This window comes from Acaryochloris sp. 'Moss Beach' (genome assembly GCF_021497025.1).
GTDB classification, from domain to species: Bacteria; Cyanobacteriota; Cyanobacteriia; order Thermosynechococcales; family Thermosynechococcaceae; genus Acaryochloris; species Acaryochloris marina_A.
The window spans coordinates 230,686-346,028 of record NZ_CP071717.1 but is presented as its reverse complement, the minus strand read 5'-3'; the positions used below and the strand labels follow the sequence as shown (position 1 = coordinate 346,028).

Here is a 115,343-nt window from a genome sequence, read left to right as displayed (position 1 = left end):
TTATGGTGGGGGCATTATAAGGAGGAGATTCCCTCTGGCTATTGCGATGCGATTGTAGAGTTGGATTTTAATGCCTACGAAAAACGATATGAGGTACGCCTAGAAGCGGTACGGTTCGCAGCAGAGAATCCCACCCAGACCTTAAATTCTCCCATTGTGGATTGGCGGCAGACCCCAATTGAAGATGAGCCTAATCCGGATCTGTTGGTGATGGATCACTGCCCTGATTCCTGGTCCACGGTCCAACATTGGGCGAAGCAGGCCCAAACGGCGGGCAAGACCTTAGCGGTCGCTTATCAAGGCTCTGATGCCCCCGATGCAGTGGCCGTATGGAAGCAATTAGTGGGGATGGCTAAGTACTTAGCGCGGTTGGAGAAAAAGGGCAGCCGGGCTTTGCTACAGGCAAGTTTGAAGATTGGCCCCCAGGCTTTTCAAGTTGGCTTGGAAAGTTTGCAGGTGTACGGCTTTACGGTGCGTGACCATAATAATCTGATCCAAATTGGTGGAAAGCCATCTGTTAAAACCTTGACGTCTGAAGAGCGTCAGCAGGCCATTCTTCAATTTGTGGATGCGGTACGAGAAGAGCAGTTTCAGCAGCAGTTCTTTCAATCCGTTTCGGTGGAGGTGATGGGTGGGATTATTGCTGAGCACCAGGACCCTGACGATGCGATTTCCTAGGTGCGATCGCAACTTTGCTACCACCACCATGTTTTCCTCAATGCCCTTCCCTCTCTGATTGCTTCATCCATTATGCTCCGAAAACTTATTGCAGCCATAGCTTGGATTCCCCTGCTAGCAGCCCCTGCAAAGCTAAAAGCACAAGTTGCGAAGGAAGCCCCCTCTCTCGTTACTTTCCCAGATGTGGGGGTTGCTATTCTTCAGCCATCAGGCTTTGAGACAGCAGAAAGCTTCTATGGATTTCAGCAGCCTTCCACTGGAGCATCGGTGATGGTGTTAGCCATTCCAGGACCCTTTGCTGAAGTGACTCAGGGCTTTACGAAAACTGCTCTAGCAGATAAAGGAATGATTCTGCACTCAAAGGAGTTAACTCAAGTGAAGGGGCAGGCTGGCGTAAAGGTGTATTTTTCTCAGCAGGCCTATGGCCAGGAGTTTCTGAAGTGGGCTGTGCTCTTTGGCGATACTAAACGGACAACGATGGTTGTGGCCACCTCTCCCCAGTCTCATGCATCTAAGCTGAGACACTCACTGCAAACGGTTCTTCAGTCCATTGAACCTTCTCGAATGGCAGCAGCTCCACTTCCCTTTAAGATTGAAGCGGTAGCTGACCTAGCCCAAGTCCAAGGGGTGGCAATGGGGAATACAGCCCTATTCACCCGAAATGGAACAATTCCTACTGCTACCCCGAATGATCCAATGTTTATTGTGGCGTTATCGATTGGGGAGGTATTCGTTGGGAATCGTAAAGAATATGCACGACGACGGTTGTTGGAAACAGCCCAAACTGAAATTGGATCGGTCCAGACCACGATTCCTATAACCATCGATGGGCTAGAGGGCTATGAACTGACAGCGACAGGCAAAGATCAAAAATCTCAAACTCACTTGATGGTGTATCAGGTCATGCTTTTCCCGGATGAAGGGGGATATATTCTGATGGCTGGAATGGTAGGCCAACAGCAAGCTAAGAACTATCTGCCCGAATTTAAGGCAATGGCACAAACCTTTCAGCAGTCGTTGAAATAGTCTGCAGTCTTGAACAAGTACTGAATTTTGACTTTAAGGTTGGGAAAAGCTATGAGATAACAAATATGTTATGTTTTCTTTATGGCATGGAATATCCAATATTATTCTGAAGCAATTGAATCTGAGGTACTTGCCTGACTGCCTGACAGATCTTCGCCTTCCCCTGCTCATAAAGCCTTGCACTGTAAAGAGCGGATGCGAGAGAACCAGATTTTGTTGTAGTGTTTCTTTTGAGCTTTTTTAGACGCAAAACACGGTTGTGGATCATGGCAGAGCAAGGGGACTGGCATCAACAACTCCCGTCCTTTATGGACTACCCCCTTGAGCCACCGTAATCCAATTTTGAGATAACTAATGCCTCGCCGCCAATGTGGATCAACCTGTTGGCGCAGCCCTTTAATGTGAACAGCCATTCCTTGAGTCGTGCTGAATAGCAGTGCCACAGCAGCAACCAGATAAAGCCTCTCTAATGCATCAGCACAGCGAATTTTCGACTCTTCTAGCTCAAACACTCCAGACTTACTATCGAGAAATAATTCTTCGACCCGAAACCTCAAAGCGTATTGCCACAAGGTCTGTAGCGTGGGTGATTCATCTGTAATCACCGCCCATGGTTCTTTCACTCCTCGGATATTAGCCAACACCAGATTGCACCGATAGATGCCATCTTCCCAAAGACCGACATTGCGGTAGAGGAGGGCTTCGCCTTTGGATGGCCACAATTGTCGGACTTCTCTTGGACATTGACGTGGACCATGGAGAAGGACATCACAAGGGACACGCAGACAGTAATGCCAATGGCTCTGTTGTAACCAGCTCATCAGTTGATGGTTCGCAAACCCACGATCTGCTAACACCATGACATCTGGATGCTGCCGCAATAACCAACGGGCCTGGCGCAATAGCGGTTGATATTCCTCAAAAGCGACAGCTGCACTCTTGTGCTCTAATACTTTCCACAACAATGGTACTGCTCTGCCACAGCAGACGACGGATAGATGAATCATGCAATATTCATTCCCATAACACCGTTGTATCCATTGCCAGGTATAGACGATGAGAGTGCCAGTTCTTAAGTGCTAGCAGGACTAGAGGTACATATAGCTTGTTAATATCAATGCGTTGATTGGCTATAAATCGTTGCCACCGACGCTCGACACTTTGGGCTTTTCTGGCTCGGCAGGGAACATAGGATTCCCAGGCAGATAAGCTTAAGCGTTCACTACAGATTAAGGCGCTTACCATCCAGCCCAGAGCAATGAGATGGCGTAAATCTCGATAATGGCTGTGTTGACGTAAAAAGGAAAACAGTTGACGATAAATTTGGGTGGGGCCTGACATTTGAATAACGCTGATTTGTGATTAAATCTAGCCTCACATGTCTCTCCACTCTTTTCTCATAAACTATGTAAATAAAGGCTTTGACCTACTTCTGTCAGGCAATCAGGGTACTTGCTCTCCCTCCAGGTTTGCTAGCTAGATATTTGAGGCTCACCGACCTCATGCTAGAGTTTGGTCCCAATCTGGGGATGCCTCACACCCGATCAATGGGCGATCGCCTATTTGAGCTGAGGGTCAAGAGCAAAGAAGGAATTGCGAGAGTGTTTTATTGCACCCTGGTGGGTGAAAAAATAGTGATGCTGCATAGCTTTGTGAAGAAGACTCAAAAGACTCCCAAGCAAGAACTGCAGATCGCCCGTCGAAGACTAAAAGAGGTGTTGAAACATGACCCATGAAGAACTAAAGGCCAAAGCCTTAGAACAACTCGAAGTCGCTGAGGAATATAACAAGTTAGAAGAAGAGTTTAGTCTGTTAAGACAAATGCTTGCTGCCCGTCAGCAAGCAGGTATGACCCAAGCGGATATTGCCCAAAAAATGGGGACTAAGGCAACAGCGGTGACTCGACTAGAATCATCTTTGAGTAGTGGGAAGCATTCGCCGTCGCTTTCCACTTTGAGAAAATATGCCAAGGCTGTGGGTTGTCGTTTAGAAGTGACGTTAATTCCAGAACAATAGTACCTTGACCTCGTTTTGAAAAAGTGAACACTCCATTCCAGGAAATCATCTAGGAGAAAACCCCATTCAAATGGATTATAAGTTGAGATCGCGGTCATATCCCGTAAGCTCAACGTACCCTTTTCCTTGAATCGGTTGATCTGATTGAGTTCCTGAAATGTCAACTGCTCCTTCCCAGTACTTTGTAGATAGGAGTAGTTCCTGATTATTCATCATCGGTGCTATCTGGATTTCTAAATCAAGCTTGGGAACAGAAATAGCCCATTTGGATGGATACTGGGTTCGAGATTTAGGACTGATCCATCGATCCAAGACCTGAATTTGATAATCCTCACCGTTCAAATGCAGTACCTTGCCGTCAGAATTAACATAGGTTCCACTGGATTCTGGTAAGTCAGAGCCATCATTTGAACGAAGACCATAAAGCATCAACGCTGAACCTTCCTCTAATTGCAGGGAAAACCAATCCCAACCTTGAGTCCCTTGACTAAGCGGTCTGGTCGCGAATTCATGATCCGTCCAGCTAGAACCTGAGACCGTGAAGGGTTCTCCTTCAATAATGACCGTTCCTTGAGTGGGCTGCTGGACGACAGAGTAATAATAGGAAGCATTTCCTGGCTCAGCCCCTTTGACAATAAAACCGTTATTACCCTGCAGAACAGGAGTTGTTAGTGATACCTGAAGGTTAAGTTCTGTTTGTGGTCCTTGGGCATGAAGTTGGACTGTTCCTGGTTGCTCTTCTTCGATAGACCAGTCATCCAAGAAAATTCGATAGGGATTGGCCTGTGCTCCTGCCAGCTCTGCGGCCCCGCGATTAAACCGCTCCACAGGGTAAAACTGTTGATTGTCAATATCGCTGAGGGTGAAGTGGGAGAAATAGACTTGATTGCTGCGCCAAGCCGATCCCTGCTGGTCAGGCAAACCAGGCGTAAGACCCCGGCGAAACAGAGTTAGCTCATAGCCAAAGGGACGTCCAGATTCTGTTTCTAGATTGCCCGTGTAGTACCACCATTCGGTTTGGTAGTCTTCATGGGGACCGAAGTCCTTGGGGAACGAGAGTTTGATCGGGGCTGTTGCTTTTTGAAACTCGGGAAACTCTGCGGGGGCTGCCCATTCCACCGTGCCCTGTTCCATTGCCCAAGCGGGACTGCTGATTAAAAATAAGCTGAGAACAAAACTGATTAGCCATCGCTGCATGATTACTCCTCCCGAATTGCACTTGCCACCGTGACCCGACTCAATCGCCAAGCCGGATATATTCCCGCTAATAAAGCAGCCACAATGGCCACTAGCCACGCCTGCCAGAAATAGCTGGGATTGAGCTGCATTTGCAGGGTCCAGCCAAAGGACCGCACATTAATCACATAGATTAAAATCCAGGCCAGCACGTAGCCGAGGGGCATGGCCAGAAACCCCGCCACATTGCCCATTAACCCCGTTTCCAGCAAGGTCATCCACCAGAGCTGTTGAGGCGTCATGCCCGTGGCTCGAAGAATGCCAATTTCGCGGGTGCGCTCTAGCTGCAGGCTCATCAAAGCGCTCAGAACCCCGATAAAGGCCACGATCACGGCCAGTAAACGCAAAGCTTGGGTAATGGCAAAGGTGCGATCAAAAATTTCTAGGGAGCCGTCCCGGAGACTGCGAGTGGATTGCACCACCACGTCCGTGCGGCCCTGATACCGTTCTCTCAGATCCTCAACGACGGTATCTAGATCAATATTGGGGGCCGTAAACAAGCCCATGGAAGCAACCCCTTCATCCCCCCAGATCTGGATAAACGGATCGTTGTCCAAAATTACCGTGCCTTGATCGGAGGAATAGTCATAAAATACCGCCAAGATCGGGAAGGTCTGCGGACCTTGAGGACTATCAATCGTAATTGCCGTGGGTGGATCGCTTAAATTAGCTTTTAAGAGCAAGGCTTCGGAGACAATCACGCCTTCACCCCGATCCAGGGCAGGCCACGGATCAATAGAGTTTTGCCGCCAGGCATAGGGACGCTGACCGTGGGAGACATCGCCTTCAGCAGAAATCAGTTTGATGGATCGTTCGATCTCTAAGGTCTCGTCGCCATAAGTAAAGGCAGTAACGGTGGCATCGGCATCATTGTAGGTGACCACATCTTCTAGCCCTGGCCAACGCTTCATTTCGGCCACCACGGCTGGATCGAGCTGGCCTAAGACCCGGTTAGCGGTGGTACTGGGAGGCGTTACATAAATATCCGCCTGCAGGGTTTGATCCAGCCATTGAACCACGGTGACCCGGAAGGAACCCACCATAATCGAGACGCCGACAATGACTGAGACCGCCACCATTAGGGCTGCGATCGCAACTGAAGTACGGCTTAAAGATCGAACAATATCCCGAGGGGCCAACCGCCCCAGCACGCCCAAGGATTGGGTGAGTGGCTGCACCAGCTTCATCAAAGCAGCGGTGACGGGGGGAGTGAGCAAAGCCGATCCGAGAACGATGGCGAATAGACCGGCAAAGGCCACCACTAATCCCGCTTGAAGTCGCAATAGGCCAATGCCGATTAGGGTAATCACGACCCAACTTAGAAAAAGCCAGGGTAAAAGTCCCTGCACCTTACTTTCTAAGGAAGATCGCTGCAAGATGGTTTGAGGGCTGGTGCGCATTGCTTCGATGGCAGGCACCAAAGCGGCGAGCAGGGCAGAGCCGATGCCAATTATCATCCCCTTTACCAACAGAATGGGGGGGATGGCCACCTGCTGGACACTGACCACAAAGTAAAAGTCGTTGATGGTTTGGGTGATCAGACCGACAATACTGCGAGCGAGTACAATCCCTAATCCCAGTCCTAGGAATGACCCGAGAATTCCGAGAATGGCGGTTTCACCCATAATCAGTGTAAAAAGCTGTCTAGGGGTAGTGCCTATACAGCGCAGCACACCAAACAGGGGGCGGCGCTGAACCACGCTAAAGGTGACCGTGTTGTAGATCAAAAACATTCCCACCACTAGGGCCAGCAGACTCAGGGCAGTGAGATTGAGGCGAAAGGCTGCCGTCATCTGCCGCACGGCATTTTTCTGAGAAGCGGCGGTTTCTAGTCTGGCATCTTCTGGTAGCAGGGTTGCGATCGTATCCAAATCCCCCTTCTGATTCGGCAATTAGATCAATATGGCTCAGGTGCCCTTCCATCTGTAAGATTTCTTGGGCTGTGGCAATGTCGGTAAAAATCAGGCTGCTTAAGGCCCGCTGGGTGGTTGTGCTCTCCGGCTGCACCTTGCCCACTAATCTGACGGGAACCAGACGCCCTGCTAAATCAAGGGTGAGGGTATCACCTAAATTCACGTGATAGCGCTGAGCCACATCCGTGGAGAGAACAATAGTGTTGGGTTCAGTCAAAAAGGTTTGTAATCCTGCCAACCCCACAGTTTGGTTTTCTGGGGCAAAGTAATTGCGGAAGGGAGGTTCTGAAAATAGATCTACGCCGACTAATCGCATGGGCTGGTTGCCCAAGTCGGGAGCTAAGACATAGCCATCGACGATGGGGGCGGTTTTGGTGAGGCCAGCCTGTTGGTGAATCTGGAGATAAACAGACTCGTCAATACCTGCAGGGGCAATCGATTCGATTTGGTGGGTAGCACGACCTGCGATCGCATCCGTAGACAACTCAAAGGCGGTTTGAGCCGAACCATTGGCCAGGTCAATAGACACCAGCATGGCCACGCCCAAGGCCACCCCCAGTAGGCAAAGAATATATTGCAACGAGCGCTGCTGAAACCGTCGCCAGGCCATCCGCCATAGGGGACGATTGGAACTTTGGGGTTCGATGGTTGCGGTCATGAGGCGGTCCCCAGTCGAGTGTCTTCCACCAAATGACCATCCTGCATCCGCACCACTCGATCGGCAAGCTTGGCAATATCGGGGTTATGGGTGGCCATAATTAAGGTTTTCTGAGCGGAGCGGGTGAGTTCTAGCAGCAGGTCCAGGACAATCTGGCCCGTTTCTTCATCCAGATTTCCGGTGGGTTCATCGGCTAAGACCAACATTGGGTCATGGACTAAGGCTCTGGCAATGGCGACTCGCTGTTGTTGACCGCCCGATAGTTTGTCCGGGAAGGCATCTTCCCGATCGGCGAGACCGACCCGCTGCAGAAGTGCGATCGCTTTTTTCGATACCTCTCCTTGGGATGCCCCTGCCAATTCCTGGGGTAGAGTGATATTCTCCAGCACCGTCAGGGTGGGGATGAGATTGAAAAATTGAAAAATAAAACCAATGCGATCACGGCGAAACAACGTGCGATCACGCTCATTCAGTTCGGACAAACCCACGGCGTTGATGGTGACGCGTCCAGTAGTGGGCTGTTCAATGCCGCTGATTAAGTTCAGGAGCGTACTTTTACCACTGCCGCTCTGCCCCAAGAGGACCACAAACTCACCGGCAGCAAAAGTAGCCGTGATCTCTCGCAGGACTTGACGGTCAACCATTCCTTCTTGGAAAGACTTAGCCAGTTTATCCAGTTGAATAAAAGACTGGGCGTTATCAGGCTCTGAACCTGAAGCTGCCGTTTGTAGGGGGGAAGACCGAGCCATCGTGAATTAACCTGAAGGAGAATGAAATTCCTTTACAAAGGTTAACATTTTGAGGCTATTCGGTCAGTAGAGCAAGGGGAGCGACAGACAAGACCGCCATTCTAAGGACTGCCCTAGAGCGGGTTTCGTGGTAAGTCTAAGCGGTAGCCTGTTTTAATCCAAGGACTTAATGAGCAATCCCAATCCTCGACAACTGGCTTATCAGGGTCTCAAAGCAGTTCATCGAGGAGCTTATGCGGATGTTGCCCTTAGTCGGGTGATGCCAAAAACGATACTCGATCTGGACCGCCGCCTCTTGACTGAGCTGCTCTACGGCAGTGTCCGCCGTCAACGCACTTTGGATGCCTTGATTGATCAATTTGCCAAAAAGCCTGCCCATCAGCAGCCCCCTGATCTGCGGACCTTACTCCATCTCGGGCTGTATCAACTGCGCTATCTAGACCATATTCCCGATGCCGCAGCTATTTTTACGACCGTAGAGCTAGCCAAGCAGAACCAACTGTCGGGGTTGTCGGGGGTGGTCAATGGATTGCTCCGGCAATATACGCGGGCCGCAGCCAACCATAATGACCCTCTAGAATTACCCTCCGATCCCATTCAGCGATTAGGCATCTTATATAGCTATCCTGATTGGATTGTGCAGGTTTGGAATGACCAACTGGGGCCAGAAGAAACGGAACAACTCTGTGACTACTGCAACCAGCCTCCCCATATTGATTTACGGATTAACTCCCTGAAGACGGATCGGGAGTCTGTTGGATCCCTATTTGCAGCAGCAGGGGTAACAACAACTCCACTCCCTCATTTGCCCCAAGCCCTCAGAATTGAAGGTAAATCAGGTCCTATTCCGCAACTGCCGGGTTTCCAGGAGGGGTTGTGGACCGTGCAAGAGGCTAGTGCTCAGCTCGTAGGGCATCTGCTGAACCCTCAACCAGGAGCCATTGCCCTAGATGTCTGTGCGGCACCAGGCGGGAAAACCACCCATATGGCTGAGCTGATGCAGGGTCAGGGAGAGATTTGGGCTTGCGATCGCACCCCGTCTCGTCTACGCAAACTCAAGCAAAATCTGCAACGTTTAGAGATCGATGCAGTCCAAATCTGGACCGGGGACAGTCGGCAACTCTCAGACCAGATTCCCCTGGCAGACTACGTGTTGGTGGATGCTCCCTGCTCAGGCTTAGGCACCTTACATCGCCATGCCGATGCCCGTTGGCGTCAAACTCCAGACCATACTCAAGCCCTATCAAAGCTGCAGCTAGACCTACTCCTGAATAGTGCCCGTTGGGTGAAGGCTGGAGGGACGCTCCTCTATTCCACCTGCACCCTCCAGCCCCAAGAAAATGAAAACATAATTGACCAATTTCTGGCGCAAATGCCCCAATGGCAAGCCCAGCAGCCCAGGACTGATCGGGTGCCAACTGTAGGGGCACCCAGTAACCTCAAGATTTGGCCCCATCAGCAAAAAATGGATGGATTCTTTATGGCCATCCTGCGACAGGTGCAGAGTGAGTGAACCCATAAATGATACCCAGTTTGATAATTGTTATTGGTACTTCATAAAACGAGGTTTTACGTTTAGGTCTCGAAATCTGATTTTGTGTATAATCTGCCACATCAATCACTTCTGCCCCCTTTTTCGAGCCTCTATCTCATGCTGAGAAAGCTCATCTTATTTTTCTCACTACTGACCATTACTGCCTGTCAGGGGAGTACTCAATCTACCCCTGAAGGGGTGATTCAAAGAATTTTTGATTCGGCAAAAACAAAAGACCTCAGGCAGCTGAATCGTTTGTGTGCCCCCCAGGCAGAAACGACGGCTAACATTATCTGCGAAATTTCTGAAGCTCAACCGGATCAAAAAGAGAAGTTTATAGATCGCTTCTTAACTGCAAAAATAAGGGGAAGTACAGAATTTAGCGGCTATACGGCAACTGTAAAAGCAGTCATGAGTCCGAATCAAAAAAATTCCCTTCAATTTGAACTCATTCAGGAAAATGGCAGTTGGTATTTGCAGCGTTTCCAAGAGTAGTATTTAGACTTGTTTGATGAATTAGGTTTGAGGTCTACCCCGAAAATTGGTGGAATTAGCCTTGAACCTGATGGGCTAAAGATAGATGACGCATGAGGGATGGTGGCTATGCGGCGGCTAGGTTTGCTGGTGTTACTGATAACAGCTTGTGCAGATCATGGGGTGCACTCAACCCCTGAAGGGGTCGTTCAAAAAGTTTTTGACGTTGCTACTTCTAAAAACTACGAGGAACTAAGGGGATTATGTGCTCCAGAAGCAGATCAAGGAATTCAAAAAATTTGCGATCTAGGGGATGCGGAAACGGAATTACAGGAGCGCTTTTCAGCCGATATTTCTAAAGGAAGTCTGGCCCAGTCACAAATTAATGGCGACAAAGCAACGGTAAGTCTCAACAACGAACATGGCAAAGAGGATGGGAAAGTTTTTCTCATCCAAAAAGAGGGGCGCTGGTATATGGTCAGTGGAGAATAGGCTGGTACTACCATCAAGCCTCGCTTTCAACAAAATGTCTCACCTTGGATGAAGAAGGCATTCTATTTGTAGCGATTGAGAATGGTGTGTTGGCCATCAGTAGGTATGACGGAGCTGATATTTCCGCCCTTGTTGCCTCTTACTCGTCAGGTTCTATGGTGCTTGTTAAGCCATGCATTTTAAGGGTTTCACAGTAGAACTCCGCATGTTCGAAGGCGCAAGTGATGACGAGGGCAATTCCATTGGTATGAGCTTCCATCATCACACTGACCGCTTGGGGTTGGGTCAAATTGGGGATGGTTTGTGTTAACACTTGGACGACATGTTCCATCGGGTTGAAATCATCGTTGTGGAGCAAAACACGGTACTTTGGTGCCAGTTTTCGGCTTGTAGAGCGTTTTTCAAGTGTTTCAACAGACATCGTCGTTTGGCTCAAGTAGGGATTGAATTACAACAGAGAGATTCTAAAACATCTGCAGACTTCCTGCAGTGTTCGCCTAAATCTGAATGGTATTCGACAAAGGATTGCTTTTACAACTCCATTTTAACTTTGAAACCTTTTGGGAGTAACCCCTCCCTTGTCATCAATTCAAGAGGTTTTCCTGATTTTTACCTTGATATAGTCTTGATGTTTGATGGTGTTACTCCCCAGTTTTTGCCTGGATTCATCTGCTCCATGATGACTCTATCGGTCCAAGTTAGAGCAGGAGTGCAAAGAGGCAAGTTATAATTTCTGCGAAGCCATCGTAATGTAACTATCCCATGACCAACCCTCTAATCCGCGCATTTTTCTTGGGTAGAGCTACTGCTGAAGTTTTATATGAAGAGCTAGAGCATCAATTGACAGATACCCTCAGCAATGTGGGTAAGTTTGATGCTGAGCAACGGGAAAAAATCCGCCATTTTACCGACCAGGTCATGGAGAGAGCTGACTCAGAAGCAGCCCGCAATCCCCAAAGCTACTCGTCGGCTTCCAGTACCGCTAATTCTGATGATTTACAAGAAACGATTGATGAGTTGCGGGCAGAAATTGCCCAACTCCGTTCAGCTCTGCAAAACTACCGCAGCCATTCTGGTTAGTGCCTGTGTCAGTTTCATCCTCTGAGTTGACTTTCCCAAAACAAAATCCCAAAGCCTATCGCTGGAATCGAGAGAGCTATTCTCGCCAACGTCGTTTCCTGGATATTTGGACCTTTGTGTTGCAGCTGCTGAGCTCTCGGTGGTGGTTGAGTAAGTCTTGGAGTTATCCGGGAGGGATGACGGAAGACAAACGAGCGACTCGACGGCGAAAACAGGCGGCCTGGATTCGGGAAACCTTACTTGATCTGGGCCCAACCTTTATTAAGGTTGGGCAGTTGTTCTCAACTCGTGCAGATTTATTCCCAGCGGAGTATGTAGAAGAGCTATCCAAGCTCCAGGATCGTGTGCCTGCCTTCAGCTACGAGATTGTAGAACGAATTATTGAGAAGGATTTTGGCCGTACCATTCCAGAGTTGTTTTGCAGTTTTGATCCAGTTCCTCTAGCTGCGGCTAGCTTAGGTCAAGTGCACCGTGCCCAACTGCAGTCAGGGGAAGAGGTTGTCGCCAAGATCCAGCGCCCTGGACTCAAAAAGCTGTTTGACATAGACCTGAGAATTTTAAAAGGCATTGCCCATTATTTTCAAAATCACCCTAAATGGGGGCCTGGACGAGACTGGCTAGGCATTTATGAAGAATGTTGCAAAATCCTCTATGAAGAAATTGACTATTTAAACGAAGGCCGCAATGCGGATCAGTTTCGGCGCAATTTCCGGGATCAAGAATGGGTCTATGTGCCCCGAGTCTTTTGGCGATATGCAACGCCACGAGTGCTAACCCTGGAGTATGTCCCAGGTCTTAAGATTAGTAATTATGATGCCATTGACGCTGCAGGTATCGATCGAAAGCGCATTGCTCAGCTCAGTGCAAAAGCCTATCTGTATCAGCTATTAACGGATGGATTTTTCCATGCAGACCCCCATCCTGGCAACTTAGCTGTGAGTTCAGATGGAAAGCTAATCTTCTATGATTTCGGCATGATGGGCCAGATTACGACGTTAACTCGAGAGAAGCTGTTGAAGACGTTTTTCGGGTTTGCTCAAAAAGATGCGAATAAAGTGATTGCCTCTTTGATCGATTTGGGGGCACTATTACCTGTAGATGATATGGGTCCGATCCGGCGCTCGATCCAATATATGTTGGATAATTTTATGGGGCAGCCGTTTGATAAACAGTCTGTTGCTCAAATTGGCGATGATCTATTTGAAATTGCCTATGATCAACCCTTTCGTTTCCCCGCAACGTTTACATTTGTCATGCGAGCCTTTTCTACTCTAGAAGGAGTGGGGCGGGGGCTAGATCCCACGTTTAACTTTATGGAGGTTGCAGAACCCTTTGCAGCAGAACTTATGACCAACGGTGGATTTTCAAATAATCAAAACGGTGATCTGTTGGGAGAGTTGGGGCGGCAGGCTGCCCAGGTCAGCAATACCGCCCTGGGCTTACCCCGACGGATGGAAGATACCCTGGATAAGTTAGAACAGGGTGACCTCCGTATGCGGGTACGTTCGGTGGAAACAGACCGGATCTTGCGGCGACTTAATTTAACCCATATGGGCACAAACTATGCCTTGCTCATCGGTACGTTTACGCTCTCCGCAACCATTTTGCTGGTTAATAAGTATGTGTGGCTCGCAGCGGTCGCAGCACTCGCTGCCACCATAGCCGCTATTGTCTTCCTGCGGCTTCTATTAAGAATGAAACGTTATGACAGTTTTGAACGAATGTTGTAGCATTTTAGAGGCAAATCAGGAAAGGTGCTTTTTTCGCTACACTATTTGAATGTCTGAGGCTTTATATCATCTTCGTAAATTGAAGCAGATGGTAATCACAGTAGAGGAATTATAGAATCGTTGAAACTAATATGAAACGTCTGTTTGCAGGCCTTAGTGATCAAGGGTTAGTCCGTAAGGCGAACCAGGACTCTTACCGGATTGATGAGCCCGAAGGCCGATTTTTTATCGTGGCGGATGGGATGGGGGGCCATGCGGGTGGCGAAGAAGCGAGCCGGATTGCCGCTGAAACCATTCAGAAGTTTTTGGTGGAAAATTGGCAAGACCAGCTTAATCCACCTGATCTATTGAAAAAAGCGCTACTGAAAGCTAATCAAGATATTATCCAGAATCAAAAAGACTTCCCTGCACGGGCGGATATGGGAACTACCGTTGTAGTGGTTTTATTCCCTACCCAAGGACAACCTTGGTGCGCTCATATTGGTGATTCACGGTTGTACCGATGGAGAGGATCCCAGTTAGCCCAGATCACAGAAGATCATACCTGGATTTCTCAAGCCGTTAAATCTGGTTTGTTGACAAAAGATCAGGCTCGAACCCATCCTTGGCGCCATGTCCTTGCGCAGTGCTTGGGACGTGAAGAGCTAGATGAAATTGGCATCCAACAGCTGGATGTCAAGTCTGGCGATCAGTTGTTGCTTTGTAGTGATGGCTTAACAGAAGAGCTAGCAGATGAGCAAATTTCTCCTTTCTTTGAGGCTAAGCATCCCTGCGAGACGGTTGCAGGTGCTTTAGTCGAAGCGGCGAAAGACGAAGGTGGGCAAGACAATATTACAGTGGTGCTCGTTGCCCTGGGTGAAGGCGAAGAAGAAGAAAGTTCGAGTTGGTCTGATACGCCTGTTATGGACGATGATCCTACTGGTGATCTCAACGAAGCTTAGCGGCTCTTTTGAATGCCTCGCTGCCGGAGTTGTTTAATAAAGAATTCTTCTAAAGACTGCCGCATCAGCTTCATCTCGAACAAGGTGCCCCCCATACTTCCTAGCTTGGATATAAAGGTTTGTGGATCGCCTTGAAGCTGGCCGTGCCATTGCTCGGCTTGCATCTCGAAATCTATCAGAAATTCTGAGAGGACTTCTGGGCTGCCCCCTCTCCCTTTTACTTGGTAATGTTGGGTGTTTGCACCTAAAAGTTGTTCCAGGGTACCTTCGCAGATCAGTTCTCCTAAGGCCAGTATGGCGACGCGATCGCAAATTATTTCCACATCGGACAGGACATGGCTATTGAAGAATACGGTCTTGCCTTGCTCTTTTAGGGATAGAATAATTTCCCGCATTTGGTACCGGCCCATGGGATCGAGACCTGACATGGGCTCATCTAAAAATACGAGTTTCGGATCATTGATCAACGCTTGAGCCATGCCGACCCGTTGCAGCATCCCCTTGGAATAGCGTCGCATTTGTTTTTTCTTGGCAGTTTTACGATCTAATCCCACCATGTCTAATAGTTCTGGGATACGTCGTTTTTGGACTTTTTCAGGGATTTGGAAAAGACCCGCTGCATATTTGAGAAATTCCCACCCTGTTAAGTAGTCGTAGAAGTAAGCGTTTTCGGGTAAATAGCCGATATACTGCTTGGCTGACCGATCGCCTAAAGGCTTGCCCAATAGAAATCCTCTGCCTGCAGAGGGTTTAGCAAGACCCAAGAGGATCTTTAATAAGGTGGTTTTCCCAGCACCATTGGGTCCCAGTAGACCAAACGTTTCACCCGGCATGACCTGAACACTACATTGTTGCAGGGAGGTGACCGTTTTGTTCATCCAGAATCCAGTTCGATAGGTCTTCTGTAAACTGAAGGTTTGGATGATGGGTTGCTGTTCGGTCTGCTCAGATGATGCAGGATTGCTGGATGTAGGTATAACTTTAGGTTCGGAACTCATGACTTTGGGGAATGAGAAAAGGTGATCAATCTTTTAGATAAATAGACAACATAAATTCTCTCCTTATCTTTCCCTAGTTTTGATTAACTCTTAAACCTAGCTGTACTTTAGAGAGAAAAGGATGCCTGGTTTTAGAACTTTTCCTATCTCAGGTTATTGGGCCGACCGCCTTGTCTTTCAGGAAAATAACAGAATTAAGGACTGCAATAATCCGATGACAATCCCCAGAACCCCTCCCAGAATTACGATAGCTCGTAATTCTGTTTTAACGATGCCCTGAATGGCGGCCTCTAAATCTTCTGGAGCAGTGTGATTGACACGATCGATGATCACCTGGTCGAGATTTAAGATGGGCAGGGCCTTTATCACAATCATTTCTAAATCACGCTCTAAGTATCGCTCCAAGATGAGGGCTAAATCCTCACTGATGTCTTTGAGGGACGTGGTAACGACCTCAGAAGTTTGCAGGCGCGTGACAATGAGCATGGCGGTTTCATTCCAATCTACGGACGTCCCCAGGTTTTGTAGAACGGAAATTCCTTTATTTTGGGTATATCCTCGAACACTTTCGCGGAATTGTTGTCGAAGCTGTCGCACGGTTCGAACGGGCAGATTTTGCAATGATAAACTGGCTAACCATTCGACAAAACGTTGTCGAATCCCCAGGGATGTCAGCAATTCTGACACTATTGCGTTGCAGGCCAATTTCTCTTCGATACAAAAGGTCCGTAACTTCACTAAGCCACTTTGGACCCCCATTACATTCGCGACTAACCAATAGGTGCCACTGGTTTTGGTGCGTAGATCGCGATCTAAAATGGCAATATTTCGATCGGTCAGGAAGTCGATCAGCAGTAGTCGCAGGGTATCAGGTGGTACCACAACATTAATAACCCAATTGGCGAGCTGTTGGGCCTGATCATCTGTTAGCTGTAAATCCAGGAGTACCTGATCGAACACCTGGTCGAGTTGGTCTTGGAGAAAATCCTCGCGACGGGCTAGGGCCACAATGATGCGAGGTAAGGATTGATCGGCAAAGTCCCTGAGGATGTTGGCTAAAATTTGGGCGGTTCTCTGACCGGTATCAGACTTGACCTGATCTAGGGCCAGTTGTAATAACCAAAAAATAGCGCCTTGTACCCGTTCCGTTTGTAGCAATCGCTGGGCAATGGCTTGCAACTCGTCTGGGGTTAACAAGGAGGTCATGATCGCGTCAGACACTTTTTGGGCTAACCGTTCCTGGTTGCGAGGAATCAGCCCTGGAGTAAAAGGGAGCCGACGATTGCCTATCTTGATGGCTCGATAGGGCTTAAATAACATGGAAATGGCGAGGTCATTGGTGAAATAGCCAATGATGCCACCAGCAATCGGTGGAACGATTACAACGCCAAGGGTAGACCAGTCCAATCCTTTTGCCTCATCAATGCACAAACAGTGCCCTCTGAACAAAAGCTTACCCTCAATTAATCCATGTGCGATCTTGAGAGCAAACTAGTTGAATTTTGGCAGTTATTATCGGTTTGCTTCGGTAGTTGTAGCTTTTAATCGAGATTGACTTGAATCAAACTTGAAAGGTTACCAACAATATTTTTTCACAGGATTTTTGGCAGACTGCTGTTTCTCGCCAAAAGCTGCGCTATGATAGTAAAGCCAAATTTGCGGACGTGGCGGAATTGGTAGACGCGCTAGATTTAGGTTCTAGTACTGCAAGGTGTGAAGGTTCAAGTCCTTTCGTCCGCATTCTCTCTCAGATAGTAGAGCGTAACCCATCTCCTTCAGAAAGGTTGAGGTTACAGCTAACTTATTGCGTCGTTTTTATTGAATCCGGATGGGAGTGTTATAGGATGTCTGTAGGGTCAGCATCCAAGCATTAACTGTGTTGACTGCCTTAGGTGTACTTAGTCTGCGATCGCAAGTGTCGTACATCCTAGCGAAAGCCACTTCATTACCAATACTTTGGATTTAAGTGGGTTCCGTTAAGTTAGACTAAGACAATCTGTTAAAATGCTTAAAGATTCTATAAGATTGCCACATGGGAGCCACTCGCGCACGTATTGCCATTGACGCCATGGGGGGCGACCATGCCCCAGATGAGATTGTTGCTGGTGCCTTAAGAGCCCAAGCAGAACTGGATGCAGATGTTTTACTCGTCGGTGATCCTGACCGCCTTGAAGCTTCAATCAAAAGCCATTCTGATTCCGTCCCCGTTGAAATCATCCCTTCGGAAGGGTTGATCGAGATGAATGAAGAGCCCATCAGTGCTCTTCGTCGTAAGCGCAAAGCCTCGATCAACGTAGCGATGGATTTAGTCAAAAAGAAAAAGGCTGATGCTGTTGTTTCTGCAGGCCATTCTGGAGCCGCAATGGCTGCCGCCTTGCTTCGCCTCGGTCGAATCCCAGGGATTGATCGACCTGCTATTGGCGGTGTTTTCCCCACCATTATTGCTGGGAAGCCCGTGTTGGTGCTTGATGTCGGGGCCAATGTAGACTGTCGCCCTGCCTTCCTCGATCAGTTTGCCACCATGGGCACCATCTATAGCGAGTATGTTTTAGGGACAGAAGCGCCCAAAGTCGGATTACTTAATATTGGTGAGGAATCCTGTAAGGGCAATGAGGTGTCTGTTCAAACCTATCAATTGTTAGAACAGAATCCCCACGTTGACTTTATTGGCAATGCTGAGGGGCGAGATGTGCTCTCAGGCCAGTTTGATGTCATTGTTTGTGATGGCTTTACGGGAAATGTATTACTTAAGTTTGCAGAAGCCGTTGGCGAAGTTGCCCTCCAGATTTTGCGAGAAGAGCTTCCTAGAGGGATTCACGGCAAGGTGGGGACAGGCATCTTAAAACCCAATTTGCGTCGGATTAAACAGCGGATGGACCATGCTGAGCATGGTGGAGGATTACTCTTAGGGGTTGCTGGTGTCTCTATCATTAGTCACGGCAGTTCCCAAGCTCCTTCCATCTTTAATGCCATTCGGTTGGCAAAAGAAGCTGCGGATAATCAGGTATCCCAGCGTATTCAGTCTTGTTATCAACAGACGGTGACAGCCGCCTCCAATGGAGAATAAACGTGCAGCAAATGGCCACTGGATTGGCAGTTACTGGGTGCGGCTCTACTGCTCCTGAGACTTCCCTGGATAATCATGGTCTGAGCCAAATCGTTGATACCTCTGATGAGTGGATTGCCAGTCGTACGGGCATCCGGTCTCGGCATCTCGCGGGTCCAGATGATACCTTGGCGAAACTAGGTGCGATCGCAGCTCAAAACGCCTTAGACATGGCCCAAGTTGAGGCCACCGATATTGATCTCATCTTGCTGGCCACTTCAACCCCTGATGACTTGTTTGGCAGTGCTTGTCAAATTCAGGCTGAACTTGGTGCAAAGCACGCAGTTGCTTTTGACCTCACTGCCGCCTGCTCTGGGTTTGTGTTTGGCATGATTACGGCTGCCCAATTTATCCGCATGGGGGTCTACCGCAATGTCCTCCTAATTGGAGCTGATGTGCTCTCTCGTTGGGTGGATTGGACCGATCGTCGCTCTTGCGTCCTTTTTGGGGATGGGGCAGGGGCCGTTGTGCTACAAGCCAATGAAACCGATCGTCTCCTTGGATTTGCTTTACACAGCGATGGCTGTTTACATGATTGTCTCAATGTCCAATATCAGGGCGAGGCTCGTCCCTTAACTGGGGGAATTAATGTGAGTCAAGGAACATATCAACCCATTTCCATGAATGGTAAGGAAGTCTATCGGTTTGCAGTCAATCGAGTGCCTGAAGTGGTTGAGAAAGCCCTCTTCCAATCTGACCTGACAACAGACGATATTGACTGGCTACTTTTGCACCAGGCGAATCAGCGCATTCTAGATGCGGTGGCCAAACGCCTTAAGGTTCCTGCGGAAAAGGTGATTAGTAACATCGCCAACTATGGCAATACCTCTGCTGCCACGATCCCATTGGCACTGGACGCGACTGTTCGCCAAGGCCATATCAAACCCGGTGATACGATTGCTGCCTCTGGATTTGGGGCTGGCTTGAGTTGGGGAGCCGCTATCTTTCAGTGGCAGCGCTAGTTGTCCCTTCAAAATTTTCTTAAACTGCTGTTGTTAGCCGCTATCTGGGGTAGTTCGTTTCTGTTTACTCGGATTGCAGCGCCTGAATGGGGACCCATCTGGTTGATTGAACTGCGAGTGTTGATCGCCAGTCTGACCTTACTGCCGGTGGTGCTCAAATTAGACTTATGGCCTCAGATTCAGCGACATTGGCGAGCTTTGATGCTGCTGGGTATTTTGAATGCGGCCTTGCCGTTCTGCCTGTTAGCCTATGCTTCTTTATTCTTATCTGCTGGGTTTACGGCTATTTTGAATGCCACCACCCCATTATTTGGCCTATGGATTGTGGTGCTGTGGCTCCAGGAAGCGCTCTCCGGTCCACGCTTGATCGGATTTGCGATTGGTTTTTTGGGAGTGGTGCTATTAGTGGGTTGGCAGGATATTCCACTGACCCTCAATCAGGGCATCGCGATTGCTGCAGGACTTTTGGCGGCCTTGCTATACGCTATTTCTGCCCCCTATATTCAGCAGCAGTTTGCGGATGTGTCTGCTTTAGTAGTGACGACGGGGAGTCAACTCAGTGCGGCGGTGATCCTTGTACCGTTGCTTCCCTTTTCAATTCCTAGTCAGCTCCCTTCGCCCAAAGCTTTACTTTCCGTCTTAGCTTTGGCGCTCCTTTCTTCAGTTCTGGCTCAGATGCTCTATTACCACTTGATCAAAGCTATGGGGCCTAGCAAGACTTTGACCGTCGCCTATCTCATTCCCTTGTTTGCCATGCTTTGGGGGGCATTAGCGTTGCGAGAAATCGTGACGATATCGATGGTGATCGGATGTGGATTGGTGTTGTTAGGAACTGCGATCGCAAATGATCTGTTTACACCTAAAAATTCCTGAAAATGAGGGGAAAACTTATCCCCCCAAGACTTAGGCTATCCCTTCAACTGCACGGCGAAATTCTTCTACTTCGTCGCCGAATTCGATATCCATGACTGCTTCTACATTTTCGTGGGGACGAGGAATAATCACCCAAGTCTCTAAAACACCACCGGGTGTTTTTTCTGCAGCTGCCACACCAGCATCCATGGCCATTTTGACTTCAGATACATCCCCGCGAATATTGATCGTAAACCGGGCACTTCCCGCCCGAATATAACCGACTAAGGTCACTCGCCCTGCTTTGACCATGGCATCTGCTGCCGCCAATACGGGGGGGAATCCTTTAGTTTCCAGTGACCCAACTGCCTGTGGCATTCCAAATTTCCTCAAAAAGAATACGGATGTAAAAAGAAGGTAATGAATCGATGGACGAACCGTTTAAGTTCGAAACGGTTCTGAGCGATCGTTGTAACCAATAGGCAACACTGAATCGATATTTTCTGGGGGATTAGGGACTAGATAGTGGGATTCAATTTTTGCTGAACCCGGCATATTCTCAACAGAAGCAATACCTGCCGCCATAGCCTGTTTCACTTCTCCCACTGGCCCACGAATGGAGACAACATAGCGACCGCTGGCACAGCTTGTGTAACCCATCAGGGCAACACGACCGGCTTTGACCATGGCATCTGCTGCTGCCAAAACAGCAGGATATCCATAGGTTTCAATCATTCCAACGGCAACTGGCATTGTTTTTTCTCCGGTGCTAACCCTTTACCTGCAGTACAAACTATACCTCAATCGTTCTACCGCTGATAGTCATTGCCCTCGACAATGTCATGGTTCTTATCTTGTGGCCATAGATATTGACCACAGCGTTGAGGATGATCCGAAAAAAAGTGTTCGCAAATTGGTAAATGACAGGTTGGACAGTTGATACGACAGGGAGGCAATGCACCGTACCTCCTGTATGGATAAGTGCAAATTTCCTTGAGCTGGTCAGGATCCGTCTCTGAGTATTTGCCACCAGTTTATATAGCTCGCTTCTGATTCTGACAATGACTTATTAGAAGGCTTATGACTAATGAACTTCAGCCAAGGATTCAAAACTATATGACTGTCTTGACAGAGAGGTCTGGGGTAGACTGTTCATCACTCTGGAGAAAAGTGGGTGCTGCTCGAGAATTTTCCTGAAAAATTGGTTGGAGATGACTCAGTATTGATGACTTACCTTCAAACTGACGGCAGAGACAATACATCAATAAATTCTTCCGTGAATGCCCTGTGTAATAGATCGTTCCTGAAAAGCCTTCAAGAATATGCTGCACTTTGAACAGGTAAGTTTGCAATTCCCAGGTGTGCCAGAGCCAACACTGCGCAATTGCACCTTTGAAGTCAAGGCCGGAGAATTGGTGGTGCTTTTGGGACCATCGGGCTGTGGTAAAACCACGCTGCTAAAGCTTGTTAATCGTTTATATGAGCCAACATCAGGACAGATCTTCTTCAATAGCACAAACATTCACACCATTTCCTTAACGACTCTTCGTCGCCAAATGGGATATGTCATTCAACAAGCGGGATTATTTCCCCATATGACCATTGCCCAAAATATTGCGGTGGTTCCTAAATTATTGGGGTGGCCCAAAACTGAGATTGCTGCTCGGGTAGAAGAATTATTGGAACTCGTTCAACTTCCCCTAGATTTTGGCAAGCGTTACCCCAGCCAACTTTCTGGCGGACAACAGCAACGAGTAGGGTTAGCCCGAGCTTTGGCAGCCAAGCCAGAAGTGTTACTGATGGATGAACCCTTTGGGGCTTTGGATGCTATTACCCGTAAATCTCTGCAGGCCGAACTGCAGCAGCTACAGCAACAATTTCAGAAAACGATTCTGTTCGTCTCCCATGATATTGAAGAGGCCTTACGATTAGCAGATCGAATTCTGATTCTTAATCAGGGACATTTGGTCCAATACGGGACACCGTGGCAAATTCTAACCCAACCTTCCTCTACTTTTGTCGAGAAATTAGTAGGCACTCAAGATGCACTGAAACAGCTATCCGTTCTAACCGTCCAAAGTGTTATGGAGTCAACTGCATGTGTTGTTAAACACTTACCTAAAATTGGTAGTCACAGTTCTCTACGACAAGCATTATCCATACTACTGAAGTCAAAACAGCCTCAGTTACAAGTAATGGAAGGGGATGCTGTGATTGGTATTTTGGACTTAAACCATATTCAATCGGTTTGGCAAGATCCAGAAAGGTTGCGAATTTAACCAGAAAGGTTGCGAATTTAAATCTAGGAAGACAGTCACCTGATCGCTCCTCACTAATACGAATAAAAATGGTCTCGTATTTAGGGTGATATTCGATAGAAGAATCTAGGATAAAAATTTACTCTTGATCATAAATTCAATGCATTTAATTGTGGAATAACTTGATTCACCTGTTTTTTGTATTTAGAGATTGGTGGTTAAAAGCATTAGTAAGAATATTTTTTGAAAGTATTAATCAACTGTTATTTTAAGTGTCTTGATTTGATTGTCAGTTATGAGAAATATTTGAGCATCTATAGGGTTGGTTTTTGTTGCCAAAAATGACAATAAGAATGGCAGGTCGGGAGTGTTAGTTCGCTGAATGAACAGGGCATTATGTCAGGAAGACCCAAGGGGATGAACCTTATGAGTAGCAAGTGATTCCTCTCACTAATGAATACTAACGGAGCTTTGTGAGAGATGAAAATTGCAATTGTTGGGGCAGGAATTTCAGGTTTATTGGCTGCTTGCCTTCTCAAGAAAAAAAGACCTGATGCCTCTATTACTATTTTTGAGAAAGATACTCAAGTAGGAGGTAATGTTCATACGGCGCAATTAAATGTTGGCAGCTCCCGTCACTCATCTGGCTTGCGTTGGGCTGATCTAGGCGTGAACGACTTTAATATTGCCACTTACAAAAATATTCTGGCTCTGTTAAAAGAGCTAAAGGTGCCCTATAAACCCCTGGAGAACTCAGCGGCATTTAGCACTTTAGATGGTTCTATTTCTTATGTAATTGAGCCTGGATATAGAGCGGGAACTAGATCTTTTACAACTATGCCTGCTGCTGTACAGAAAGGCTTTGACAACTTTAGTCGGCAAGCACCATTGGATTGCCAAGATCCGCAATTCGCTGAATTCACGATCGCGGAGTATATTCAGTATCGCAATGAAAAGAATCACGACCACGATCGTGATTTTTATCCGGTGGAATTTGTTGAGTACAATCTCTACCCTCGCATTAACGGCATGTATTTCGTCAACGATACGGCACCCTCTACGATGTCGTTTGTCGCGATTATGAACCACTACTGCTTACAGGAAGGCTTTGGTGGTGATACGCCAGAGCGAGTATATATCGAAGGAGGATGCCAGACTTGGATCGATGCTTTACAAAATGCTCTGATTCAGCAAGGTATATCAATTGTCTGTAATGCCTGTGTTCAAGTATTGGGAGGTATATCCGGAGTCAATGTTCTGATTGACCATAGTGAATATGAGCATTTTGATGCCGCTATTATGGCCTGTCATGCCTCAACTTCATTACAGCTGCTCCAACAAGGTATTACCAATGACATGGTACGGGTGTTGAGCCAGTTTAATTACAGCAATAGCGTGGCTGTTGCCCATACATATGCCCCTTTGCTCCCACCTAATAAAGATCATTGGCGTACTTACAATTTACTGATTCAGCGTGATGTACAACTGCGCCCCTATACCATTTCTTATGTCTGCAATCGGCACCAAAATGATGTCAACAACCGGTTGCATCAAGATGCAAATGAGATGGAATATTTTGTGACGCTCAATCCTGCTATTCCTATCCCAGAGGAGTATGTCCTTAAACAACCCGACGGTACACCTGCCCAGGCATACTTTAAGCACAATATGGTGAATACTGAATCTCTAAAAGCTCAGAAACTTTTATGGGGAAGACATCGTAGAGGAGTACAAGGTCAAAACAGTATTTACTTTACTGGAGGGTGGACTTGGGGAACGGGCCTACATGAGGATTGTTACAACTCAGCTCAACAAGTTGTAGATCTGCTTTTAGTCCATTTATTAGAACCAGAATGGAGCACATTGGAATTGTCCAAAATAAGTGCTTAGGCTCATAGTGAATACGGTCGTATCGAATCACTGGACGCATTGAGGGGAATCGGTGCTGTGGACCCATCTTATGTGACTGCAGAACTCTTGTCCCTAACTCGATCGTAGAATTCTTCCATGACGGCTAAGAAGGATTGCTCCTTTGGCCAAAAGGCTGGAAAGTCGCCTTGGGTTTTAACCAAAATTCCTGAGACCCCCGTTGAAGGTGGAGCATTAATGGTTTGGGGAAGCCGCTTTTCCCCTTGCCAGAAGTCTTTGAGCTGTTCGATCTCGGGTGCAGATGTGGTGAGGGGTTGGGTGTAATAGCTTGTGTCAGGTTCTGGTTCTGTTTGCTGGGCTGTTAGCTCAGCAGATAACGCTTGACCCAGGGGAGATTTAGCCAATTCCTTTTGCAAGTTTTCCCGAGATAAACCCCGCAGCTCAAACAGTAAAAATGGGTCTTGGTCGAGTTCAGCAGCTAAGAGGTAATAGACGCCGGCAATATGTTTGCAGGGATTACTCCAGTCGGGGCAAGAACATTGAGTGGTGAAGTTAGAGTCACGGTGGGGCAGAAGGTTCAAATCCAGCTTGGCAAAGGCATCTTCAATGTTGTCGGGCATTTCGTTTAGCATCAGCCTTGAGATCAGACTGGCTTTGGATGCGATAAATGCGATCGCAGCAGCCCAATTGGCTTTGCTAATTGACTCAAATTCAATGCTGGTCTTATACAACGGCTCTTTATACACCCCGAAATAGGGGTTCACCGAGCCTCGAACTTCAGCCTTCACTGACCCATCCTTAATGATGAAGCTCTTGACCTTGTTCCCCCGAGCATAGGATCGCCCTCGCCCCAAGCGTCCCGGATCGGTAATCTGCTCAATTGCCGTCAGAAATCGTTGGCCCCACCAGGTGCGACTGAAATTAGCCATGGGTAATTACTCCTCTAAAAACGTCCTGAGCTGTTAGTGCTAGACTCGGCAATAATTCATCACTCAGAACACGATCCTCTCGATAGGTAATAGGTAATTTTTCAGGCATAAACACCGTAATAGTTTTTGCCTTAGGATCTACAATCCAGACTCTAGATATGCCTGCGCTCAAATAATCGGTTGCCTTTTCTGCCATACCCCCAAAAGATTGATCGGGTGAAATGACTTCGATTGCCAGTTCTGGTGGGAGAGGACAGGGACCATCTTCATCTCCCATGCTAGAGAGACGATCATTAGAGATATAGAGCAAGTCAGGGACAGGAACCCAAGGTTTGTCCCCTCGGGATAGAACAACAGCCCATTCAACCCCAATCTCTCCTCTAGAAAGAGCCCAATTCTCGAGAGTTCTGCTTAAGGCTAGACAAGTTCTTGAATGGAAACGGTGTGAGGACACTTTGGGAACAGCTGCTCCATCGATGAGTTCACAGGCCGTTTCACCCTCAGGAAGCGAGAGAAACTCATTTAGGGTTAGTTTTCGCGTTACAGCCTGAGTTATGATGTGCTTTACCTTAGACAATCAGGATGGGGCTAAGTCTAATGTAGTCTGCTTCTGCAGATTTTTTAGATTAGGGCCTAATTCTTTGATGACGGTTGTGAATCCTTGGAAGATTTAAGGAAGATTTTAGAGGTCCAATTCCCGTGGAATCCATGGGGGACATGATGTTTAAGGTGTAATTTTGCAATCACTTGATTCAGATCTTGAGCATCTAAAATAGTTACATAAGAGTGATGGGTGGCCGCATCGTAAACGAGTGAGATTAACCATCCATCATCTTCTTGGGTGCCGTGAGGACGAGGGACAAAAATGGGCTCTCCTGCAAATCCCTTGGGGGCCACACTCCATATCTGCTGATCGCCGGTTTCTTTGTCTAGCTTCAGAATGGCTTGCAGTGGGCCATTCTCAGCTGAACTATTGCAAGCACTCATGTAGACATAACGATGCGCTTTACCCACCCATGCCGGATTGACGGATGGAAATTCACAGCCTCTTTCTATAACTTTGCGGTGGACAACAGTTTTTGGGGATAAATTTAACTCAAACTCCCATAATTCTCCGTTGGGAAAATCATCAAAGCTAATGGCTGCTAAATCCAATTCTTCCTGTTGCTTTTGCGGGAAGGAGTCACTACAAATGGATTCAAAGTATATTTTCCCGTCTTTCTCCCAGGCATTGCCATGGTGAAAGCCAAAAAATGAATCGGTTTCTAGTATCTCTAGATCATGATTGCCATGGCGAGAAATCAATATGATTTTGGTCGGTTGCTCTGGGTTGAAGTCAAAGCATTGTTCAATGGTTTTGAATCCCAGCAGGAAAGGCAATCCTTTCACTTGAAACGGATGCTGCACAAAGATGTAGTAATTTTCCGTTACCAACATATCGTGCAAAAATGCGAATCCTGATAACGGATGAGAATGCTGTTCTAATTTATTGCCAAATTCATCCAATTCAAAGATGGTTAAGCTTTGGGGCGTAATTCCCTTAACGCCAAAATTGATAAATCGATTGTCAATGATTCTAGGATGGGCTGAAAAAGGTTGCTTGGTCTCTAGTAAACCATTCAAATTGTTTGTGCCAATCGTTTCTAGAGTTTCAGGGTTGAGCTGGTGGGGTTGACCGCCTTCCCACATGGCCCATAATTTATCTCCCCAGTAAATAACACTAGTATTCGCTGCATTTTTGAAATTGGTGTCAAAGATATTCGCTAGCCATCCCCCTGCTTTTTGGGTGCCAAACCCTCGATACAGGATCTTCCCAGCTGCTTGCTCTTTGAGATAGCCTTCTGTACGAACGTAGCGATTTTGGAAGTGGGCCTGTCCTTCCTGGAATGTGATGGCACAGATCATGCCATCTCCATCGAAGGGATGTCCGATCTTTTGGCTGTTGACCTCTAAGCTTCCAGGCCCGTTGCGAAATAATGTGCCCTGGAGTTCTGGGGGGAATGGTGCCTTCTATTTCATCGATCCAATAATTATATTCAGTAAGCTGAGATTCATAGCCTTTGGCCCAGTCTTTGACGAGGGAGCTTTTCTCATTTAAAGCTGCTGTTGATGTAGCCATTCTGCTGGTATCGTTACAATCTGTAATGATCTTAGCTCAAAAGTCCCTAGGCTCAGGTTTGAGATGTCGCAAATTAGTTACTAGCTAATATCAGTGACTTACTTTCTTTGAACAAGCTAAATCAAGTGGTCTGTATCATTCAGTTCGACTTGCATAAGCCTGAATTCAAAAATTTTTCAAAGTTTGTTTTTCAGGAGCAACCTTTTTCATTTGGATTAAGTCTTACGATTACCCTAAGATCCAATGAATCTGTTAGAAAACTTTCTAGGTCCTATCCTCACGTCTTTTGTGATTGCATACTCGCACTCTTCATAAATCACTTTTGCGCACAGACGGGTACTGTTTGAGATGATAGCCCTGCAGTTATGCTGATGGATAAAAGAAATACCGATCGTTTAAAAGTCGATGCTTTGCTGTCTTAACCCAGATTGTGAGAAGCCTCTAAATCAAGAGTCTTATAAGTTCTGTCTGTCTTGCGGAACAAAGTTATCCCACCGACTTAGAAACCGCTTCAAGATCATCAAACCTCTCGGGCGAGGAGGCTTTGGCAAGACTTACCTAGCTGAGGATACAGATAAACTCAATGGCACTTGTGTCATTAAGCAGTTGTTCTATCAGGGGCAGAGTAGCAATGCGAATCAGAAGATTGTTGAATTGTTTATGCGGGAAGCTGAGCAATTAAATCGCCTCAAAGCCAATCAGCAGATTCCTGATTTACTCGCTTACTTTGAAGAAGATGGTTTTCTTTACCTAGCCCAGGAATATGTAGAGGGGCAAGACTTGCTAAAAGAGTTACAACAGGAGGGGCCATTCAATGTAGTCAAGATTAAAGCATTTTTTCTGGACTTATTACCTGTCCTAGAATTTATCCATGATGGGGGGCTAGTTCATCGGGATTTAAAGCCAGACAACATTATGCGCCGGCACCATGATGGTCGTTTGGCCTTGATCGATTTTGGAGTCGCCCGCCAGCTTTCAATGAGCCAGTCTAATGTTACAGGGACTAAGGTTGGCTCTCCTGGCTATTTTGCAATGGAACAATTTGCGGAAGGTAAGGCATCAGCCTCTAGCGATTTATATAGTCTTGGTGCAACGGCCTTCCATTTGTTAACAGGGCAATATCCAGGCGAACTATGGACAATGCAAGGGTATGCCTGGGTAAACAAGTGGCAAGATTATTTATCGCATCCCATGGAGCTATCTCTACTTGCCGTTCTGAATAAACTGCTTCAAATTAAAGCGGAGGATCGATATCAGTCTGCTTCAGCAGTTCTTTCAGACTTAGCTGCATCTCCTCAGACTAATCCTCAAGCACCAACAACCCCTATTCACTCTCAGTATCCGTCCTTTCATTCTCCTGAGCCTGTTCCCCAATCATCTGTCTCCGGTTCAGTTAGTCCTTTTGCCTCTGCAGCTAAAAGCTCATTCAATAGAAATCGACGTCGGTTTTTGACCTTGACAATTTTTGGGGGAGTGGGTTTAGGGAGTGGGCTGCTATGGAAAATCATTAGGGACAGTTCAGTTAAGCCAGTTTCGAGTCCAGAAGAAGATTTCGAGCCACTTTGGGGAAGTCCATCACCCGATTCTGGTGCTTCGCCTACACCTCAGTCTTCATCAAATGTTCAAAGATTTAACTTTGAAGTCGTGAGTGTCGATGAAAAAGGGACCATTGTCAAACGTGATCAAAGCCAAGCCCAGTTTTTTACTGAGGATATAGGCAATGGAATATCTCTAGAGATGGTAGCAATACCGGACGGAACTTTCCTTATGGGGTCTCCTCCTGGAGAATTGAAACGACTGGATAGAGAAAGCCCACAACACGAAGTGAACGTTCCTGCATTTTTCCTAGGGAAATATCCAGTTACACAAGCACAGTGGGAAGCCATTGTTGGCTCTAACCCTTCTAAATTCAAATTCACAGGTGCAAATCGTCCAGTAGAAAATATTTCTTGGGAAGATGCAGTGGAATTTTGCAATAAACTCTCCAAGAAAAGTGGCAAGGCCTACCGACTGCCAAGTGAAGCTGAATGGGAATATGCTTGCCGAGCCGGAACCACAACCCCCTTCTATTTTGGGGGAACCATGACAACTGAGTTGGTCAACTATCGAGGGACTGACTACATTTTGGGGAACAGAGTATTACATTCTGGCAAGTATCACCTTGGCCCTCATGGAAAATGGCGACAGCAGACAACGGCGGTTGGCCTTTTTTTGCCAAATGCTTTTGGCTTATACGATATGCATGGCAACGTTTCGGAGTTCTGTCAGGATTACAATGAAGGTGAAAACTACATCGGTGCTCCTACTGATGGGAGTGTATGGATAAGTCAATCGGATAGCTCTGCGTATATTAAACGTGGGGGATCATGGAATGATTATCCTAAAAATTGCCGTTCTGCATCTCGTAGTGGCATTAATCCTGGCAATAGCAGTGATTCCGTAGGTTTTCGCTTGGCTTTATCTGCTCCTATCTCTCCATGAGACTACCTTCTTTAGAAGATTACAATCTGAAGTTCTTGTCCTTATTAGTTCAGTGTTCTTCTACTCTGAATCTTGCATCCAGTAGTTTTCCACTATTGGGCCAGATGACTTTATTCCAAAATAGCGCTCTTGTTGAGAGAGATTAGTTTCTTAAAGGACTCATTATCGAGTTCTGTTAACCACGACTCATCCGACCCAACAATCGCACCGGCCAATTTTTTCTTGTCCTCAATCATTTCGTCGATCCGCTCTTCTAGGGTGCCGATGGCAACGAACTTATGGACAAATACATTTTTTTTCTGGCCAATGCGGAAGGCGCGGTCTGTGGCTTGGTCCTCTACTGCCGGATTCCACCAGCGATCGAAGTGGAAGACGTGATTGGCTTTGGTGAGGGTGATGCCAACCCCACCCGCTTTGAGAGACAGGATAAATACAGACGGTCCAGTCTCCGGATCTTGAAACTCCGTAATCATCTGTTCCCGCTTGTTACGGTTGGTACCGCCGTGGATGTAGTAGGTGGTGTAGTGGTGGGTTTGGCGTAGATACTTTTCCAGGGCATCACCGAGTTCGGTGAACTGGGTGAATACGAGTAGACTCTCCCCTTCCTCCATCACTTCGGTGATCATCTCTGTGAGACGACTGAGTTTATGGGAACGCTCGGGGGTGAAGTCACTTTCATCTTGAAGGAACTGACGGGGATGATTGCAAATTTGCTTGAGCTTCAGCAGGGTTGAGAGAATCATGCCCTTGCGCTGAATACCGTCTACCTCGTCAATCTCTGTGGAAATATCCTTGACAACGGCTTCGTAGAGGGAGGCTTGTTCTTTGGTGAGATTGCAGTACAGCTTTTGCTCCACCTTGTCAGGCAGATCTTTGATAATCGATTTATCCGTTTTGACCCGCCGCAGGATAAAGGGCTCCACTAGCTTTTTGAGGGTGGTGGATTGCCTGCGGTCATTGTCTTTTTGGATGGGTAGTTCAAAGTTTTTGCGGAATTGGTTTTGTTTGCCTAGATATCCCGGATTGAGGAAGTTGAAGATGGACCATAAATCTAGGAGCCGATTTTCGACGGGGGTACCAGTGAGGGCTAGGCGATGGGGGGCTGAGAGTTTCAAGATAGCTTTGGTTTGGGCCGCTTTCGGATTTTTTATATTTTGAGCTTCGTCTAGGACAATTCGGTGCCAGGGGACGGCATCTAATAGCTTGCTATCCCTGCGGGCTAGGCTAAAGGAGGTAATAACCACATCATTTTGGTCAGCCATTATCTTGAAGTCTTTGGCTGTTTTCGCCCGCTCATTGCCGTGGTGAACAATGGATTGCAAATGGGGGGTAAATTTCTGAATCTCTCGTCGCCAGTTGCCTACCACGGAGGTGGGGGCAATCAGCAAGGTGGGGGGGATTGTTTCGTCGGTCTGCTCCCGTTCTTGAGCTAATCGGGCAATCACCTGAACCGTTTTGCCTAAGCCCATATCGTCGGCCAAGCAGCCGTTTAGACCGAGTTGTTCCAGATAGTGTAGCCAAGAGACGCCCCGCTTTTGGTATTCTCGCAGGGTGCCATTAAGGGTTTCAGGATCTGCGATCGCATCCAGCTTACTTTTATCCTGAAGCTGCTTTAGCATCTGGGCGAGGGTCTTGTCGCGGTCAAAATCAACCTCAACATCCTCTCCCCCTTCTGCGGTCATCCGCATAAAGTCTAGGAGCGTCATATCTGGGTTTTCGGCCTGCTGGGTCTTCCAGAATTCCAGCATCTGCTGCATTTTGTCCTGGTCGAGGTGCATCCACTGGCCGCGAAACTGAACCAGGGAGGATTTAGCCTGAACTAGGTCCAGCCATTCCTGTTCGGAAACTTTTTGGTCGCCAATGGCGAGGTCATATTTATATTCGACCAACCGATCTTGGGAGAAGTAGCTTTTGGATTTATCGTTGGTGCTGGAGAGGGACTTGCCCTTCGCCCGCAGCTTGATTTTGGCCCGCTGCCGTCCTTTGGGTGTCCACCAGGCGGGCACAATTACCTTATAGCCTGCATTCTCTAGCACCCAGGCGGATTCCTGTAAAAAGTCTAGGGCAGCACCAATTTCTAAAGGAATACCGATCGGCTGGTCCGTTTCTAATCCCTGCCAAAGCTGGGGATAAATCCGAGCCGCATACCCTAAGCCGAGCAACAGATGCTGCTCGAAACTCTCACCTAACTGCTTTTGTAATTCCTGCTGCTTTTCGGGTTTGAACCGCCAGTAGTCCAAGAGGGAAATTTGTAGGGACGGATCTTGCTTGGGGGCAACGAGGAACTGTAGTTGCCAAGCTTCTTCCGGCTGGGGTGGATCTTGCAGCTGGAAGCAAAGGTAAAAGGAGGTTGAAGTTTGGGTTTTGCGGATGCGATCGCGCCAAACGCGCCACTGCTCATATAGCTCCTCACTGGTGTTCTGAGTAGTTTGCAATCCCGTTTGCGATTGCAAACAATCTTCGAGTAAAGTGCTGGCGATCTTTTTAGTAAAGCTCGAGGGTAAATAGGTCGCCGTGATAATTTCAGTCAGTAAATGCTCTGAAAAATGCCGCAGCAACGTTTTTCGATCATAAAAAGTGGGAGATTTTGGACCTTTAGTGAACCCAGAGACACAAGCTAGGGGCATATAGTCCACAAATCGGTCTAGTTCAGTTTCATAGGATTCACTGACAATTTCCCACGCTGGATAAATTTCGACAGACTGGGTTTTTTTCTGAGATTTAGATTTGCTGCGGGAGCCCTTGGCGGATGATACCTCTCGGTGACGCAGAGCTGGAATATATTGATCCTTCAGCAATACGGGCTTGAGGGTTTGGGTGTAGTGATACCAAAACAGTAGGTCAGTGCCTAACTGCATATCCGCGAGATTATGGAGGGCAATAAAGTGCAGCTCATTGAGCAGCTTGATGATGTTGGTTACGGGTTGCTGTTCATACTGTCCCGTCTTTACCCAGGTTTTAACCTCAAAGCAGTTCACTTGCCAATACTGCCATTCAAAGGTTTCAGGCGTGGCTTCCTCTAGGTACCGAGCTAGTTCTAGGGAAGGTAGGGGAGCTTGATCCGTACTGGGGAGCAAGAAATGCCGAGAAGTAATGAGTTGCTCTAGGGGACGGCCTGGTTTGACGCCTAAATCATTGCTGAGGAAGTCTTCTAATTCATCACTGGCCAACTGAAAGGGATGAATAGAGCGAGCCGTTTTGCGCTTCTTCTTAGGTTCAGTGGTTTCAACCCAAAGGTAGAAAGCTCCTTTTTGGATAAATGCTGCTTCGTCAGGAATCCAGGTTCCGTGGATGATCTTCATGACTTAGGTTAAATACAGGGGGGTAGGCATCTAAGGTTAATCAAACTGTATCAGGCTGATTCTAAAAGACCAATTCACCACGAGCCATGATCAGTAAAATGGGCCCAGACCTCTGCATATGAAATTATATTCAGACGATACATTGACTGTAGTTTCTAATGATTCTATAAAAATTCGGTGAAGTTGCAATCTTGCAACCTCTTGTTACCGATCAGCATTGCCAGTGAGAAACTGTTGTCCTATTCCTGGAGTTAATGATTGAATATGCGAAACTTCCTCTTCCTGATTGTGATTATTCCAGGTGTAGCTGGAGTGATTGTTTTTGGCAATTCAGCGTTAACAGATTGGGAACAACTTAGAATCGATTACCGAGCTTATGAAGACGTTATCCGTAGTACAGATGATTTATCTATGCTGTTCAAAGCTGAAGCTGCTCAAAATATTCAGCGGATTAATTTGTTTGCAGATGGCGTTTGGGCCTTGCTGAGCAGTATCTTAGCTGCCATTGGCCTGCATGGTTGGTTGAGTCACTCAAAATCATGAGCTATATCCTCCAAAATCCAGACCTTGTATTGGAATTATTGCTTGAGCATGTGCAAATGACGGGGATTGCTTTAGGGGGAGCCGTAATCATTGCCGTTCCCATCGCTTGGATCATTTATCGGTGGACGTGGCTGCAGGGACCTGTTATGGGGATATTGGGGGTGATTTATACCATTCCCAGCTTGGCCTTGATGATTTTGCTGATTCCGTTGCTGGGACTCAGTTCCACAACGGCTATTGTGGCCATGATTCTGTATGCCCAAGTTATTTTAGTGCGCAGTATTGTGGTGGGTTTACAGTCTATTCCTCAACCGCTATTGGAGGCTGCCCAGGCGATGGGCATGTCAGACTGGCAATGCTGGTGGCAGGTCCAAGTTCCGTTAATGCGACCGGTCTTTTTGGCGGGTGTTCGCTTAGTCACGACGGTCATTATTGCCTTAGGAACTATTGCAGCTAAGTTTGGTGCGGGGGGATTGGGCATATTGCTGTTTGAGGGAATTGCCCAAGCAGGTCGGTATGACAAGATCTGGGCGGGGACTATTGTGGTGGGCTTTCTAGCTATCACCAGTAATGGTTTGTTGTGGCTGTGGGAACAACAGTTGCAGCCTCAGACTCCTCAACGTTAGGTGGGCATTCCGTTGGTTGTCTTGATAGGGTTGTGAAAGAGCGCCTTATATCTGGTCTCTAGAAGTATGCCAGTAGCCTTGTGAAGGGATGGCTTACGGGGAACTAATTAACGTATTCTGAACTAGAATTTGCTCATCAAGCGGCATCAATCCTGAATTTAGACTTTAATGGCAGATTTGCAACCTTACTTCCAACTGCTGCATGTTTCTGCGGATGTTACGCCTGCCGAGCTTAAGGCTGCGTTTCGGCGTCAGGCTAGAACATGCCATCCGGATCTGCACCCGGATAACCCAAGTGCTGAAGCTGAGTTTCAGCGATTGAGCGAAGCCTATGACATTATTTCTAGCGCTCTCCATCCTTCTAGCCAAGCGGATGAATTTATTCATGCAGATGGTAGCAATGGTCTGACGACAGCTCAAGCTCTGTATGCCCGAGGGACCCAAAAGGCTGCAGAAAGAGATTATGTAGGGGCCATTCAGGATTACACCCGTGCGATTGAATCGGATCCAGAATTTTTGGATGCCTATCTCAAACGGTGCCAGGTGCGGTTTGTTCAAGGGGATGATGAAGGGGTACTGGCAGAATGTGCGGAGATTCTGGGTTTAGATGATACGGTTGCCCAGGCTTATTATTATCAGGGTAGAGCCCGATTGCAGTTAGGATCTGCCCCCGCTGCCATCGCATCCTATAGCCAGGCCCTTGCCCTAGACGAAGAGTATGCCCAAGCCTGGTTGCACCGTGGGCGGGCTCGCCTGGAAATGCAGGAAGAAAAGTTGGCCCGTGAAGACTTAAGCCGGGCCGCGCAACTATTTGAAGCCCAAGGTGAGCCGGATGAAGTCCACCGAGTGCAAGTGATCTTGCAAGAGATGGGTCGCAGTCCCCGCCCGAAATCTGAGGTTAAAGTCAAAAGAAAAGGATTCAGGGAACAAGGTCTCTTACAGGATATTTTTACGACGATTCCTGAATTTTTTTGGAACCCGAGTGGTGGGTTGTTGTCCACTTTTGCCCGCTTGTCTGCCAGACGGGCCACTGAAGTGGGGTTAGGCTATGGGGGCCTCTCCCTAATGGGTTGTGTGTTAGCCGCTAACCTATTTCCGATTGTCTTTAGTTCGGTCACCTTGGGAGAACGGTTTGTACTCGGCGCGATGCCGTTTTTTAGCTTGATTTTTCTAAATCAACTTGCCCGCAGTCTGACACGAACTCGGGGTAGTTGGGCCAGCGATATCTTTATCAGTGGGGCAACGCTGTTACCCCTGAGTCTGTTGATGTTTTTAAGTGGGTTGGTCATTCAATTTGGGGCGGCTGGTGTTTGGATCGCTACATTCTATTTGGGGTGTGATGCAGTGCTAATACTGTATGTTGGCTGCTCTCAAGTTAATAATTTGTCAGAGCAAAGTGCTACTTTGGCCGTTCCGACCCTATTATTGGTAACCAGTGCGTTGACCTATGGCACGTTTACGATCTTTGCTAGCTGACCGACAGGAATGAAACCGCCGTTGTGATTGTTACCCTCATCGTTTTCTTGGGATGGATTGTCTCTGTTTGTCTGCACGAATTTGGACATGCCATTATTGCCTACTGGGGTGGAGATAAAACGGTCAAAGATAAGGGGTATCTCACCCTTAATCCCCTCAAGTACACGGATGTTTCCCTGAGCTTGGTGATGCCGATTGTCTTTCTGCTGATTGGTGGTATCCCGTTGCCAGGGGGGGCAGTCTATATCAATCGCAGCCTGATTCGGAATCGTTGGTGGGATAGTGCCATGTCTGCAGCAGGGCCTGCAGCAACGTTTATGGTGGCGTTGTTATTGGCAGTGCCTTTTCGGTTAGGGAATCCGCTGGAGACTTTGGAAACCTCGATAAATTTAGGAACCTTTGAGTTAGAAACCCTGACCACCCAAGATCAAGTGTGGTTAGCACTTGCATTTTTAGGGATGTTGGAAGTTGCAGGTGCCGTTTTAAATCTGTTACCTATCCCCTCTTTAGATGGCTTTGGGATTATTGAGCCTTGGCTCTCCCCACCTTTGCAGAAACAAGCAAGGAAGTACAGCCGTTACGGTTTTCTAGTCCTATTTGTTTTGTTGTGGTTTGTGCCTGCTGCCAATGCCGCCTTTTGGGGAATTGTGTATGGCTTGAGTCAGCAACTCGGTATCCCGGTGTTGTTTTCTAGAATTGGATATTTAGTGTTTCGCCAGTGGACCTGGTTACCGCTCGTGATACTGGTGGCAACCATGGTCATTGGTCAACGCCTTAACCCTCGGAACCAAGGGCAGTCTCAGCAAACGGCGGATTTGCAGCGTGCGATCGCAAACTCAGAACAAGCGGTCCAAGCCAATCCCGATCAGCCCCAATATTGGTATCACCGGGGACAGCTGCTGCTCGAAGATCATCAGTATGAAGCTGCTGAAGCGGCTTTCCATCAGGCCATTCAATTGAAACCCGATGCCGATACTTGGCATTCCCGAGGGATTGCATTGTTGTTTATGCAGCAATACGAACATGCGATCGCAGCCTTTGACGAAACCCTGCATCTGCAGTCTGACCAAGCCTTAGCTTGGGTGCATCGAGGACGGGCTCAGCGAGGATTACAGCGATATGAAGATGAAATTGTCGACTACGATCAGGCCCTCGCCCTTGACCCTGAAAATGCCAATATTTGGTGTGATCACGGCTTAGCCCGCTATCATCTGGCCCAATATGAGGCGGCCATTGATAGCTTCGATCGAGCTGCCTATATTGATCCAATTTCTTGGAATGCATGGTACTTAAAAGGGCTAGCCTTAATGCCCCAGAATCAGTATGAGCGGGCTATTCGCTGCTATGACCATGCCTTGAATCTGCGGGCAGATGCGACCCAAACCTGGATTGCCAAAGGGTCAGCTTTACTACAACTCCAAGATTTTGAAGGGGCGATTGCCTCCTATGATCAAGCTCTTTCCCTAGAGCCTAAGAATGCCACAGCCGTTTATAACAAGGCCTGCACCTTTAGTTTGCAAGGACAAAGTGAAAAGGCCTTAGAGATGCTGAGTCAGGCCCTTCACCTCGATCTAAAAGTCAGTGACCTCGCAGCTTCTGATGTGGACTTGGATCCATTGCGCTCAGAGCCAGCATTCCAGCAGTTGATGGCTGGTTATAATTCTGACGAAGCCATGATCTCCAGTTAGGTTAGCCAAATAGATCGGTGCTAAGAACAATGATGAGTAGTATATGGTCTTAATAGTTAGGCGTCTTCTGTATCAAGGTTTTGACTCGGGCTGATATAGATTGAAGCTCCCCTCAGCAGCCGAGAGAAAGAACAGAGCTGAGGAAATCTGGTAACAGGAAAGATTCATCGTTGAGTAGACGATAAACCATTCCACCTAGAGGATGCTGGTCTCGAACCATTCTTAAAAGCCCTGCTGATGTTGAGGGTTGATGGATCAAGCCGTCGTGCTTGAGAGTTGAACGCTTGGGCTGAAGAGAAGGCCATCATGCTCTGAAACTCCTACGGTGCAGTCTTTTTTCTGCATGGCAGAATGTAATGTAAAGGAATAAAAAGTGTTACGGTGAAATGCGGCCTGTTGGCTGGTGTTGTATTGAATTGATCTCCCCCCATGTTTCTAGTCTTCTTTCTTGTCAGTACAATCACTGTCCTGCTGATGAGACTCCCTTTTTTGAAGTCTCAAAGATTGCTGAGTTCAGCTTTGGCTGCTTGCCTAGTCGGCATACTCTTGTTTGGTAATAGTGTGGCCGCCCTTACCCTAAACCTGCCCCAATTGGCGGCAATGGGAGCAGCAGACAACGCCTTAGATCAGCGACAGCGAGTTCTCGATGAAGATCTGAAAATTGACCCCACTAGATTGCGCTACCGAGGTCTGGAATATGTTCAGTTTCAGCCGGAAGCTGAACGGCTTACTGATCCAGAAATTAAATCTTTCATTCAATCAGACATCAACCCAGAAGTCTTTGCCGCAGTGGCGAGCGGTTCGGTGCAAATTTTTGGCAATGTCCAAGACATTGATATTGCCCGTAGTATTGTCACTCAAACTAAAGATATTCCTGGCGTTAGAGAAGTCATGTTTGATATTGGCTTAGAAGTCAAAGCTGAGTAATAAACTTCAGAAAATCCTGCCCCCTTTAGGGTAGGGTCAACTGAGCTGATGAATTAAAGAACTGACGATACACCCCTGTTGCCACCAGCAAGGTTGTCACTAAGGTGGCGAAAGCGAGCATAAACATAATAAGTATCTGATAGGAAGCCGCTTCTTGGGGATTGACGCCGCTGAGCAACTGCCCCGTAATGATGCCAGGTAGTTTGACGAGGCCGACCACCATCATGGCGTTAATTGTGGGAATGAGTCCGGCGCGGATGGCGTCACGGCGATATTGGGCAATCGCCTGTTGAGGAGAGGCTCCCAGGCAAAGGTGGGTTTCAATTTCATTGCGGTTTACTTTTAAGCTTTTGACGAGCCTTTCCCCTGCGATCGCAGCTCCATTCATGGCATTTCCCATGACAATCCCTGCTAAGGGAATAAGATATTGCGGGTCAAACCAATTGTCCGGTTGCAAGATAAAAACAGTCGTGTAGCTTAGGGTCACAACCGTACTGATAAAAATGGAACCCCATAACCAGGGGATAAGGTGGGGAATATCTTTGCCAATGCGGTTGCGAGATTCAATACTGGCGACGGTCAACATGCCTGCTACCAGTGCTAGAACTGCACCTGGATGTTTCCAGTCAAAAATAAACCATAGTACATAGCCCATAACCATGAGCTGTAAAACCGTTCGACCGGTTGCTAAAAATAAGCTCCAGGTTAAGTCAAGTTGCTGCCAAGCTGAGAGACCAATGGCTATCGCCATTAAGCCTAATGCCCAAGCTAGGTCAATGGGTTGAAGTACGATTAAGGCCAAAAGGGATTGAGGAATTGAGAGGTTTTGCAACACTAGATGCTTCGTTCCATCAGTTCAGTCTCTATTGTATGAAAGCAAACCTGCTGGACTGACTACAGGTCAGACTCTTTATACTGCTTCAGTATTTAACAAGGATCACCACAAGAGGACAAGACCCTGCAAACGCTGTCATTATTCTTTTACCCAAATGCGGAAGAAACAGCGGGTTTGGCGATAAGACCCCATAGGTTTTGGGCGGAAATTCTTGTCATTTTGATGCAGCTATTGATGTTGAGAAGCCTGACTGCATTAAAATCAACTGGCCTTTGAGACTAACCCACTGTGGATTGACGCTAAGGTCTCGAAGATGCCGTCTATGGTGGTCTCCTGTCCTTGAAATAACTCATCGGGACCGCCTGCATGAAGGTTGCTGAAGGGTGGTTCATAAAGGGCAGAAGCTTCTACAATGCCTTGTGCAGTGAGCTGATCGATCACCATTTCAATAAAGCGGATCTGTGGGGGTGTAAGGCTGCGGTCATTTAAAAAATGAGAAAAGGCAGCTTGAGCGGTCTTGCGATCCATCCCCACGAGGCTGCGGATGAAATGAGCTAGGGATGGGGTATTACTGCGCGTTAATAAATTGGAGAGTAACGGAGAGTGTTTAGATTTTTGTGTAAGCCGTAACGTATTCAATAGTTGAATCGTGTTGGGAACAGAATAGCAAAATGGGACAGCGCCGCCTTCCAATTCAAAATCGGTCTGGTCCATCTCTTCGAGATATTCCTCATCGCCAGAAACATCAATTTGTAGACAGACTCTTCATTCGGGAAGACAGCTTTGGTCTTAATCACCTTTCGCAGTGAGCGATTGAGCGACTCAATGGCATTAGTGGTGTAGATAACCTTTCGGATGGCCATTGGGTACTTAAACAACGGAGCAATATTATCCCAATGCCGTATCCAGATTTGGCTGATGCCAGGATACGTCTGGTCCCATTTGTTGGCAAACGCATCCAAGGCAGCCTCAGATTCCTCCAAAGTGGCCGCTTGATAAATGGGCTTGAGGTCTGCAGCTACGGCTCGACTTTCCTTCCAAGGCACATGGCGCAAACTATTGCGAATGAGATGAACGATACAAACTTGAACTTGAGTATCGGGATAGACCGATTCAATCGCCTGGGGAAAGCCTTTGAGACCATCACAGCAAGCAATCAAGATATCCTGAGCGCCTCGGTTTTTAAGGTCTGTGAGCACTGAAAGCCAGAATTTTGCTCCCTCCCGCTCGGCAGCCCCTATCCATAATCCCAACAGCTCTTTGTTTCCCTCCACAGTTACCGCTAGCGCGACATAGACGGCTCGCTTGCTGACTTGGCCATTGACTTTGATGTTCACATACAGGGCATCGAGATAGACAATCGGATACACCTCATCCAATGGTCTTGAGCGCCAGTCTTTAACCTCCTCCATGACACTATTGGTGACGTCACTAATCAGACCCTCAGAGATATTGGCCCCATACAGCTCCACCAATTGAGACTCGAATATCACGAGTGGTCATGCCACGAGCATATAAGGCGATGATTTTCTCGTCGAGTCCCGCGATACGTCGCTGGCCTTTGGGCACGAGGACAGGCTCAAACTCACTGCAACGGTCGCGAGGAATCGATAGGTCCATCTCTCCTTGTTCAGTCTGGACGGTCTTTTTCGAGTAACCATTGCGACTGTTTCTAGGGCCATGAGAACGCTCATCGACGGAGGATTGATGCAGGTGATGAGTCAATTCACCTGCCAAGGCTCGTTCCACTAGGCGTTTGCTGAGTTGTTTGAGCAGTCCTGATTCGCCCAGAATATCCTCTGGCTGTGGATTCTCTCCAATGAGTTCATCCAATAGCTCATCAACTCGATTGGGTACTTGTTTCTTTCTAGACATGATGCGGTCTCCTGGTGTGTTTGGATTCTAGACCGCTTACACAAAACTCTGATCAGTCTCAATTCAGAGCCACTTACATTAGGTTGTGCTGCACCTTCAGCTAAAATCTTTATCTGCTGTTGACATATCGCAGACTTTAAAAAGAACCACAAATATTTTCTATCAATTGCTGCATTTCCTTTTAGTGAGAAACGGCCAACTCGCTGGTTCAGATAGGCACGGTAGCCACTTAGATCTGGGACTATTCCAAGTTTCCCAGTAGTTGCACCCGACATAGCAATAAGAATGTTATCAGATAGAATCCTAAACTTTTCTGCTTTTCCTAATTTTTCTGGTGGTATCTTTGCCGTATTTTCAACGTTAACCGTTGCACCATCAATATTCGAGATTCGGATAACTGGATACCCATGCTCTTCAAAGTCTTTGGATTTAAAAGCGAATCCGCCTTCCACTTTAAGCACTTCACCCATAGGAACTAGAAGCATGCTCATAGCATCCTCTCCAATTCCTTCCGCCCGGCAGAAATCTCCTCTTCCAACTTCGCCAACCGCTCCACAATCACCCCTGATGGGTCATCTGTTAGCTTAAGCATCGGCACTGTTCCCTTCGACTTCGCTCAGGGAACGGTCACCACTAGCAACCGCTGGCTGAGCGGCTTGCCCTGAGCCTTGTCGAAGGGAGCCGAAGCCAGCACGCGACTCATTCTGACACTCCGCTAACCGCTTCAACTCATTCACATCCCCCCGCCATCAAAGCCTCCTTCTTCTTCCGACCCCAACCCTGCACCTGCTTCTCCCGCCGAAAAGCATCCTCCACCCGAGCAAACTCCTCAAAATAAACCAACTCAACAGGCAACCGCCTCGCCGTATGTCTAGCCCCTTCGCCACATTGATGCTGAGCCAATCGTTTCTTCAAGCTCCACGTACTCCCCGTGTAATAGCTATCATCAGCGCATTTCAAAATGTACATATAAGGCATAGATAGTTTCTGTTGGACTTCTGACTTCGGCATGTTCCCTTCGACTTCGGCATGTTCCCTTCGACTTCGGCATGTTCCCTTCGACTTCGGCATGTTCCCTTCGACTTCGCTCAGGGAACGGTCGGGTAATGTAGAGAACGGTCGGGTAATGCAGGGAATGATTGGGTAATACAGGAAACGCCGCTCGATCACCTATCGCTGGGTGAGCGGAGCCGAACCCACCTCCCCACTGATGTCTCCTTTGATATAAGTTTCAGGACAAGCCGATCAGGGAATACTTACCCCCTCATAAAGCAGCCCTATCGGACCTTCAAAATCAACACTCTCCAGCCGAATCACCTCTCCCTCTTGATACGCCGTATACAGCCACATTCGCCCCTCACCCCGACGATAAATTTCAACACCGATCTCCGTAGAACTAATCAGCACATACTCTTCCAAGCTAGCCAACGAACGAAACTCTCTAAACTTATCCCCACGATCTTGGACCTCAGTTCCTGCCGACAGCACCTCAATCACCAATTTGGGATGCCGAATCGCATCCAGAGCAGCCTTATCCCGCTGATCACAGCTCACCACCAAATCAGGATAACGATATCGGGTGGACGAAACGCTGACCTTAGCATCCGCAATATTAATGCGGCAACCGTTTTTCCGCACCTGAGGCCGTAGTGCCGTCAGTAAGTTAATCGCAATATCATTATGGGGCAGCGTCCCCCCGTCATCCCTAACACCACACCATCAACAAACTCATAGCGAAGTTCTTGCAACGGTTCCCATTCTAGATAAGCTTCAACCGTCATGCGGTGAGGGCTAGAGATAGCGACCATGGCACAGGAATCCTCTGAGATAGCTATATTATGTCCTATTCGTCATAGCAGCTAACGCCGCTCAACCACTCATCATTGGGTTCAGCACCCTGAACCTTTTCGAAGGGCAGGCCGCTTAGGAAAATCAGTCCGACCCTCTATTGTTAGGTGAGTCTACCGTTAGGTAAGTCTACCGTTGGGTGAGCGAAGCCGAACCCAATAACCCCTCCAACTCCCTTCGCCCTTCAGCAATCTCCTCCTCCAAATCTGCCAACCGTTCCAAAATCACCCCTGGCGGGTCATACTCCACCACCTCATAAACCACCTCCTTATAACGATTAATCGACAAATCATAATCATTCTCCGCAATCTCTTTCTTCGGCACCAAAAAGCTCTGCTCCGTCCGCTGGCGCTCCACCTCCGCATCCCGAGCCTGCCACCGCATCAAAATATCCGGCAAATCACTCTTATCCGGCTGCTCTGTCCGCTTATCATCCAAGCTAAACCCATCCGCCTGCATGTCATAAAACCACACCTGATCCGTCCCACCAGAATTGGTCTTCGTAAACAACACAATCGCCGTCGACACCCCCCGCATAGGGCTTAAACACCCCCGATGGCATCGAAATAATCCCATCCAGCTTCTGATCTTCCACCAGCATCTTCCGCAGGGCCTTGTGGGCCTTCGACGACCCAAACAACACCCCATCCGGCACAATCACCGCCGCCCGTCCCCCCGTCTGCAACACCCGCAAAAACAAGGTCAAAAACAACAGTTCTGTTTTCTTGGTCTTCACCACCTTCAACAGATCCTTTGCCGTCGTCTCATAGTCCAAACTCCCCGCAAAGGGTGGATTCGCCAGAATTAAGGAATAGGCTTCCTCATCATCGCCCGCCGCTGCATCCGCCTCAGCCAAAGAATCTTTATAGCGAATATCCGGCTTCTCTACCCCGTGCAGCAGCATATTCATACTGCCAATCCGCAGCATCGTCGAATCAAAGTCATACTCGGAAAACGTCTCTTCATTAAACCGCCGCCGAGACTCCGCATCCTTATAAATCACCTCACTGTGGTGATCCATCAAATATTCCGATGCCGCAATCAAAAAGCCCGCCGTCCCACAGGCCGGATCACAAATTACATCCTTTGGGGTTGGTGCCGTCAACGCCACTATCAGCTTGATAATGTGGCGCGGCGTCCGAAACTGACCATTCTGCCCCGCACTGGCAATCTTGCCCAGCATGTACTCATACAGATCGCCCTTCGTATCCCGATCCGCCATTTCAATAGCGTCAAGCTGATCCACCACATTCGCCAACACCCGCGCCGTCGGCATCATAAACAGCGCATCCTTCATATGGTGGCTATAGGTAGAATCCTCTTCGTCTCGGTCCCTGAGCGTCCCTTCGACTCCGCTCAGGGAGCGGTTGCTGAGCGGAGTCGAAGCGCCAAGTCCTTTAATAAACGGAAACACCCCATCTCGCAAAGTCTCAAACATCTGCTCTGGGGCCGTTTCCTTAAACCGTGACCAGCGCAAATGATCCTGGTCAGGGGCGAAAATCGGTTCCTCAATCGGCTTCCCTGACCGATTCGCTTTACTCTCCTTGCGGGTGTGTTGCTCATCTAACTGCTTGATAAACAGCAAATAGGTCAACTGCTCAATCACTGACAGCGGATTAGAAATCCCCCCCGACCACATCGTGTCCCAAATTTTGTCAACTTTGGATTTAATCTCGCCAGTAATCATAAATATTTCTGAATTCTTCCTGATGGAGCTGATTTAATGTCTCGACACTGAATGCTGAGATTTTAATAATCTCAGTCATTCGGCTGAAGATTCTCCCCAAGATTCATAAAATCCGGCGAGTAGAACCCAGAATGCCCTAAACAGGCGAAGCGTCATTCAACCAATATTGAGACTATCGACAAAATATCGCACAGCTTGAGTTTCCAAGCAAACGAGCTACAAACCATAGAGTTTGAGCAAAGCAAAGTTGGGAGAAACCTGTTGTTGGTGGCATTGCAATCATTGATTAAAATGATATCAAGTGTCAGGAGTCATCTGTATGGCCAGCATCACTATTCGAAATTTAGATGAAGATGTCAAAACGAAGCTGCGTGTACAGGCAGCACAGAATAATCGCTCCATGGAGGAAGAGGCTCGTGTCATTCTGCGACAGGCATTAGCTCAGACTGTATCCGAGCCTAATATTGCTGATTTAGCACTGCAATTATTTGGCCAAGACAATGGTGTTGAGCTAGAGGCCCATCCTGCTGTCCTGCCACGGGAACTAGAGCTTGAATGATCATTCTCGATACGAATGTGGTGTCAGAACTTATGAAGCCAGCTCCGTCTTCACAGGTGTTGGACTGGATGCGTGATCAAGATCAAAAGGATCTGGCGATTACGGTGATTACCTTGGCAGAAATTTATTATGGATTGGGTCGCTTGCCAGAGGGCAAAAGGCGTGAAGATTTGCACCGTAGATTTAAAATGTTTGTCGATAAGGGTTTTAGAGATCGACTATTGAATTTTGAGCCTAAAGCAGCTTTGGCTTACGGTGAGTTGTGTAATACCCGTTTGCAACAAGGGTTACATGTGGATGCCTTCGATATGATGATTGCTGCGATCGCAACGCAATACAGTAGTGCGATGGTCTACGACCAGCCTTTGGCCATCGCAACTCGAAACATAAGCGATTTTGAAGGGTGTACGATAAACCTCATCAACCCTTTTGTAGGGTAGAGAATGATGAGCATGTGTCAAAGCGGATGATCGGACTCGAACCGACGACATTCAGCTTGGGAAGCTGACGTTCTACCACTGAACTACATCCGCAGAACGTGAATATTAAGATAGCATCCAACTCTGACTCCTTAATCGAACTATAGATTTTGTCAAGAAGTGAACTGAGACGTTGCCTATGTATTCAGCTTGGGAAGCTGACGTTCTACCACTGAATTAAGCTTCAGCAGGATTCACTTCTGCGATCGCACGATCCATAAATGCTTGCCAATGGGGAATGGGTTGCCAGATTTGCAGTAACGCCTGTTGTGCATCCTCAGGTGCCATCCGTTGTCGCAGAACTCGATACAGATACATAAACGCCGAGACCCGCATATTTTTAGCGCAGTGCACAAATACCTGGGTATGGGAGCGCTGATCCATAACTTCAAAGAAACGGATTAAATCATCCAACGTCGGTACGTCCCAATCCACCGGAATGTGGACATATTCCATCCCTAGCTGAGAAACAATCTCTCCTTCTTCTGGAATCGCATCTGTCGAACTGACCAGTGCCAAATTAACAATGCTCTGATAGCCCGCTGCTTGAATGTCCTTAAATTGAGCAGTCGTGGGTTGGCCTGCCGTTCCAACCTGATCGGATAACGCCAGGAAAGCCTGGATTTGCTCTAGATTTTCATCAGCCATAAGCCCTTTCCTGCGGAGAAAATCCGTAGTTCTCCATAGATTTAGCCTACAAGATTCACTAGAGGTGTGGCAGGCCCCAGGTGCTATCCGTACAAATGCTGACCCTGACTTACTTCTGCAGATAAATGACTGCAGGTATAACAAATTCCTCAAATGCTTAGAATTCGGTGTTCCTCCTGAATACAAGCCCTAGGCCCTCACCGTAGGCTAAGGGCAGCACTAGAGGAGGACTGGTTATGACTGTTCGTTGGCGTCAACTACTCGTGAGTTTGTCCTTATGGCTATTGGCTGAACTAGTGCTCAACCTGGTCGGCATTGATGACCTCGTTGACTACAGCGAATTTTTGTTTGAGCGTCATGCCATCGTCTTTCTATGTTTAGATCGTGCAGTTATTCCGGCCCCCAGCGTGTTCAACGCAGCCATTTCCATGTCACCCCCAAACTAAAGGCCAGCCTCAACATAACGGAGTCCTTCCATATCTAATTGGTTAAGGGCCTTATAGGCGCCTTGAATCCTGCCTTGTCCCCGCAAAAAGCCAGTATTGGCACCTGGGCAGATAAATTGCAACGTATCTTGGGTAAATTGATCAAGGAGGCATTGGACGCTGGCTATCTGTCGAGGCCAGTGAAAGGTCTTTGCCGTTCTTAAGGGCAAGGGTTGTCCGTGTTGATTGGGCAATATATGACGGCCTGTGAACAAAACTCCGCCCCAAGCCTGATAATAAAGACAGGAGGACCCCGGAGAGAATCCTGGTGTCCAAATGAGCAGACAGTGAGGTGTGATTTCTTCTCGATCGCTAAAGGTTGTGACCTTCAAATTAGGGAGTAAGTAAGCTTCCTGCTCTTGGATGACCAGCTGACAGGTAAACGTTTCTTGGATTTGACGGACATGTTGGCTAATGCCTTGGCGATGGGTAAATATGAACCAATCTACTCCCCCCTGCTCTCTCAGAAATAATTTTGTATGATCAGTCCAGGGTGGGCAATCCACAAGAATATTGCCGTCATTTTCTACAATGAGATAAGCGGTGCCCCCCAGCGTCTCACGATTGGGAGGAAACGCGAAAACTGACTCTAAAACCTGTCGTGGTTCTTTACTCACAGTAAGTCCCTTCGCCTTTGTCCCCGAGAATAACCTTTTTGCATGATTTGGATTTCCCTCTCTATCTTTGGACTGGTCCTGTATTTTATCGTTCATCACAGTGTTTCTCGGACCACAAACACCCCTACATGGCTGCTGTGGCTAGTGTTGATGATTCCAGCATTAGTGGCGGGCGGTTGGGCTGCTGTCCATGGGGCGGATGTTAAACCCCCGCCTCGACTTTGGATTCCCAGTACAGTTTTTTCCCTGATTACGTATTTGTATTTGGCACGTCCCAATAAACGCAAGCCTGCCCCTCAAACCTCAGACGCCAAGAATGCCGAATCTGAAAGCCAGCCATCTGATGCTGCTCCCACGAAGGAAGAGGAGCCTCCCAAGCCTATTGCGGCGGCTAATCTATTAACCAAAGGCGAAGAGAGCCAACTCCAAAATTGCTTTCCCTGGTCCATTTTTTACTTGCAAAATGTGGACTATCGTCCCCAAGTGGTGATCTGTCGGGGCCAGTTGAGATCGCAACCTGAAACAGCCTATCAAACCATCCAAGAAAATATCAAAACCCAGTTTGGCGATCGGTTTCTTGTAGTTTTCCAAGACGGGGCGATGAATAAGCCCTTTTTTATTCTGGTTCCCAATCCCCAAAATCAAGAGAAAGAGAAGCGGCGTGGCCCTGTGAGTCGTCCTGGCTTAGCCTTGGGTCTGTTTCTCTCCACTCTATTGACAACCACTTTGGCTGGATTGAATTTTAGTGTTCCTGACCTAACACGCCAACTGCTCAGGGACCAGCCTCAATTGATCCTTCAGGGGCTACCCTATGCTTTGGCTTTGATGGCCATCTTGGGGATTCATGAATTAGGCCATTACTTCGCCGCCCGTCGATATCGCATCAAAGCGACCCTGCCCTACTTTATCCCGGTGCCCATTAGCTTTTTCCCCATCGGCACCTTGGGAGCCTTTATTCAGCAACGCTCTCCTGTACCCAATCGCAAGGCGCTGTTTGATGTGGGGATTGCGGGACCCTTAGCGGGTCTCCTGGTGACGATTCCGGTTTTATTTTGGGGCTTGATGCACTCGGCGGTGGTGACTATCCCCGATAAGATTGAAGGCTTGCCCTTTGATGCCATGAATCCTACCTCTTCGGTGTTGCTGTCCTTGTTCAGCAGATTGGCCATGGGAAGTGCATTGACCTTGGATAAAGGAATTGATTTGCATCCCGTTGCGATCGCAGGTTGGATCGGTATCATTGCCACCGCCCTCAACCTCATGCCCATTGGTCAACTCGATGGCGGCCATATCGTCCACGCCATGTTTGGCCAGCGGAACGGGGCCATCATCGGCCAGATCGCTCGACTGCTGGTATTGTTTCTCGCCTTTATTCAGCCCCCGTTGCTTATATGGGCCATTATCTTGTTATTTATGCCCACGGTAGATCAGCCAGCCCTGAATGATGTCAGTGAGCTGGACAACAAGCGGGACCTGCTCGGGCTGATTTCCCTGGGTATTCTAGTGTTGATTATTTTGCCCTTGCCCCATAGTGTGGCCCATATCCTTTTTGCCACAAACCCAATTCCATAGGGGATGGGTGCTGCCTTGGACTCGGATCCGCATCACCTGTTGGCTGAGTCGTTGATATTCAGGCGCAGGAATGCCCCAGAGGATGACTCGACTCTGCCACAGCAAGACCGCAAAAGTGGTTCCTAGGCAGATTCCGACTCCAATAGCCGCAAACCGATTAAAGGCAAAGGCATAGCGGACTGCAGCCCAAGTAAAGTATTCGAACCATAGTTGAATGGACTGTCGCAAACTCCACAGGCTGAGGCTACCCACCGTCAACCATAATCCTCCTACGACTAGCCAGCGGGTATAGAGGGTCAGTTGGAATAACCGCTGTATTTCAGCCTGAATCTGAGGATCTGAGTTCCGCTCTGGAACAGCACCGTCTGCTGATGAATGTCCAGGGGGTTGACTCATAGGGCTAAATTTCTTCTGGGCTGGAATCGGTCGCTGTCATGTAGCTGCCTCGCTCCTTGCGTTGACGCCACCAGGCCAACAAGGTGCTGGCGATAAAAATACTGGAATAAGCCCCTGCTGCAAATCCGATGATTAGCGTTAGGGCAAAGTCTTTTAAGGTTTCTCCACCAAAGATATAGATGCCGATTAAGGGCAACCCCGTGGTTAGAGAGGTGTTGATGGATCGTCCTAAGGTTTGGTTGACGGCGATATCTACAGTTTCGCTGATCGAGCGCTTGGCACCATATTTGAGATTTTCTCTAACGCGGTCGTAAATGACCACCGTATCGTTCACTGAGAAACCAATAATGGTCAACAATCCAACAATAAATAGGCTGTTAACCTCTACCCCACGGGTCAACCCCAGAATAGAGAAAAAGCCCATGGTAATCAGGACATCGTGGAACAAAGCCACAATGGCAAACAGGGCATAGTCAAACTGGAAGCGGACACTGACATAAACGATGATGGCCGCAAAAGAGACCAACAGAGCTAACAGTCCCGATGCCAGTAATTGACGCCCTAACGTCGGCCCCACCGTATCAATTTGAGATTTTTCTACATCCAGCTGGCCTAGCTTAGCGGTTAAAGCTTCTGTGAGTTTCGTCCGTTCTTCTTGGTTTAAATCCTTAGTACGAATCGCCACCCCTTGAGCATCTTGGCCAACCACCTGAACGCTGCTTTCAGCCAGCTTCTGTTCATCTAAGATCTGGCGAATATCTGTAATCTGGATAGGTGTTTTGCAGTTGTCAGGTTGGCTACAGTCTCGCTCTAGCTGTAAACGAGTGCCGCCCGTAAAATCGAGGCCGGGCTTTAGGGGAGCCTGATATTGATTCCAAGACAGGGCCATGGAAATAATGCCCGCTAAGATCAAAGCACCGGAAATTGTCCACCAAAGCCCCCGTTGCTGATTCAGATTCAACTTCATGAGACCGCCTTCTTAGAATCAAATAGTTCAACTTTTCGTAGACTGGGGATGCTAATGGCCGTGAACATTAGGGTGCGGCTGCAGGTAATGGCCGTAAACATACTGACGGCAACGCCAATGCCCAAAGTGACGGCAAATCCTCTCACTAGGCCCGACCCCAACCAATACAGCACGCCACAGGCGATGAGGGTGGTGACATTGCTATCGAGAATACTAGTGAAGGCGCGATAAAATCCTGATTCGATGGAGCGATAGAGGGTCTTCCCAGACCGCAATTCTTCCCGAGTGCGCTCAAAAATGAGGATATTGGCATCCACTGCCATGCCGATACTCAGGATAAAACCTGCAATCCCTGGCAAAGTGAGGGTGACGCCAAACAAAACATAGCAGGCAAAGGTCAAGAGGCCATAAACACAAAGGGCCACGTCTGCAATCAAGCCGGGCAGACGGTACCACACCCCCATAAAGATCAGCACTAGAATCAGTCCGCCAATCCCAGCCAAGACACTCCGACGAATACTGTCTTGGCCCAGGGTGGCACCAACGGTCCGAATCTCTTCTACTTTGACGGGGACAGGGAGTGATCCGCCTTTAAGCTGGTTGGCCAGCAGCTTGGCATCTTCTAGTTCAAAGTTGCCAGTAATAATGGCAGCTCCTCCGGTAATGCCATTGGCCTTAAATCGCTCACTGACAGTGGCTTGGCTAACAGACTTCCCATCCAAGAAAATCCCAAGAGGCTGTCCGGTGCCCGCCAAACTCTTGGTTAAAGCAGCAAATTTTTTGCCGCCATCTACATCAAACCGGAGGGTGACATCCCATTTATTCGGTTGGGATTGGGAAATGGCATAACTCGCATCGTTGAGGTCTTCCCCGGTTAAGTCCGTTTTTACGAAGAACTGATCTTGTAGCTCAGTGAGCTGTTTCTGCTTCTCCTGAACTTCTCCTTGGATCTTCGCGAGAGCTGCGGCATCGCCTGCTTTTTCTGCTTCGGGTAGCTTCTGCAATAACCGCTGCAGCTCACTGCTACGGACATTGACCTGAGCCAAGATAGCATTGTTGGGACGGCGAAAATCAAGCTGAGCAACCTGGCTAAGCAATTGTTCCGCGTCTTTTGGATCGCTAACCCCAGGAAGCTGGACGAGAATTTGCTGGTTACCTACGGTTTGGACGACGATTTCCGATACCCCTTCGGGGTTAAGGCGATTGGCCACTACGGTTTGCACCGCTTCCATGACGTTGGGGGTGATGTCTTTCACTTCCTCCGTCGGGTTGACCTGCAGCGTTAATTGAGACCCACCCCTCAGGTCTAGCCCCAGATTGATCTTGCCCAGGCCATACTGTTTGCCAAATGGGGTGACGACGATTAATGCCCCCACCACTAATAGGGCAATGAGAGCCAGTAGAAAGCGTTGTTGTTTAAGCACCGGTGTTACATTGCTCCAAACGGAAAAGTGAAACTAAAATTAGACCTGAAGGGCTGTAATCTGCTGAACGGCCTCGACAATTTGGGGAGGCTGAACAATCGTCAGGCTTTCTAACATGCCGTTATAAGGCGTTGGAATATCTTGAGAGGAGAGCCGCACGACAGGGCCATCCAGTTCATCAAAGAATCGATCATTAATGGAAGCGATAATTTCCGCACCAATGCCACCGGTTCGCATACATTCTTCGACGACAATCACCCGATGGGTTTTGCGAATGGAAGCCCCGATGGTATCGAAGTCGAGGGGCTTGAGAGAAATTAAATCAATAATCTCAGGATCGTAGCCTTGCTCCGTCAGGGTTTTCGCGGCCTGGACGACATGGTGACGCATTCGCGAGTAGGTGAGGATCGTTACATCCTTACCTGCACGAACCACTTCGGCTTTGTCTAGGGGTAAGACGTACTCTTGATCGGGTAATTCTTCCTTGAGGTTATAGAGCAGCACATGCTCAAAGAAGAGAACGGGGTTAGGGTCACGGATGGCTGCTTTGAGTAAGCCTTTGGCATTGTAGGGAGTGGAACAAGCCACAATTTTGAGACCGGGTACGGCTTGGAAATAAGCCTCTAGTCGCTGGGAATGTTCTGCACCCAGTTGTCGACCTACACCACCGGGGCCACGAATCACCATGGGAATTTTGAAGTTACCCCCAGAGGTATAGCGCAGCATGCCCGCATTATTGGCAATTTGGTTGAAGGCTAACAGCAGAAAGCCCATGTTCATCCCTTCAATGATCGGCTTTAGGCCAGTTATGGCAGCGCCAACAGCCATGCCAGTAAAGCTATTTTCCGCGATCGGTGTATCAAGGACGCGCAGCTCTCCGTACTTGTCATACAAGCCTTTTGTGACTTTGTAGGAGCCACCGTAATGTCCCACGTCTTCTCCCATGACCATGACGGTGTTGTCTTTTGCCATTTCTTCGTCGATGGCGTCACGGAGGGCGTTAAATAACAGTACTTCAGCCATAATGCGTTAGCGATACACTATTGGATACGTTAGCAGAAGACGGCCCTCCAACCCTAGTGGCAATCTTGAGTCCTAATTTTACGCCGATTCCTAGGCCGTTACATCGGTTATTTCAGGGTGGGATTGAGGGATTTAACCCGCTGATTGACCTTTTTAATATAGCCATCAATATCGCATTTGCGTTTAAGGCCGCTAGCCGCCATATAGCGAACGGTGCCAAAGATAGGACGTTCCCGCCAGCCCCGGTCATGAACCCCAAACACCCAGGCCACACCCGTGTAGGAATTAGCGTCTCGGCCATCAATAAAGTACTTATTATTGAGGTCTAAGGCCGTTTGGAAGGCTAGCTCTGGAGTGGCGGTCCATTCGATGATTTTTTTGCCCCAGTACATGCGCATATAGTTGTGCATATAGCCGGTGTGTTTCATTTCCGCCATAGCGGCATTCCAATAGGGGTCTTCGGTGCGGGATTCGTCGAGCTGTTCTAGGGAATAGCAGGGGATTCTAGGATCGTGGCGATGGTTGTCCAGGGTTGTCTGGGCCCAGTTGGGGAGACAGCTGTAAGCATCGTAGTCGGGGGTGTAGTGGGTAAAGTTCATGGCCAGCTCCCGCCGCACAATCAGCTCTTCGATATAAGTATCGACGTTATCGCGAGGGACATTACCCATAGATTGAATCTGCAGGGCCAAATATAAAGGGGAAATCTGGCCAAAATGCAGATATTGACTCATATAGGAGACATCATCGGTCTGGGGCTGATTGCGATGATCGGTATAGATAGCAAAGGATTTTCGCAGAAATTGCTCTAGGATTTGTTTGGCCCGAGTGGTGCCGCCCTGGAAGAGGGAACTGACGGGGGGCACGCTGCAGTCTAGGGGCAGCTGAGCTAGAACGGCCTCAATATTGCTGAGATCTAAGCTTTTTAGATCTAAATTGAGGGAGGATTGTTGAACTGGGGTTGATGCAAAGGGAATTAAAAAACGATCTAAGTGACGATGGATGCGGGGGCGGATGGTGCGGGCAGCATAATTGGCTTTGACAGAGGCGGTTTCCACGGGAACCACGACTTCAGATTCCACTTGCACTACCTGGCAGGGGGCACTTTGAGCCACGTTGTCTCGCCACTGGCGTTGGAAGCGGAGATAACCGCGATCGCACACCACCAACGAGGCTTCTTTCCCTAGTTCCAGAGCAATCTGGTCTGGATTGCCATAGCGCATCACAAATTTGATGCCTCGTTGAATCAGCGCTTGCTCCGTATCCTGCAAGCCTTCCAACATAAAGGTGTAATGGCGCAGATTCGAACCGGGATAATCGGCCATTAGGCCAAAGCAAACTACCACAGGCTGTTGGAGATCATTGGCCCGTTGAACGGCATATTCCAAGGCATGGTTGTATTCGGCTCGCTGAGACTGCTGCATCCAGTACAAGACATAGCCACCAGGCTGCACGTCCTGTTTATTTAGGAGTTGGATGCGTTCGTCCTCAATCTGCGAATGTGCCATTTCTTCTGTCAATGCTCTGCCTTATTTGTAATAACGCAGATTCCAGAAGAAGATCTATGGGGACGGTATAACTTGCGATAAGTAACTTTCTTTTGTGCTACTCAATAGAACCTAAATGCCCCAATGTTTAGCAGTCATATATAGCAAGCTCGCCTTAAGCAAGCATCTTTTGACGGCAATTGTCTAATTGTCGTTGCACAGCGACAACCTCTGGATGGCCATTTCCCAGAAGCTTTTGCCCCATCTCAAGGGCTTGAAGATAGAGATTCTCGGCTTTCTCAAATTGTTTTTGACTTTCATGGAGAAAGGCTAGTTTTCGAAGACTAGTCGCGACCTCTGGATGTTCATTGCCAAATAGCCTTTGGCTCATTTCCAGAATTTGTGTCAGAAGGGGAGCTGCTTCCACATACCGTTCTTGCTGACAGTAAATTAAGGCTAAGCCGTTAACGGGACCCATAAGAATATCTGGATATTCACTGCCAAATTGCTCTTGGTATATGGCAAGAGCTTGCGTCAAAAGGGGTTCTGCTTTCTTAAACCTTCTTTGACTTACGTAGAGCGATCCCAGGCTAGAGAGAGAATCAGCAATATCTGGGTGTTCACTACCCAACAACTTTTTTCGTATTTTCAAAGCTTGGGTAAGGAGGGATTCCCTCTCTTCATATCGATCTAAGAAGTGATAGAGATGTGCCAGAAAATCGAGCGTATCAGCAACATCTAGATGTTCATTACCAAATTGATCTTGATATATGGCAAGAGCCTGCTTCAGTAGAGGTTCTGCTTTGTCATACTGTTCTTGCTTGCAGTAGTTAGTTGCTTGCTGGTTGAGGTCTTTGGCGACTTCTATTGAGTTAATGGAGGAATCGGTCATAACCTACGGATCAAAAGTCGATGGCTAGATTATCAAGGATTCCCTAAGCATGGCTTGTACCTGCAGAACATTGTTGGACTCATCTAGGTGGAAGCAATCGATACTTCAGTTAGGCTATCTAAGATACGAAGTCGAGGCTGAGAGTTTTTAGTTTGCAGTGGCGAGAGTTCTCTATCTTTCAGAGTCTAGAAGATTGGCAGGTGTATTAAATAAAACGATTTGCGTGATTGGGACCCCTCTCTTTTCCTAAAGTGGTGTGGATAATTAATAGGTGTGAAGTCATTTAATAGGTGCAATATAAATTGCACTTCCACTTATCCCAGTGTTTCAACCTTCAGTCGTCTCATGGTTGCCGCAGTTATTATGTTGGAGATGGGGTGTGAAAAAATAGGAAAGTCACTTCATGATCAAGAAGGAGTGACCATAAGCAGGTGAGATGAATACCTACGCCATTTTTAAACAAACGCAATCCCTACGAGTCAGTGATGGTGCAGAGGTGCCTCTCTTAACAGGTTGTGAGCAGGCAACCTTAACCCTGGTTCTAGTCTGGCCACAGCTAGGAGATTTTGACAGTTTGGAATATGCCTGGTGGTTGCAGCGACAGGCCGAACAGATTCAAGCCAAAGGCGTGCAAATTCGAGCGGTGGGTATTGGAGATCGCAACTCAGGACAGAAATTTTGTGACTTCACTGGATTTCCAGCAGAGCATTTGTTCATCGATGCCACGGGCCAGCTCCATCAACAGCTTGACCTGTACCCAGGCTTGACCTGGAAGGTGCCGTTTTTCTCCCCGATTCAGAATTCATACCTAAATTTGCTACTCATGTGTGCAGGGATTGGCAGCCCTGGAACATTGGCGGAAGTGTTTCGAGGCTATCGGGGCGATTGCAATGCCCCGCAACTCATTGCTGAGGATGAAGAAGTCAAAGCATTTCCCCTCCCACCCGTGAACGGTGCTTTATTCAATCGCGCCGGAGGCAAAGGGTTTCAGCGCCCCTTTGAGTTAGCAACCCTGCGCTTACGCAATATGGCTGAAGTCTTGAACCATTGGCAAACCTATGTTCCTGATGCCACCTACATCACTCAACGGGGAGGCACGTTTCTGTTTGATCAGCAGGGTAAACAGGTGTATGAACATCGCGATCGCGGCATACTAGGATTCTCAGCTAATATGAGCAATCCCCTGTCTTTTCTGCTGACGTGACATCAAATTATATTCATGGTTATTCTGCCGCTGAGCAGCAGCGGCTGCTAAAACAGTCCCAGTATTGGCAAGATCGTTTGATTTGCCCAGGCTTAGACTATCAACCCGGCGATCGAGTGTTAGAAATTGGCTGTGCCGTCGGTACAACCTTGGGCGTATTGGCCAGTCAATTCCCCGGCATAGAAGTGGCTGGCCTAGACCGAGAATCGAACCAAATCCACCAGGCTCGACAATACTTGGCCTCGGTTAACATTCCTGTTGATCTGCAAGTGGGTGAAGCAGAGAATTTACCTTGGTCCGACAACCACTTCAACCATGTCTACATCATGTGGTTACTGGAACATATGGTTGAGCCTAGGCCCGTTCTTCTAGAAGCCCAACGGGTACTGCAAGCGGGCGGCACTATCACTCTTATAGAGACTGATTACACCAGTCATGTGGTCTATCCTCTATCCGAGGATTATGACTATCTTGCCCAAGCCCAATGCCAGCTTTTTTCTCGAACGGGTAATCCTCTCGTTGGGCGTCAACTCGGATCTCTGCTGGTTCAAGCTGGATTTTCTGAGGTGCAAAACCAGCCCGTCGGATTTCATGTTTTTCAAGGTATGCCTGATCAAGCCCTGGAGCAGCATGTTGAGTATTGCTTGGGGTTTTTAGAACCGATGATTCCTCAGATGGTGCAGCTTAATCTGGATGAGCAACGGCTGCTAAAAGGACTGGCCCATTTACAGGCTATTCCCGAGCACCCTGACGGGGCAATGACAACCATTGTCTATCGGGCCCAGGCCCGAAAAAATTAACTGAGGCAAACGCAAGTGGCGAGTCTAAAACAGCATATTCTCTTCTTTCTGATTGGATTGGGTGTCCTGTTGGGGAGCCCTCGGTTTGTTGCTGTCTCTCAAGAGTCTGGAACGTCTCAGCTGGGTAAGCAATTACAACAACAGGTTCAAAACTGCGTGGGTCGTGCCCCTACTGCACCACAATCTACCCAACGTTATCAAACCTGCATCACTCAGCTGATTCTGCTGGATGCTAAGGGCAATCGACGCTCAGATGCGTCTCAGCGCTTATTGGTACTTTTCGAGGCTATGGGCATTGCCATTCCTCAACGGCAACGCCAGGGCCAAACGACTTTAGCGTTGCAGGCCATACCCAGAAGCAACTGCTTCAGCCTCCCGGTCAAACTGAAGGGATACACTGGGCAGTTTTTGCTGGATACAGGTGCAACCCATACCATCATCAACACAATCTTGGGGAAACAACTGGGGTTGCCACTGCAAGACTATCCACCCAATTTGACCCAAGGCTTAGCATTTGGAAATGGTAAAAAAACTCAGGTGGGTATCTACCCAGCCTTAACCTTGAGTATTAAGGATGCCTCGGTTCAGCAGATTCATCCCTTGGGTATGGCGAAACAGGCCATGCTCCACAATCTATCTGGAATCCTCGGGCTAGATTTTCTCAGTCAGTTTGATATGGTTATTGACCCTAGGCATCGTCAGATCCAATTGCTCCCACCGACTTCCCAAAAAGAGGGCATCCCCTTAATAGGCAAGGGGGGCTGGCTGACGGTTCAGGTGTTAATTAACGGTCAAGGTCCCTTTACCTTTGCCTTGGATACCGGGGCGACCCAAACGATTCTCTCTCCTAAACTAGCGGCCCAATTGGCCCTCTCTCCCAGCGCTAAACCGGTTCAATTACAAGGATTGCTGGGGACAGAGGCAGCCCAGCCTACGCAGCTTGACTCGATTCAGATCGGCCCGCATCAAACGACACAGCTCGATGCCTTAATTATTGCCAGTCCATTAATCGCACGGATGCAGGTAGATGGTCTCATTGGTCAAAATTTCCTCAATCAATACCAACAGCATTGGCGCTTTGGCTCTCAGAATGCCTTAGGCATGGTTGAACAAGGGACATTAAAACTTTCCCCCCTGATGCCGTAATTTTAGGTCTAGCGGGTCCAAGCTGGATGAGACAGCAAAGCATTGATAACCTGAACTCCCCGCAATTGGTTAGACAAAGGTAGATGTCCTTTAGGAGCACTCAGGTCCCAGGTGAATTCATCAGGCCAACGCGTCCAATTTCGCCCCGAACGCCAGTTGATCTTGGGCCAGAGTACATCCCAATTGCGGCCAACACTGAGCCATAGCTGCCGTTGAACACTATAGCCGAATTTCCCTTCCGAATGGACTAACCACAGCTGGTTAATGGTTTGTAGGTCAGGAATGGGATATTGCTCAACTTCAGTGAAATATATCCATTTCCGTTTGGTGGCTGCTGGCCCTGATAGCTCACAGAGCTTACTTAACGTTAAGTTGTCGGCGGCTTGAAAGGATTGCTTAGCCAGTGAACGCTGGAGAGGTAAGTAGTCAATATTTTGCTCAGAGCGTAGGGGGACCACACCAGCATCAAAATGCTCCTGCAAAAAGCTCTGGACTGCTGGTACCTCTGTCCCTAACAGCAGCTCATAACAGCGGCCATCAATAAAAGTAGAAGTGTCCTGCTGGCGAGAGAGTAAAAAGTTCTGCAAGATGGCATAACCTGCTTCCCCCTGAGCCAGAATATCTGGCATCACCTGGAGCTGTATCTTTTCTGAGCCAGTGTTGAGTTGAGACTCCAACTCAGCAATATCAGGCGGGTGCGATTGAGCAGATGCGTCCATAAAGTTGTAGCGAATTTATCCTGTATCTTAAGCTATCAAACCCTGGGGGAGTCTGACGAGGAAAATCCTTTTGTTCTTTTCTCTTCAGGCATAACCATCCGCTGAATGGTTATGCTTCAGAATCCCCGTCGGTCGTGAGGGACTGGAGTGCAGAGATTACTCGGTAAACGTCCACCCGTTCAACTTTTCCTTTCAGGGCTAAGGTTCCCCAGTTCTCGACTTCAAATTGGTTGTCTAAGTACTCAAGAGTTTCTTTAGCAATCAATACCCGACAAGAAGAGCTTTGCCGTTGCTTGTCAAAACTTTCCAATCGGGAGGCGGTATTGACACTATCGCCGATCACGCCATACTCCAAGCGAGTTTTACTGCCTAGACTCCCCACCACCACGGACCCAGTGAAGATACCGGCCCGCATCTGAACCGCGGGTAGCCCGCTTTTTTGCCATTGGGGATTGAGTGCGTCAAGGCGTTTGCCCATATCTAAAGCACAGGCCACCGCATTTTGAGTATCCCTTGCGATCGCAGCCTGTTCTTCATTGGCAATGGGGGCACCAAAAACGGCCATCACCCCATCCCCCGTAAATTTATTAATCACCCCATGATGGGCTTGTACACTCTGGGTCATAGCTTCTAAATATTCATTGAGCCACTCCAGAAGCTGTTCCGGCGACATCTTTTCCGAAATCGTGCTGAACCCCTTTAAATCCGTAAACAACAGGGTCGCGGTTATTCTCTGGCCTGTAAGCTTGCCATCCTCTAAAAGTTCATCTCGTCGTTGCCAGAGGGTTTCGGCAATTTCGGGGGAGGTACTTTGCCCCAACAGTTTCATCACCATCTTCTGTTGCCGCTGAGCTTGCTGGGCGTTGTAAATCACCACAATGCCCGTAGCGCCGACAAATGCGAGAAAGGGAGGGACCAAAGGAATCCAAATTTGCTGAGAAAATAATATTCTACAGACGCTATACAGCACGATTAGAGCCATGCCACTGCCCAGCACTAACCCCATCGGATGGCGAACACCCCAGGCCAGCAGGCTCCCGATCAGCGCCCAACCCAAAATCCATATCATTTCCCCCGGTTCCGGCCAGACGGAAATCAGGTTGCGGGTGCCGTCTGCCGCATCTAGGAATTGACTAACCATTTGGGCATGGATAACCACACCGGGCATCGTCTGCCGATCGTCCAGGCTAGAACTATAGGGGGTATGGAACAGATCTTTGCCGCTTTCGGCAGTCGTACCCATGAGGATGATGCGGTCTTTAATCAGGTTGGGATTAACCTGGCCTGCTAACACCTCGGACAGACTGACCTGCTCCACACTCTCGTGGGCAGATCGATAGTTGATCAAAATTTGATAGCCCCGAGTATCCGCATTGATATAAGAGCCATCGTTACTTTGCAAAGGCCAAAATACAGTGGGACCAATTTGCAGCACATTGGGGTCGACTTCGCTGGGCTTGTCTTCTTTGCCCTCATCCTTGAGGTAGCGGAGGGCCATTCTCAGGGCAAAGGACGGAAAGTAATCCTCTTGATACAGCAAATTACGACGAACAACTCCGCCAGAATCAACGACGGTATCGTTGAATCCCACCTGTGTTTCTGGTACTCCAGTGGGGGGAGGGATGGTGGCCTCATGTTCAGAGCCGAGTTTAGTAATCACAACCACCCGGTCAGATTCCTTCATCTGTTGAACGAGTTGGGCATGGCCGTTGGTTTGGGTCGGTTCTTTGAGATTGGGAATAGGCAGATTACGCCAAATATCTAGACCAATGACTCGGGGCTGATGGGTTTGTAGTTTTTTGAAGGCATCAGCTAGCACGCTGTCAGGAATGGGCCACTGTCCCATGGCTTGAATATCCGCTTCGGTGATTCCGACCACTAGGAGTCTTGAATCTTTACCCAAATCGGGTTGGGCTTGCACAAAGTGATCATAAGCGGACAGTTCCAGGGACTGGAGCCCTGCAACCCGCAGGAAACCGATTTGCCAGCGGGTGACTTGCCGAATACCTAGAACGCCACCGCTCACCACGAGTCCGGCAAGGAGAGCGATGGCCAGGTTAGGCCAACGGGATCGGAGTTGATGGAAAAACTGAGCCAAGATACCAAAAAATCATGGGGTTGCGGTATGAGTATAGTGTAGAGCGATAGTCCAGATGATATTGATATGGCCGACTATTTGATCGCAACCTTAAGCGATCGCATCCAAGCAGAAGAAGTCCATTTAGCCTTGCAAGAGATCGGATTGTCGGAACCCAATCTTAATCTGTTTGGCAAAGGCTACAAGACGGGAGAAGACTGTAAAGACTTTGATCCTGCCCTGATTACCAAACGACAAATGCAGCGCATGATGATCTTTTTGCTGCCCCTAGGATTTGTAGGAGGAATTATTTTCTACCAGGCAGTCCGGGTGGATGTTCTACCTAGCTTGGGATTTGTCGGGAATGCAGTGATAGGAGGACTTTTAGGGGCTGCTTCTGGTGCATTAGGGGGATATATCACAGGGGGCGGTTTATCTTTGCTGTTGGATAAACCTGTTCCCTATGCGGAGCAAATTGAAGCAGGAACCTTTCTTATTGTTGTCCGGGATGCAGAAGATTTAAAAATGCGCCAGGCAAACCGCGTCTTCAGAACCCTCAATATTGATAATGTTGCCTATTATGAGCGACCAGATTAAACTACAAACGACAGCATAAATCACAACAGTTTGGGTCTTATAATCATGGCCTTGGATGGGGAAAGGCTAGCCTGCTTGTTGGAAGGGTTTCCAGAAGTAACTGAATATTCTCTTGGGCTTGAGGGGGCTGAAGGAATTTTCCTTTAGATTTGGTGCTGTGCTGTTTCGATACTCTGCACTTATATTTTGAACCTCTGGGTCAAACAAAATTATCGGTATCTTGATGTACCCAGAAATGGGACTTAAAAAACTATTCTGCAATGTCTTTTATAGTTTTTTTTTGCTAAAATGCCAAAAGGCTAAAAATTATATCTATTTATACAGTACTGATATAGCATTTATTCCTTATTGAAAATTATAGAAAAGTTGTATGCATAGATTGGTCAATCGGACCTCCATCTTTGTGGATGGAAATAATATGTTTTATGCCCAGCAGAAGAATGGCTGGTTTTTTGATCCCCGTCGAATTCTAAGTTATTTTACTGAACCCACTGATGTTCGCTTAATTAATGCGTTTTGGTATACCGGTTTAAAAGATCCTCAAGACCAAAGAGGGTTTAGGGATGCCCTCATCAGTTTAGGCTATACCGTCCGCACCAAAATCCTGAAAGAATATTACGATGATTCATCCGGCCGCTACTCCCAAAAAGCTAATTTAGATATCGAAATTGTCATCGATATGTTTAATACAGCGGAGCAGTATGACCAGGTTATTTTATTAAGTGGAGATGGTGATTTTGAGCGTGCAATTGAATTATTGCGCTCTAAGAATACCCATATAACCGTTGTGTCGACAGAAGGCATGATTGCCCGGGAACTTCGGAATGCAACGGATCGGTATATTGACCTCAACAAAATTCGCGATCGCGTCGAAAAAATCGAACCCTGATTCTGCTGAACGGCCTTTTGCCAGCAAATTTGAGATTCAGTACTCTAGAATAGGGACATCTAATTTTTAGATAGTGTCTTTTTCTTTTTCTACCTAAACATGGGTACTGGATAAAACCATGATCAAATTTCAACCCCAACAGGTCGATCGCATTCTCATCTTTGATACCACCCTTAGAGACGGTGAACAGTCTCCAGGGGCTACCCTGCATATCGATGAAAAATTGACGATTGCACGGCAGTTGGCAAGGTTGGGCGTTGACATTATCGAAGCGGGTTTTCCCTTTGCCAGCTCAGGCGATTTTGAGGCGGTTCAGCAGGTGGCTGCAGAGATCGGCACTGAAAATGGCCCGATTATTTGTGGTCTAGCCAGAGCCACTAAACATGATATTAAAACAGCAGCAGAAGCCCTGAAACCTGCTTTCCATCATCGCATCCATACGTTTATTGCCACGTCAGATATTCATCTGGAATATAAACTCAAGAAAACCCGCCCCGAAGTGTTGGCCATTGCCCAAGAAATGGTGGCTTTGGCTAAATCCTTTACGGACGATGTGGAGTTCTCTCCAGAAGATGCGGTGCGCTCCGATCCCGAGTATTTATATCAGGTATTGGAAGGTGCGATCGCAGCCGGTGCTACCACTGTCAACATCCCGGATACCGTTGGCTACACAACCCCTCAAGAATTTGGGGCTCTAATTCGCGGAATTAAGGAAAATGTTCCTAACATTGATCAAGCCGTTATTTCCGTTCACGGCCATAATGATTTAGGCTTAGCCGTTGCTAACTTCCTGGAAGCCGTCAAAAATGGAGCTCGCCAGTTAGAATGCACCATCAATGGCATCGGTGAACGGGCCGGGAATGCTGCGCTTGAAGAGTTAGTAATGGCCATGCATGTGCGCCGCCAGTACTACAACCCTTTCCTCGGACGCCCTCCCGAGTCTGAAGCCTCCCTTACCAATATCGATACCCAACAAATTCATAAAACTTCCCGCTTGGTCTCTAATCTGACTGGAATGCTGATTCAACCCAATAAGGCGATTGTGGGAACTAATGCCTTTGCCCATGAATCGGGGATTCACCAAGACGGTGTGCTTAAGCACAAACTCACCTATGAAATTATGGATGCCCAATCCATTGGCCTAGGGGATAACCAAATTGTTTTGGGTAAGCATTCTGGCCGTAATGCCTTCCGTACTCGCCTCCAGGAATTGGGTATGGAGCTATCCGAACAGGATCTGAATAAAGCCTTCATTCGCTTTAAGGAGTTAGCGGATAAAAAGAAAGAAATTTCTGACCGCGATATCGAGGCCATTGTTAAGGATGAAACCCAGTCCCAGGTGGTTGGGGGCTTCCGTCTAGAACTAGTGCAAGTCTCCTGTGGGGATCATGCTTGTCCCACGGCCACCGTAACCATCTGTACGCCTGACAATCAAGAGCTGACAGATGCCGCGGTGGGGACTGGCCCTGTGGATGCGGTTTATCAAGCCATTAATCGAGTCGTCAAGGTCCCGAATCGATTAATTGAGTTTTCTGTCCAGTCTGTTACGGCTGGAATTGATGCGATTGGTGAAGTCACCATCCGACTAGAGCAGGATGGCAAGATTTATGCCGGATATTCTGCTAATACAGACATTATTGTGGCATCTGCTCAGGCTTATCTCAATGCGTTGAATCGCTTACATGACTCAACTCACCAGCAAAATAAAACTCAAAATCAGGAAACTGATCTTTTGGTAGAGCAAACGGTCCATGCTTAAGGCAGTGAACCATTGCCATTGTGCAATGGTAGCTCAGCAGATATTGCTGAACTGAAAAGCTGTTCCTATTTAAGTTCATGACCTCTGATCAACCTATCCCTTTTAGTCCTGAGCCTCCTCGATCGTTAGATGCCCTTATGCATGAGCGAGATCAGGCTCAGGCAAGTGCAAAGCGCTGGCGTCGTCTATATGAAGTCGAAGCACAGCAGCGCCAAAAAGAATCGGAAGTGGCAGAGCAAACGATCCAAAGCTTGAGAGCTGAGGTTCAGCGTTTGTGCCAGTTTTCAGGCGGTGCACCTATGCTGATGCCTTCACCAGGGGAGTCTAAGGGGAAATCTAGTACGCATTTGCGTAATCAAATAGCTGATTTGATGGCCGAACGGGATCAGCTGTTACAAGCGTTGGAGCAAGAAAAGCAAAGCCATGAAAAGACGAAGCAAAACCTGATTAGTGCGTTAGGTGATGCATTGGGTGCCCAAAAGCAAAAACGATCGTTAGCATTGCCAGCATCACGAGCAGGTGCCAGGGCAGGTGCTATTATCCTCAAAGATCGAGATGGACGAAAATCTAAGCCTGACTAATGGGCTGATAATACGCCAGTAGAAGTCAGTGATATAGCTGTTGAATAGCAGCGATTTTTCTAAATAAAATCGGGATGAGAGGATTTGAACCTCCGGCCCCTTCGTCCCGAACGAAGTGCGCTACCAAGCTGCGCTACATCCCGTCACAGAGTTCGTATTGAACACTCCTACACCTTAGCCTAGCATTAGGATGGCGTTCCATTCAGACGGGTCAAAAGTTTGTTTAAAGGTGACAACTGGCAAGAGATTATATATAATCACCACTGTGTGAGGAGCGAACTAAAAAAAGGGCATCAAGACGAAACACGGCCAGTCGTTGATGCCCTTTTTTTGCATTTTATTGGATAAACCCGAGGCAACGATGCTAGACTATATGTTGACTCGGACCCATGCGATTACAACGCCTCAATCTTGTCAGGACCGGAAGGTAGCAGCAATACGGGATGCTTGTGATAGGCGTGGACTCCGGGTCACTTTTGTATTTGGATATAATGATTTTGAGGGAGACTAAAATCGCCACATTACGTCCAAGATCTTAGATCGGCCCTTTATCTCTGTTCCATAATACGATTGGATTTCTAATAGGCAATGAACGACCTTCCTGATTTTGTCAAAAAGGCCTTTTACCTTGGAGTTGGCGTTGCCTCCTATGCAGGTGAACAGGCGGGTAATAAAGTCGCTGAAATCCAAGAGCGGGCCCAGCAACTGGCTGACGAAATGATTCGTCGCGGTGAGATGAATGCTGATGAGGCGAATCGGTGGCTCAATCAATTTAATGACACCCCTACACAAGTCTCGGTCGAAGAGGTTCCTTATCCCGATCAGCCTCAAACGATTGAACTGGTGACGGGAGATGAAGCTGAACAAACTCCTCCATCTGAATCAGAGGATATTCAAGCGCAAGTTAACGAGCTCGAAGAAGAACTACGTCGTCTTCAAGATTCATAAAGAACGTTCCTTGTAATGTCTAGCTCCAGTAGAGGGACTATTTATGAATGATTTTTCGAAGGATGTACAAGCATTTCTACAGCAAGTTTTCCTTCAATCTGAACAGCTTATTGATGCTTCTGTAGACGTGCTTGATCAAACTCTTATCCAGATTGAGCAAGGGGTAGATGAGTATGTTGAACCCTTAGTGAAAGAGATTGAACAGGGACTAGATGAGCTTCTTGACCCTATCGTTGTGGAGCTTGTCGCGTTTGAGCATGAGCTGGAAGAACTGGCCTCGCCTTTAACGCAACGGCTTTATCCTTTATTCGATCAGCAGCCTGCTTGCGTTGGTTGCCGCCATTACCATGGCAAAACCTATGGAGAAGCATTTCTAGTGTGTGGCATGCATCCCTATGGTGTTCCAACGGATTCTTGTCCAGATTGGGAGTCTTGTTAGAGAGCATTCATGGGCTCTGGTATACCTGAGTGCCTCTGGACTTCAATTACGACTTATTTTTAACTCTCAGCATGTGGTAATCCCAGCACTGACTGATCTCCAGAGACCACTGAGCCAATCTCGTAGGCAGAAATTTGATGTTCACCAAACCAGTTTAAGGTTGCCTGGGTTTGTTCAGGAGCAACGACCAACATAAATCCGATACCCATATTGAAGGTGTCAAACATATTGGCTTGGCTAACCTTGCCAGCCGCTGCTAGCCATTCAAAAATAGGTGGGATTGGCCATTGTCCGACGCTGAGCTGTAGGGATTGGTCCTGTTGTAAGCATCGAGGTCCATTTTCAGGTAATCCGCCCCCAGTAATATGGGCCATGGCGTGAATGTCTAGGCCAGAGCGAAGAGCAGACAAAACGGGCTTGACGTAAATTTGAGTCGGAGTGAGAAGGGTTTCCCCTAGGCTCATTCCTCCTAGTCTTTCAGGGCAGTCTTGCCAGTTCCATCCAGGTTCTGAGCGATGGGGATTAATGCCTTCCGCAACGATCTTTCTAACTAGACTAAAGCCATTACTGTGAACACCCTGACTCGCTAAACCGATCACAGTATCTCCCATGTGGATGTTGGTGCCATTCAGGAGTTTCTGTTTGTCGACGATTCCAACACAAAAGCCTGCTAAGTCATATTCACTGGGCTGATAAAACCCAGGCATTTCTGCTGTCTCTCCCCCTAAAAGAGCACATCCAGACATCTTGCAGCCTTGGGCGATCCCGGCAATAACTTGCTTGAGCTGTTCAGGTTGAAGTTGGCTAGTGGCGAGATAATCCAGGAAAAATAAAGGCTCTGCCCCGCAGGTCAGCACATCATTGACACACATGGCGACTAGATCGATGCCGACGGTGTGATGTTGATTGAGCGCTTGGGCTAATTTCAGCTTAGTGCCGACGCCATCAGTCCCTGAGACCAAAATGGGTTCTTGATAGCCAGTCGGTAATTGAAATAGGCCATTGAACCCCCCTAGATTGCCTAGGACTTCCGGGCGAGCAGTGTCAGCTACCATCTGCTTGATATCACTGACAAAGGTCCGCCCTGCCTGTATGTTCACACCAGCTTCACGATAATCCATGCCCAAACCTTTCCGATTCCTAAGAGCAGCATGTCATGATGACAGATTATGATCCTTCAAAGCAATACATTGTCAGGATCAAATCGAACTAGCTATAGCTAATGGTCAAAGTAATGCCAGCGAAAATAGCCTACTAGGAATGGTATCTACCTCTTAGTTCTTGCGGCCATCTACTATTAATAAATTTACCAAAACTGATCGATAAACATCACCTATGAATGCTCTGGTTTCTGTCGCTATAAAATCTGATTGAAAGCTCTACTAGCTATATATATAGCAGGATCTAGCTTTGTGGATGATGAGAATATGTCTAGAAGTTTTAATGATGTTTGTAACTGCTGATATTATTCCTGTGCTAAAAATAGCAATTAAAATAGATGGCTTTAATTGACTAAAGTATTTGAATATTCAAACAACAAAAAAAGTACTGATAGTTTTTACTAATCAATTATCTTGAGTTCCTGACCGCCTGAAGATATGAATTTTTCTTGCTTTCAGCGTTTTAAGCATCAGTGAATCCCAATGAGATGATGTTCGCAATATACGAGTTTAGGTATTTGTCTCAGCAAGATCCCTGATTTCAGCGACCTAGCGTTCGTGATAGGGTAATTAAGTTCTGTAAAGGAAGATTGAATCCTGTAAAGGTAACTAGAGTCTCCTCCGTATTTTGTGTTAAAGGTGACTGCTTTCAATCTTGTCCTTCTATACTCTCCAGGCAAGAACATTCATGAGAAACAAACTGGTTTTAACTGGCCTAGCGGCTGCACTCACGGTATCTGTTGTGAGCGCACTAAGCACGAGTGAGGCCAACCAAACCCTAGAAGTAGAGAAGTCTATTCCAGAGACAGTTCGTGAGCAAGAGGCATCAACAGACTCTCCGAATGAGGTTGATGCTTCTGAAAAAGCTCAAGATGCCGATGCGGTCAAAGTTGGAGACAGCCAACCTAATGAAGCCGTTAGTGACCAGCCTGCGATCGCAAAAATTCACGCCTATGAAAAGGCCGGTCGTTCTGCCGCTACTTTATATGTGCGCAACATTCCCGTCGTTACATTTCTCGGGACGGAAAAGTCTGCTCAAACTGAGAAAGTAGCTACAGCCAAATCAGAAACATCTCAACCCGAGGCAAATCAGCAAAATCCAGTCTGGCGAGCCACAACCGTTGCAGCCAAGATTAATCAGTTGGAGCGAGATGGGGTTGATGCCAATAACATTAAGGTCATTTGGGATAAAGAGCGCGAGAGCTATGTGATTAAGACAGGAGATGCTCACATCCTGGAAATGAGCGAGCTAACTGTCCTTCCCAAAACCACCAAAGATATGGGAGATGATGCACTCAAGATTACGAATCTGCTGCGTCGTCAAATGGGCAGTACGGTGGCATTAAAGGATATTCCCGGTCGTCCTAAGCCTCCTTCGCCTGCAATTGCCGCAGCATCTGTTCGGTATCAGGTGAGTGGTGAAGCTTCTTGGTATGGACCAGGCTTTCATGGTAACTACACCGCAAATGGTGAAGTTTATAATCAGAATGCGTTGACCGCAGCTCATAAAACCTTGCCCTTTGGGACCCGAGTTAAAGTAACCAATCTGTATAACGGACGTTCTGTGGTTGTGCGAATCAATGATCGTGGACCTTTTATTCCTGGGCGAATCATTGATTTATCCCAAGGTGCTGCTCAACTGATCGGTGTTACTAGTAGTGGCGTAGCTCCTGTACAGATGGATATTCTGCAATAGCCACGAATGAGCTTTCTAGATTAAAAAAGACAGCCTCTTATTAGAGGCTGTCTTTTTTAATCTAATTCCTAGAAAATCAGGATGAGACGATTTTCTAACTTCGCTGATAGTAGAAATAGGTCAGCATTGGAATGGCTGTCGCCAAGAGCAATAGGACAACGACTAGTACTGCTGAGTTGGTGTCATTGGTCTCTTCAGCAGTGCGGAAATTACTTTCAGAAAAAGCGGTGACTTCAACTTCAGGTGGACCGGGATCTTCTTGTCCGGTGATCACAGCTGAGAATCGATCCCCAGCTCCGATAAAGGCCTCGTTATAGTTGCCTTTACGAATCGGAATAAGCAGATTATCAAAGGCAATACTGTGAGCTATTTCTTCGGAAAGCACTTTCTGAGCTTCTTGGCCCACTAGAATAGCAGGGGCATTGGTGCGAGCATCATAAACCAACAAGACTTGGTTGGCTTGATCTTCTGCTGTAGGAAACCACTGTTCAAATAAGGTGTTCGCAAAACTGTCTGCTGTTTCACCATAATTCAGACCTCGAATGGTAATCACCCGAACGTCTGTCCCGGTCTGCCGGGATATTTGTTTAAGGGTTTTATTGACCGAACGCTCGGTAACGACGCTGAGTAGTTCTGCTTTGTCGGCTAACCACGTCGACTGACTCACGGAAAGATTGGGGATATCCTCAACAACGGTTGCCAACGCTGGGGGAGACCAAAGCGGTAATCCGACCAGAAGGGTGAGCAGGCCAACAATCAACCACCGCTGTAGTTGTTCCTTCCAATCCCATAATTTGTTGAGTTGAACTTTCATCCTAGATAACCTTCAATCAATGTATTTCAATGAGCCACTGTGTATGCAGCAGTGTATGCAAGCAATTCACTCTATTCATACTATTGATCCGTTGCCTTGGGATCAACAATTGTAATGAAGCTGATAAGAGTTGCTTAAGTCTTTGATTGATTAAAGTTGAATCGAGGGTGAAACCGCCTAAGTACTGTGGCAGCTATTGCTTAAGAGGGACTGGATATCAAAATCTGCTCAAGGATTAAGTCCGTGGCTGCAGCAATGTCGTCCAATATGTAGTTAGGACTATAGGCAGAAAGTTGAGTTTGATCTCTAATGCCAGACAAAACTGCGATCGCAGGTAGGTTTTGGGACTGGGCTGCAATGATGTCCGCTTCCGTATCACCCAACATCCATGTTTGATCTGGGAGTAATTCCTGCATTGCCTTTTGCATCAGCAGGGTTTTATCTTCAATATCTTGGGTTTTTATATAGTCATTGGCCAGACAATACCGCTGCTCAGGCCGGAAGAACCTGTCTAGACCATAATTCGACAGAGCAAAATCTAATTCTCGAGTTCGTCTCATGGTCATCACCACAAGTTCTACTCCCGTAGACTGGAGTTTCTGCAGCGCAGCTCGGGCACAGGGAATGATCAGATCATGCTGAAAATAGGGCATCGTATGAACAGTGATTCGGCGTAACTGGGCAAAGTCCTGGGCCTGTGAATCATCGAGCCCTGAATTGATGCCAATTTGGGTTTCTGGGATTCTTGAACGTTTGAGAGACCAGAATTCCGGCTTAGTGAGAGGGGTTATGGTTTGCCCTGGCCTAGCAATAGTGGTTAGACAATATTGATAAACCTGATAATACCGTTCAGATACATCAACGATTGGACCATCAAAATCTGTAATTAATCGGGGCATCGAACCATCTTTTTCAAGTCATTGCGGAACAATGCAGATACTTTATTTGAGAAAGGTATATTTTAAGTATTGTAACGTGTTATCACTAGTCCTTGAATTCTATTAGGGATGCTAATACTGACCTTCTATCGCTTTCAGATGCAGCATGGATAATGATTTAAGCCTCATAGATACTCCGGATGAACAGCTGAGTCCAGACATTACTCCTGAAGAGTTGGCCGCTGTCACTCTAGAAACAAAAAAATTAGAAAAACGACATCGGCAAATCCAAGCTCAGATTTCTTTGCCCTTTTCACCTGAGCAGATCTGGGATGTCCTCATTGACTATGAAGCCCTAGCAGATTTTATTCCCAACCTGGCTAAAAGTGAGCGTTTACCCCATCCAGAAAGTATTCGCATTGAACAAATCGGTGTTAAAAATGCGTTATTTCTAAAATTCTCGGCCCGGGTTGTGCTCGATATGGTGGAAGACTTTCCCCATGCCATTCGATTTGAGATGGTTGAAGGTGACTTTAATGCCTTTGCAGGCTCTTGGAAAATGATAGTGGCTGAAGATCAGCCAGGCACAACCTTAGCCTATACCTTGCAGGTCTGCCCAACGCGCTTAATTCCGGTGAAAGCAATAGAACTGCAGCTTGGGAAAGACCTACCTCGAAATCTTATAGCGATCCGCCAAAGGTTATACCAAGTTTATGGTGAGTAGCAACTCCCCATCAAGATGACGAATGTTCAAGATGATCTAAATCAATATTTTGGAGATCTTGTTGGAGCTGTCGACGGGATGGGCGACGATAGCGCTTCGTTTCTAACTTGGGCTCATTTTGGACTTTGCCCCGCTTGCCGGATTTGCGTTTCGTTCGGTCTTCAGTAGCTGCCATCATCTGTCGCTTGGCATGTTCCTCTGTCACCTCTGCCAGCAAATTTAAGTAATAAGGATAGCGCTCCCAGTCTCCTCTAACGGCACAGTTGGGTTCATTAATATGCTGGCAATCCTTAAACTGGCATTGGGATTGGGAAAGCCGTTGCCGGATTTCTGGAAAACACCGTCCTAACTGGGCTGGCAGAATGTTGTCTAAGCTGGGTTGGTTAAAACCAGGGGTATCCGCTAAAAAGCCTCCTTTGGAGAGTTCAAATAGCTCGACATGTCGAGTGGTGTGACGACCCTGGCCCCACCGTTCAGAGACACGGCCTACACGCAAGTCGATTTCTGGAATGAAATGATTTATGAGACTGGATTTTCCCACCCCTGATAGTCCTGATGCCACAGTGATGCGTTGTTTGAGAGGACGCTCAAGCGCTTTTAACCCCACCCCTGTTTGGAGACTAATCAAAATAGGATCATACCCCCACTGTTTCATACGATCGCGCCAAGCTTTTTGCGTGGCATAGGAGGTTAAATCCCGCTTATTGAAGCAAAGCACAATGGGCAGGTGGGTCTGCTCCGCTGTGACCAAAAATCGGGTCAATTGTTGGGGGTCTAATTTGGGCTCCGTCAAGGCAAACATCAATAGGATTTGATTGACATTAGCAATGGGCGGACGAGAAAGTTGGGATTGACGGGGGAGAATACTTGCGATCGCACCCCGTTGCCCTAGCCAATCCGGTTCTTCTACAACCACTTGATCCCCGACCATCACCTGTTGGCCTAGCTTTTTGAGGCGAGAGCGGCGAGTGCAGAGTAACTGATCAGAGGGATGATTTTGTGCTTCTTGCAGCTGTACCTGATAAAAGTTGGCCTGAACAGCTAACACTGTTCCCGTTAACGGAGTATCGGTCTGCTTATTCATACATCAGCTGATCTGACTTGCAAAGCGTAAAAACCTGAACAGTCTTGTAATTGTTCAATTTCATAACCAGCCATTTTGAGGCTATCGGGTACTTGCTCAATGGGTTCGCCAGGATCTAACCAGACTTCTAACAATGATCCAGGTGCCATTTTTTGCAGATGTAGCTTGGTGCGAACAAAATTGAGGGGGCAAGGTGTCCCCCTTAAATCGATCTGATCATCTGATGTTGGTAAACGCGGCGGACAGGGTTCCGTCATCGGCCAAAAATGCCCCCTAGGAAACTTTCGATTCCGCCTTTGCCTGTTTGCTCAGCTCGAATACTAGCGAGCTGAACCAACAACTCACGTTCTTCTGGGGAGATACGGTTAGGGATATCGATAATAATCGTGATTAAATGATCTCCCCGACTGACTGGATTACCTAAACGGGGGACACCATGATTCTCTAGCGTTAACACAGTGCCGGGTTGCGTTCCTGCAGGAATGGTAATGTCTTCTTCCCCATCTACCGTTGTTAGGGGCAATTGGGCTCCCAAAATAGCTTGCAAATAACTGATCTTGAATTCTGAAAGGACATTAGTACCATCCCTTCGAAATTCTGAATCTTCTTGGACAAATAGATAGACATATAAATCGCCTGGTGGGCCACCTTTTTGGCCTGCATCTCCCTCATTGGAAACGCGCAATCGGGTTCCCGTATCTACGCCGGCTGGAATTTTGATTTGTAATTTCTTACTGACTTGATTTTGCCCTCGTCCACCGCAACTATCACATTTCTCCGAAACAGTCTGTCCTTGGCCATTACAAGCTGGACAAACAGACACTTGGGTAAAGTTTCCTAGAGGCGTGCGGGTCATGCGTCGAACCTGACCTGCCCCCTGGCAAGTGCCGCAGGTTTGAGGGCGAGTACCAGGTTTTGCACCACTACCTTCGCAAGTTTTACAGCTTTCTAGATGAGAAATGCGAATTTGCTGTTCTCCTCCAAATACTGCTTCTCTAAACTTCAGTTTGAGATCAAACCTCAGATCCTCACCACGTGCTGGACCTGAGCGACGTCTGCCTGATTGTGGACTCCCTCCAAAACCATTAAAAAAGGTTTCAAAGATATCTGCAAATCCACCGAAGTCGCCAAAGTCTTGATAGCCTGCCCCAGCTGCAGAGCTAACACCTGCTTCGCCAAACTGGTCATACCGTCCCCGCATTTGTGGATCGGATAAAGTTTCGTAGGCTTTGTTGATTTCCTTAAAAGTCTCTTCGGCCCCTGATTCTTTATTGACATCAGGATGATACTTACGAGCTAAACGTCGATAGGAACGTTTGAGCTCATCGGGGTCGGCGCTGCGGGAAACACCTAGAATGTCGTAGTAGTCGCGGGCCATATATGGTTCTTACTTAGGTCACTAATTAAGCTGGCAACGCACCTAACTCCTAATCTACGGCTTCATAGTCAGTGATAACCGTATCATCGAAGTCTCCAACAATGGTGGAGTCATCATCCAGTGGTTCTGAAGGCTCTGAACCTGGATCAGGAGTTACTACAGTGCTAGGTTGACTATTATAAACGTCACTCGGATTATAAACATCATTAGGCGATGGCGAGTTTGTTGCCGATTGTTGATAAACTTCAGCCCCAATATCTAAGAGTACCTGCTGAAGCGTATCTATGCGAAGCTTCAAGGTTTCTGCTGTGACATCAGGTTGGTCTGCTAAAACCTTAAGTTCAGCGGCTGCCTGTTCGGCCCGTTGCTTGAGTTCTGGAGAAACTGTACTCGCGTTGTCCTTTAAAGTAGCACTACAGCTGTAGAGCATGCTATCAATCTGATTTTTTTGGTGTGCGACTTCTTTCAATTGCTGATCTTGATCAGCATATATTTGGGCTTCTTGGCGCATTCTCTCAACTTCTAAGCTGCTTAAACCACCTGTATTAGAGATACGAATACTTTGTTCACGCCCCGTTCCTTTATCTTGGGCAGAAACATTGAGAATTCCATTAGCATCAATATCAAAAGTGACTTCAATTTGAGGTACACCCCTCGGTGCCGGAGGTATGCCGGTTAATTCAAAGCGGCCGAGACACTTGTTATCTTTCACCATCGCTCGCTCGCCCTGATAAACCTGGATTTCTACACAGGTTTGCCCATCTGTTGCGGTTGAAAAGCTTTGAGAACGACTAGTAGGTAAGGTTGTATTACGGTCAATAATTTTGGTGAATACCCCCCCCAACGTTTCAATGCCCATCGACAGAGGGGATACGTCCAGTAGCAATAGATCCTTAACTTCTCCTCCCAATACGCCAGCTTGAATGGCTGCACCCAGGGCAATCGATTCATCAGGATTTACAGAACGATCAGGACTTTGACCGCCAAAGTATTGTTTGACTGTTTCTTGGACTGCAGGAATTCGGGTTGAGCCTCCTACCAAAATGATGCGCTCGATGTCTTCAGCTTGTAAGCCTGAATCCTTAAGTGCCCGTTCAACAGGTTCCATCGTTCCTGTTACCAGTTCAGCGGCTAACTCTTCAAATTTAGCTCGGGTTAAATCCATCTCCAAATGCTTGGGACCCGTTTCATCAGCCGTAATGAATGGCAAGTTAATGGAGGTCGTGATCGTGCTGGATAGCTCAATTTTGGCTTTTTCCGCTGCTTCCCGTAATCGCTGCAGCGCCATTTTGTCTTTTGATAGATCAATAGATTCAGTTTGGTGAAAACTTTCTAACATCCATCTCAAAATAGATTCGTCAAAGTCATCCCCACCGAGGTGATTGTTGCCAGCAGTGGCCTTGACCTCAAATACGCCATCCCCTAGCTGTAATATGGAGACATCGAAGGTGCCACCACCTAAGTCAAAGACTAGAATTTTATGGTCTTCTTCTTGCTTTTCCAGACCGTAAGATAAAGAAGCTGCAGTAGGTTCGTTGATGATCCGTAGAACTTCTAATCCAGCGATGGTTCCTGCATCCTTTGTGGCTTGGCGCTGGGCATCACTGAAATAAGCAGGAACTGTGATTACAGCTTGAGATACTGCCTCTCCCAAGTAAGCTTCAGCATCTTGCTTCAGCTTCTGTAAAACCATTGCTGAAATTTCTTGAGGTGTATAGTTTTTCCCTCGAATCTGAACATCAACAGTTTCATCTTTGCCAGGAACGGAGGTATAAGCTACACGAGATCTTTCCGTTTCCGTTTCCTGCCATCTGCGACCGATGAAACGTTTAATACTGAAAATGGTGTTTTCAGCATTGGTGACTGCTTGTCGTTTGGCAAGTTGGCCAACTAGGCGGTCCCCAGATTTAGCAAAACCAACAATACTAGGGGTCGTTCTCCCACCCTCAGTATTAGGGATAACGACAGGTTTCCCCCCTTCAAGAACAGCAACACAGCTATTCGTTGTTCCTAGATCAATACCAATGACCTTACCCATAACTTTTTCGCAGCAAACAGCAATTATGCTTGATTAAATGTATTGAGCTTTCTAAAATGCTCCTCATACTGTAGGGTGCCTCATCTGCCCATGAATTTAATCAACCTTCTGCAAATTAACCTAAAAAATAGGTGTGAAGGGAACGAATTAGACCCTGGCAAAGTTATTCAGAGACAGCGTTTTCAGCTTCCTCAGCAACCTCTTCCTCAGTAACGGCTTCAGGCTCTTCTTGTTCTAAAGGAGCAGCAACTTTTACCATTGCATGTCGTAAAACCTGTTCACCTAACAAATACCCGCTGACTAATTCTTCAACAACCATACCTTCCTCGAACTCGTTAGTGGGTTCGCGCATTACTGCTTCATGGAGGTTGGGGTCAAAGGGTTGTCCTTTAGATCGCATCGGTCCTACCCCAATGCGCTTAAGACAATCCACTAACTGTTTGTAGACTCCTTGGTAACTGTTGTGAATATTTTCTTCTTGATCGGTTTGAGGGTTGATATGAGATCTGGCCCGATCAAAGCTATCAATAACGGGAAGTAGCTCACTGAGAGTATCTCGTTTTACCCGTTGTTCTAAATCTGTTTTCTCACGTGCTGTACGTCTGCGAACGTTCTCGAAATCCGCTGCGATTCTTACATATTGACTAGTGCGTTCGTCTAATTGACTCTTCAAAGCTTCAACTTCTGTGGCTAACTGAGACAGTGCCTCTGACGAGTCTGCTTGTTCAGATATTGGCAATTCTTCTGGTGATGCGGTCGAACTATTGGTCTCATTGTCAGGCGAGGCAGATGAAACAAGTTCTTCTAAAGTATCTATGGACAACTCTTCAGAATCGTCTACCACTAATTCTTCGTACTCTGAGTTTGAATCATCCTGATGAAGCGAAGATTCATCCGAATAACTTACATCGTTAGCCTCAGTATTCTCGTGCTGCTTCGCGTCTTCGCTCATGATGTTCCTATTTTCTTTACTTCCATCAACAAACAGTTTGTTTCGCAGTTCTACAACCTTAATGTGTTGTGTGCTTTAACGAACATGTTTCAGTGTAATTAATCGTATGGTATCTCAGACCTGCTCATATATGAGAGCATTAAAGCTTCCCAAAGTCTGGGAGTCTTCTACTGCTGCTGATTCAAGCTTGAATATAAGTAGCCTGACTCTCAGTTGTCTCCACAACTTGATTTTATATTGCTATGCCAATCTTAAGTAGAGATTTGGAGCAAAAATTTATCATATATCGAGAATTTGAACTATCTAAACTTAATAAGGCCAATAATGGCACCCAATGATAAATAACGGCTGAGAACATTAACGTTGAGGATGTTTTGATCCTAGATATACTCTAGCAATTTTCCCCAAAATTCCCCTTATATCAGATATTCACAGTCTGGCTAACTTGAACGCTGAAATTGCTGATGTCAAGAGGGGTAGAATTCTTGGTGCCCGAGAAGATTGTAAAAACCTCAAAAAATGTGGGCATGCTGAGAACAGCCTCGCCATTGCCTCGACTTGGCAAGGAAGTCTATTTTCAAGCTACATATCCACGGTTAGGTCTTTCGCTTTCATCGCTATGGTTAACTCTTCCTCACAGCGGCGTGCTCTAGTTACTCGGCACAATTTTTCCCCTTTTGGCAATAAGCTGATTTCAACAGGTTATGTTGACCAAGACCAAATGCGGGAAGCGACCTTAGAAAGTCGACGCTCCGGACGTTCTCTTGTCGAAATTCTTCAGGGACTTACTGGACAGTCTTTACCACCAGAACTCCTACGCCAATATAAACGACAACAACTTTTTGAACTAAAGATCCTTTATGGCATCGACTCCTTAGATCTTGAGTTAAGCCAAATTCCGACGGATCAAATCGAAGAATTGATCCAGAATTATATTTCTCTTGACTTATGTCGACGCTATCAGTTGGTCCCCCTAACCCTTGATCAAGAAACGGACCCGGCAACGTTGCTGGTTGCAATGGTTGATCCAGATAATTTAGGTGCTCTGGACGATCTAGGACGAATTCTAAGGGAGAAAAATCTGACCTTGCAACGCATGGTGATTGCGGTTGAAGACTATCAGCAACTCATCAGTAAGTATCTCGATCAGCAAGCTGCTCAGCAAAAAGCTAATGAAAAACCGATTGAGTTTGATTTAGACGATGACTTAGATGCGATCGCAGGTCTAGACGATCTCCCTACTGATGAACTTGAGACTGACCTCGGGGCAGCCCTGCAAGATGCAGAAACGGCTCCCATTATTGGTTTAGTTAACAAAATTCTGGCTAAAGCCTTGCAGAGCGGTGTATCTGATATTCATATTGAACCGCAAGAAGATCACCTTCGTGTTCGATTCCGTAAAGATGGTGTGCTTCAACAGGCCTTCGATCCACTGCCCAGGAAGATTATTCCTGCTGTTATATCCCGTTTCAAAATCATTTCAGAGTTAGATATTGCTGAGCGTCGCCTTCCTCAAGATGGTCGCATCCGGCGACTTTTTCAGGGACGCAAGATTGACTTTCGGGTTAATACCTTACCGAGCCGATATGGAGAGAAGATTGTACTTCGTATTCTGGATAACTCCTCGACTCAACTGGGATTAGACAAACTTGTTGCAGACGAAGATAGTTTAAACATCGTTAGAGAGATGGTCAGTAGACCTTTTGGCCTGATTTTAGTAACAGGACCTACTGGTTCTGGTAAAACCACTACTCTCTATTCTGCCTTAGCTGAATGTAATCACCCGGGTGTCAACATCAGTACCGCTGAGGATCCAATTGAATATACCCTCCCAGGCCTGACCCAAGTCCAGGTGATTCGAGAAAAAGGAATGGACTTTGCCTCAATTTTGAGAGCTTTTCTAAGACAAGATCCAGATGTCATTCTAGTAGGTGAGACCCGAGATAAAGAAACTGCTAAAACAGCCATTGAAGCAGCACTAACAGGACACCTTGTGTTAACGACTCTGCATACGAATGATGCTGCTAGTGCTGTTGCTCGCCTTGCAGAAATGGAAGTCGAGCCATTCATGGTTTCGGCGTCCTTATTGGGGGTTGTTGCCCAGCGTTTGGTACGGCGAGTATGTTCAGACTGTAAAGTTCCCTATCAACCTTCTCCCTCTGAGCTAGGTCGATTTGGGCTATCTGCTTCTCCAGGAACAGAGATCACCTTCTACAAAGCTAATTCGTTATCAGCTGATGAACTTCAAACAGCTCAAGCTACAGGACAAACAGTTTGTTCAAAATGTAACGGTATTGGGTATAAAGGGCGTTGTGGTGTTTACGAAGTTATGCAAATCACTGAAACCCTGCAAACATTAATTACTGAAGGGGCACCTACTGAGCGGATTAAAGAGGTGGCAGTTGAAGAAGGGATGAAAACCCTTCTAGCTTATAGCCTAGAACTAGTTAAGAAAGGGGATACTACCCTCGCTGAAGTTGAACGAGTTACCTTTACCGATAGTGGTCTAGAGGCTGAACTTAAAGCTAAGCGTAAAACATCTCTAACTTGTCGAGTGTGTAATGCAGATTTAAGACCCGAGTGGTTAGATTGTCCCTATTGCACTACACCAAGATTCCAAGATTAATACAGGAATCCATGAAATATTTTTTGTATCAATCAATTTACTCTAGCTGGGAATATTAAGAGGCAATTTATGGACTACATGATTGAAGACCTAATGGAAGAAGTCGTTGAGCGAGGAGGCTCTGATTTACACCTCTCAGTAGGCTTACCTCCCTACATTCGTATCAACGGAAAATTAACTCCTACTGATTATGATCCACTGAGTCAAGAGCAATGTCAGCGTCTTATCTTTAGCATGCTGAATAATACTCAACGAAAACAATTAGAGCAAACATGGGAATTAGATTGCTCTTACGGTGTCAGAGGCCTAGCGCGTTTTAGGGTTAATGTCTATAAGGATCGGGGTACTTATGCTGCTGCATTACGAGCACTCAGCTCTAAGATTCCTGCTATAGAAACGTTGGGATTACCAAATATTGTCCGAGAAATGTCTGAGAAGCCCCGTGGTTTGGTACTAGTGACTGGTCCCACAGGCTCGGGAAAAACAACGACCCTTGCCTCCATGATTAACAATATTAATCTAACTCGGGCTGAACATATTCTCACGGTCGAAGATCCCATTGAATTTGTTTATGAACCTATTAAAAGCCTGATCCACCAGCGTCAAGTTGGTGAAGATACCAAGAGCTTCTCGAATGCACTGCGGGCTGCTCTCCGTGAAGATCCAGATGTTATTCTTGTAGGGGAAATGCGGGATCTTGAAACGATTCAACTTGCTATTTCTGCAGCAGAAACCGGTCACTTAGTTTTTGGGACACTTCATACTAGTTCAGCAGCCCAAACTGTTGATCGGATGGTAGATGTATTTCCGCCTGAGCAACAGACTCAAGTTCGAGTGCAATTGTCTAACTCTTTGGTGGCTGTATTTAGCCAAACGCTAGTGACGCGGAAAAATCCGAAACCAGGTGAGTTTGGGAGAGTCATGGCACAAGAAATTATGGTATCCACTCCCGGAATTGCTAACTTAATTCGTGAAGGAAAAACATCTCAGATATACTCTGCTATTCAAACTGGAGGAAAGTTAGGAATGGTTACTTTAGAGAAAGTCCTAGCTGAACTCTATCAGGCTGGCTCGATTTCCTTTGAATCAGCTGTATCCAAGACATCCCGTCCTGATGAAATGCAGCGATTAATGGGAGCAGCCCCTATGGGTAATCAACGTGGCGCTGGTGCCACTTCTTATCGGCGATAAGTATGGAACATCTTATGGCCTCATTGCCTTACATTTATTCTTCTTTCATTAACTGCTGAGAATTGAGTTATGCCAACTTATGTTGTTCGTGCGCGAGATCCTCAAGGTAAATCTAGCCAAAAAAGGGTAAGCGCAACCTCTCAAAAAGAAGCTCGTTCAAATATCCAGCGTCAAGGACTACAAATCCTTGATATCAAGGAATCTCAAGGCTTCAGCATGAGTGCTGAGCTTGATCTGAGTTTTCTTCAATCCATCACTGTCAAAGATAAGGCTCTTTTCTCTAGACAATTTTCAGCTTTAGTCAATGCCGGGGTTGCATTGGTAAGAGGGTTGGGAGTTATGTCTGAACAGTGCAAGAATCCTAAGCTGAAAAAAGCACTTTTAGATGTGAATGCTGCTGTGCAGCAAGGCGTTAGTTTGTCGGATGCCATGAGAGGCCATCCAGCGGCTTTCGATCAGCTTTATGTTGCCATGATTCAAGCAGGTGAAACGGGTGGTGTCTTGGACGAAGTGCTAAATCGTCTTGCAACCCTACTTGAAGATCAAGCACGTCTCAAAAATCAGATTCGATCAGCTCTTGCTTACCCAGTAGTAGTTGGATTTATTGCTGTATCTATTTTCTTGGGAATGGTCATTTTTCTCATTCCTGTTTTCGATGGCATTTTTAGCCAATTGGGTGGCGATTTGCCAGCATTTACTCAACTGATGGTGAACCTCAGTGAGTTTTTGCGAACACCAATCTATGGAATAATGGTTGCTGCTTTTTTCTTTGGTGCTAGTTTTGCACTCCGTCAATACTATCGAACACGGGCAGGCAGAGAAACGATAGACCGAATTATGCTTAAGTTGCCCCTGTTTGGTGATCTAATTCAAAAGACCGCTGTAGCTAGATTCTGCCGCACCTTCGGGTCTCTCTCCCGTTCAGGGGTTCCTATCTTGTATTCACTGGAAATAGTGCGAGATACTGCTGGTAATCAGGTAGTTTCCAATGCTATTGATGAAGCTCGTCGCGAAATCCAAGGAGGAGGGATGCTAAGTCTAGCTCTGCAGAAAGAGAAAGTTTTTCCTATCCTAGCCACGCAGATGATCAATGTGGGGGAGGAAACGGGTGAGATTGATAAGATGCTCATGAAGGTTGCTGACTTTTATGAAGATGAGGTAGAACAGGCAGTTAAAGCCATGACTAGTGTGATGGAACCCTTAATGATTGTTGTGTTAGGGGGGATGGTTGGTTCCATTCTTGTAGCTATGTATTTACCTATGTTCAAGATCTTCGATCTAATTGGCTAAACAGAAGCTATTCTGTAATTCTCTCAATTTAAGTGTGATTTACGCCAAGTTTCACTAGCTCCTAATACATATTGTAAGCAAGCCCTATCGACTAAGAGATAGGGCTTGCTTACAATATGTATTAGGAGCTTCTTTGAGTGTTTAATTCTCCAGCACAGAATAATTAAAAGCTTGAACTAGAGTGATGCCGATAGATCCAAATTTCTACCAGTTGTTAGATCTTTCTCCTGAAGCCTCTAGTGATAAGATCCATGATGCCTATCGAAAAAAGAGTAAGGTTTACCATCCTGACACGACTACCCTTCCCAAAGAAGTGGCTATCCAAAAATTTCAACAACTTAATGATGCCTATGGCATTCTGAGTAATCCTAAACTAAGAAAAGCATATGATTATCGTTTAGGGGTATCGTCTGTCAAATATACTCCCGTGCAGAAAGTACCCCATTCAGATACTCCATTGGCCTCTTCACAGGTGCAAATTCAAGAACGTCCTTTGTCTCCTGGGGAGCTTGTTGCATTACTAATTTTGTGTATCACCTTCTTAGGGTGTTTAATCCTGGCAGTGGTACTGGGGTTTGCCCGTGGGGAAATGATGTTTGTAGAACCTACTGCTTTAACTGATGTGAGTTCGAAGTTTGTATGAGGAGTTCGCAAAGCGGCTCTATCGATTGCTTCTAAAAATATGCTGGCCTGGTTTCAGGCAGATGTAGTATTGAGCCTCGTATGATGAGTCAGGATGCTCTTTAAATCTCCTTCATTGACCTAACATTTGTCTTTATAATTAAGCACCCAACTATTGATCAATTTAATGTCTAAGTTGTAAGAGTTAGCTAATGACTGAATCATGTTTACCAGATCCTAAAACTCCACTATATAATCACCCTCTCCCCCAAATTGAGCAGTGGCTTCACAAGCTTGGATGTCACCAAGATTCTCAGAATTTGCATCTTTGGCGTGTTGAGCGTGATCAGTGGAAGGCAGAAATATGGCTAGATATTGAGGAGTTGTCTGTTTTGTATGTGCCGGCGGCTTCCACTGAACGTGATATTCAACGAACTTTTAAGTATTCTTTAAGTCGCCAAGATATTGAAGATGCAGTGTTCTCAGGTCCTTAGCGAGTACTATTCCTTGCCTAATTATTGATTTGTACAAAAAACATGTAGTTTTTATTGAATAATTAGTTGACCTTGCCAAATCTTCTATGCCTATCTTGGAAATCTCTGAGTGCTTGATGGAACTCATCCCGATCGAAATCTGGCCATAAGGTTTTGGTAACGTAGAGTCTCAGCATAGGCCATTTGCCACAAGAGAAAGTTACTCACCCGCATTTCTCCGCTGGTTCGAATTAACAGGTCTGGATCAATGATTCCAGCTGTATAAAGATGCCGTTCAAATAAACTTTCATCAATATCATCTAGATGGATTTGATTATGTTGAACTTTAGAAGCAATGTCGCGGCATGCTTGGATAATTTCTCTACGACCTCCGTAATTAGTGGCGATGATAAATTTGATGGTGTGATTATCTTTGGTCGCAGCCATAGCCCGCTGTATTTCTGTTTGTAGTGTCAACGGTAAAGCTTCTAAATCACCGACAAAGTGTATTTGCACGCCTTCATCGATCATCTCTTGTAGTTCGCGACGTAAAACCCTCTCAAATAGCATCATCAAGAATTCCACTTCGTCAAGAGGACGTCCCCAATTCTCTGTGGAAAAAGCATATGCTGTGAGTGCTTGTACGCCCCAATCTTTACAACAGCGGAGAAGAGACTTAAGGGTATCTACCCCACGACGATGTCCGATAATGCGGGGTAATCCTCTCTGCTTGGCCCATCGTCCATTACCATCCATGATGACGGCGACATGTTTAGGTAGTCGCTGAACATCTAAATCTGAAGGGAGTTGCTTTGGAAGGCTTGAATTTAATGTCATATATTCTTGCGAGATTTGAGCAATGGGAATATGAGAGAAAGCAAAGAAAAGACTTGTTTTCTGATTTTCCTGCCTAAACTTCTCAAGCTTGGGGTAACAACTTCTCTATCCACAGATAAGATTAATCGATCAGCCAACAATTCCCTCAACTTACTGCTGGTTAAAGGGCGTCTAAGTATACCTTGTTCTGCTAATGAGATAGATCCAGTTTCTTCAGAAACAACGATGCATACACAGTTGTCAACCCGTTCGGTGATCCCCATCGCAGCACGATGTCGAGTACCGAGTTGGCGAGATGCGGTCTGCTCGGAAATAGGTAGAATAACGCCAGCTGATATGATTCGATCGCCTCGGATTAATAGGGCACCATCGTGTAATAAGGTGGTTGTCTGAAAGATGGTTTGGATTATCTCCCGAGAAATTTCTGCACTTAACTTAATTCCTGGCACTGAAAAGTCTCGTTCATCAATCGGAATATTTCGAGTTTCAATGATGAGTAAAGCACCCGTCCGATTTTGGGAGAGTTCTTTTATTGCGTCGACAATTTCATCAATGATGTTATCGGGATTTTGGGTGACCTGCTGTGCAGGACGTAGCATTTTTAACAGTTCGCCTCTCCCCAATTGCTCCAGAAAGCGTCGGACTTCTGACTGAAGAATGACGGCCATGGCTACCGCAGAGCCAATGAGTAAGAAGGTGAGTAACTGATTGAGGTAATTGAATTGCAGTAGCTTGCTAGCAACGGTTGCTAGAACGAGAAAAACGACACCTCTTACCATCCATAGGGTTCGCCGCTCAGCAATGACGAGAAGCAGCATATAAGTTAAAGCTAAAGCAAGGCTGATATCAATTAAGGAACGGAAGGTCTGAACCCAGTCATGGTTTATCAGCCATTCCTTAACCCCGTCCATGCCTTTGGCCTAACCTTCTCGTATACCTATGTCAGTTTAGCGTTATCAGTAATCAGTGCAATATTAGTAAATAGAGGGCAAGCTTGGTTATCGCTATGAAATTTAACCAGCTATTGCTCTAAATGCCTTGGCAGACAATCTTGACGAATGAGGTCTTGAAAAGTTTCTCTTTTAAGAATTAAGCTTGCGTCTCCGTCCTGCACAAGTACAGCAGCAGGTCGGGATATTCGATTGTAATTGGATGCCATGCTGTAATTGTATGCTCCGGTTCCCATTACGACCAGAACATCACCGGGTTGGCTGGGGGGGAGAGCGATATCTTTTAGTAAAATGTCCCCGGATTCACAATGTTTACCTGCGATGGTAACGATCTCTGTGGCGGAAGAATCCATGCGGTTGGCAATGGCAGCACTGTAAACAGATTGGTATGTAATGGGGCGGGGGTTATCAGACATTCCACCATCTACAGAAAGGTAGGTACGGATATCGGGAATGTTCTTTTTGGCTCCAACTTTGTAAGCAGTAATGCAGGATGTACCTACTAGAGAGCGTCCTGGCTCGCAGAGTAGCTTCGGGAATGGGATATTGGCTGTCTTACAGGCTTGCGAAATACCGTTGCAGACGATCTCTGACCATTGAGTGATGCTGGGAGGGTCATCTGACTCAACATAACGAATACCTAGACCGCCGCCAATGTTGAGTTCGTCCATGGGTAGGCCTAGAGCCTGTGCTTTGGCTAACCACTCGACAATGACGCTGGTTAGATCTTGATGAGGTTGCAGCTCGAAGATTTGAGACCCGATATGAGCATGAAAGCCAACCCAAGCGATTTGAGGGGTTTTCTGAGCAAAAGACAAGACCTGATCAATTTGATTGGGGTCGAAACCGAATTTACTATCTAGATGTCCCGTTCGAATATATTCATGGGTATGACATTCAATGCCAGGTGTGATTCTTAGCATGACCCGGGGAGGGTTTGGCAGGGTGTCGATTGAGGAAAGAAGCTCTGTAAGTTGCTCTAGTTCGAGCCAGTTGTCCGCAATGATGGTACAGCCACATGACAGGGCCATTTCTAGTTCAGTAACTGATTTGTTATTGCCGTGAAAATAGATAGTTTCAGGATCTACGCCTGCTTGTAAGGCGGTGTACAGTTCACCCCCTGATACCACATCTAGTCCTAAACCCTCTTTAGCCACTAGTGCAGAGATAGCCATGCAGCTCCAGGCTTTGGAGGCGTAGAGGATTTGGGATGGACCAGGATAGAATTTTTGAAATGCGAGACGATACTGTTGGCAGGCAGTCCTCAGGGTCAGTTCATCTACGATGTATAAAGGAGAGCCAAATTGCTTAACGAGTTCGGTAACAAAGCATCCACCAATTACCATCTGTCCTGCTTTATCGATTTCGGCAGATAGTGGAAGTATTTGCTGGTTGGGGGAGGTCTCCATTATTGGAGTGGATGAGCTGATACTTGGTGGTTGGAGGGATACCATAAACTGACCGGAATGGGCTTAGATTTTGTCAGGGTAGGATTAAACTCGGCAGGAGCCATCAAAGAATCTTATCATATTCAGCTGTCCCTATTGCCGTGTCTGCTGCAGGGTTTCAGATTATGGAAAAGCACTGAGTACGATGTTAGCAGTATGGCCTCTCATGAATTTAATGTAGCTTTCTGACTTTCTAATCTTGTTTGAATAGATTCAGGGATATTTGGCAGGAAATCATAACCCGTTTCTTGTTCTAAATGATCGACGGTGACGATGTACCGTTGCCATTCATGGGATTTAATGCCTTGCTTATTGGGGATATCGACGGCGATCACTGGAGTATTGGCAGAAATACCGTTTATACCTAATGTGGTCTCATCCATGACGACGATAATTTTCCAAAGATTTTGGGGAGGAATGACTTTCCCTTTTGCGATCGCAGCTCGTTTCCCATATCCCCCGGCAATGATAAACAGCTCTTTGCCGTCATCAACTAAGTCTCGACAGTAATTCTCCAGGTCAACCCATGGCCCTCGGTTGTTATCTGGCCGCTGAGGCACAATATTGGTCATGACGAAGGTTGCAGAATTGTTGACTTCTGAATTGGTCCGATCGCCAGAAGGGGTCATATGCCCTCGGTCATAGCCACTCCGGGTATAGTCTCTCGCATCCACTTTCTCCCATTTTGGCGGTAAGCTTTGATCCGCTCGAAAATCGTTGCGACGTTCGACATCTCCTAACCAAGTTTGATCGAGCTGCCAACTCACCCAGTTGGGAATTCCCTTGCTGCGGTTGTAGGAAAGGGCAAATTGAGGCTTTTTCATCAAATAGTTATTACTGTCGGCTAAGACGACTCTGGCTTGACTAGGATTGCCAAGGGCTAGATGGTCAACATTGGATTGGGTGAATATTGAGAAGAAGCTACATCCGGTCAAGAGTGAAAAACATAGGAATACCGTGATCGGTAGATGCGATCGCATCATCAATCCCGCAATTTTCCTTGCCAGACTAACAGGGAGTAATTTGAAAAGCCGTATCACTATTTCTCAATCCACTATTGAATTCAACAGTTGCATCCGGTCCATATTATTGAGCAATTCTTTGACAATCAGCCATAGAAGGTTGAGGGACTACTGAGCTGACTGCTTTAACTCTGTCATCGTAAATAGAGGATGGAGTGTTAAACCTTCCGCAGCTAGATTGGCTTGTCCACCCGCTTCGCGATCAATGACACACATGACATCCGTCACCGTAGCACCTAGGGATCGCAAGTCTTGGGCTGAAAGCTTGATCTGTCCGCCAGACGTCACCACATCTTCAATGATGACGAGCCGTTTTCCCTGAATCTCTCCTCCCTCAGCTAGTTTGCAGGTACCATAAGGCTTAGCCTTTTTTCTGACGAAGAGGGAAGGATATCCGCTGATTTGAGATAACATGGCCACGATGGGAATGCCGCCCATTTCCAAACCTGCTAGAGCATCAACAGGGGTAGGAATCATCGTTGCGAGATGTTCAGCAATGGCTTTCAATAAAGTTGGATTTGCTTCAAATAAATATTTGTCAAAATATTCATGGCTGACTTGCCCCGATCGCAGTAAAAACTCACCTGTAATATGAGACGTGTCATAAATCGCTTTTGTCAGGTCTGCTTTGTTCATCAAAATTCGTGGAAATTGGGCTAACTTTAATTAGTTTAGGTGCTAGGCTCCCTCTTAGAACTGCTTATATAGGGAAGACACCTGATTATGTCAGACCTACCTCAAACGCCAAAATCAAGAGCACCTATGAACCGTACATTGACCCTCAGTACGGCAGACCGTGAGCGATTGAGATTGAAACTCGTCAAAAATATTACCAAAACATCGCCAATTGCCGATATTACGATTCAAGGAGACTGCCTTGATATAGCCCCCAAGCTCCCTCAAAGCAGCATCAATTTATTGATTCTTGACCCACCTTACAACTTGAATAAAGTCTTCAATGGTCGAACGTTCACCAAGCAATCTGTAACCGCATATACTGAATGGCTAGATCATATTTGTTGTAAGCTCAAACCTCTATTACGTCCTGATGCCTCAATCTACATCTGTGGAGATTGGTTCTCATCTGCTTCAATTTTCACGGTTGCTACATCTCATTTTCAGGTTCGTAACCGGATCACTTGGGAGCGCGAGAAAGGCAGAGGAGCCCGTTCAAATTGGAAAAATGCGAGCGAAGATATTTGGTTTTGCACAAATTCGAACTCATATACCTTTAATAGCCAGGCTGTGAAACAGCGGCGAAAGGTACTAGCTCCCTATCGACATCCGGATGGTTCTCCTAAAGATTGGTCTCAAACTGAAAATGGCAACTTTAGAGATACTTTTGCGTCTAATTTATGGACTGATATTTCTATCCCTTTTTGGTCAATGCCCGAAAATACTGATCATCCCACTCAAAAAAGTGAGAAATTAGTTGCAAAGCTAATGCTGGCCAGTAGTAACCCTGGAGATATTGTGCTTGATCCTTTCTTGGGTAGCGGCACAACGTCTGTGGTTGCTAAAAAACTGCATAGACAGTTTATCGGCATCGAACTTGATGAGGAGTATTGCTTGTTGTCCGAACGACGGATTGAGCTAGCTGACTCTCATCCAGCTATTCAAGGATTTGCCCAAGAAATTTTCTGGGAACGGAATACAATCATTCCTCAAGCTACCCAGTAATTTTTTTAACCAAAATGGGGGAATACCAAGCATGTGCCAATTGTTGGACATCCAGCTCTACTGCTCAAATCTTCACCGAAGAATGATTTAATGCAAAAAGCAATGTTCCATGCTAGAGAAGTTGAGATGGTAGCCTTCAAAAAAATTTGCTATTTGGAAACCTGACAGCTAAATTAGCTTCAACCCTTTGCTCTGAATTGAATTGAGAAGACCCCTATATCGCCAATGAGTAATGAGTATACAGATGAAAACATCGATATCCGCAACTACCTCCGCATACTCAGACGTCGATGGATACCTGCAACAGCTGTATTTGGCTCGGTTTTTGTTCTGACCGCATTGGCAACATTTTTGCAAAAGCCTGTATATGAGGCTGAGGGCAAGCTTTTACTTAAGAAGCAAAGTGGTGCATCAATTTCTGATTTGGAAATTGGGGGGCTGGGTGGCTTAGAAGCATTGTCTACCAAGAGTAGTCCGGTCCAGACAGAAGCGGAAATTATTCGCTCAGAGCCGATTTTACGACAAACTATTATTGCGTTGAAGTTAGTCGATGATAAGGATTCCCCCCTAGAAACCAAGGATTTCATGGAAGCCTTGACGGTTTTTAATGTTAAAGATACTGATGTCTTAAACGTTACCTACAAAAGCATTGATCCTAAAGAGTCTGCTGATGTTGTGAATCGGCTGATGGATGACTATCTCAAGAACAATATTGAGACGAACCGAGCTGAAGCGGCCTCCGCAAGGGTGTTTATTGAAAAACAGGTTCCAGAGATTGCCGCAAAACTAAGAAATCTGGATCTATCCTTACGACGGTTTAAGGAAGCGAACGGAATTATTGCCTTAGAAGAAGAAGCTAAGGTTTCTGTAGAGGTTGAAGGCAACTTTTACCAAGAAACGGCTAAGATGCAAAGTCTTCTAATTAACGCGAGGGCAAAAAGCCGTGCCCTTAGAAATAAGTTGGGGCTTTCTCCCCAGCAAGGGGAAGACATCAATGCTTTGAGCCAATCGACAGTGGTTCAACAAGCCTTGGCTAACTACCAAGAGAACGAGCGAAAACTTGCTGAAGCCCTAAAAGTATTTCAACCTAACCATCCCACCATTCTTGACCTTAAAGATAGAAGAACTGCTCTTAAAGGTGTATTAGGTGAGCAAACAAGCCAGATTGTCGAGGCCAGTCAACCTCAGCCTCTTCGTAATCTACAAGCAGGAGAATCTCGACAATCTTTGACGGATGCTTTGGTCCAAGCTGAAGTGGATCGTTTAGGTTTGGAGAAACAAGTGTTGTCTCTGGCTCAAACACAAGCTGAAAACAAACGTCGACAAGGCGTAATACCTAAATTAGAGCAGCAATTAATTGCTCTTGAACGGGATAGAATCGTAGCTCAAACGACTTATGAAGAGTTATTGAAAGCGTTGCAGCAAATTACGATTAGTGAGAACCAGAATATTGGTAATGTCCGCATTATTGCAGCAGCATTAGAGCCCAAAGAACCGGTTTCTCCCCGCAAAGCGTTTAACTTGGCTGTTGGTTTTTTCCTGGGAGGATTGCTGGGACTAGGGACTGCATTGCTTCTTGAAGCCTTAGATACTTCTGTTAAGACTGTCCAAGAGGCAAAAGAGCTATTTGACTATACAGTTTTAGGAAATATTCCATTACTGAAAGATGCTGAAAAGATGACCCGCAAGGGGTTGGATCGCCCTACCCCAGATTTGGTGGTTCGAGAGTCTCCTCGCTCTTCTGTGAGTGAATCCTATCGCATGCTTCAGGCTAATCTTAAGTTCTTAAGCTCAGATCATCATGTGCAGGTTTTTGTGGTCACCAGTTCCATCCCTAAAGAAGGGAAGTCAACAGTTGTGGCTAATTTAGCTTTAGCACTGGGTGAACTGGGGCATCGAGTCTTAGTCATTGATGCTGATATGAGACGCCCTTCTCAGCACCAGGTTTGGGAGTTGCCCAATACTTTGGGATTGAGCAATGTTTTAGTGGAGCAAAAAGACTGGCATGAAGCCATCCGACCCGAGGATGATCAGCTCGATATTCTGACGGCAGGGGTTACCCCCCCCAATCCAGTCCCTTTAATTGACTCCCATCACATGGCCGTATTGCTTGAGGAATTTCATCAAGCCTATGATTACGTGCTGATTGATTCTCCACCGTTAGCAGTTGCTGCAGATGCTCTTCTACTCGGTAAAATGACGGACGGTGTTCTCTTAGTAACCCGTCCAGGCCTAGTGGATTCTGGTTCTGCTCAATCCGCTAAGGATGCATTGGTGCGTTCTGGTCAAAAGGTTTTGGGACTCGTCATTAATGGTGTCATCCCTGAAAATGAGCCAGATAGTTATTATTACTACTATGCTCAAGATTATTATGGAGAGAATTCCGGGGGCGAACAGTCAAAAGCCAAGAAAAAGAAGAAAAAAGCTGATGTTAATGCTGTAGAGCGCTCCTAAATCCCTCACTTATTATGATTAAGAAATCTTCCAATGTTGTCTGGCATCAGTCTACCGTTACTCGCCAGAACCGGCAGGATCAAAATGGCCACCTTAGTACCATCCTTTGGTTTACGGGACTATCTGGTGCAGGCAAGTCTACTCTGGCCCATGCCGTTGAAGATGCTCTGTGTAAGATGAACTGCCGAACTTTTGTCATCGATGGAGATAATATCCGTCATGGATTATGCGCAGATCTAGGTTTTTCTAGCGAAGATCGCGTTGAAAATATTCGCCGGATTGGTGAAGTCGCTAAACTCTTTACTGAAGCTGGCATCATTGTCCTGTCGGCATTTATCTCTCCATTTCGAGCCGATCGAGATCGCGTTCGTGAATTGGTTCCAGAAGGTGATTTTATTGAAATATATTGCCAAGCCAGTTTAGAAGTCTGTGAAGAACGAGATGTTAAAGGGCTATATAGGAAGGCGAGATCGGGTGAAATCCCTAACTTCACAGGTATTTCTTCACCCTATGAGCCACCTGAAGAGCCAGAGATAATTGTGAAGACGGGGGGAGGATTCCCTGGAGGCTTGTGCCCAGCAGGTGATTGAATTTTTACAGGAACGGGGTGCTTTTCAACCCGCATCGGTCGCCAATTGAGCGAGATAGTAAGTATCTGAGGTCTTGCGACTCACCAATGGTGAAATGTTTGCCCTCTGAAAGTAAAATTAATTGAATTTTCCTATTTTTGCTAGGGTAAATTGACGAGCCTATCACCGAAAAATAAATCATCATGACAATTCTGGTTACGGGGGGAGCCGGTTTTATTGGTGCAACCTATGTTTTGCAGAAGCGGCAGAATCATGAAAGCTTGGTATTGAACCTAGATAAGTTGACCTATGCAGGTAACTTATCTACTTTAGATTCCCTGGAGTTTGATCCCGACCATATCTTTATTCAAGGGGATATTGGTGATCGTCAGCTTGTTGTGGACTTGCTGGCTCAGTATCGTCCTAGTGCCATTCTCAATTTTGCGGCTGAAACCCATGTGGACCGTTCTATTGATGGCCCAGATGACTTTATTCAAACTAATATTGTTGGCACATTTAATCTCCTAGAGGCTACCCGGTCCTACTGGCAGCAACTCGCTTTTCCGGAACGAAACAGCTTTCGATTTCTGCATGTTTCGACTGACGAAGTTTTTGGTTCCCTGTCGGCTGAGGATCCACCGTTTGCGGAAACGACAGCTTATGCGCCTAATAGTCCTTATTCCGCCTCTAAAGCCGGCTCTGATCACCTCGTGAGATCTTATTTTCATACTTACCATCTGCCAACGTTAATTACGAACTGTTCCAATAACTACGGCCCCTATCAATTCCCAGAAAAGTTAATTCCCTTGATGATCTTGAATGCAATGGAGGGCAAGCCTTTGCCTGTGTATGGGGATGGGCAAAATATCCGAGATTGGCTCTTTGTTGAGGATCACTGTCGAGCCATTGATCTGGTCTTGACTAAAGGAAAAACTGGCGAAACCTATAATATTGGGGGAGACACGGAAAAAACAAATCTCTGGCTTGTCCAACAAATCTGTGCGATTTTGGATGATCTTCTCCCCCATTCAGCCCATGTACCCCATGCAAATTTAATTACCTTGGTGGAGGATCGACCGGGGCATGATCGACGGTATGCGATAGATTTTTCTAAAATTAAGCAACATCTGGGCTGGTCTCCGCAAGTCACGATTGAGTCTGGATTGAGGAGAACCGTGCAGTGGTATCTAGACCATCAGGCATGGTGTGAGCAGGTTACATCTGACCAGTATGAATGTCAGCGATTAGGGTTATCGGCAGTCAAGAAATAAAAGACGTTTGTCGATGTTATACATCCATCGTCAGGTGGGCATAGTCTGAAGAAAGGACGCTGCAGTTATATATTGCCGAGATAATACGGATGAAAGGAATTATTCTGGCTGGCGGTTCAGGTACTCGACTCTATCCCATTACTCGGGTGTTATCTAAACAGTTAATGCCTGTTTACGATAAGCCCATGATTTACTATCCTCTTTCAACTTTAATGTTGGCGGGGATTCGGGAGATTCTGATTATCTCTACCCCTCAGGACTTACCGTTATTTCGGCGATTATTTGGAGATGGTCATCAGCTGGGATTAGCCCTTTCCTATGCTGAGCAACCCAAGCCTGAAGGCTTAGCCCAAGCTTTTATTATTGGCCAAGATTTTATCGGTGATGATTCTGTTGCCCTTATCCTTGGAGATAATATTTTTTATGGAGCGGCTTTAGCAGAGCGACTTCAGAAAATATCGCGGCTGACTGAGGGGGGGATTGTGTTTGGCTATTGGGTCAAGGATCCACAGCGGTACGGGGTATTAGCGTTTGATCAAGAGGGTCAGGTTACAGATATTGAGGAAAAACCTCAGCATCCGAAATCTCAATATGCGGTGACGGGGCTGTATTTTTATGACAACCAAGTGATTGATATTGCCAAAGCTTTGAAACCTTCTGCTAGAGGGGAGCTGGAAATAACGGATGTGAATACAACTTATCTCCAACAAGGACAATTGAAAGTTGAGAAGATGAGTCGTGGGGTGGCGTGGCTCGATACGGGTACCCACGAAAGTTTGCTGCAAGCGGCTGCTTTTGTGGAAACTATGGAACAACGACAAGGCTTGAAGATTGCCTGTGTGGAAGAGGTGGCCTATCGGATGGGATATATCTCGGCAGATCAGGTCAAAGAATTGAGTCAAGATTTGTGCAAGAACAGTTATGGAGAGTATCTCCTAAGAGTTTTGGAAGAGGGAGATCAACCCCTGTGAATGTGATAGAAACTCCTTTGCCCGGTGTTTTAGTGATAGAACCGCGTGTATTTTCTGACCAACGTGGTTTTTTCTTGGAAACCTATCATTACCAACGGTATAGAACATCTGGGATTGATGAGGTGTTTGTGCAAGATAATCATTCTCGTTCTGCTTATAGAACATTGCGGGGGCTCCACTATCAGCTGAAATATCCCCAAGGAAAATTAGTCAGGGTCAGCTCGGGGGAGGTTTTTGATGTAGCAGTCGATATCCGCAAGGGGTCACCCTATTTTGGACAGTGGTTTGGTGAGTATCTTTCTAGTGAAAACAACAAGCAGATGTATGTTCCACCTGGTTTTGCCCATGGATTTTGTGTCCTGAGCGAGACGGCAGACTTTATATATAAATGCAGTGATTTTTTCAATCCAGCGGATGAGCAAGGTGTTGCTTGGGATGATCCTGCCTTGGCAATTGACTGGCCCATTGACCAGCCTATTCTTTCCCATAAAGATACTGCATTGCCTAAGTTATCGGAGCTGATGGATTGTTTGCCTAGGTTTGCAATCGCTTAGGTTTAGCGGATATGGCACTAAAGGATGTTAAGGCGCAATCGAAGAGACTGAAATAGCAAACTGACGATGGTCTGTGTGAACTCTTCACGGCCTTACCGTATCCAACGGGATAGCTTGTTATACTAGTCCTGAAAAAAATTCAGGCTAAGCCGTCTCCTTTTTGTATGCAACCTACTGATCCTGATAAGTTTACCGACAAGGTATGGACGGCTATTGTTAAGTCTCAGGATGTGGCACGGCGGTTCAGTAATAACAAGCTAGAGGTTGAGCATTTAACTATTTCTCTATTAGAGGAAGAGCCATTAGCCAATAAGATTTTGGGCAAGGCTAAGGTTGATGCTGATCAAATTCTGCAACAGTTAACGGCTTTTGCTGAGCGGCAGACAAAGGTTGACGAAGGAACGGCGTTATTTTTAGGTCCAGGATTGGATCGCCTTCTCGATCAGGCGGATGCGCTGAGGCAAGCCCGAGAGGATCAGTTTATTTCGGTGGACCATTATTTGTTGGCTTTTGCTGAAGATGGTCGGGTGGGGCAGTCTTTGCTGCGAGATCAGGGGATTGCCCGTACGGATCTTGAGAAAGCCATTAAGGCCATGCGCGGGACTCAAAAGGTGGCCGATCAAGAGTCGGAGTCTCGCTACAATGCCCTTGAAAAATATGGTCGCGATCTGACGGAGCGGGCCAAAGCTGGGAAGCTGGATCCGGTGATTGGCCGGGATGATGAAATTCGTCGGGTCATCCAGGTCCTGTCGCGACGGTTAAAAAATAATCCCGTTTTGATTGGTGAGCCGGGTGTGGGTAAGACTGCGATCGCAGAAGGTCTCGCCCAGCGAATCATTAATGGGGATGTGCCAGAATCCTTGAAGAATCGGCAGCTCATTACCCTGGATATGGGGAGCTTAATTGCAGGTGCAAAGTATCGAGGGGAGTTTGAAGATCGTCTGAAGGCTGTCTTGCGGGAAGTGACCCATTCCGATGGCCAGATTGTTCTGTTTATCGATGAACTGCATACTGTGGTGGGGGGCGGGAGCGGGTCAAAGCTCCATGGATGCCAGCAACTTGCTGAAGCCCATGCTGTCTCGGGGGGAGTTGCGCTGCATTGGAGCCACTACCCTGGATGAATACCGCAAGTATATTGAAAAAGATGCGGCTTTAGAGCGCCGGTTTCAACAAGTCTATATTGACCAACCCAATGTGGACTCTGCTATTTCAATCCTACGGGGTTTGAAAGATCGGTATGAAATTCATCACAATGTCAAAATTACCGACTCAGCACTAGTGGCTGCAGCTGTTTTGTCAGATCGCTATATTGCTGATCGATTTTTGCCGGATAAGGCCATTGATTTGGTGGATGAAGCGGCAGCGAAGCTGAAGATGGAAATGACCTCGAAGCCCAGTGAGCTAGAAGGGATTGAACGACGGGTAATGCAGCTAGAGATGGAAAAGATGTCTCTAGAGCAAGAACAGAACCGCTCTAGCCTTGGTGGAATTTATGAGTCTTCAGAAGATCATTTACAGCGGGTGGTTGCTGAAATTGATGAGCTGATTCCTAAGCGCAAGTCTTTGGAAGACCAGTGGCAAACTGAAAAGCAGGTTCTGGAAGAAATTAATAATCTGAAGGAACAGGAAGCCCAAGTTCGGATTGAAATTGAAAAAGCCGAACGCGAATTTGACCATGAGAAAGCCGTGCAGCTGACTTACAGCCGCATGGCAACCTTGCAACAAGACCTGGAAGAGCGTGAAGTGAAGCTATTGGCGATTCGTGCTAAGGGGCCAACGCTTCTCAGGGAAGAGGTGACGGAAGAAGATATTGCCGAAGTGGTCGCTAACTGGACAGGTATTCCGGTGAGTCGATTGCTGGAGTCGGAACGTCAGAAGTTATTGCAGTTGGAAGATCATCTGCATGAGCGGGTGATTGGTCAAGAAGATGCCGTTGAAGCGGTGTCGGCTGCCATCCGCCGAGCCAGAGCGGGAATGAAAGATCCGAATCGTCCCATTGGTTCCTTTATGTTTTTGGGACCGACCGGGGTGGGTAAAACGGAGCTGGCCCGAGCTTTAGCCCAATTCCTGTTTGATACGGAAGATGCCATTATTCGGATTGATATGTCTGAGTATATGGAAAAGCATGCCGTGTCCCGACTGGTGGGAGCCTCTCCAGGGTATGTGGGGTATGAAGAGGGCGGACAGCTCTCGGAGATGGTGCGCCGTCGTCCCTATTCGGTGGTGTTGTTGGATGAGGTGGAGAAGGCTCACCCGGAAATTTTTAATATTCTGCTGCAAGTTTTGGACGATGGTCGGATCACAGATGCCCAAGGACGAACCGTCAACTTTTGCAATACGATTATTGTCTTAACCAGCAACATTGGCAGTGAGCATATTACCGAATCCTCGGAGGAAGAAGAACGGTATCTAGAGATGCAGATGAAGGTGTTGGAGGCGTTGCGATCGCACTTTCGTCCTGAGTTTCTCAACCGCATCGATGAAATCACGATGTTCCATACCCTCAATCGGGAGCAGCTTGGATCGATTGTCAAGATTCAGTTGAAGCGGATTGAAGCGCTGTTAGCAGAACAGAAGTTGGCGATTCAGATTTCGGATGAGGCATTAGAACATATTGTAGAAGCGGGATATGACCCGGTTTACGGTGCCCGTCCCCTGAAGCGAGCCTTGCAGCGGGAACTAGAGAATCCGATTGCCACCAAGATTCTGGAGAATACGTTTACCAGTGGTGACACCATTCTGGTGGATTGGGATGAGGATGGGCTGATCTTGTCTCAGGCTCCACGAACGACTTTAGAAATTGAGGAAGAAGAAGAGTCAGAAGAAGAAGAGCTGGCCTCTGCGGCTTCCTGAGTGGTCTAGTGTCTTGTTGCACCGGGCTTTGGCTGCGCTCAGCCCTTGGTCTTGGGCTGTGTGAGTCTGTAGAGGCAGATTGAATGACTTTTCTTGAGCAGGCTGAAGACTTTTTGCGGGGGATGATTGCGCCGCAAGCGATGCAGATTGACCAAAGTTCTGAGTCCTTGTTTCAGGCCCTATATGAGTTGGGAAGTCAGGGGTTGCTGGGGCTGCGAGTACATCAGGAATGGGGTGGACAAGATCTCGATGAACTGACATTTCGCCAGTTTCAAGAACTGGTCAGTCGCTATTCAGGTGCATTGGCATTTTTGCAAACCCAACATCAAAGTGCGGCCTCACTTATTGCCCGAAGTACCAATACAGTTCTGAAGGAAAAATATCTCCCCCATCTGAGCAGCGGTAAGGTGTTGATTGGTATTGGCTTTTCCCATCTGCGCCGCCAGAATCCGCCCCCGGTTCAAGCGATTCCAACGGATTCAGGTTATGAAATTACGGGTGAAGTCCCTTGGGTCACTGGATATGGCTGTTTTAAGCACTTTATTGTTGGGGCTCAACTGGCGGATGGACGGGCAGTATTTGGCATGGTGCCCTTGGCAACGGTTTCTCAAGCTGGCGGCATGATGACTTGTAGTGATCCACTGCCTTTGGCGGCGATGGGGACCACACAAACGGTGAAGGTACGGTTGAATCGCTGGCAACTTTCGCAGGAAGCGGTTGTGGTGATGCGTCCACCGGACTGGATTCACTCTAACGATACAAAAAATAGTTTGCACCATAGCTTTTTTGCTTTGGGATGTGCTCAGGCTGCTTTAGATATTCTCTCTAGTCCGAATCTACCGGACTTTGTGGACTCGGCTCGACAGTTATTAGACCAGGAGTTGCAGTCGTGTCGACAGGCTATTTATCAGGAACAGCAAACCTCTGAATTAACGTTGCCTAAACGTCTGCAACTTAGAGCCTGGGCGATTGAGTTGGCCAATCGCTGTGCCCATGCGGCTGTCATTAGTGGGCGAGGTGGAGCCAATTTGATGGGCCATCCTGCCCAACGGGTCTATCGGGAAGCGTTGGCTTTCTCGGTGTTTGGGCAAACGACGGATGTTATGGAAGCTTCGTTGGCCCAGTTGGTTCGTTCAAGTTCCTGATCTGAAGATCTTGTACCAAGGTTTCATTTTCTGCATTTGGTCCCCATTCTGAGGGGAGAAAACTGTTTTCTTGGGAAAACTCAATAGAACTGAAAGACTGATGAAAAATTTCAGGGTCTCTACTTTTGAAGGCTAGACTTCACTACTCGCGAGAGTAGTAGCTCCTATATGAACCGTCAAACCGCCCACTCTGTATACAGCAATTGCTTGGATTTTCGTCCTGAACTGCAGGGACACGGGTCTTTTTTACCGTTGGCTATGGGATGAACAGAACTGTTAAACCTCTCAAAACTCAAGTTCGAATCAGGATTCAGTTTTCTGCTTGAAAGGTAACTCCTGATTAATATGGTCAATCTCTCGCTGTTCATCCTCATTAATCTCATCAATATAGTGATGAAAAATTTGTTGAAGACGAGGTCTATAGAATCGATGCAAGCTGTAGTTTGGTGTTGCTCGAAACCCCCCGCCTTTTTTTTATGCCTGCCCCCTGCCCCCCGGATCAAATCGCTGAATCCCTTGAGCGACTGCCCATTCAATGGGCGAATAATAGCAAGCCTCAAAATGTAAGCAGTCAAACTCCTGATCGCTGCCCCAATAACGACCATAAAGCTGCTCACCCTTCGTTAAGCAAAAAGACATTCCTACGGGTTGTTGAATTTCTCCCTCTGGATAAGCCGCTACAAAGATAACCCGATCCCCATAGGTCGATTGCAGATCCAGGAAAAATCGTCGGGTCAGATACTTGCTGCCCCACATAAACTTTTCGCACGTGTCTTCGTAATAGTGGTGCATCCGCCCATAGAGAAAGTCGGGAATCTCTTCCCCTTGATAGGTTCGGAGTTCGAGTCCCGCCTTGGCAATACTTTTGCGTTCCCGTTTAATGTTGCGGCGTTGATTGGCATTGAACGCCCCAAGATAGTCATCAAAAGTGGAAAAGCCCTCATTCTGCCAGATATAGCTGTGATGCAGCCACCCCTTAAACCCATGGCGTTCAATCACAGGTTGCCAGTCTGGATCGACAAATAGGAAATGGCAGCCCGATAAATTGTTCTGGGCGCAAAAGCCATCAATCACCTGGACCATCAACCCAGTCAGCATGTCTTCATCTTCGTCCGGGGCGATTAGAAACCGATAGCCCTCCGCAGGGGTAAAGGGGGTCATCCCCAAGAGTTTGGGGTAATATTCAATCCCCATGCGGTAGGCCACATCTGCCCACTGGTGATCAAACACAAACTCACCATAGCTATGGCCTTTGACATAGAGTGGGGCCGCTGCCACCAGGGTCTGATCCCGCCAGACGGTTAGATGTTGGGGTAACCATCCTGTGCGAGCGATCGCACTGCCAGACGTCTCCAAATTATTGAGCCAGTGCCACTCTAAAAAGGGCGTTTTTAAGGGGATAGCCAAATCATCCCAAGCTTGCTGTGAAATCTGTCCAATCTGCTCAAACCACTGAACGGAGTAGCGAGGTTGGGGTTGGGTTACCATAGATGAAAAAATGAACTGTTTCTAAGGTAATGGAAACCGCTCAATTAGGGTATGGTAACCCAACCGCTATTTGGATTTAGACGAAGGCTGAGTGGGCTCAGGAGATACTTTGGGTTTATCCTTTGATTTGGTGTCTTCAGGAATGGCTTCCTTAGACTCTCTGATTTCTTTTTGTAGGTCAAAGGGCTGAATGCCTTGGAGGCTATCAATTTTAGCAAGATTGATCAAAGAGAGAAAAAGCTGTGTGTTAGGGGTAAGCACTTTGAAAAAAGATTCTGGAGGCCGATTTCGGTTACTTTTGAGCAATTCAGTCAACGTACTGCTTTCAGGACGATACGCCACAAGATACTTTTGCTTACCGAGGGTGATGGTTTGGCCTTGAGTGTAATAGATATTAGTTCTCAAGGAAGATTGGAGAGCCCCTGATATGCCAAACAGCATCGCAGGTCCCAAGGACTCTTGGTTCAAACTCAGCCGCTGCCAGCTTCTGTCTAATGTTTTAAGTTGAAGCTGCATGGGTGTGTCGGCTAACACTTCGGTGAGTTCATTGGCTGATATGGGGGTTGTGTATAGGGTGATTGTGGTTGAGATCGCACCCATGCAACCCACTACTATGCGCTTGATATTCATGTGAGACATCACTGCTCCTCTAACACTTCACTATTTATGCCCTCATTAGATTAAATCTGAACAGTCCAGCCTTACTTGGATGAGAAGATTTACTTTAGGATGAACTTTTAAGTCTTAAAATATGTGCGTAACGGTTAATCTTGCGGGTTTAGAGGATGGGTCTCTTTGCACGAAAGCGTCATTGAACCCTCAAAGAATTTGGCCAGTGGTTGAGCCTTGAGGAGAGACGTTCAAACGTCGATGATTGCGGATATAGATAGATTTCTGTTTGTGGATACTCATAAAACCCAGCCCCCTAGCAGGGATAATGAGAATCAGTTTTAGCTGAGCGTTGTAGTGCCCTTTCGGTTTTCTCCCTTCACCCAACTTTTCCAAGCCCGTCTTTCACGACGAATCGAGCTATGGGTCTTTCTGAGCATTATTGCGATTGAAGCCGTTATTCTTATCCCTTCCGTTTACCGACGTGAAGCCGAACTACTCAAACATCTCACCGATATTTCGGCCGCAAAAGCCACAGGTGTACTAGCCAATGAAGAGAATGCAATCACCGATCAAACGGTTCTAGACAAACTTGAGGTGATTGAGCAAAATCCAGCCGTGACGGGTGGGATTCTCTTTCGCACCGATGGCACCAAAGTGGGGGAGTTTGGTGAGCAGCCCGAGCTTACTTTTGAGCAGGTCACCCGGCGATCAGAAGAAACATACCTCAATCGATCGCAACAACGATACGATGCCACCTGGCCCATGCCCTTGCTCGATAAATATGTGCTGATTGTTCGCCACGATGCCAGCAATGTCCAAACCGAACTCAATCAGTTTATTGCTCGGATCATTGGTCTGGTCGTCATTATTTCCCTGTTTGTGTCCTTAGCCACCATGATTGTTCTGCAGTCCTTTGTGATTGCGCCCATCTTGCAGCTGCGGAAGGATCTTCTCCAAGCGGGGACATTCTTAGCAACGCCACCGGGAAGTGCACCGCCAGAATTTGAATCCACCCAGAATCCCCCGGATGATGAACTGGGGGATGTGATCCAAGCTTTCGAGCAGATGTTTAATCAGATTCGCGATGCGATCGCATCACGGCAGCAGGCAGAATCTGACCTCAGGTTATCAGAAGAGAAATTTTCCAAAGCCTTTCGGGCCAGCCCTAACCCCATCACTATGAGCACTCTTGAAGATGGTCGTCTGGTGGAAGTGAATGACAGTTTTTTGGACTTGTTTGGGTTGACGGCTTCAGAGGTTTTAGGTCGGAGTAGCTTAGAACTTGATCTATGGGCAGATCCAACGGATCGGATGCAAATGATTCAGGCCATTCTTAAAGATGGCATTATTCGAAATTATGAGTATCGACTGTGCGATCGCAATGGCAAAGAAAAGACGGTTCTCTATTCCTCCGAACAGCTGAAGGTTAATGACCAAGACTGTATTCTCTCTGTCATTAATGACATTACCGAGCGCAAAGAAGCCGAAATTGCATTAGAGGCAAGCGAAGTCCGATTTCGGATGTTGGTGGACCAGGCCGTTGATGCCATTTACGTCGTCAACGAACAAGGACAGTTTGTGGATGTCAACCAACAAGCCTGTGCCAATTTGGGGTATGTCCGTGACGAGTTACTACAACGCCGCGTACCTGATATTCAAAAGAGTTTGTCAGACGACGATTTTGCGAATCTATGGCAGCGACTGTTGCCCAAAGATCCTCTCACTTTTATTGGTACTCATCAGCGGAAAGATGGTAGTCAATTTCCGGTCGAAGTCCGTTTAGGGTTATTTGAAGCGGGGGAAGAGCAGTTACTTTTGGCCTTGGCACGGGATATTACCGAGCGGCAGCAAGCGGAAAAGGATCGAGAGCGCCTCGCCGAAATTGGGGAACTTGCCGCCATGATTGTGCATGAAGTCCGCAATCCCCTGACAACGGTGCTGATGGGCCTTAACTCATTTCAGCGCATGGATTTACCAGACCGGGCTAAACTACGGCTGCAGTTGGCCTTAGATGAATCCGAACGGCTGCAGCGGCTCCTGAATGAAATTTTGCTCTATGCCAAACAGCAAAAGTTAGATACAACAACCATCGATCTGAATCAATTTTTTGCCGATTTACTGCCCACCTTACAGGACATGCCCAGCGCGGAAGATCGTCCTATTCAGCTAATGCCTGCTTCTGAGCCAGCTTGGGTGGAAGCCGATATCGATAAACTGAAGCAAGTTTTTATTAATTTAGTTAGCAACGCTTGTGAAGCTGTTCCCCAAGGCGAGCCCATTAGTTGGCAAGTCCAGATTGTAGCGCTGCAAGATCAGGTCAAAATTGCGGTCAATAATGGGGGCGATCCGATTCCAGCAGATGTGCTTCCCCAGTTGACGAAGCCATTTTTTTACCACTAAGTCATCTGGAAATGGTTTGGGACTAGCAATTACCAAGCGGATCGTGGAAACCCATGGCGGCGAGTTAGTGATTCAGTCTTCAGCTGCCAGTGGTACTACCGTCACCGTGTCTTTACCCACAGTCAAATCTCCATAGCGTTTCTACGCGGCAACGCAGGCGGGGAGCTGAGCTGTAAGGGTCTCCATCAAATCATGAATACTGTAGGGTTTGACCACATAGGCATTAGCACCTGCAGCCATTGCGGCTTGACGGTGGGGTGGATCATCCATGGCGGTAGCAAACACAATGGGAACGGCATTTCCAGCGGCTCGCAGTTGTTGGCATATTTCTAAGCCCGTCAAATTTGGCAATGTCCAATCCAACACGATGGCATCCGGTTGGATAGCCTGGGCAAGTTCTAGGCCGACTTGGCCATCATGGGCAATATTGACTTGATACCCTGCATCGGACAATTCCAGTTCAACGAGCTGAGCAATTCTGACTTCATCTTCAACTAGCAATATATGGGGGTTCATTGTTTTAGGGTTGAGTATTTTAGTGGCAGCGTGTTTCCCATCGTCAGAGTCCATCGCATGGCTTAGGGGCATATATCTGATAGCGGTAAGTTGCTATCGACATGCGCTTTGAGATAGATAACGGTGGCGTATTCGTTTTTTGGAGTAAGCGATTTACCCTTGATGCTTACTAAGCTAATCAAAGAGACTGAGGTTCTCCTGATGAAATTCTGTGATTAAGATAAGAACTGATATGAGTTGACCGTTCACCCCTCAGCAATGAGCCTCAATCTGCACTATCGATCTAAGCCGCAGGGCTCAAGAATTACAACCTAAAGCCGAAATAGAGTAGAGAAACAAACAACTTGGCAAAATTATGTCGCATTTTGCCAAGATCTGATTCTACCCTGATCTCATTAGAGTCAATTCACGATCTTTGCTGAAGCTTCTGGCAGATATAGGAAAAAGAGAGAGAGCTATTCATGTTGGAATATCGCTATTGATAATAGCTGCGATACCAAGTTACAAACTTTTGAATCCCTTCTTCGATTGGGGTTTTGGGTTGAAATCCAACGTCATTCATTAAAGCATCTACATCTGCATAGGTTGCCGGTACATCTCCAGGCTGCATGGGTAAAAAGTTCTTCTCTGCTGCTTTGCCCATGGCAGTCTCAATGACTTCAATAAAACGCATCAGCGTTACGGGTTGGTTGTTGCCAATGTTATAGAGCTTATATGGAGGGGTTGTGATGTCTAGGTTTGGAGGTTGATGAAGAACTCGGATAATGCCTTCTACGACATCATCTATATAGGTAAAATCTCGCTGCATTTTTCCATGGTTGTAGACATCGATGGATTTGTTATTTGCGATCGCATCTACAAACTTGAAGTAAGCCATATCGGGTCGTCCCCAGGGGCCATATACCGTAAAGAATCGCAGTCCGGTAATCGGTATTTGATATAAATGGCTATAAGAATGGGCCATTAACTCATTGGATTTCTTGGTGGCGGCATATAAAGAGACGGGATGGTCCACATTGTCTTCAATAGAGAAGGGAACTTTCTTGTTGGTTCCATAAACTGAACTAGAAGAGGCATAAACCAAATGAGAGATTTGGCTATGGCGACAGCCTTCTAAGATATTCACAAAGCCGACAAGGTTACTATCTACATAGGCATGAGGATTGTCGAGGGAGTAGCGAACTCCGGCTTGAGCAGCTAGGTGGATTACTCTGTCAAAGGATTGGGTTTGAAATAACTCAGCGATAGCATTTCGATCACTAATATCTAATTCCTGGAAGCGAAAGTTTTGATCAGGTTCTAATTCGGCGAGTCTAGACTTCTTTAGGTCGACGGCATAGTAGTCATTGAGATTATCAATTCCATACACTTGTGTACCCTCTTTTAAGAGGTGTTGGGCCACATAATAGCCAATGAAACCAGCAGCACCGGTTACCAGAACTTGCATGGTTAATAATCTCCATTCATGATCATTGTTTTTTTTGAGTTCAGCTTGCTGTCTTCTCCAATTGGCAGACAGTTGTAGAATGAATCCTAACTTCTGGTCATTCGGAATGAATAGACCTTGAGTAAAGAGTATAACTCAGGCAGTATGATTGGATTCGAAGGGCAAAACACACCAACTGTTTGAATACTTCAGGAGGATGAATTATTGGCGTGCTTGGAAAAGTCCGCTAGAGCTGATTGCCTGACAGAAGTAGGTCAAAGCCTTTATTTACATAGTTTATGAGAAAAGAGTGGAGAGACATGTGAGGCTAGATTTAATCACAAATCAGCGTTATTCAAATGTCAGGCCCCACCCAAATTTATCGTCAACTGTTTTCCTTTTTACGTCAACACAGCCATTATCGAGATTTACGCCATCTCATTGCTCTGGGCTGGATGGTAAGCGCCTTAATCTGTAGTGAACGCTTAAGCTTATCTGCCTGGGAATCCTATGTTCCCTGCCGAGCCAGAAAAGCCCAAAGTGTCGAGCGTCGGTGGCAACGATTTATAGCCAATCAACGCATTGATATTAACAAGCTATATGTACCTCTAGTCCTGCTAGCCCTTAAGAACTGGCAATCTCATCGTCTATACCTGGCAATGGATACAACGGTGTTATGGAATGAATATTGCATGATTCATCTATCCGTCGTCTGCTGTGGCAGAGCAGTACCGTTGTTGTGGAAAGTATTAGAGCACAAGAGTGCAGCTGTCGCTTTTGAGGAATATCAACCGCTATTGCGCCAGGCCCGTTGGTTATTGCGGCAGCATCCAGATGTCATGGTGTTAGCAGATCGTGGGTTTGCGAACCATCAACTGATGAGCTGGTTACAACAGAGCCATTGGCATTACTGTCTGCGTGTCCCTTGTGATGTCCTTCTCCATGGTCCACGTCAATGTCCAAGAGAAGTCCGACAATTGTGGCCATCCAAAGGCGAAGCCCTCCTCTACCGCAATGTCGGTCTTTGGGAAGATGGCATCTATCGGTGCAATCTGGTGTTGGCTAATATCCGAGGAGTGAAAGAACCATGGGCGGTGATTACAGATGAATCACCCACGCTACAGACCTTGTGGCAATACGCTTTGAGGTTTCGGGTCGAAGAATTATTTCTCGATAGTAAGTCTGGAGTGTTTGAGCTAGAAGAGTCGAAAATTCGCTGTGCTGATGCATTAGAGAGGCTTTATCTGGTTGCTGCTGTGGCACTGCTATTCAGCACGACTCAAGGAATGGCTGTTCACATTAAAGGGCTGCGCCAACAGGTTGATCCACATTGGCGGCGAGGCATTAGTTATCTCAAAATTGGATTGCGATGGCTCAAGGGGGGTAGTCCATAAAGGACGGGAGTTGTTGATGCCAGTCCCCTTGCTCTGCCATGATCCACAACCGTGTTTTGCGTCTAAAAAAGCTCAAAAGAAACACTACAACAAAATCTGGTTCTCTCGCATCCGCTCTTTACAGTGCAAGGCTTTATGAGCAGGGGAAGGCGAAGATCTGTCAGGCAGTCAGCCGCTAGAGTGTTGCTGATTGTAATGTAATAGTGTTGATTTCTATATGGTTAGAGTTGATTGGAGATGCTGATTCATCAATAAATAGTTTTTCTATTGTCTGAATATGATTTGAGAATCAGCAATTAATCTCATTGTTTTATGGGAAGTGCTAAGGATTTTGAGAATGATTGTGTATTTCTTAATTAGACCTCTTGCAATATTCAGTTCACGATATGCTACTGTCTCATTTTATGAGCCAATTTTGCCAGTAGAACCATCCTATTTTTTCTGCGATTAACGTAAAACAACACTGTATATCGAGGTCTCTACTGTATTGCAAAACTAATTATGCAAGAGGTCTAATATTCGAGAAAAAAATAATATTTAGGATAAATAATTTACAACAAAACAGGAAATGTGACTTAGATCACATTTGATCTGGTGGTAGATATGTAACATTGTGTTCATTGAATAAAATTCCATTGAATTAATTTAAAACTTTTCGTTTATGAAAGTAAATTTAAATTTATGACTATAAGTTGCTAATATTATGACAAAAAAATGACTTGTTAGGATGAATATGACATGATATGCTGCCAACTTGTAATTAGATAGTTAGTTAGTGTAAGGCAAATTGACGAATCAGTTTTTTTGTTGTTATCTAGATTTGAGTCGCGTAAATATTTGAGTTTATTTGAAAGCTTCTTGATTTTGACTTTATTATGCAAAAAAATAAGAATTTCAAAAAAGACTATAGCAATCTGAAATCAATCGTGAGATGTAGAGAGGCTGAAATCTTTACCAGTATCCATTTGGATTGAATATAATTCTCACAACCCACGTCAGATCGCTATATTTACTAAAGCTTATCAACATTTAGTATGTTAGCCTTTGAATGATTTTCATAATCAAGTTAGTTGAGTTTGAACAGAACTGTAGAATTTTCAATTTTCATCTATTAACTAAGATACATTTTTTGTTTTGGGGCTTCGATGGTCTTACTTTGATCTCAGTCTCAAAAAAACGAACCTTACGATGCCGCAAATGTTTATCTATGCGTAGAGGAGGCCGAACTTGCAGAAAAGGTGTGAGCGAAATCGAAAGCGTTCGAAGAGAAGAGCTATATATTGCCCTGCCCATGGTTGTTATTTAGATAGTGTTAGTCAAAAATATTTAATTTATTCCAACCAATCTTCTCATCTACAACAGCATGGAATTGGCAAACAAGCTGCCCGAAGAATATTGGAAAGTCAGTCTGAAGTAATTTTACGGCATCATTGGTTGGAAGCGTTTTGGTGTGAAGAATGCCAAGATGTTAAATGGTACTATATCCAAAAAACTGATCAGAACTATCAGGTCTCTATCCCCCCCCAGATGAGCTTTGGCAACGGGCAGTGAGAGTTACGGACCCAAGAGGTAATCCATCAGTGGGAGAATTTACACGGAGACAGGCCCGAATACCGAATCATCAGATCAAACAGTTCCGGTATATGACTTAGCAGTTAACAGAATAGTTTATTTATAATGATTGTTTGGGTTAACTAAGGTTGGCTGGCAAAAGCAACATCAATTATTCTGCTTCTATATAAAGCTTATGGATACTAGTACTCTACCTATATCAGTTCAAACAAGTTCAACTGTAGATTATTGGTCCATCGTTAAGCGACGATGGCAACCTGCTTTGTGCTTATTTGCAGGTGTATGTGCCTTGAATACTATCAATGTCTTATCCAAAACCCCTATCTATCGAGCAGAGGGACAACTGCGTCTCAATATTTCGAATGAAACATCTCAATTAGTCGGGCTTGAAGCACTTGAACCCTTGACAGGAAACAATTCAGAACGCGCGATTATGACCGAGATGGATGTCATGCGTTCGAAACCCCTCCTTGAAAAAGCTTTATCCTCTATCCATAAACAACTGGGATCAGATGACTTAAAATCCCAGATTGAAGAAGTCTCCATTCTTAAAGAATTTCTGGTAGTTAAACCCAAGCCAGGCACTGATATAGTGAGCGTAGCTTTTGAGCATAGTGAACCTCGTGTGGCTTTTGAAGCGGTCAATCAGTTGATGCAAAACTATGTCAATTTTAATTTACAGGAAAATCGTTATAAATCAATAGCAGCGAGAAAGTTTCTTGCCCAGGAACTTCCCCAGGTTAGACAAAATGTGCTGAATGCAGACCGAATCTTACGGCAATTTATGGAAGTTAATCAAATCAGTGCTGTGGAAAATTTGGCTGATGTTGTGACAACTGGGCAAGTCAATATTCAAACCCAACTAGATGAAGTGGCAACCCAAATTGCCAAGGTTGAGGCTGAATCCATAAATATAAGAGGACAGTTGGGGGTTGATGTAGAGTCCGCTTTAGATATTAGTGCTATTAGCCAATTGCCTGCCATTCAAGAGACCCGTCAGCAGCTTGAAACGGTTCGTCAACAGTTAGCTCTAGCAAAGAGTAGCTTACAGCCCGATCACCCTACAGTAATGGATCTACAGGATAAACAAAGCCAGCTGCAAAGACTTTTATTGGATTCAATTCGGACAACTACTTCCAATAAAAATACAAAAATCAATCAACAGCCAGCTGATCCCACACGTCAAGCCCTATTAAATAATTTAGTGCAGCTAAACGTTACTCGCAAAGGCCTATTGAAACAACAGCAAGTTCTGGCAACTCAATTGAACCTCTACAGTTCCCGTTCCAAACAACTTCCCGCGATCGGTCAACGACTACGTCAACTCCAGCGAGAATTGGGGGTTGCAGAAACAACTTATAAGGTGCTACTGCAAAGTTTGCAAAGTGCACAACTGACTGAAAATCAAACCATTCCCACAGCCAAAGTTGTAGAGTTAGCCGACTTGCCCACTGTTCCCGTGGCCCCAAATAAGTTTACAGAAATCTTGCGGGGTGTGATCGCAGGGGCATTGCTCGCGTTTGGATTAGCTTATTTTCTGGAAAAAGTTGATACTAAGCTTAAAACCGTTGACGAAATTCGTGATGTTTATTCTTCCTGGCCTGTTTTGGGGAGCGTACCTATCTATACACCTGATTCTGAGAATCTAAAAGCTCTTCCCACCGTGCTCAGCCCTCGTTCACCTGTTGCTGAGGCATACCGGATGTTGCAAGCAAATTTACGGTTTTTAAAGACAGACTCGCCCGCACGCGTTATCACGCTCAGCAGTGCAGTACCCCGGGAAGGAAAATCTTGGACTACCGCTAACTTAGCTGTTGTGCTTTCGCAAATGAATTATCGCGTGTTGGTGATTGATGCGGATTTGCGTAAGCCAACGCAACATCAAATTTGGGAAGTTAGCAATCAGACTGGCCTATCTAATATGTTGGCAGCACCTGAAGAGGATGAAAGAAAATCAATGTTAGAGACCTACAAGGTACAACCCAATTTAGAGCTCCTAACTGCCGGAGTTATACCTCCCAATCCTCAGGTACTCATTGATTCGGAGCGGTTTCAGTCGCTTTTGGCCCACCAAGCGGAACGATATGATTATGTGTTGATTGATGCTCCGCCCTTGATGGTGGCAGCAGATGCTCTGATTATGGCTAAGGCTGCGGATGGACTGTTGTTAGTAGGACGACCTGAGAGTTTGGAGAAATCGAGTGCAAAGCGAGCCAAAGAGTTGTTAGGGCATTTTGGGACCGATGTTTTAGGTCTATTTATCAATGGTATAGTCACCAAAAATGAAAGCTATTCCTACTACTACTATTCACAAAATTATTATGGTGAATCTGAGCTAGACAAAAAATCTTCCAAGCATAAGTCTCTTATGTCTTCAAAAAAATCTTCTCTTCGCTAGTCAAGATAACTAAGATTATCTTTTGGTCCGGCTTTCTAGTAAATTAATTTGAATCTCTTTGATTAATTGCATTCATGAATTTATTATTAATTGCATGTATGAATTTATTATTAATTGAGGGATTGAAAAACTTGAATAATAGCAATGTCTTTTTATCAACAATATCAAAACCATTATTTTTTATCTGGAATAATCTTGGTTTCGTTTTTTCCTTCTGTTGCTGCTGCTGAAGTTCATGATTCTGACTTAGTGCTAGGCCGCCCCCCACATGCCTCAGGTTTGAAAGCAGTCCGAATTCAACCCTTGCCTGGTGAGACTTTGCTGGAAGATAGGATGTCCAACGAAATATCTGAAATAGGTCTGGAGCTGAAAGCGGACAACTTGGGTACTGAATTTAATTCTCCAAAACAGTCTGAGACGGGTTCATTAGAGGATAAAGATCCTAGTTCTCAGAGCCCAGACCCTGAACCTAAAGATCGGGTTCTAACGAAAGATGAGATTCAGCAAATTCAAGAAGGTTTGGAGGATATCCAAACAGAGATAGGAAAACAGAGCCGACAGGGGCGGAGTTCTCCTGGCATTACTATTTCTAATCCGGCTGGATTTGGTGCAGATAATTTTACAGCCTTTGCCAATTTTATATTTCAAGAACGCACGCGGCGCTCTTCAGCAAGTGATGCTGTTGCTGGATTTGGTATTGGTTTTGGTGACTCCCGGAAGAACATCGGGGTGCAGGTTTCCTATAGTTTGGCGAGTTTTGGCACAATTGGTCGCGAGTTAGGTTCTGGTGGTTTTAATGCAAAAATTCACCGCCAGTTTCCTGGACGTTGGGCCGTTGCAGTGGGCTCGGAAGGATTTCTCAACATAGGAGATGCGAATGATTTTGATGGCACCTTCTATGGGTCTGTGACCAAAATATTTAACCTCCGACAAAATGTGGATAAGCCCTTTAGTCGACTGGCCGTGACGGCTGGGGCGGGCACTGGTCGGTTTCGATCCGAAGAAGATTTTGTAGCAGACCGAACTACGATCAATCCGTTTGGAACGGCGACGGTGCTGGTGATTCCTCAGGTGTCAACAATTTTAGAATGGACAGGTCAGGATTTGGCTGCGGGGCTGTCTATCGCTCCGTTTCGAAAAATACCCCTAGTGATTTCCCCATCTGTACGTGACATAGTTGGGGCCGGAGAGAATCCTCGCTTTGTGATAGGTGTAGGAATGTCATGGAAATTTTAATTGAAAAATTTGCGAACATAGGAGTAATAAACTTATGAGTAATGGAACCCGAAAGAATTGGTTTAAGATTTCTTGGTTCGCCATGTCACTGGGAGGACTGATCCTGTTGGGTCCAATTCCTATTGCTTATGGTCAGCAGGGGGCAGATCCTGAGATTCCTGGCGGCACTGGCTCGGATTTTAGTGGTGGTACTGGCTCTGACATTAGTGGCGGTACTGGCTCTGACATTAGTGGCGGTACTGGCTCTGATAATAGTGGTGGTACTGGTACGGCAGTAAGTTCCCAAGTCCGTAGTAACTTACAAAGCTTAGTTCAATCCCTTAAAGCTTGTGGATCGGGTTGTAGTACTAGTAGCTTGGAAGAAATTCGGCTGGGATTAGTTAGTTTGCAACAATCCTGTGAGGGGGGGTGTAATCCGGCTATTTCTGGAAAAATTGATACTGTGCTAAGTAAAATTGACACAATCCTGATTTCAGGAACAGAGTCTGAATCAGGAACAGAGTCTGAATCAGGAACAGAGTCTGAATCGGGAACAGAGTCTGAATCAGGAACAGAGTCTGAATCAGGAACAGAGTCTGAATCAGGAACAGAGTCTGAATCAGGAACAGAGTCTGAATCAGGAACAGAGTCTGAATCAGGAACAGAGTCTGAATCAGGAACAGAGTCTGAATCAGGAACAGAGTCTGAATCTTAGGAAGATGAGAAAGAGGTTATTTATTCATGGCACTGTTTTGTTAAGGCGTGATAGGCATATCAAACCTAGATCCAGAAAGACTTCTAGGATTTTTCGCTTAAAAGTAGCTAGAATACCTTGCTGGAATGGAGTCTCGCAGCTTGATCACTCTTTAAGAGAACAGTGCGCTCATTGGACATATCTATGTGTAGCTAAGCTGGTGAGTTTTAATAAAAATTTTAATTTGGTGATTTAATGGCTTTCCTGAAAATGAACCTTATTGAATAGCAGATATGCTATCTTGTTTCAGCTCTTGATTTCCGTGTGTTTTTTTACCCCTGGTTATTGAAAATATTGATGAGAATGGTATAGCTTTACAGTTGTGTATATGCTGCCTATATTTCATTCGTGCTAATTATCTAAAGCGGTTTTCTTACTCTGCTATTTTTTTGAGACTATGACACAAAATTCAACTGCAAAAAAAATTGAGACCTTTTGTTAAAGAGGCAGATTATCCTACTGTTTTGTTTCCTAATACCCACTCTAAAAAATATAAGATTAGGAGTATTTACTCAATTCTTTCCACCGGATTATGCACCAACAGGACAGCTGATTGATGAACTCACTCAGCATTTATCACAACAAGATATTCAAGTTAAGATTTTTAGTGGACAACCTGGCTATGCTTTTCGTTCTAGCGAAGAAGCACCCTTAAGAGAAAAGCGTAACCAGGTTTTTGTGAGGCGATCTCGGACGGCTCAACTTTGGCCCCAGCAAATTCGTGGCAAAGCAATTAATGGGCTACTGTTTTTTATCCGAGCTGGGTTGCATTTACTTCGCTCTTCTCGGAAGTACGATGTCATTTTACTGACAACGGCTCCGCCGTTTTTGCCTTTTTTGGGTTATTTAGCTTCTCTAATTTTAAGAAAGCCTTATATTTGTTTGGTATATGATCTGTATCCAGATATTGCAATTGAATTAAATGTCGTTAAATCCGACAGCTTGTTAGCCAGACTTTGGTGCGTTATCAACTATTTAGTTTGGAATAATGCTAGCGCTGTTATTGTTTTGAGCGAAGCAATGAAGAAGACAATTGCTCGACGATGCCCTAAAGTGCGGGAGAAGATCTCTGTGATTCATAGTTGGGCTGATCCAACACTTATTGCTCCAATCCCTAAAAATAAAAACTGGTTTGCTTGGAAGCATCAGTTAGTGGATATATTTACGGTGATTTACTCTGGCAATATGGGACGTTGCCACGATATGGACACATTGTTAGATGCCATTCTTCGGTTGCGAGATGAACCGATTCAGTTTGTTTTTATTGGGGGAGGGGCCAAACGACCAGATGTGATGGCTAAGGTGAAAGAGTTTGATTTATTGAATTGTTTATTCTTGCCTTATCAGGAAAAGGATGTGTTACCCTACTCTTTAACCGCCGGGAACTTGTCTTTGGTGAGCGTCAGTCCTGGCATGCAAGATTTGGTAGCTCCTAGTAAAGTATATTCAGCATTATCTTCGGGGCGACCTATAGCTGCAGTCTGTCCCAAGGATTCGTATTTAAATGCTTTAATTTCGGATGCTAACTGTGGAACAACCTTTGAGAACGGCGATGGCAATGGGTTAGCCGATTTCATCCTGTATTTGCAGAAGGATCCTAAAACGGCTAAAGCCATGGGGGACAATGCCCATCACTTTTTAGAAAAGCATTTTACACCGCAGATTATCTCAAAGGAATATTTCAGTGTTGTGAATCAATGTATAACAGAGAACAAAAAACAAAAAATTAGGCTGGCAACATATAAGACACTCAAGAACATCAATAGTTGTATCTCTGAACCTGTAAGTTAGTCTTATGATGATTACATCCAACCTAGAAACATCTGAAACGCTATTTCTAATTCTACAAATTTCAAGACTGCATATTTAATCAGCATTTAAGATCTAAATATTTATGTTAAACCACTAATAGACAAACAACACTGTTAATGAAGACGAGATTTTTTTTAACCCATTGATCACTTTTAAAATTCTAACTAGTTAAAAAGTTTTAAGTCTCCGTACAGGACACAGCTTTTTAATTCCAAATTCGAAAGTGCCCGAAACCTTTATAGGGTATAGCTTGCAGGTTAAAATTTTGGAAGTGCTAATATCAATGACTTTCAGAGTTTTTTGCTTTGTGCTTAGACTTTAAGATTTACTCTGTTAATAGATCAGTTCCGATTTTTTATATTAGACTTCTTGCGTAATCCAGCTAACGATATAGTGTAGGACTAAAATTTAAGTCAGATCACGATATGAATTATGTTAACAGCCTATCATGAAACGAATATTGT

General features: G+C 46.4%; 97 protein-coding genes, 3 tRNA genes, 1 other RNA gene and 9 pseudogenes (1 of these 110 running past the window's edge). 59 read left to right on the top strand and 51 right to left on the bottom strand.

Going from position 1 to position 115,343, the window contains the following annotated elements:
* Nucleotides 1–678 carry the 3' end of a single-stranded-DNA-specific exonuclease RecJ gene (recJ, locus tag HRE53_RS01680; RefSeq protein WP_235108834.1) on the top strand. It extends 1,665 nt beyond the left edge of the window, so the window shows 678 of its 2,343 coding nt (coding positions 1,666–2,343); the start codon falls outside the window, past its left edge; its stop codon occupies nucleotides 676–678.
* 72 nt (nucleotides 679–750) lie between these two features.
* Nucleotides 751–1,704 carry a hypothetical protein gene (locus tag HRE53_RS01675; RefSeq protein ID WP_235108833.1) on the top strand — a complete coding sequence of 318 codons (954 nt, stop codon included), beginning with the start codon at nucleotides 751–753 and terminating at the stop codon, nucleotides 1,702–1,704.
* A gap of 167 nt (nucleotides 1,705–1,871) precedes the next feature.
* Here the strand turns inward: HRE53_RS01675 and HRE53_RS01670 are convergent, their stop codons facing one another.
* Both HRE53_RS01670 and HRE53_RS01665 read right to left on the bottom strand, forming a co-directional pair.
* Nucleotides 1,872–2,711 carry a transposase gene (locus tag HRE53_RS01670; protein WP_235107629.1) on the bottom strand — a complete coding sequence of 280 codons (840 nt, stop codon included), beginning with the start codon at nucleotides 2,709–2,711 and terminating at the stop codon, nucleotides 1,872–1,874.
* Between the two features lie 7 nt (nucleotides 2,712–2,718).
* Nucleotides 2,719–3,045, bottom strand: a complete 327-nt coding sequence (locus HRE53_RS01665; protein ID WP_235108832.1) for a hypothetical protein — start codon at nucleotides 3,043–3,045, stop codon at nucleotides 2,719–2,721.
* A 71-nt stretch (nucleotides 3,046–3,116) separates the two neighbouring features.
* On the opposite strand from HRE53_RS01665, the gene HRE53_RS01660 reads away from it, so the two are divergent.
* Both HRE53_RS01660 and HRE53_RS01655 read left to right on the top strand, forming a co-directional pair.
* Complete coding sequence (locus HRE53_RS01660; RefSeq protein WP_315876538.1) at nucleotides 3,117–3,440, top strand: type II toxin-antitoxin system RelE/ParE family toxin; 324 nt, start codon at nucleotides 3,117–3,119, stop codon at nucleotides 3,438–3,440.
* Entirely contained in the window at nucleotides 3,430–3,720 is a 291-nt protein-coding gene (locus HRE53_RS01655; protein WP_212661944.1) for a helix-turn-helix transcriptional regulator, read from the top strand. Before HRE53_RS01660 ends, HRE53_RS01655 begins: the two co-directional genes overlap by 11 nt.
* A 75-nt stretch (nucleotides 3,721–3,795) precedes the next feature.
* On the opposite strand, the gene HRE53_RS01650 is transcribed toward HRE53_RS01655, so the two are convergent.
* The 3 genes and pseudogenes from HRE53_RS01650 to HRE53_RS01635 form a co-directional block, all read right to left on the bottom strand.
* Nucleotides 3,796–4,917, bottom strand: coding sequence for a lipocalin-like domain-containing protein (locus HRE53_RS01650; RefSeq protein WP_235108830.1), 1,122 nt, complete (start codon nucleotides 4,915–4,917; stop codon nucleotides 3,796–3,798).
* 2 nt (nucleotides 4,918–4,919) lie between these two features.
* Nucleotides 4,920–7,527: pseudogene (locus HRE53_RS34840) on the bottom strand (ABC transporter permease).
* On the bottom strand, nucleotides 7,524–8,276 hold the full coding sequence (locus HRE53_RS01635; RefSeq protein WP_235108828.1) for an ABC transporter ATP-binding protein: 753 nt from the start codon (nucleotides 8,274–8,276) through the stop codon (nucleotides 7,524–7,526). The pseudogene HRE53_RS34840 and the gene HRE53_RS01635 overlap by 4 nt, the downstream one beginning before the upstream one ends.
* 169 nt (nucleotides 8,277–8,445) lie before the next feature.
* Between HRE53_RS01635 and HRE53_RS01630 the strand changes: the two genes are divergently transcribed.
* The 3 genes from HRE53_RS01630 to HRE53_RS01620 all read left to right on the top strand — a co-directional run bounded on the left by HRE53_RS01630 (nucleotide 8,446) and on the right by HRE53_RS01620 (nucleotide 10,776).
* Nucleotides 8,446–9,789, top strand: coding sequence for a 16S rRNA (cytosine(967)-C(5))-methyltransferase (locus tag HRE53_RS01630; RefSeq protein WP_235108827.1), 1,344 nt, complete (start codon nucleotides 8,446–8,448; stop codon nucleotides 9,787–9,789).
* A 138-nt stretch (nucleotides 9,790–9,927) separates the two neighbouring features.
* Nucleotides 9,928–10,305: a hypothetical protein gene (locus HRE53_RS01625; protein WP_235108826.1), complete on the top strand. Its 378-nt coding sequence runs from the start codon at nucleotides 9,928–9,930 to the stop codon at nucleotides 10,303–10,305.
* A gap of 108 nt (nucleotides 10,306–10,413) precedes the next feature.
* Nucleotides 10,414–10,776 carry a hypothetical protein gene (locus HRE53_RS01620; RefSeq protein ID WP_235108825.1) on the top strand — a complete coding sequence of 121 codons (363 nt, stop codon included), beginning with the start codon at nucleotides 10,414–10,416 and terminating at the stop codon, nucleotides 10,774–10,776.
* A 139-nt stretch (nucleotides 10,777–10,915) separates the two neighbouring features.
* Here the strand turns inward: HRE53_RS01620 and clpS are convergent, their stop codons facing one another.
* Complete coding sequence (gene clpS, locus HRE53_RS01615) at nucleotides 10,916–11,197, bottom strand: ATP-dependent Clp protease adapter ClpS (RefSeq protein ID WP_212661938.1); 282 nt, start codon at nucleotides 11,195–11,197, stop codon at nucleotides 10,916–10,918.
* Between the two features lie 341 nt (nucleotides 11,198–11,538).
* On the opposite strand from clpS, the gene HRE53_RS01610 reads away from it, so the two are divergent.
* The 3 genes from HRE53_RS01610 (at nucleotide 11,539) to HRE53_RS01600 (ending at nucleotide 14,527) form a co-directional block, all read left to right on the top strand.
* Nucleotides 11,539–11,856, top strand: coding sequence for a DUF6825 family protein (locus tag HRE53_RS01610; protein WP_212661937.1), 318 nt, complete (start codon nucleotides 11,539–11,541; stop codon nucleotides 11,854–11,856).
* Nucleotides 11,856–13,586 carry an AarF/ABC1/UbiB kinase family protein gene (locus HRE53_RS01605; RefSeq protein ID WP_235108824.1) on the top strand — a complete coding sequence of 577 codons (1,731 nt, stop codon included), beginning with the start codon at nucleotides 11,856–11,858 and terminating at the stop codon, nucleotides 13,584–13,586. The genes HRE53_RS01610 and HRE53_RS01605 overlap by 1 nt, the downstream gene beginning before the upstream one ends.
* A gap of 131 nt (nucleotides 13,587–13,717) precedes the next feature.
* Nucleotides 13,718–14,527, top strand: coding sequence for a Stp1/IreP family PP2C-type Ser/Thr phosphatase (locus tag HRE53_RS01600; RefSeq protein ID WP_212661935.1), 810 nt, complete (start codon nucleotides 13,718–13,720; stop codon nucleotides 14,525–14,527).
* On the opposite strand, the gene HRE53_RS01595 is transcribed toward HRE53_RS01600, so the two are convergent.
* Nucleotides 14,524–15,525, bottom strand: a complete 1,002-nt coding sequence (locus tag HRE53_RS01595; RefSeq protein ID WP_235108823.1) for an ABC transporter ATP-binding protein — start codon at nucleotides 15,523–15,525, stop codon at nucleotides 14,524–14,526. The two genes, HRE53_RS01600 and HRE53_RS01595, sit on opposite strands and share 4 nt — an antisense overlap.
* Nucleotides 15,526–15,702: 177 nt before the next feature.
* Nucleotides 15,703–16,956, bottom strand: a complete 1,254-nt coding sequence (locus HRE53_RS01590) for a DUF445 domain-containing protein (RefSeq protein ID WP_396133441.1) — start codon at nucleotides 16,954–16,956, stop codon at nucleotides 15,703–15,705.
* A gap of 227 nt (nucleotides 16,957–17,183) precedes the next feature.
* Between HRE53_RS01590 and HRE53_RS01585 the strand changes: the two genes are divergently transcribed.
* The 4 genes from HRE53_RS01585 (at nucleotide 17,184) to HRE53_RS01570 (ending at nucleotide 20,466) form a co-directional block, all read left to right on the top strand.
* A tRNA-Leu gene (locus HRE53_RS01585) sits at nucleotides 17,184–17,265 on the top strand.
* A gap of 292 nt (nucleotides 17,266–17,557) precedes the next feature.
* Complete coding sequence (gene plsX, locus HRE53_RS01580) at nucleotides 17,558–18,592, top strand: phosphate acyltransferase PlsX (RefSeq protein ID WP_212661931.1); 1,035 nt, start codon at nucleotides 17,558–17,560, stop codon at nucleotides 18,590–18,592.
* Nucleotides 18,593–18,594: 2 nt separating this feature from the next.
* Nucleotides 18,595–19,593, top strand: coding sequence for a beta-ketoacyl-ACP synthase 3 (locus tag HRE53_RS01575; protein ID WP_212661930.1), 999 nt, complete (start codon nucleotides 18,595–18,597; stop codon nucleotides 19,591–19,593).
* The gene (locus HRE53_RS01570) at nucleotides 19,594–20,466 is read left to right on the top strand and encodes a DMT family transporter (protein WP_235108821.1); all 873 of its coding nucleotides are present in this window, start codon (nucleotides 19,594–19,596) and stop codon (nucleotides 20,464–20,466) included. It abuts the gene before it with no gap.
* Nucleotides 20,467–20,496: 30 nt separating this feature from the next.
* On the opposite strand, the gene HRE53_RS01565 is transcribed toward HRE53_RS01570, so the two are convergent.
* Nucleotides 20,497–20,823 carry a carbon dioxide-concentrating mechanism protein CcmK gene (locus tag HRE53_RS01565; RefSeq protein ID WP_212661928.1) on the bottom strand — a complete coding sequence of 109 codons (327 nt, stop codon included), beginning with the start codon at nucleotides 20,821–20,823 and terminating at the stop codon, nucleotides 20,497–20,499.
* 63 nt (nucleotides 20,824–20,886) lie between these two features.
* The gene (locus HRE53_RS01560; RefSeq protein ID WP_212661927.1) at nucleotides 20,887–21,198 is read right to left on the bottom strand and encodes a carbon dioxide-concentrating mechanism protein CcmK; all 312 of its coding nucleotides are present in this window, start codon (nucleotides 21,196–21,198) and stop codon (nucleotides 20,887–20,889) included.
* Nucleotides 21,199–21,767: 569 nt separating this feature from the next.
* On the opposite strand from HRE53_RS01560, the gene HRE53_RS01555 reads away from it, so the two are divergent.
* Both HRE53_RS01555 and HRE53_RS01550 read left to right on the top strand, forming a co-directional pair.
* Nucleotides 21,768–22,724: an ABC transporter ATP-binding protein gene (locus HRE53_RS01555; protein WP_212661926.1), complete on the top strand. Its 957-nt coding sequence runs from the start codon at nucleotides 21,768–21,770 to the stop codon at nucleotides 22,722–22,724.
* 459 nt (nucleotides 22,725–23,183) lie between these two features.
* The gene (locus HRE53_RS01550) at nucleotides 23,184–24,593 is read left to right on the top strand and encodes an FAD-dependent oxidoreductase (RefSeq protein WP_235108820.1); all 1,410 of its coding nucleotides are present in this window, start codon (nucleotides 23,184–23,186) and stop codon (nucleotides 24,591–24,593) included.
* A 68-nt stretch (nucleotides 24,594–24,661) separates the two neighbouring features.
* Here the strand turns inward: HRE53_RS01550 and HRE53_RS01545 are convergent, their stop codons facing one another.
* The 3 genes and pseudogenes from HRE53_RS01545 to HRE53_RS01535 form a co-directional block, all read right to left on the bottom strand.
* Nucleotides 24,662–25,501: an SWIM zinc finger family protein gene (locus HRE53_RS01545; protein WP_235108819.1), complete on the bottom strand. Its 840-nt coding sequence runs from the start codon at nucleotides 25,499–25,501 to the stop codon at nucleotides 24,662–24,664.
* Nucleotides 25,494–26,057 (bottom strand): Uma2 family endonuclease, encoded by a 564-nt coding sequence (locus tag HRE53_RS01540; RefSeq protein ID WP_315876534.1) that lies wholly within the window; start codon nucleotides 26,055–26,057, stop codon nucleotides 25,494–25,496. Before HRE53_RS01540 ends, HRE53_RS01545 begins: the two co-directional genes overlap by 8 nt.
* Before the next feature lie 77 nt (nucleotides 26,058–26,134).
* Nucleotides 26,135–27,620, bottom strand: a pseudogene (locus HRE53_RS01535) (carotenoid oxygenase family protein).
* A 405-nt stretch (nucleotides 27,621–28,025) separates the two neighbouring features.
* Between HRE53_RS01535 and HRE53_RS01530 the strand changes: the two are divergent.
* A complete protein-coding gene (locus HRE53_RS01530; RefSeq protein ID WP_235108817.1) occupies nucleotides 28,026–30,101 on the top strand; it encodes a bifunctional serine/threonine-protein kinase/formylglycine-generating enzyme family protein in 2,076 nt (691 codons plus the stop codon).
* Nucleotides 30,102–30,211: 110 nt separating this feature from the next.
* Here the strand turns inward: HRE53_RS01530 and HRE53_RS01525 are convergent, their stop codons facing one another.
* Complete coding sequence (locus HRE53_RS01525; protein ID WP_235108816.1) at nucleotides 30,212–33,403, bottom strand: DEAD/DEAH box helicase; 3,192 nt, start codon at nucleotides 33,401–33,403, stop codon at nucleotides 30,212–30,214.
* 264 nt (nucleotides 33,404–33,667) lie between these two features.
* Between HRE53_RS01525 and HRE53_RS01520 the strand changes: the two genes are divergently transcribed.
* The 5 genes from HRE53_RS01520 (at nucleotide 33,668) to HRE53_RS01500 (ending at nucleotide 38,663) form a co-directional block, all read left to right on the top strand.
* Complete coding sequence (locus HRE53_RS01520; RefSeq protein ID WP_235108815.1) at nucleotides 33,668–33,946, top strand: hypothetical protein; 279 nt, start codon at nucleotides 33,668–33,670, stop codon at nucleotides 33,944–33,946.
* Nucleotides 33,943–34,572 carry an ABC transporter permease gene (locus HRE53_RS01515; RefSeq protein WP_235108814.1) on the top strand — a complete coding sequence of 210 codons (630 nt, stop codon included), beginning with the start codon at nucleotides 33,943–33,945 and terminating at the stop codon, nucleotides 34,570–34,572. Before HRE53_RS01520 ends, HRE53_RS01515 begins: the two co-directional genes overlap by 4 nt.
* Before the next feature lie 168 nt (nucleotides 34,573–34,740).
* Nucleotides 34,741–36,048, top strand: a complete 1,308-nt coding sequence (locus HRE53_RS01510) for a DnaJ domain-containing protein (RefSeq protein WP_235108813.1) — start codon at nucleotides 34,741–34,743, stop codon at nucleotides 36,046–36,048.
* Between the two features lie 23 nt (nucleotides 36,049–36,071).
* Nucleotides 36,072–37,736, top strand: a complete 1,665-nt coding sequence (locus tag HRE53_RS01505) for a tetratricopeptide repeat protein (protein WP_235108812.1) — start codon at nucleotides 36,072–36,074, stop codon at nucleotides 37,734–37,736.
* Between the two features lie 474 nt (nucleotides 37,737–38,210).
* Nucleotides 38,211–38,663, top strand: a complete 453-nt coding sequence (locus tag HRE53_RS01500) for a hypothetical protein (RefSeq protein ID WP_235108811.1) — start codon at nucleotides 38,211–38,213, stop codon at nucleotides 38,661–38,663.
* Nucleotides 38,664–38,688: 25 nt separating this feature from the next.
* Here the strand turns inward: HRE53_RS01500 and HRE53_RS01495 are convergent, their stop codons facing one another.
* The 8 genes and pseudogenes from HRE53_RS01495 to HRE53_RS01455 all read right to left on the bottom strand — a co-directional run bounded on the left by HRE53_RS01495 (nucleotide 38,689) and on the right by HRE53_RS01455 (nucleotide 44,908).
* Nucleotides 38,689–39,498, bottom strand: coding sequence for an ABC transporter permease (locus tag HRE53_RS01495; RefSeq protein ID WP_255801111.1), 810 nt, complete (start codon nucleotides 39,496–39,498; stop codon nucleotides 38,689–38,691).
* Between the two features lie 261 nt (nucleotides 39,499–39,759).
* Entirely contained in the window at nucleotides 39,760–40,137 is a 378-nt protein-coding gene (locus HRE53_RS01490) for a type I restriction-modification enzyme R subunit C-terminal domain-containing protein (RefSeq protein WP_235108810.1), read from the bottom strand.
* Nucleotides 40,134–41,331, bottom strand: a pseudogene (locus tag HRE53_RS01485) (IS256 family transposase). Before HRE53_RS01485 ends, HRE53_RS01490 begins: the two are co-directional and overlap by 4 nt.
* Nucleotides 41,247–41,843, bottom strand: coding sequence for a restriction endonuclease subunit S (locus HRE53_RS01480; protein WP_235111018.1), 597 nt, complete (start codon nucleotides 41,841–41,843; stop codon nucleotides 41,247–41,249). Before HRE53_RS01480 ends, HRE53_RS01485 begins: the two are co-directional and overlap by 85 nt.
* 114 nt (nucleotides 41,844–41,957) lie before the next feature.
* Nucleotides 41,958–42,110, bottom strand: coding sequence for a hypothetical protein (locus HRE53_RS01475; protein WP_235108809.1), 153 nt, complete (start codon nucleotides 42,108–42,110; stop codon nucleotides 41,958–41,960).
* Entirely contained in the window at nucleotides 42,103–42,543 is a 441-nt protein-coding gene (locus HRE53_RS01470; protein ID WP_235108808.1) for a GIY-YIG nuclease family protein, read from the bottom strand. Before HRE53_RS01470 ends, HRE53_RS01475 begins: the two co-directional genes overlap by 8 nt.
* A gap of 75 nt (nucleotides 42,544–42,618) precedes the next feature.
* Nucleotides 42,619–43,181 (bottom strand): annotated as a pseudogene (locus tag HRE53_RS01465) (Uma2 family endonuclease).
* A 169-nt stretch (nucleotides 43,182–43,350) separates the two neighbouring features.
* Nucleotides 43,351–44,908: pseudogene (locus HRE53_RS01455) on the bottom strand (N-6 DNA methylase).
* Between the two features lie 319 nt (nucleotides 44,909–45,227).
* Here HRE53_RS01455 and HRE53_RS01450 point away from each other — a divergent pair.
* Nucleotides 45,228–45,467: a FitA-like ribbon-helix-helix domain-containing protein gene (locus tag HRE53_RS01450; RefSeq protein ID WP_235108805.1), complete on the top strand. Its 240-nt coding sequence runs from the start codon at nucleotides 45,228–45,230 to the stop codon at nucleotides 45,465–45,467.
* The gene (locus tag HRE53_RS01445) at nucleotides 45,464–45,907 is read left to right on the top strand and encodes a type II toxin-antitoxin system VapC family toxin (RefSeq protein WP_255801106.1); all 444 of its coding nucleotides are present in this window, start codon (nucleotides 45,464–45,466) and stop codon (nucleotides 45,905–45,907) included. The genes HRE53_RS01450 and HRE53_RS01445 overlap by 4 nt, the downstream gene beginning before the upstream one ends.
* 21 nt (nucleotides 45,908–45,928) lie before the next feature.
* Here the strand turns inward: HRE53_RS01445 and HRE53_RS01440 are convergent.
* Nucleotides 45,929–46,000 (bottom strand) — tRNA-Gly (locus tag HRE53_RS01440).
* A 123-nt stretch (nucleotides 46,001–46,123) separates the two neighbouring features.
* Complete coding sequence (locus HRE53_RS01435; protein WP_235108803.1) at nucleotides 46,124–46,594, bottom strand: protein tyrosine phosphatase family protein; 471 nt, start codon at nucleotides 46,592–46,594, stop codon at nucleotides 46,124–46,126.
* 236 nt (nucleotides 46,595–46,830) lie between these two features.
* On the opposite strand from HRE53_RS01435, the gene HRE53_RS01430 reads away from it, so the two are divergent.
* Entirely contained in the window at nucleotides 46,831–47,040 is a 210-nt protein-coding gene (locus HRE53_RS01430; RefSeq protein WP_235108802.1) for a hypothetical protein, read from the top strand.
* On the opposite strand, the gene HRE53_RS01425 is transcribed toward HRE53_RS01430, so the two are convergent.
* Nucleotides 47,037–47,696, bottom strand: coding sequence for an MBL fold metallo-hydrolase (locus HRE53_RS01425; RefSeq protein WP_235108801.1), 660 nt, complete (start codon nucleotides 47,694–47,696; stop codon nucleotides 47,037–47,039). The genes HRE53_RS01430 and HRE53_RS01425 overlap by 4 nt on opposite strands.
* A gap of 42 nt (nucleotides 47,697–47,738) precedes the next feature.
* Here HRE53_RS01425 and HRE53_RS01420 point away from each other — a divergent pair, with 42 nt between their 5' ends.
* Entirely contained in the window at nucleotides 47,739–49,268 is a 1,530-nt protein-coding gene (locus HRE53_RS01420) for a site-2 protease family protein (protein ID WP_235108800.1), read from the top strand.
* Here HRE53_RS01420 and HRE53_RS01415 read toward each other — a convergent pair.
* From HRE53_RS01415 to HRE53_RS01390, 6 genes are all read right to left on the bottom strand, one after another.
* Complete coding sequence (locus HRE53_RS01415; protein WP_212661894.1) at nucleotides 49,197–49,664, bottom strand: hypothetical protein; 468 nt, start codon at nucleotides 49,662–49,664, stop codon at nucleotides 49,197–49,199. The genes HRE53_RS01420 and HRE53_RS01415 overlap by 72 nt on opposite strands.
* Nucleotides 49,665–49,668: 4 nt before the next feature.
* Nucleotides 49,669–50,631, bottom strand: coding sequence for a protein translocase subunit SecF (secF, locus tag HRE53_RS01410; RefSeq protein WP_235108799.1), 963 nt, complete (start codon nucleotides 50,629–50,631; stop codon nucleotides 49,669–49,671).
* Nucleotides 50,628–52,055 carry a protein translocase subunit SecD gene (gene secD / locus HRE53_RS01405; protein ID WP_235108798.1) on the bottom strand — a complete coding sequence of 476 codons (1,428 nt, stop codon included), beginning with the start codon at nucleotides 52,053–52,055 and terminating at the stop codon, nucleotides 50,628–50,630. The genes secF and secD overlap by 4 nt, the downstream gene beginning before the upstream one ends.
* 39 nt (nucleotides 52,056–52,094) lie before the next feature.
* Nucleotides 52,095–53,078 (bottom strand): alpha-ketoacid dehydrogenase subunit beta, encoded by a 984-nt coding sequence (locus tag HRE53_RS01400; RefSeq protein WP_235108797.1) that lies wholly within the window; start codon nucleotides 53,076–53,078, stop codon nucleotides 52,095–52,097.
* Nucleotides 53,079–53,185: 107 nt separating this feature from the next.
* Nucleotides 53,186–54,583, bottom strand: a complete 1,398-nt coding sequence (locus tag HRE53_RS01395) for a deoxyribodipyrimidine photo-lyase (RefSeq protein WP_235108796.1) — start codon at nucleotides 54,581–54,583, stop codon at nucleotides 53,186–53,188.
* A gap of 154 nt (nucleotides 54,584–54,737) precedes the next feature.
* Nucleotides 54,738–55,454, bottom strand: coding sequence for a tetratricopeptide repeat protein (locus HRE53_RS01390; protein ID WP_235108795.1), 717 nt, complete (start codon nucleotides 55,452–55,454; stop codon nucleotides 54,738–54,740).
* A 436-nt stretch (nucleotides 55,455–55,890) separates the two neighbouring features.
* On the opposite strand from HRE53_RS01390, the gene HRE53_RS01385 reads away from it, so the two are divergent.
* From HRE53_RS01385 to HRE53_RS01375, 3 genes are read left to right on the top strand one after another with little or no spacing between them, the layout of a single operon-like run.
* On the top strand, nucleotides 55,891–56,658 hold the full coding sequence (locus tag HRE53_RS01385) for a peroxiredoxin-like family protein (RefSeq protein WP_235108794.1): 768 nt from the start codon (nucleotides 55,891–55,893) through the stop codon (nucleotides 56,656–56,658).
* Nucleotides 56,655–57,458 carry a class I SAM-dependent methyltransferase gene (locus HRE53_RS01380; RefSeq protein ID WP_235108793.1) on the top strand — a complete coding sequence of 268 codons (804 nt, stop codon included), beginning with the start codon at nucleotides 56,655–56,657 and terminating at the stop codon, nucleotides 57,456–57,458. Before HRE53_RS01385 ends, HRE53_RS01380 begins: the two co-directional genes overlap by 4 nt.
* Nucleotides 57,459–57,473: 15 nt before the next feature.
* On the top strand, nucleotides 57,474–58,604 hold the full coding sequence (locus tag HRE53_RS01375) for a retropepsin-like aspartic protease (protein WP_235108792.1): 1,131 nt from the start codon (nucleotides 57,474–57,476) through the stop codon (nucleotides 58,602–58,604).
* A gap of 8 nt (nucleotides 58,605–58,612) precedes the next feature.
* On the opposite strand, the gene HRE53_RS01370 is transcribed toward HRE53_RS01375, so the two are convergent.
* A complete protein-coding gene (locus tag HRE53_RS01370; protein ID WP_235108791.1) occupies nucleotides 58,613–59,323 on the bottom strand; it encodes a GUN4 domain-containing protein in 711 nt (236 codons plus the stop codon).
* Nucleotides 59,324–59,432: 109 nt separating this feature from the next.
* A complete protein-coding gene (locus HRE53_RS01365; RefSeq protein ID WP_235108790.1) occupies nucleotides 59,433–61,421 on the bottom strand; it encodes a CHASE2 domain-containing protein in 1,989 nt (662 codons plus the stop codon).
* A gap of 66 nt (nucleotides 61,422–61,487) precedes the next feature.
* Here HRE53_RS01365 and HRE53_RS01360 point away from each other — a divergent pair, with 66 nt between their 5' ends.
* The 4 genes from HRE53_RS01360 to HRE53_RS01345 all read left to right on the top strand — a co-directional run bounded on the left by HRE53_RS01360 (nucleotide 61,488) and on the right by HRE53_RS01345 (nucleotide 65,226).
* A complete protein-coding gene (locus HRE53_RS01360; protein ID WP_212661884.1) occupies nucleotides 61,488–61,997 on the top strand; it encodes a hypothetical protein in 510 nt (169 codons plus the stop codon).
* Nucleotides 61,998–62,367: 370 nt separating this feature from the next.
* Nucleotides 62,368–62,886, top strand: a complete 519-nt coding sequence (locus tag HRE53_RS01355) for an NYN domain-containing protein (RefSeq protein ID WP_212661883.1) — start codon at nucleotides 62,368–62,370, stop codon at nucleotides 62,884–62,886.
* Nucleotides 62,887–63,004: 118 nt separating this feature from the next.
* Nucleotides 63,005–64,645, top strand: coding sequence for a 2-isopropylmalate synthase (locus tag HRE53_RS01350; RefSeq protein WP_235108789.1), 1,641 nt, complete (start codon nucleotides 63,005–63,007; stop codon nucleotides 64,643–64,645).
* 77 nt (nucleotides 64,646–64,722) lie between these two features.
* Nucleotides 64,723–65,226, top strand: coding sequence for a hypothetical protein (locus tag HRE53_RS01345; RefSeq protein ID WP_235108788.1), 504 nt, complete (start codon nucleotides 64,723–64,725; stop codon nucleotides 65,224–65,226).
* 69 nt (nucleotides 65,227–65,295) lie between these two features.
* On the opposite strand, the gene HRE53_RS01340 is transcribed toward HRE53_RS01345, so the two are convergent.
* Nucleotides 65,296–65,369, bottom strand: a tRNA-Pro gene (locus tag HRE53_RS01340).
* Nucleotides 65,370–65,604: 235 nt separating this feature from the next.
* Between HRE53_RS01340 and ffs the strand changes: the two genes are divergently transcribed.
* The 3 genes from ffs (at nucleotide 65,605) to HRE53_RS01325 (ending at nucleotide 66,613) form a co-directional block, all read left to right on the top strand.
* An RNA gene (gene ffs, locus HRE53_RS01335) (signal recognition particle sRNA small type) lies at nucleotides 65,605–65,701 on the top strand.
* 113 nt (nucleotides 65,702–65,814) lie between these two features.
* Nucleotides 65,815–66,174, top strand: a complete 360-nt coding sequence (locus HRE53_RS01330; RefSeq protein ID WP_212661880.1) for a hypothetical protein — start codon at nucleotides 65,815–65,817, stop codon at nucleotides 66,172–66,174.
* Nucleotides 66,175–66,217: 43 nt separating this feature from the next.
* Nucleotides 66,218–66,613 carry a hypothetical protein gene (locus tag HRE53_RS01325; protein WP_235108787.1) on the top strand — a complete coding sequence of 132 codons (396 nt, stop codon included), beginning with the start codon at nucleotides 66,218–66,220 and terminating at the stop codon, nucleotides 66,611–66,613.
* Between the two features lie 59 nt (nucleotides 66,614–66,672).
* Here HRE53_RS01325 and purM read toward each other — a convergent pair whose 3' ends face one another.
* On the bottom strand, nucleotides 66,673–67,734 hold the full coding sequence (purM, locus tag HRE53_RS01320; RefSeq protein ID WP_235108786.1) for a phosphoribosylformylglycinamidine cyclo-ligase: 1,062 nt from the start codon (nucleotides 67,732–67,734) through the stop codon (nucleotides 66,673–66,675).
* Nucleotides 67,735–68,461: 727 nt separating this feature from the next.
* Between purM and HRE53_RS01315 the strand changes: the two genes are divergently transcribed.
* Nucleotides 68,462–69,469 (top strand): septal ring lytic transglycosylase RlpA family protein, encoded by a 1,008-nt coding sequence (locus HRE53_RS01315; RefSeq protein ID WP_235108785.1) that lies wholly within the window; start codon nucleotides 68,462–68,464, stop codon nucleotides 69,467–69,469.
* Nucleotides 69,470–69,563: 94 nt separating this feature from the next.
* On the opposite strand, the gene psb32 is transcribed toward HRE53_RS01315, so the two are convergent.
* Entirely contained in the window at nucleotides 69,564–70,283 is a 720-nt protein-coding gene (gene psb32, locus HRE53_RS01310; RefSeq protein ID WP_235108784.1) for a photosystem II repair protein Psb32, read from the bottom strand.
* A gap of 200 nt (nucleotides 70,284–70,483) precedes the next feature.
* Nucleotides 70,484–71,182 carry an HAD family hydrolase gene (locus HRE53_RS01305; RefSeq protein ID WP_235108783.1) on the bottom strand — a complete coding sequence of 233 codons (699 nt, stop codon included), beginning with the start codon at nucleotides 71,180–71,182 and terminating at the stop codon, nucleotides 70,484–70,486.
* A 145-nt stretch (nucleotides 71,183–71,327) separates the two neighbouring features.
* On the opposite strand from HRE53_RS01305, the gene HRE53_RS01300 reads away from it, so the two are divergent.
* A complete protein-coding gene (locus HRE53_RS01300) occupies nucleotides 71,328–71,885 on the top strand; it encodes an SRPBCC family protein (RefSeq protein WP_235108782.1) in 558 nt (185 codons plus the stop codon).
* 10 nt (nucleotides 71,886–71,895) lie between these two features.
* On the opposite strand, the gene rsgA is transcribed toward HRE53_RS01300, so the two are convergent.
* The 5 genes from rsgA to grpE form a co-directional block, all read right to left on the bottom strand.
* Nucleotides 71,896–72,969, bottom strand: a complete 1,074-nt coding sequence (rsgA, locus tag HRE53_RS01295; protein WP_212661873.1) for a small ribosomal subunit biogenesis GTPase RsgA — start codon at nucleotides 72,967–72,969, stop codon at nucleotides 71,896–71,898.
* Complete coding sequence (locus HRE53_RS01290; RefSeq protein ID WP_212661872.1) at nucleotides 72,966–73,226, bottom strand: sulfurtransferase TusA family protein; 261 nt, start codon at nucleotides 73,224–73,226, stop codon at nucleotides 72,966–72,968. Before HRE53_RS01290 ends, rsgA begins: the two co-directional genes overlap by 4 nt.
* Nucleotides 73,223–74,347 (bottom strand): molecular chaperone DnaJ, encoded by a 1,125-nt coding sequence (gene dnaJ / locus HRE53_RS01285; RefSeq protein ID WP_212661871.1) that lies wholly within the window; start codon nucleotides 74,345–74,347, stop codon nucleotides 73,223–73,225. The genes HRE53_RS01290 and dnaJ overlap by 4 nt, the downstream gene beginning before the upstream one ends.
* A 49-nt stretch (nucleotides 74,348–74,396) precedes the next feature.
* Nucleotides 74,397–76,385: a molecular chaperone DnaK gene (gene dnaK / locus HRE53_RS01280; RefSeq protein WP_212661870.1), complete on the bottom strand. Its 1,989-nt coding sequence runs from the start codon at nucleotides 76,383–76,385 to the stop codon at nucleotides 74,397–74,399.
* 163 nt (nucleotides 76,386–76,548) lie between these two features.
* Nucleotides 76,549–77,337: a nucleotide exchange factor GrpE gene (gene grpE / locus HRE53_RS01275; RefSeq protein ID WP_212661869.1), complete on the bottom strand. Its 789-nt coding sequence runs from the start codon at nucleotides 77,335–77,337 to the stop codon at nucleotides 76,549–76,551.
* A gap of 619 nt (nucleotides 77,338–77,956) precedes the next feature.
* Between grpE and HRE53_RS01270 the strand changes: the two genes are divergently transcribed.
* From HRE53_RS01270 to HRE53_RS01250, 5 genes are all read left to right on the top strand, one after another.
* On the top strand, nucleotides 77,957–79,963 hold the full coding sequence (locus tag HRE53_RS01270) for a GspE/PulE family protein (protein ID WP_235108781.1): 2,007 nt from the start codon (nucleotides 77,957–77,959) through the stop codon (nucleotides 79,961–79,963).
* A 69-nt stretch (nucleotides 79,964–80,032) separates the two neighbouring features.
* Complete coding sequence (locus HRE53_RS01265) at nucleotides 80,033–81,154, top strand: type IV pilus twitching motility protein PilT (protein WP_212661865.1); 1,122 nt, start codon at nucleotides 80,033–80,035, stop codon at nucleotides 81,152–81,154.
* Nucleotides 81,155–81,223: 69 nt separating this feature from the next.
* Nucleotides 81,224–82,444, top strand: coding sequence for a type II secretion system F family protein (locus tag HRE53_RS01260; protein WP_212661864.1), 1,221 nt, complete (start codon nucleotides 81,224–81,226; stop codon nucleotides 82,442–82,444).
* A gap of 184 nt (nucleotides 82,445–82,628) precedes the next feature.
* Nucleotides 82,629–83,087, top strand: a complete 459-nt coding sequence (locus HRE53_RS01255) for a J domain-containing protein (RefSeq protein WP_235108780.1) — start codon at nucleotides 82,629–82,631, stop codon at nucleotides 83,085–83,087.
* 190 nt (nucleotides 83,088–83,277) lie between these two features.
* Nucleotides 83,278–83,559 (top strand): DUF3143 domain-containing protein, encoded by a 282-nt coding sequence (locus tag HRE53_RS01250; RefSeq protein ID WP_235108779.1) that lies wholly within the window; start codon nucleotides 83,278–83,280, stop codon nucleotides 83,557–83,559.
* A 62-nt stretch (nucleotides 83,560–83,621) separates the two neighbouring features.
* Here the strand turns inward: HRE53_RS01250 and HRE53_RS01245 are convergent.
* The 5 genes and pseudogenes from HRE53_RS01245 to pyrE all read right to left on the bottom strand — a co-directional run bounded on the left by HRE53_RS01245 (nucleotide 83,622) and on the right by pyrE (nucleotide 88,431).
* Nucleotides 83,622–84,375 (bottom strand): annotated as a pseudogene (locus HRE53_RS01245) (isoprenyl transferase).
* Complete coding sequence (gene cdaA / locus HRE53_RS01240; protein ID WP_212661860.1) at nucleotides 84,372–85,286, bottom strand: diadenylate cyclase CdaA; 915 nt, start codon at nucleotides 85,284–85,286, stop codon at nucleotides 84,372–84,374. Before cdaA ends, HRE53_RS01245 begins: the two are co-directional and overlap by 4 nt.
* Nucleotides 85,287–85,396: 110 nt before the next feature.
* Nucleotides 85,397–86,779 carry a diaminopimelate decarboxylase gene (lysA, locus tag HRE53_RS01235; RefSeq protein WP_235108778.1) on the bottom strand — a complete coding sequence of 461 codons (1,383 nt, stop codon included), beginning with the start codon at nucleotides 86,777–86,779 and terminating at the stop codon, nucleotides 85,397–85,399.
* A 158-nt stretch (nucleotides 86,780–86,937) separates the two neighbouring features.
* Nucleotides 86,938–87,753 carry a DNA/RNA non-specific endonuclease gene (locus tag HRE53_RS01230; protein ID WP_396133440.1) on the bottom strand — a complete coding sequence of 272 codons (816 nt, stop codon included), beginning with the start codon at nucleotides 87,751–87,753 and terminating at the stop codon, nucleotides 86,938–86,940.
* Between the two features lie 150 nt (nucleotides 87,754–87,903).
* Nucleotides 87,904–88,431: an orotate phosphoribosyltransferase gene (pyrE, locus tag HRE53_RS01225; RefSeq protein WP_235108776.1), complete on the bottom strand. Its 528-nt coding sequence runs from the start codon at nucleotides 88,429–88,431 to the stop codon at nucleotides 87,904–87,906.
* A 126-nt stretch (nucleotides 88,432–88,557) separates the two neighbouring features.
* On the opposite strand from pyrE, the gene HRE53_RS01220 reads away from it, so the two are divergent.
* The 8 genes and pseudogenes from HRE53_RS01220 (at nucleotide 88,558) to HRE53_RS01185 (ending at nucleotide 99,292) form a co-directional block, all read left to right on the top strand.
* Nucleotides 88,558–89,475 (top strand): DNA methyltransferase, encoded by a 918-nt coding sequence (locus tag HRE53_RS01220; RefSeq protein WP_235108775.1) that lies wholly within the window; start codon nucleotides 88,558–88,560, stop codon nucleotides 89,473–89,475.
* A gap of 225 nt (nucleotides 89,476–89,700) precedes the next feature.
* Nucleotides 89,701–91,929, top strand: a complete 2,229-nt coding sequence (locus tag HRE53_RS01215) for a GumC family protein (protein ID WP_235108774.1) — start codon at nucleotides 89,701–89,703, stop codon at nucleotides 91,927–91,929.
* Nucleotides 91,930–91,943: 14 nt separating this feature from the next.
* A pseudogene (gene cysC / locus HRE53_RS01210) lies at nucleotides 91,944–92,568 on the top strand (adenylyl-sulfate kinase).
* A 133-nt stretch (nucleotides 92,569–92,701) separates the two neighbouring features.
* On the top strand, nucleotides 92,702–93,769 hold the full coding sequence (rfbB, locus tag HRE53_RS01205; RefSeq protein ID WP_315876107.1) for a dTDP-glucose 4,6-dehydratase: 1,068 nt from the start codon (nucleotides 92,702–92,704) through the stop codon (nucleotides 93,767–93,769).
* Between the two features lie 89 nt (nucleotides 93,770–93,858).
* Nucleotides 93,859–94,740 carry a glucose-1-phosphate thymidylyltransferase RfbA gene (rfbA, locus tag HRE53_RS01200; protein ID WP_212661854.1) on the top strand — a complete coding sequence of 294 codons (882 nt, stop codon included), beginning with the start codon at nucleotides 93,859–93,861 and terminating at the stop codon, nucleotides 94,738–94,740.
* The gene (gene rfbC / locus HRE53_RS01195; RefSeq protein WP_212661853.1) at nucleotides 94,737–95,294 is read left to right on the top strand and encodes a dTDP-4-dehydrorhamnose 3,5-epimerase; all 558 of its coding nucleotides are present in this window, start codon (nucleotides 94,737–94,739) and stop codon (nucleotides 95,292–95,294) included. The genes rfbA and rfbC overlap by 4 nt, the downstream gene beginning before the upstream one ends.
* Nucleotides 95,295–95,458: 164 nt before the next feature.
* Nucleotides 95,459–98,147 (top strand): annotated as a pseudogene (gene clpB / locus HRE53_RS01190) (ATP-dependent chaperone ClpB).
* Between the two features lie 83 nt (nucleotides 98,148–98,230).
* A complete protein-coding gene (locus HRE53_RS01185) occupies nucleotides 98,231–99,292 on the top strand; it encodes an acyl-CoA dehydrogenase family protein (protein WP_235108773.1) in 1,062 nt (353 codons plus the stop codon).
* A 303-nt stretch (nucleotides 99,293–99,595) separates the two neighbouring features.
* On the opposite strand, the pseudogene HRE53_RS01180 reads toward HRE53_RS01185, so the two are convergent.
* Together HRE53_RS01180 and HRE53_RS01175 are read right to left on the bottom strand one after the other, a co-directional pair.
* Nucleotides 99,596–100,780 (bottom strand): annotated as a pseudogene (locus HRE53_RS01180) (GNAT family N-acetyltransferase).
* Nucleotides 100,781–100,846: 66 nt separating this feature from the next.
* Nucleotides 100,847–101,419 (bottom strand): hypothetical protein, encoded by a 573-nt coding sequence (locus HRE53_RS01175; RefSeq protein ID WP_235108772.1) that lies wholly within the window; start codon nucleotides 101,417–101,419, stop codon nucleotides 100,847–100,849.
* 327 nt (nucleotides 101,420–101,746) lie between these two features.
* Here HRE53_RS01175 and HRE53_RS01170 point away from each other — a divergent pair, with 327 nt between their 5' ends.
* Together HRE53_RS01170 and HRE53_RS01165 are read left to right on the top strand one after the other, a co-directional pair.
* Entirely contained in the window at nucleotides 101,747–103,792 is a 2,046-nt protein-coding gene (locus tag HRE53_RS01170; RefSeq protein WP_235108771.1) for a PAS domain S-box protein, read from the top strand.
* Between the two features lie 16 nt (nucleotides 103,793–103,808).
* Nucleotides 103,809–103,928 carry an ATP-binding protein gene (locus HRE53_RS01165; protein WP_235108770.1) on the top strand — a complete coding sequence of 40 codons (120 nt, stop codon included), beginning with the start codon at nucleotides 103,809–103,811 and terminating at the stop codon, nucleotides 103,926–103,928.
* Nucleotides 103,929–103,933: 5 nt separating this feature from the next.
* Here the strand turns inward: HRE53_RS01165 and HRE53_RS01160 are convergent, their stop codons facing one another.
* Nucleotides 103,934–104,308: a response regulator transcription factor gene (locus tag HRE53_RS01160; RefSeq protein ID WP_212661844.1), complete on the bottom strand. Its 375-nt coding sequence runs from the start codon at nucleotides 104,306–104,308 to the stop codon at nucleotides 103,934–103,936.
* A 475-nt stretch (nucleotides 104,309–104,783) separates the two neighbouring features.
* Complete coding sequence (locus tag HRE53_RS01155; RefSeq protein ID WP_235108769.1) at nucleotides 104,784–105,755, bottom strand: NAD-dependent epimerase; 972 nt, start codon at nucleotides 105,753–105,755, stop codon at nucleotides 104,784–104,786.
* Between the two features lie 338 nt (nucleotides 105,756–106,093).
* Between HRE53_RS01155 and HRE53_RS01150 the strand changes: the two genes are divergently transcribed.
* The 6 genes from HRE53_RS01150 (at nucleotide 106,094) to HRE53_RS01130 (ending at nucleotide 114,858) form a co-directional block, all read left to right on the top strand.
* Entirely contained in the window at nucleotides 106,094–107,128 is a 1,035-nt protein-coding gene (locus HRE53_RS01150) for a transposase (protein ID WP_235108073.1), read from the top strand.
* 16 nt (nucleotides 107,129–107,144) lie between these two features.
* Complete coding sequence (locus tag HRE53_RS34255) at nucleotides 107,145–107,267, top strand: hypothetical protein (protein ID WP_255801066.1); 123 nt, start codon at nucleotides 107,145–107,147, stop codon at nucleotides 107,265–107,267.
* A 1,608-nt stretch (nucleotides 107,268–108,875) separates the two neighbouring features.
* On the top strand, nucleotides 108,876–111,098 hold the full coding sequence (locus HRE53_RS01145; protein ID WP_235108768.1) for a polysaccharide biosynthesis tyrosine autokinase: 2,223 nt from the start codon (nucleotides 108,876–108,878) through the stop codon (nucleotides 111,096–111,098).
* 195 nt (nucleotides 111,099–111,293) lie between these two features.
* Complete coding sequence (locus tag HRE53_RS01140; protein ID WP_235108767.1) at nucleotides 111,294–112,334, top strand: hypothetical protein; 1,041 nt, start codon at nucleotides 111,294–111,296, stop codon at nucleotides 112,332–112,334.
* Between the two features lie 34 nt (nucleotides 112,335–112,368).
* Nucleotides 112,369–113,028: a hypothetical protein gene (locus HRE53_RS01135; RefSeq protein WP_235108766.1), complete on the top strand. Its 660-nt coding sequence runs from the start codon at nucleotides 112,369–112,371 to the stop codon at nucleotides 113,026–113,028.
* Between the two features lie 474 nt (nucleotides 113,029–113,502).
* On the top strand, nucleotides 113,503–114,858 hold the full coding sequence (locus tag HRE53_RS01130) for a glycosyltransferase family 4 protein (RefSeq protein WP_235108765.1): 1,356 nt from the start codon (nucleotides 113,503–113,505) through the stop codon (nucleotides 114,856–114,858).
* Nucleotides 114,859–115,343: the final 485 nt, after the last annotated feature.

Coding starts and splice junctions, on each gene's coding strand:
- HRE53_RS01520 (WP_235108815.1), top strand. CDS start 33,668: ATGCGAAACTTCCTCTTCCTGATTGTGATTATTCCAGGTGTAGCTGGA.
- lysA (WP_235108778.1), bottom strand. CDS start 86,779: ATGGTATCCCTCCAACCACCAAGTATCAGCTCATCCACTCCAATAATG.
- rsgA (WP_212661873.1), bottom strand. CDS start 72,969: ATGAATAAGCAGACCGATACTCCGTTAACGGGAACAGTGTTAGCTGTT.
- HRE53_RS01515 (WP_235108814.1), top strand. CDS start 33,943: ATGAGCTATATCCTCCAAAATCCAGACCTTGTATTGGAATTATTGCTT.
- HRE53_RS01610 (WP_212661937.1), top strand. CDS start 11,539: ATGACCAACCCTCTAATCCGCGCATTTTTCTTGGGTAGAGCTACTGCT.
- HRE53_RS01215 (WP_235108774.1), top strand. CDS start 89,701: ATGAGTAATGAGTATACAGATGAAAACATCGATATCCGCAACTACCTC.
- plsX (WP_212661931.1), top strand. CDS start 17,558: ATGGGAGCCACTCGCGCACGTATTGCCATTGACGCCATGGGGGGCGAC.
- HRE53_RS01595 (WP_235108823.1), bottom strand. CDS start 15,525: ATGAGTTCCGAACCTAAAGTTATACCTACATCCAGCAATCCTGCATCA.
- HRE53_RS01650 (WP_235108830.1), bottom strand. CDS start 4,917: ATGCAGCGATGGCTAATCAGTTTTGTTCTCAGCTTATTTTTAATCAGC.
- HRE53_RS01250 (WP_235108779.1), top strand. CDS start 83,278: ATGACTGAATCATGTTTACCAGATCCTAAAACTCCACTATATAATCAC.
- HRE53_RS01385 (WP_235108794.1), top strand. CDS start 55,891: ATGAATACCTACGCCATTTTTAAACAAACGCAATCCCTACGAGTCAGT.
- HRE53_RS01300 (WP_235108782.1), top strand. CDS start 71,328: ATGGATAATGATTTAAGCCTCATAGATACTCCGGATGAACAGCTGAGT.
- HRE53_RS01390 (WP_235108795.1), bottom strand. CDS start 55,454: ATGACCGATTCCTCCATTAACTCAATAGAAGTCGCCAAAGACCTCAAC.
- HRE53_RS01500 (WP_235108811.1), top strand. CDS start 38,211: ATGAGACTCCCTTTTTTGAAGTCTCAAAGATTGCTGAGTTCAGCTTTG.
- clpS (WP_212661938.1), bottom strand. CDS start 11,197: ATGTCTGTTGAAACACTTGAAAAACGCTCTACAAGCCGAAAACTGGCA.
- HRE53_RS01355 (WP_212661883.1), top strand. CDS start 62,368: ATGCATAGATTGGTCAATCGGACCTCCATCTTTGTGGATGGAAATAAT.
- HRE53_RS01305 (WP_235108783.1), bottom strand. CDS start 71,182: ATGCCCCGATTAATTACAGATTTTGATGGTCCAATCGTTGATGTATCT.
- HRE53_RS01525 (WP_235108816.1), bottom strand. CDS start 33,403: ATGAAGATCATCCACGGAACCTGGATTCCTGACGAAGCAGCATTTATC.
- HRE53_RS01655 (WP_212661944.1), top strand. CDS start 3,430: ATGACCCATGAAGAACTAAAGGCCAAAGCCTTAGAACAACTCGAAGTC.
- pyrE (WP_235108776.1), bottom strand. CDS start 88,431: ATGAACAAAGCAGACCTGACAAAAGCGATTTATGACACGTCTCATATT.
- grpE (WP_212661869.1), bottom strand. CDS start 77,337: ATGAGCGAAGACGCGAAGCAGCACGAGAATACTGAGGCTAACGATGTA.
- rfbB (WP_315876107.1), top strand. CDS start 92,702: ATGACAATTCTGGTTACGGGGGGAGCCGGTTTTATTGGTGCAACCTAT.
- HRE53_RS01370 (WP_235108791.1), bottom strand. CDS start 59,323: ATGGACGCATCTGCTCAATCGCACCCGCCTGATATTGCTGAGTTGGAG.
- HRE53_RS01270 (WP_235108781.1), top strand. CDS start 77,957: ATGGTTAACTCTTCCTCACAGCGGCGTGCTCTAGTTACTCGGCACAAT.
- HRE53_RS01415 (WP_212661894.1), bottom strand. CDS start 49,664: ATGAGTCAACCCCCTGGACATTCATCAGCAGACGGTGCTGTTCCAGAG.
- HRE53_RS01325 (WP_235108787.1), top strand. CDS start 66,218: ATGAATGATTTTTCGAAGGATGTACAAGCATTTCTACAGCAAGTTTTC.
- psb32 (WP_235108784.1), bottom strand. CDS start 70,283: ATGAAAGTTCAACTCAACAAATTATGGGATTGGAAGGAACAACTACAG.
- HRE53_RS01450 (WP_235108805.1), top strand. CDS start 45,228: ATGGCCAGCATCACTATTCGAAATTTAGATGAAGATGTCAAAACGAAG.
- HRE53_RS01550 (WP_235108820.1), top strand. CDS start 23,184: ATGAAAATTGCAATTGTTGGGGCAGGAATTTCAGGTTTATTGGCTGCT.
- HRE53_RS01330 (WP_212661880.1), top strand. CDS start 65,815: ATGAACGACCTTCCTGATTTTGTCAAAAAGGCCTTTTACCTTGGAGTT.
- HRE53_RS01625 (WP_235108826.1), top strand. CDS start 9,928: ATGCTGAGAAAGCTCATCTTATTTTTCTCACTACTGACCATTACTGCC.
- dnaK (WP_212661870.1), bottom strand. CDS start 76,385: ATGGGTAAGGTCATTGGTATTGATCTAGGAACAACGAATAGCTGTGTT.
- HRE53_RS01445 (WP_255801106.1), top strand. CDS start 45,464: ATGATCATTCTCGATACGAATGTGGTGTCAGAACTTATGAAGCCAGCT.
- HRE53_RS01350 (WP_235108789.1), top strand. CDS start 63,005: ATGATCAAATTTCAACCCCAACAGGTCGATCGCATTCTCATCTTTGAT.
- rfbA (WP_212661854.1), top strand. CDS start 93,859: ATGAAAGGAATTATTCTGGCTGGCGGTTCAGGTACTCGACTCTATCCC.
- HRE53_RS01510 (WP_235108813.1), top strand. CDS start 34,741: ATGGCAGATTTGCAACCTTACTTCCAACTGCTGCATGTTTCTGCGGAT.
- HRE53_RS01150 (WP_235108073.1), top strand. CDS start 106,094: ATGTCAGGCCCCACCCAAATTTATCGTCAACTGTTTTCCTTTTTACGT.
- HRE53_RS01265 (WP_212661865.1), top strand. CDS start 80,033: ATGGACTACATGATTGAAGACCTAATGGAAGAAGTCGTTGAGCGAGGA.
- HRE53_RS01670 (WP_235107629.1), bottom strand. CDS start 2,711: ATGATTCATCTATCCGTCGTCTGCTGTGGCAGAGCAGTACCATTGTTG.
- HRE53_RS01420 (WP_235108800.1), top strand. CDS start 47,739: ATGATTTGGATTTCCCTCTCTATCTTTGGACTGGTCCTGTATTTTATC.
- HRE53_RS01545 (WP_235108819.1), bottom strand. CDS start 25,501: ATGGCTAATTTCAGTCGCACCTGGTGGGGCCAACGATTTCTGACGGCA.
- secF (WP_235108799.1), bottom strand. CDS start 50,631: ATGAAGTTGAATCTGAATCAGCAACGGGGGCTTTGGTGGACAATTTCC.
- HRE53_RS01665 (WP_235108832.1), bottom strand. CDS start 3,045: ATGTCAGGCCCCACCCAAATTTATCGTCAACTGTTTTCCTTTTTACGT.
- cdaA (WP_212661860.1), bottom strand. CDS start 85,286: ATGGACGGGGTTAAGGAATGGCTGATAAACCATGACTGGGTTCAGACC.
- HRE53_RS01400 (WP_235108797.1), bottom strand. CDS start 53,078: ATGGCTGAAGTACTGTTATTTAACGCCCTCCGTGACGCCATCGACGAA.
- HRE53_RS01155 (WP_235108769.1), bottom strand. CDS start 105,755: ATGCAAGTTCTGGTAACCGGTGCTGCTGGTTTCATTGGCTATTATGTG.
- HRE53_RS01565 (WP_212661928.1), bottom strand. CDS start 20,823: ATGCCACAGGCAGTTGGGTCACTGGAAACTAAAGGATTCCCCCCCGTA.
- HRE53_RS01480 (WP_235111018.1), bottom strand. CDS start 41,843: ATGGGTGAAGTGCTTAAAGTGGAAGGCGGATTCGCTTTTAAATCCAAA.
- HRE53_RS01600 (WP_212661935.1), top strand. CDS start 13,718: ATGAAACGTCTGTTTGCAGGCCTTAGTGATCAAGGGTTAGTCCGTAAG.
- purM (WP_235108786.1), bottom strand. CDS start 67,734: ATGGATTATCGTGAAGCTGGTGTGAACATACAGGCAGGGCGGACCTTT.
- HRE53_RS01260 (WP_212661864.1), top strand. CDS start 81,224: ATGCCAACTTATGTTGTTCGTGCGCGAGATCCTCAAGGTAAATCTAGC.
- HRE53_RS01430 (WP_235108802.1), top strand. CDS start 46,831: ATGACTGTTCGTTGGCGTCAACTACTCGTGAGTTTGTCCTTATGGCTA.
- HRE53_RS01530 (WP_235108817.1), top strand. CDS start 28,026: ATGCTTTGCTGTCTTAACCCAGATTGTGAGAAGCCTCTAAATCAAGAG.
- HRE53_RS34255 (WP_255801066.1), top strand. CDS start 107,145: ATGCCAGTCCCCTTGCTCTGCCATGATCCACAACCGTGTTTTGCGTCT.
- HRE53_RS01635 (WP_235108828.1), bottom strand. CDS start 8,276: ATGGCTCGGTCTTCCCCCCTACAAACGGCAGCTTCAGGTTCAGAGCCT.
- HRE53_RS01145 (WP_235108768.1), top strand. CDS start 108,876: ATGGATACTAGTACTCTACCTATATCAGTTCAAACAAGTTCAACTGTA.
- HRE53_RS01290 (WP_212661872.1), bottom strand. CDS start 73,226: ATGACGGAACCCTGTCCGCCGCGTTTACCAACATCAGATGATCAGATC.
- HRE53_RS01395 (WP_235108796.1), bottom strand. CDS start 54,583: ATGGCACATTCGCAGATTGAGGACGAACGCATCCAACTCCTAAATAAA.
- HRE53_RS01620 (WP_235108825.1), top strand. CDS start 10,414: ATGCGGCGGCTAGGTTTGCTGGTGTTACTGATAACAGCTTGTGCAGAT.
- HRE53_RS01175 (WP_235108772.1), bottom strand. CDS start 101,419: ATGTCTCACATGAATATCAAGCGCATAGTAGTGGGTTGCATGGGTGCG.
- HRE53_RS01185 (WP_235108773.1), top strand. CDS start 98,231: ATGACTTTTCTTGAGCAGGCTGAAGACTTTTTGCGGGGGATGATTGCG.
- HRE53_RS01435 (WP_235108803.1), bottom strand. CDS start 46,594: ATGGCTGATGAAAATCTAGAGCAAATCCAGGCTTTCCTGGCGTTATCC.
- HRE53_RS01560 (WP_212661927.1), bottom strand. CDS start 21,198: ATGCCAGTTGCCGTTGGAATGATTGAAACCTATGGATATCCTGCTGTT.
- HRE53_RS01135 (WP_235108766.1), top strand. CDS start 112,369: ATGAGTAATGGAACCCGAAAGAATTGGTTTAAGATTTCTTGGTTCGCC.
- HRE53_RS01360 (WP_212661884.1), top strand. CDS start 61,488: ATGGCCGACTATTTGATCGCAACCTTAAGCGATCGCATCCAAGCAGAA.
- HRE53_RS01160 (WP_212661844.1), bottom strand. CDS start 104,308: ATGAACCCCCATATATTGCTAGTTGAAGATGAAGTCAGAATTGCTCAG.
- HRE53_RS01675 (WP_235108833.1), top strand. CDS start 751: ATGCTCCGAAAACTTATTGCAGCCATAGCTTGGATTCCCCTGCTAGCA.
- HRE53_RS01230 (WP_396133440.1), bottom strand. CDS start 87,753: ATGCGATCGCATCTACCGATCACGGTATTCCTATGTTTTTCACTCTTG.
- HRE53_RS01315 (WP_235108785.1), top strand. CDS start 68,462: ATGAGAAACAAACTGGTTTTAACTGGCCTAGCGGCTGCACTCACGGTA.
- HRE53_RS01555 (WP_212661926.1), top strand. CDS start 21,768: ATGCTGCACTTTGAACAGGTAAGTTTGCAATTCCCAGGTGTGCCAGAG.
- HRE53_RS01255 (WP_235108780.1), top strand. CDS start 82,629: ATGCCGATAGATCCAAATTTCTACCAGTTGTTAGATCTTTCTCCTGAA.
- HRE53_RS01630 (WP_235108827.1), top strand. CDS start 8,446: ATGAGCAATCCCAATCCTCGACAACTGGCTTATCAGGGTCTCAAAGCA.
- dnaJ (WP_212661871.1), bottom strand. CDS start 74,347: ATGGCCCGCGACTACTACGACATTCTAGGTGTTTCCCGCAGCGCCGAC.
- HRE53_RS01220 (WP_235108775.1), top strand. CDS start 88,558: ATGAACCGTACATTGACCCTCAGTACGGCAGACCGTGAGCGATTGAGA.
- HRE53_RS01345 (WP_235108788.1), top strand. CDS start 64,723: ATGACCTCTGATCAACCTATCCCTTTTAGTCCTGAGCCTCCTCGATCG.